This window comes from Streptomyces sp. NPDC059906 (genome assembly GCF_042730645.1).
GTDB classification, from domain to species: Bacteria; Actinomycetota; Actinomycetes; order Streptomycetales; family Streptomycetaceae; genus Streptomyces; species Streptomyces rubrogriseus.
Map to the genome: position 1 here is coordinate 356,117 of NZ_JBHWKU010000003.1, position 111,588 is coordinate 467,704.

100 protein-coding genes and 6 pseudogenes (2 of these 106 only partly in view) are annotated in these 111,588 nt (G+C 73.1%); 58 read left to right on the plus strand and 48 right to left on the minus strand.

Going from position 1 to position 111,588, the window contains the following annotated elements:
- A protein-coding gene (locus ACFV9J_RS07035) for a DEAD/DEAH box helicase (RefSeq protein ID WP_385350985.1) crosses the window boundary here: on the plus strand, nt 1–1,848 show its 3' portion. It extends 666 nt beyond the left edge of the window; only the last 1,848 of its 2,514 coding nucleotides appear in the window; its start codon lies beyond the left edge, outside the window; it ends in the stop codon at nt 1,846–1,848.
- Between the two features lie 19 nt (nt 1,849–1,867).
- A complete protein-coding gene (locus tag ACFV9J_RS07040) occupies nt 1,868–2,734 on the plus strand; it encodes an acyl-CoA thioesterase II (protein WP_003977678.1) in 867 nt (288 codons plus the stop codon).
- A gap of 1 nt (nt 2,735) precedes the next feature.
- Here ACFV9J_RS07040 and ACFV9J_RS07045 read toward each other — a convergent pair whose 3' ends face one another.
- Nucleotides 2,736–3,707: a DUF6397 family protein gene (locus ACFV9J_RS07045; RefSeq protein WP_385350989.1), complete on the minus strand. Its 972-nt coding sequence runs from the start codon at nt 3,705–3,707 to the stop codon at nt 2,736–2,738.
- Between the two features lie 138 nt (nt 3,708–3,845).
- Nucleotides 3,846–4,259, minus strand: a complete 414-nt coding sequence (locus ACFV9J_RS07050; RefSeq protein ID WP_385350992.1) for a roadblock/LC7 domain-containing protein — start codon at nt 4,257–4,259, stop codon at nt 3,846–3,848.
- 105 nt (nt 4,260–4,364) lie between these two features.
- On the opposite strand from ACFV9J_RS07050, the gene ACFV9J_RS07055 reads away from it, so the two are divergent.
- Nucleotides 4,365–4,793, plus strand: a complete 429-nt coding sequence (locus ACFV9J_RS07055) for a PPOX class F420-dependent oxidoreductase (protein WP_385350995.1) — start codon at nt 4,365–4,367, stop codon at nt 4,791–4,793.
- A 29-nt stretch (nt 4,794–4,822) separates the two neighbouring features.
- Here ACFV9J_RS07055 and ACFV9J_RS07060 read toward each other — a convergent pair whose 3' ends face one another.
- The 5 genes from ACFV9J_RS07060 to ACFV9J_RS07080 form a co-directional block, all read right to left on the minus strand.
- Entirely contained in the window at nt 4,823–5,428 is a 606-nt protein-coding gene (locus tag ACFV9J_RS07060) for an ATP/GTP-binding protein (protein ID WP_385350998.1), read from the minus strand.
- Between the two features lie 68 nt (nt 5,429–5,496).
- Nucleotides 5,497–5,910: a DUF742 domain-containing protein gene (locus ACFV9J_RS07065; RefSeq protein WP_109030345.1), complete on the minus strand. Its 414-nt coding sequence runs from the start codon at nt 5,908–5,910 to the stop codon at nt 5,497–5,499.
- 18 nt (nt 5,911–5,928) lie between these two features.
- Nucleotides 5,929–6,366 (minus strand): roadblock/LC7 domain-containing protein, encoded by a 438-nt coding sequence (locus ACFV9J_RS07070; RefSeq protein WP_109030344.1) that lies wholly within the window; start codon nt 6,364–6,366, stop codon nt 5,929–5,931.
- The gene (locus tag ACFV9J_RS07075) at nt 6,363–8,951 is read right to left on the minus strand and encodes a nitrate- and nitrite sensing domain-containing protein (RefSeq protein ID WP_385351002.1); all 2,589 of its coding nucleotides are present in this window, start codon (nt 8,949–8,951) and stop codon (nt 6,363–6,365) included. Before ACFV9J_RS07075 ends, ACFV9J_RS07070 begins: the two co-directional genes overlap by 4 nt.
- Nucleotides 8,952–9,012: 61 nt before the next feature.
- Complete coding sequence (locus ACFV9J_RS07080; protein ID WP_385351004.1) at nt 9,013–9,789, minus strand: MHYT domain-containing protein; 777 nt, start codon at nt 9,787–9,789, stop codon at nt 9,013–9,015.
- Between the two features lie 170 nt (nt 9,790–9,959).
- Here ACFV9J_RS07080 and ACFV9J_RS07085 point away from each other — a divergent pair, with 170 nt between their 5' ends.
- On the plus strand, nt 9,960–10,559 hold the full coding sequence (locus ACFV9J_RS07085; RefSeq protein WP_385351007.1) for a class I SAM-dependent methyltransferase: 600 nt from the start codon (nt 9,960–9,962) through the stop codon (nt 10,557–10,559).
- A 7-nt stretch (nt 10,560–10,566) separates the two neighbouring features.
- Here the strand turns inward: ACFV9J_RS07085 and ACFV9J_RS07090 are convergent.
- Nucleotides 10,567–10,731, minus strand: a pseudogene (locus ACFV9J_RS07090) (alpha/beta hydrolase); the annotation flags it as partial.
- 109 nt (nt 10,732–10,840) lie between these two features.
- Nucleotides 10,841–11,740, minus strand: a complete 900-nt coding sequence (locus ACFV9J_RS07095) for an oxygenase MpaB family protein (protein WP_385351009.1) — start codon at nt 11,738–11,740, stop codon at nt 10,841–10,843.
- Between the two features lie 76 nt (nt 11,741–11,816).
- Between ACFV9J_RS07095 and ACFV9J_RS07100 the strand changes: the two genes are divergently transcribed.
- Nucleotides 11,817–12,143, plus strand: coding sequence for a hypothetical protein (locus tag ACFV9J_RS07100; RefSeq protein WP_385351012.1), 327 nt, complete (start codon nt 11,817–11,819; stop codon nt 12,141–12,143).
- Nucleotides 12,144–12,282: 139 nt separating this feature from the next.
- Entirely contained in the window at nt 12,283–13,209 is a 927-nt protein-coding gene (locus ACFV9J_RS07105) for a hypothetical protein (RefSeq protein WP_385351015.1), read from the plus strand.
- Nucleotides 13,210–13,266: 57 nt separating this feature from the next.
- Here the strand turns inward: ACFV9J_RS07105 and ACFV9J_RS07110 are convergent, their stop codons facing one another.
- Nucleotides 13,267–13,449 (minus strand): hypothetical protein, encoded by a 183-nt coding sequence (locus tag ACFV9J_RS07110; protein WP_016325661.1) that lies wholly within the window; start codon nt 13,447–13,449, stop codon nt 13,267–13,269.
- Nucleotides 13,450–13,720: 271 nt separating this feature from the next.
- On the opposite strand from ACFV9J_RS07110, the gene ACFV9J_RS07115 reads away from it, so the two are divergent.
- Both ACFV9J_RS07115 and ACFV9J_RS07120 read left to right on the plus strand, forming a co-directional pair.
- Nucleotides 13,721–16,585, plus strand: a complete 2,865-nt coding sequence (locus ACFV9J_RS07115; protein WP_385351339.1) for a DEAD/DEAH box helicase — start codon at nt 13,721–13,723, stop codon at nt 16,583–16,585.
- A complete protein-coding gene (locus tag ACFV9J_RS07120; protein WP_385351018.1) occupies nt 16,582–17,850 on the plus strand; it encodes an SWF or SNF family helicase in 1,269 nt (422 codons plus the stop codon). The genes ACFV9J_RS07115 and ACFV9J_RS07120 overlap by 4 nt, the downstream gene beginning before the upstream one ends.
- 121 nt (nt 17,851–17,971) lie before the next feature.
- On the opposite strand, the gene xylA is transcribed toward ACFV9J_RS07120, so the two are convergent.
- A complete protein-coding gene (gene xylA / locus ACFV9J_RS07125; protein WP_385351021.1) occupies nt 17,972–19,135 on the minus strand; it encodes a xylose isomerase in 1,164 nt (387 codons plus the stop codon).
- Nucleotides 19,136–19,290: 155 nt separating this feature from the next.
- Between xylA and xylB the strand changes: the two genes are divergently transcribed.
- The 5 genes from xylB to ACFV9J_RS07150 all read left to right on the plus strand — a co-directional run bounded on the left by xylB (nt 19,291) and on the right by ACFV9J_RS07150 (nt 26,171).
- A complete protein-coding gene (gene xylB / locus ACFV9J_RS07130) occupies nt 19,291–20,736 on the plus strand; it encodes a xylulokinase (RefSeq protein WP_385351023.1) in 1,446 nt (481 codons plus the stop codon).
- Between the two features lie 222 nt (nt 20,737–20,958).
- The gene (locus ACFV9J_RS07135; protein ID WP_385351026.1) at nt 20,959–22,167 is read left to right on the plus strand and encodes an ROK family protein; all 1,209 of its coding nucleotides are present in this window, start codon (nt 20,959–20,961) and stop codon (nt 22,165–22,167) included.
- A gap of 321 nt (nt 22,168–22,488) precedes the next feature.
- Complete coding sequence (locus ACFV9J_RS07140) at nt 22,489–23,097, plus strand: N-acetylmuramoyl-L-alanine amidase (RefSeq protein WP_385351028.1); 609 nt, start codon at nt 22,489–22,491, stop codon at nt 23,095–23,097.
- A 152-nt stretch (nt 23,098–23,249) separates the two neighbouring features.
- Nucleotides 23,250–24,509 (plus strand): GAF domain-containing protein, encoded by a 1,260-nt coding sequence (locus tag ACFV9J_RS07145; RefSeq protein ID WP_385351031.1) that lies wholly within the window; start codon nt 23,250–23,252, stop codon nt 24,507–24,509.
- A 138-nt stretch (nt 24,510–24,647) separates the two neighbouring features.
- Nucleotides 24,648–26,171 carry an aldehyde dehydrogenase family protein gene (locus ACFV9J_RS07150; protein WP_385351033.1) on the plus strand — a complete coding sequence of 508 codons (1,524 nt, stop codon included), beginning with the start codon at nt 24,648–24,650 and terminating at the stop codon, nt 26,169–26,171.
- A gap of 60 nt (nt 26,172–26,231) precedes the next feature.
- Here ACFV9J_RS07150 and ACFV9J_RS07155 read toward each other — a convergent pair whose 3' ends face one another.
- Both ACFV9J_RS07155 and ACFV9J_RS07160 read right to left on the minus strand, forming a co-directional pair.
- Nucleotides 26,232–27,152, minus strand: a complete 921-nt coding sequence (locus ACFV9J_RS07155) for an alpha/beta hydrolase (RefSeq protein WP_385351036.1) — start codon at nt 27,150–27,152, stop codon at nt 26,232–26,234.
- A gap of 85 nt (nt 27,153–27,237) precedes the next feature.
- Nucleotides 27,238–27,765 (minus strand): hypothetical protein, encoded by a 528-nt coding sequence (locus tag ACFV9J_RS07160; protein ID WP_385351039.1) that lies wholly within the window; start codon nt 27,763–27,765, stop codon nt 27,238–27,240.
- 101 nt (nt 27,766–27,866) lie between these two features.
- Here ACFV9J_RS07160 and ACFV9J_RS07165 point away from each other — a divergent pair, with 101 nt between their 5' ends.
- Nucleotides 27,867–28,439 (plus strand): TetR-like C-terminal domain-containing protein, encoded by a 573-nt coding sequence (locus ACFV9J_RS07165; RefSeq protein ID WP_385351041.1) that lies wholly within the window; start codon nt 27,867–27,869, stop codon nt 28,437–28,439.
- 101 nt (nt 28,440–28,540) lie between these two features.
- On the opposite strand, the gene ACFV9J_RS07170 is transcribed toward ACFV9J_RS07165, so the two are convergent.
- The 3 genes and pseudogenes from ACFV9J_RS07170 to ACFV9J_RS07180 form a co-directional block, all read right to left on the minus strand.
- On the minus strand, nt 28,541–29,341 hold the full coding sequence (locus ACFV9J_RS07170) for an alpha/beta fold hydrolase (RefSeq protein ID WP_385351044.1): 801 nt from the start codon (nt 29,339–29,341) through the stop codon (nt 28,541–28,543).
- An 86-nt stretch (nt 29,342–29,427) separates the two neighbouring features.
- Nucleotides 29,428–30,738, minus strand: coding sequence for an MFS transporter (locus tag ACFV9J_RS07175; protein WP_385351047.1), 1,311 nt, complete (start codon nt 30,736–30,738; stop codon nt 29,428–29,430).
- A 174-nt stretch (nt 30,739–30,912) separates the two neighbouring features.
- Nucleotides 30,913–31,308 (minus strand): annotated as a pseudogene (locus tag ACFV9J_RS07180) (dihydroxy-acid dehydratase); the annotation flags it as partial.
- Here ACFV9J_RS07180 and ACFV9J_RS07185 point away from each other — a divergent pair.
- Nucleotides 31,307–31,624, plus strand: a pseudogene (locus ACFV9J_RS07185) (FadR/GntR family transcriptional regulator); the annotation flags it as partial. The pseudogenes ACFV9J_RS07180 and ACFV9J_RS07185 sit on opposite strands and share 2 nt — an antisense overlap.
- Nucleotides 31,625–31,684: 60 nt before the next feature.
- On the opposite strand, the pseudogene ACFV9J_RS07190 reads toward ACFV9J_RS07185, so the two are convergent.
- Together ACFV9J_RS07190 and ACFV9J_RS07195 are read right to left on the minus strand one after the other, a co-directional pair.
- Nucleotides 31,685–31,846: pseudogene (locus ACFV9J_RS07190) on the minus strand (SgcJ/EcaC family oxidoreductase); the annotation flags it as partial.
- A 3-nt stretch (nt 31,847–31,849) separates the two neighbouring features.
- Nucleotides 31,850–32,608, minus strand: a complete 759-nt coding sequence (locus ACFV9J_RS07195) for a YqjF family protein (RefSeq protein WP_385351050.1) — start codon at nt 32,606–32,608, stop codon at nt 31,850–31,852.
- A 62-nt stretch (nt 32,609–32,670) separates the two neighbouring features.
- On the opposite strand from ACFV9J_RS07195, the gene ACFV9J_RS07200 reads away from it, so the two are divergent.
- The 10 genes from ACFV9J_RS07200 (at nt 32,671) to ACFV9J_RS07245 (ending at nt 51,482) form a co-directional block, all read left to right on the plus strand.
- Nucleotides 32,671–33,831 (plus strand): MerR family transcriptional regulator, encoded by a 1,161-nt coding sequence (locus ACFV9J_RS07200; RefSeq protein WP_385351053.1) that lies wholly within the window; start codon nt 32,671–32,673, stop codon nt 33,829–33,831.
- A gap of 122 nt (nt 33,832–33,953) precedes the next feature.
- A complete protein-coding gene (locus ACFV9J_RS07205; RefSeq protein WP_385351055.1) occupies nt 33,954–34,808 on the plus strand; it encodes a DUF4132 domain-containing protein in 855 nt (284 codons plus the stop codon).
- Between the two features lie 5 nt (nt 34,809–34,813).
- Nucleotides 34,814–40,015 carry a hypothetical protein gene (locus ACFV9J_RS07210; protein ID WP_385351342.1) on the plus strand — a complete coding sequence of 1,734 codons (5,202 nt, stop codon included), beginning with the start codon at nt 34,814–34,816 and terminating at the stop codon, nt 40,013–40,015.
- A gap of 52 nt (nt 40,016–40,067) precedes the next feature.
- On the plus strand, nt 40,068–41,237 hold the full coding sequence (locus ACFV9J_RS07215) for an AAA family ATPase (RefSeq protein WP_385351058.1): 1,170 nt from the start codon (nt 40,068–40,070) through the stop codon (nt 41,235–41,237).
- 5 nt (nt 41,238–41,242) lie between these two features.
- The gene (locus tag ACFV9J_RS07220) at nt 41,243–45,124 is read left to right on the plus strand and encodes a DUF5682 family protein (RefSeq protein ID WP_385351060.1); all 3,882 of its coding nucleotides are present in this window, start codon (nt 41,243–41,245) and stop codon (nt 45,122–45,124) included.
- Nucleotides 45,121–47,151, plus strand: a complete 2,031-nt coding sequence (locus tag ACFV9J_RS07225; RefSeq protein WP_385351063.1) for a hypothetical protein — start codon at nt 45,121–45,123, stop codon at nt 47,149–47,151. Before ACFV9J_RS07220 ends, ACFV9J_RS07225 begins: the two co-directional genes overlap by 4 nt.
- 76 nt (nt 47,152–47,227) lie before the next feature.
- Nucleotides 47,228–48,253 (plus strand): LacI family DNA-binding transcriptional regulator, encoded by a 1,026-nt coding sequence (locus tag ACFV9J_RS07230; protein WP_385351066.1) that lies wholly within the window; start codon nt 47,228–47,230, stop codon nt 48,251–48,253.
- Between the two features lie 221 nt (nt 48,254–48,474).
- Entirely contained in the window at nt 48,475–49,632 is a 1,158-nt protein-coding gene (locus tag ACFV9J_RS07235; RefSeq protein WP_385351069.1) for a cellulose binding domain-containing protein, read from the plus strand.
- 176 nt (nt 49,633–49,808) lie between these two features.
- Nucleotides 49,809–50,915: a lytic polysaccharide monooxygenase gene (locus ACFV9J_RS07240; RefSeq protein WP_385351072.1), complete on the plus strand. Its 1,107-nt coding sequence runs from the start codon at nt 49,809–49,811 to the stop codon at nt 50,913–50,915.
- Nucleotides 50,916–51,038: 123 nt separating this feature from the next.
- Nucleotides 51,039–51,482, plus strand: coding sequence for a luciferase family protein (locus tag ACFV9J_RS07245; protein ID WP_385351075.1), 444 nt, complete (start codon nt 51,039–51,041; stop codon nt 51,480–51,482).
- On the opposite strand, the gene ACFV9J_RS07250 is transcribed toward ACFV9J_RS07245, so the two are convergent.
- Entirely contained in the window at nt 51,445–53,046 is a 1,602-nt protein-coding gene (locus tag ACFV9J_RS07250) for an MFS transporter (RefSeq protein ID WP_385351078.1), read from the minus strand. The two genes, ACFV9J_RS07245 and ACFV9J_RS07250, sit on opposite strands and share 38 nt — an antisense overlap.
- A gap of 72 nt (nt 53,047–53,118) precedes the next feature.
- On the minus strand, nt 53,119–53,592 hold the full coding sequence (locus ACFV9J_RS07255; protein WP_385351081.1) for a MarR family winged helix-turn-helix transcriptional regulator: 474 nt from the start codon (nt 53,590–53,592) through the stop codon (nt 53,119–53,121).
- A gap of 137 nt (nt 53,593–53,729) precedes the next feature.
- On the opposite strand from ACFV9J_RS07255, the gene ACFV9J_RS07260 reads away from it, so the two are divergent.
- Nucleotides 53,730–54,098 (plus strand): DUF779 domain-containing protein, encoded by a 369-nt coding sequence (locus ACFV9J_RS07260; protein WP_385351083.1) that lies wholly within the window; start codon nt 53,730–53,732, stop codon nt 54,096–54,098.
- A 28-nt stretch (nt 54,099–54,126) separates the two neighbouring features.
- On the opposite strand, the gene ACFV9J_RS07265 is transcribed toward ACFV9J_RS07260, so the two are convergent.
- Nucleotides 54,127–54,696: a TetR/AcrR family transcriptional regulator gene (locus ACFV9J_RS07265; protein WP_385351086.1), complete on the minus strand. Its 570-nt coding sequence runs from the start codon at nt 54,694–54,696 to the stop codon at nt 54,127–54,129.
- 100 nt (nt 54,697–54,796) lie between these two features.
- Here ACFV9J_RS07265 and ACFV9J_RS07270 point away from each other — a divergent pair, with 100 nt between their 5' ends.
- On the plus strand, nt 54,797–56,293 hold the full coding sequence (locus ACFV9J_RS07270; RefSeq protein WP_385351089.1) for an MDR family MFS transporter: 1,497 nt from the start codon (nt 54,797–54,799) through the stop codon (nt 56,291–56,293).
- Here ACFV9J_RS07270 and ACFV9J_RS07275 read toward each other — a convergent pair.
- The 6 genes and pseudogenes from ACFV9J_RS07275 to ACFV9J_RS07300 form a co-directional block, all read right to left on the minus strand.
- Complete coding sequence (locus ACFV9J_RS07275) at nt 56,283–56,477, minus strand: hypothetical protein (protein WP_003977636.1); 195 nt, start codon at nt 56,475–56,477, stop codon at nt 56,283–56,285. The genes ACFV9J_RS07270 and ACFV9J_RS07275 overlap by 11 nt on opposite strands.
- 115 nt (nt 56,478–56,592) lie before the next feature.
- Nucleotides 56,593–57,458, minus strand: a pseudogene (locus tag ACFV9J_RS07280) (phosphatidylinositol-specific phospholipase C/glycerophosphodiester phosphodiesterase family protein).
- Nucleotides 57,459–57,587: 129 nt separating this feature from the next.
- Complete coding sequence (locus ACFV9J_RS07285) at nt 57,588–58,676, minus strand: acyl-CoA dehydrogenase family protein (RefSeq protein ID WP_385351092.1); 1,089 nt, start codon at nt 58,674–58,676, stop codon at nt 57,588–57,590.
- Nucleotides 58,673–59,854, minus strand: a complete 1,182-nt coding sequence (locus ACFV9J_RS07290; RefSeq protein ID WP_385351095.1) for an acyl-CoA dehydrogenase family protein — start codon at nt 59,852–59,854, stop codon at nt 58,673–58,675. The genes ACFV9J_RS07285 and ACFV9J_RS07290 overlap by 4 nt, the downstream gene beginning before the upstream one ends.
- On the minus strand, nt 59,851–60,900 hold the full coding sequence (locus ACFV9J_RS07295; RefSeq protein WP_385351097.1) for an NADPH:quinone oxidoreductase family protein: 1,050 nt from the start codon (nt 60,898–60,900) through the stop codon (nt 59,851–59,853). Before ACFV9J_RS07295 ends, ACFV9J_RS07290 begins: the two co-directional genes overlap by 4 nt.
- A 119-nt stretch (nt 60,901–61,019) precedes the next feature.
- Nucleotides 61,020–61,595, minus strand: coding sequence for a helix-turn-helix domain-containing protein (locus ACFV9J_RS07300; protein WP_385351100.1), 576 nt, complete (start codon nt 61,593–61,595; stop codon nt 61,020–61,022).
- A gap of 77 nt (nt 61,596–61,672) precedes the next feature.
- On the opposite strand from ACFV9J_RS07300, the gene ACFV9J_RS07305 reads away from it, so the two are divergent.
- The 8 genes and pseudogenes from ACFV9J_RS07305 to ACFV9J_RS07340 all read left to right on the plus strand — a co-directional run bounded on the left by ACFV9J_RS07305 (nt 61,673) and on the right by ACFV9J_RS07340 (nt 69,532).
- Nucleotides 61,673–62,665 (plus strand): NAD(P)/FAD-dependent oxidoreductase, encoded by a 993-nt coding sequence (locus ACFV9J_RS07305; RefSeq protein ID WP_385351102.1) that lies wholly within the window; start codon nt 61,673–61,675, stop codon nt 62,663–62,665.
- Nucleotides 62,666–62,755: 90 nt separating this feature from the next.
- Nucleotides 62,756–64,294 (plus strand): ATP-dependent DNA ligase, encoded by a 1,539-nt coding sequence (locus ACFV9J_RS07310; RefSeq protein WP_385351105.1) that lies wholly within the window; start codon nt 62,756–62,758, stop codon nt 64,292–64,294.
- A complete protein-coding gene (locus ACFV9J_RS07315; RefSeq protein ID WP_385351107.1) occupies nt 64,291–64,752 on the plus strand; it encodes an NUDIX domain-containing protein in 462 nt (153 codons plus the stop codon). Before ACFV9J_RS07310 ends, ACFV9J_RS07315 begins: the two co-directional genes overlap by 4 nt.
- Before the next feature lie 105 nt (nt 64,753–64,857).
- Nucleotides 64,858–66,243: an NADP-dependent succinic semialdehyde dehydrogenase gene (locus tag ACFV9J_RS07320; RefSeq protein WP_385351109.1), complete on the plus strand. Its 1,386-nt coding sequence runs from the start codon at nt 64,858–64,860 to the stop codon at nt 66,241–66,243.
- A gap of 25 nt (nt 66,244–66,268) precedes the next feature.
- Nucleotides 66,269–66,505 (plus strand): DUF6213 family protein, encoded by a 237-nt coding sequence (locus tag ACFV9J_RS07325; protein ID WP_003977626.1) that lies wholly within the window; start codon nt 66,269–66,271, stop codon nt 66,503–66,505.
- A gap of 146 nt (nt 66,506–66,651) precedes the next feature.
- Nucleotides 66,652–67,791 (plus strand): annotated as a pseudogene (locus ACFV9J_RS07330) (type III polyketide synthase); the annotation flags it as partial.
- Nucleotides 67,788–69,002: a cytochrome P450 gene (locus ACFV9J_RS07335; RefSeq protein ID WP_385351113.1), complete on the plus strand. Its 1,215-nt coding sequence runs from the start codon at nt 67,788–67,790 to the stop codon at nt 69,000–69,002. The pseudogene ACFV9J_RS07330 and the gene ACFV9J_RS07335, both read left to right, overlap by 4 nt.
- Complete coding sequence (locus ACFV9J_RS07340) at nt 68,999–69,532, plus strand: cupin domain-containing protein (protein WP_385351116.1); 534 nt, start codon at nt 68,999–69,001, stop codon at nt 69,530–69,532. The genes ACFV9J_RS07335 and ACFV9J_RS07340 overlap by 4 nt, the downstream gene beginning before the upstream one ends.
- Here the strand turns inward: ACFV9J_RS07340 and ACFV9J_RS07345 are convergent.
- Nucleotides 69,529–70,758 carry an acyl-CoA dehydrogenase family protein gene (locus tag ACFV9J_RS07345; RefSeq protein WP_385351119.1) on the minus strand — a complete coding sequence of 410 codons (1,230 nt, stop codon included), beginning with the start codon at nt 70,756–70,758 and terminating at the stop codon, nt 69,529–69,531. The genes ACFV9J_RS07340 and ACFV9J_RS07345 overlap by 4 nt on opposite strands.
- A gap of 170 nt (nt 70,759–70,928) precedes the next feature.
- Between ACFV9J_RS07345 and ACFV9J_RS07350 the strand changes: the two genes are divergently transcribed.
- Entirely contained in the window at nt 70,929–71,585 is a 657-nt protein-coding gene (locus ACFV9J_RS07350; RefSeq protein WP_030866111.1) for a TetR family transcriptional regulator, read from the plus strand.
- 41 nt (nt 71,586–71,626) lie between these two features.
- Here the strand turns inward: ACFV9J_RS07350 and def are convergent, their stop codons facing one another.
- The gene (gene def / locus ACFV9J_RS07355) at nt 71,627–72,166 is read right to left on the minus strand and encodes a peptide deformylase (protein WP_385351122.1); all 540 of its coding nucleotides are present in this window, start codon (nt 72,164–72,166) and stop codon (nt 71,627–71,629) included.
- Nucleotides 72,167–72,344: 178 nt separating this feature from the next.
- Here def and ACFV9J_RS07360 point away from each other — a divergent pair, with 178 nt between their 5' ends.
- From ACFV9J_RS07360 to ACFV9J_RS07380, 5 genes are all read left to right on the plus strand, one after another.
- Nucleotides 72,345–73,583, plus strand: coding sequence for a MurT ligase domain-containing protein (locus ACFV9J_RS07360; protein ID WP_003977619.1), 1,239 nt, complete (start codon nt 72,345–72,347; stop codon nt 73,581–73,583).
- Between the two features lie 23 nt (nt 73,584–73,606).
- Nucleotides 73,607–74,335: a type 1 glutamine amidotransferase gene (locus ACFV9J_RS07365; RefSeq protein ID WP_385351125.1), complete on the plus strand. Its 729-nt coding sequence runs from the start codon at nt 73,607–73,609 to the stop codon at nt 74,333–74,335.
- 165 nt (nt 74,336–74,500) lie between these two features.
- Complete coding sequence (locus ACFV9J_RS07370) at nt 74,501–75,526, plus strand: 6-phosphofructokinase (RefSeq protein WP_159324688.1); 1,026 nt, start codon at nt 74,501–74,503, stop codon at nt 75,524–75,526.
- A 195-nt stretch (nt 75,527–75,721) separates the two neighbouring features.
- Nucleotides 75,722–76,672 (plus strand): cytochrome c oxidase assembly protein, encoded by a 951-nt coding sequence (locus ACFV9J_RS07375; RefSeq protein WP_385351128.1) that lies wholly within the window; start codon nt 75,722–75,724, stop codon nt 76,670–76,672.
- 43 nt (nt 76,673–76,715) lie between these two features.
- The gene (locus ACFV9J_RS07380) at nt 76,716–76,886 is read left to right on the plus strand and encodes a hypothetical protein (RefSeq protein WP_016325678.1); all 171 of its coding nucleotides are present in this window, start codon (nt 76,716–76,718) and stop codon (nt 76,884–76,886) included.
- 46 nt (nt 76,887–76,932) lie between these two features.
- Here the strand turns inward: ACFV9J_RS07380 and ACFV9J_RS07385 are convergent, their stop codons facing one another.
- Genes ACFV9J_RS07385 through ACFV9J_RS07400 form a run of 4 tightly spaced genes read right to left on the minus strand, consistent with a single transcriptional unit; the run spans nt 76,933 to nt 81,103 of the window.
- Complete coding sequence (locus tag ACFV9J_RS07385; RefSeq protein ID WP_385351345.1) at nt 76,933–78,138, minus strand: sensor histidine kinase; 1,206 nt, start codon at nt 78,136–78,138, stop codon at nt 76,933–76,935.
- Between the two features lie 8 nt (nt 78,139–78,146).
- The gene (locus ACFV9J_RS07390; protein WP_385351132.1) at nt 78,147–79,952 is read right to left on the minus strand and encodes a cation acetate symporter; all 1,806 of its coding nucleotides are present in this window, start codon (nt 79,950–79,952) and stop codon (nt 78,147–78,149) included.
- A 28-nt stretch (nt 79,953–79,980) separates the two neighbouring features.
- Nucleotides 79,981–80,340, minus strand: a complete 360-nt coding sequence (locus ACFV9J_RS07395) for a hypothetical protein (RefSeq protein ID WP_385351135.1) — start codon at nt 80,338–80,340, stop codon at nt 79,981–79,983.
- Nucleotides 80,341–80,344: 4 nt separating this feature from the next.
- The gene (locus ACFV9J_RS07400) at nt 80,345–81,103 is read right to left on the minus strand and encodes a LytR/AlgR family response regulator transcription factor (RefSeq protein ID WP_385351138.1); all 759 of its coding nucleotides are present in this window, start codon (nt 81,101–81,103) and stop codon (nt 80,345–80,347) included.
- 77 nt (nt 81,104–81,180) lie between these two features.
- On the opposite strand from ACFV9J_RS07400, the gene ACFV9J_RS07405 reads away from it, so the two are divergent.
- The 3 genes from ACFV9J_RS07405 to rocD all read left to right on the plus strand — a co-directional run bounded on the left by ACFV9J_RS07405 (nt 81,181) and on the right by rocD (nt 83,887).
- Nucleotides 81,181–81,684, plus strand: coding sequence for an Lrp/AsnC family transcriptional regulator (locus tag ACFV9J_RS07405; protein ID WP_385351141.1), 504 nt, complete (start codon nt 81,181–81,183; stop codon nt 81,682–81,684).
- A 125-nt stretch (nt 81,685–81,809) separates the two neighbouring features.
- Nucleotides 81,810–82,667: a dimethylargininase gene (ddaH, locus tag ACFV9J_RS07410; RefSeq protein ID WP_385351144.1), complete on the plus strand. Its 858-nt coding sequence runs from the start codon at nt 81,810–81,812 to the stop codon at nt 82,665–82,667.
- Nucleotides 82,664–83,887, plus strand: coding sequence for an ornithine--oxo-acid transaminase (gene rocD, locus ACFV9J_RS07415; protein ID WP_385351147.1), 1,224 nt, complete (start codon nt 82,664–82,666; stop codon nt 83,885–83,887). The genes ddaH and rocD overlap by 4 nt, the downstream gene beginning before the upstream one ends.
- A 17-nt stretch (nt 83,888–83,904) precedes the next feature.
- Here the strand turns inward: rocD and ACFV9J_RS07420 are convergent, their stop codons facing one another.
- A complete protein-coding gene (locus ACFV9J_RS07420) occupies nt 83,905–84,363 on the minus strand; it encodes an RpiB/LacA/LacB family sugar-phosphate isomerase (protein WP_385351150.1) in 459 nt (152 codons plus the stop codon).
- Between the two features lie 141 nt (nt 84,364–84,504).
- On the opposite strand from ACFV9J_RS07420, the gene proP reads away from it, so the two are divergent.
- Nucleotides 84,505–86,019 carry a glycine betaine/L-proline transporter ProP gene (gene proP / locus ACFV9J_RS07425; protein WP_385351153.1) on the plus strand — a complete coding sequence of 505 codons (1,515 nt, stop codon included), beginning with the start codon at nt 84,505–84,507 and terminating at the stop codon, nt 86,017–86,019.
- Nucleotides 86,020–86,108: 89 nt separating this feature from the next.
- Here the strand turns inward: proP and ACFV9J_RS07430 are convergent, their stop codons facing one another.
- Both ACFV9J_RS07430 and ACFV9J_RS07435 read right to left on the minus strand, forming a co-directional pair.
- Nucleotides 86,109–89,309 carry a M28 family peptidase gene (locus tag ACFV9J_RS07430; RefSeq protein ID WP_385351156.1) on the minus strand — a complete coding sequence of 1,067 codons (3,201 nt, stop codon included), beginning with the start codon at nt 89,307–89,309 and terminating at the stop codon, nt 86,109–86,111.
- 268 nt (nt 89,310–89,577) lie between these two features.
- On the minus strand, nt 89,578–91,074 hold the full coding sequence (locus tag ACFV9J_RS07435) for a helix-turn-helix domain-containing protein (RefSeq protein WP_385351159.1): 1,497 nt from the start codon (nt 91,072–91,074) through the stop codon (nt 89,578–89,580).
- A gap of 216 nt (nt 91,075–91,290) precedes the next feature.
- Here ACFV9J_RS07435 and ACFV9J_RS07440 point away from each other — a divergent pair, with 216 nt between their 5' ends.
- Together ACFV9J_RS07440 and ACFV9J_RS07445 are read left to right on the plus strand one after the other, a co-directional pair.
- Nucleotides 91,291–92,013, plus strand: coding sequence for a lysophospholipid acyltransferase family protein (locus ACFV9J_RS07440; RefSeq protein ID WP_385351162.1), 723 nt, complete (start codon nt 91,291–91,293; stop codon nt 92,011–92,013).
- Nucleotides 92,014–92,083: 70 nt separating this feature from the next.
- Nucleotides 92,084–93,109 (plus strand): NAD-dependent epimerase/dehydratase family protein, encoded by a 1,026-nt coding sequence (locus ACFV9J_RS07445; RefSeq protein WP_385351165.1) that lies wholly within the window; start codon nt 92,084–92,086, stop codon nt 93,107–93,109.
- Nucleotides 93,110–93,176: 67 nt separating this feature from the next.
- On the opposite strand, the gene ACFV9J_RS07450 is transcribed toward ACFV9J_RS07445, so the two are convergent.
- The 8 genes from ACFV9J_RS07450 to ACFV9J_RS07485 all read right to left on the minus strand — a co-directional run bounded on the left by ACFV9J_RS07450 (nt 93,177) and on the right by ACFV9J_RS07485 (nt 100,080).
- Entirely contained in the window at nt 93,177–94,790 is a 1,614-nt protein-coding gene (locus ACFV9J_RS07450) for an alpha/beta hydrolase (RefSeq protein ID WP_385351168.1), read from the minus strand.
- Between the two features lie 153 nt (nt 94,791–94,943).
- Nucleotides 94,944–95,708, minus strand: coding sequence for an urease accessory protein UreD (locus ACFV9J_RS07455; protein WP_385351347.1), 765 nt, complete (start codon nt 95,706–95,708; stop codon nt 94,944–94,946).
- On the minus strand, nt 95,705–96,382 hold the full coding sequence (ureG, locus tag ACFV9J_RS07460) for an urease accessory protein UreG (RefSeq protein ID WP_385351171.1): 678 nt from the start codon (nt 96,380–96,382) through the stop codon (nt 95,705–95,707). The genes ACFV9J_RS07455 and ureG overlap by 4 nt, the downstream gene beginning before the upstream one ends.
- A gap of 165 nt (nt 96,383–96,547) precedes the next feature.
- On the minus strand, nt 96,548–97,222 hold the full coding sequence (locus tag ACFV9J_RS07465) for an urease accessory protein UreF (protein ID WP_385351172.1): 675 nt from the start codon (nt 97,220–97,222) through the stop codon (nt 96,548–96,550).
- Nucleotides 97,223–97,230: 8 nt separating this feature from the next.
- Nucleotides 97,231–98,952, minus strand: a complete 1,722-nt coding sequence (locus tag ACFV9J_RS07470) for an urease subunit alpha (protein WP_385351175.1) — start codon at nt 98,950–98,952, stop codon at nt 97,231–97,233.
- Nucleotides 98,945–99,256 (minus strand): urease subunit beta, encoded by a 312-nt coding sequence (locus ACFV9J_RS07475; protein WP_385351178.1) that lies wholly within the window; start codon nt 99,254–99,256, stop codon nt 98,945–98,947. The genes ACFV9J_RS07470 and ACFV9J_RS07475 overlap by 8 nt, the downstream gene beginning before the upstream one ends.
- A 13-nt stretch (nt 99,257–99,269) precedes the next feature.
- Nucleotides 99,270–99,572 (minus strand): urease subunit gamma, encoded by a 303-nt coding sequence (locus tag ACFV9J_RS07480; protein ID WP_385351181.1) that lies wholly within the window; start codon nt 99,570–99,572, stop codon nt 99,270–99,272.
- Between the two features lie 223 nt (nt 99,573–99,795).
- Complete coding sequence (locus tag ACFV9J_RS07485; protein ID WP_385351183.1) at nt 99,796–100,080, minus strand: type II toxin-antitoxin system Phd/YefM family antitoxin; 285 nt, start codon at nt 100,078–100,080, stop codon at nt 99,796–99,798.
- Nucleotides 100,081–100,191: 111 nt separating this feature from the next.
- On the opposite strand from ACFV9J_RS07485, the gene ACFV9J_RS07490 reads away from it, so the two are divergent.
- The 3 genes from ACFV9J_RS07490 (at nt 100,192) to ACFV9J_RS07500 (ending at nt 102,134) form a co-directional block, all read left to right on the plus strand.
- Complete coding sequence (locus ACFV9J_RS07490) at nt 100,192–100,827, plus strand: ATP-dependent Clp protease proteolytic subunit (RefSeq protein ID WP_385351186.1); 636 nt, start codon at nt 100,192–100,194, stop codon at nt 100,825–100,827.
- A 7-nt stretch (nt 100,828–100,834) separates the two neighbouring features.
- On the plus strand, nt 100,835–101,143 hold the full coding sequence (locus ACFV9J_RS07495) for a hypothetical protein (protein WP_385351189.1): 309 nt from the start codon (nt 100,835–100,837) through the stop codon (nt 101,141–101,143).
- Nucleotides 101,144–101,660: 517 nt separating this feature from the next.
- Nucleotides 101,661–102,134, plus strand: a complete 474-nt coding sequence (locus ACFV9J_RS07500) for a C40 family peptidase (protein WP_385351192.1) — start codon at nt 101,661–101,663, stop codon at nt 102,132–102,134.
- On the opposite strand, the gene ACFV9J_RS07505 is transcribed toward ACFV9J_RS07500, so the two are convergent.
- Complete coding sequence (locus ACFV9J_RS07505) at nt 102,105–102,617, minus strand: ATP-binding protein (RefSeq protein ID WP_385351195.1); 513 nt, start codon at nt 102,615–102,617, stop codon at nt 102,105–102,107. The two genes, ACFV9J_RS07500 and ACFV9J_RS07505, sit on opposite strands and share 30 nt — an antisense overlap.
- 215 nt (nt 102,618–102,832) lie before the next feature.
- Between ACFV9J_RS07505 and ACFV9J_RS07510 the strand changes: the two genes are divergently transcribed.
- Nucleotides 102,833–103,693, plus strand: coding sequence for a helix-turn-helix domain-containing protein (locus ACFV9J_RS07510; protein ID WP_385351198.1), 861 nt, complete (start codon nt 102,833–102,835; stop codon nt 103,691–103,693).
- A 21-nt stretch (nt 103,694–103,714) separates the two neighbouring features.
- A complete protein-coding gene (locus ACFV9J_RS07515; RefSeq protein WP_385351350.1) occupies nt 103,715–103,945 on the plus strand; it encodes a DUF397 domain-containing protein in 231 nt (76 codons plus the stop codon).
- A 42-nt stretch (nt 103,946–103,987) separates the two neighbouring features.
- On the opposite strand, the gene ACFV9J_RS07520 is transcribed toward ACFV9J_RS07515, so the two are convergent.
- The gene (locus ACFV9J_RS07520; protein WP_385351201.1) at nt 103,988–105,115 is read right to left on the minus strand and encodes an 8-amino-7-oxononanoate synthase; all 1,128 of its coding nucleotides are present in this window, start codon (nt 105,113–105,115) and stop codon (nt 103,988–103,990) included.
- Nucleotides 105,116–105,265: 150 nt separating this feature from the next.
- Here ACFV9J_RS07520 and bioB point away from each other — a divergent pair, with 150 nt between their 5' ends.
- The 4 genes from bioB (at nt 105,266) to ACFV9J_RS07540 (ending at nt 109,841) form a co-directional block, all read left to right on the plus strand.
- Nucleotides 105,266–106,489: a biotin synthase BioB gene (gene bioB, locus ACFV9J_RS07525; RefSeq protein ID WP_385351203.1), complete on the plus strand. Its 1,224-nt coding sequence runs from the start codon at nt 105,266–105,268 to the stop codon at nt 106,487–106,489.
- The gene (locus tag ACFV9J_RS07530; RefSeq protein ID WP_385351205.1) at nt 106,482–107,768 is read left to right on the plus strand and encodes an adenosylmethionine--8-amino-7-oxononanoate transaminase; all 1,287 of its coding nucleotides are present in this window, start codon (nt 106,482–106,484) and stop codon (nt 107,766–107,768) included. Before bioB ends, ACFV9J_RS07530 begins: the two co-directional genes overlap by 8 nt.
- Before the next feature lies 1 nt (nt 107,769).
- Entirely contained in the window at nt 107,770–108,486 is a 717-nt protein-coding gene (gene bioD, locus ACFV9J_RS07535) for a dethiobiotin synthase (protein ID WP_385351208.1), read from the plus strand.
- 677 nt (nt 108,487–109,163) lie between these two features.
- Entirely contained in the window at nt 109,164–109,841 is a 678-nt protein-coding gene (locus ACFV9J_RS07540; RefSeq protein ID WP_385351211.1) for a class I SAM-dependent methyltransferase, read from the plus strand.
- A gap of 12 nt (nt 109,842–109,853) precedes the next feature.
- Here the strand turns inward: ACFV9J_RS07540 and ACFV9J_RS07545 are convergent, their stop codons facing one another.
- Together ACFV9J_RS07545 and ACFV9J_RS07550 are read right to left on the minus strand one after the other, a co-directional pair.
- Nucleotides 109,854–110,228, minus strand: a complete 375-nt coding sequence (locus ACFV9J_RS07545) for a fic family toxin-antitoxin system, toxin component (RefSeq protein ID WP_385351214.1) — start codon at nt 110,226–110,228, stop codon at nt 109,854–109,856.
- Nucleotides 110,229–110,247: 19 nt separating this feature from the next.
- Nucleotides 110,248–110,475 carry a toxin-antitoxin system HicB family antitoxin gene (locus ACFV9J_RS07550; RefSeq protein ID WP_385351216.1) on the minus strand — a complete coding sequence of 76 codons (228 nt, stop codon included), beginning with the start codon at nt 110,473–110,475 and terminating at the stop codon, nt 110,248–110,250.
- 139 nt (nt 110,476–110,614) lie between these two features.
- Here ACFV9J_RS07550 and ACFV9J_RS07555 point away from each other — a divergent pair, with 139 nt between their 5' ends.
- Both ACFV9J_RS07555 and ACFV9J_RS07560 read left to right on the plus strand, forming a co-directional pair.
- The gene (locus ACFV9J_RS07555) at nt 110,615–111,505 is read left to right on the plus strand and encodes an LLM class F420-dependent oxidoreductase (RefSeq protein ID WP_385351219.1); all 891 of its coding nucleotides are present in this window, start codon (nt 110,615–110,617) and stop codon (nt 111,503–111,505) included.
- Between the two features lie 54 nt (nt 111,506–111,559).
- Nucleotides 111,560–111,588, plus strand: partial view of a GNAT family N-acetyltransferase gene (locus tag ACFV9J_RS07560; protein ID WP_385351353.1) — the 5' portion only. The gene runs 424 nt beyond the window's last position; 29 of the gene's 453 nt are visible here — the first part of the coding sequence; its start codon is at nt 111,560–111,562; its stop codon lies off the right edge, out of view.

The window sequence follows — 111,588 nt, forward strand, 5'->3', positions numbered from 1 at the left end:
CTGCTGGCGGCCCGGCAGGCCCCCGTGTACATCGTGCATTTCACCCAGGCGCAGGCCGTGGAGCGGGCGCAGGCGCTGATGAGCATCAACATGTGCACCCGTGAGGAGAAGGAACGGATCGCCGAGCTGATCGGCAACTTCCGCTTCACCACCAAGTTCGGCCGCAATCTCTCCCGTTACGTGCGGCACGGCATCGGGGTCCATCACGCCGGCATGCTGCCCAAGTACCGGCGGCTGGTGGAGAAGCTCGCGCAGGCCGGCCTGCTGAAGGTGATCTGCGGCACGGACACGCTCGGCGTGGGCGTCAACGTGCCGATCCGGACCGTGCTGTTCACCGCGCTGAGCAAGTACGACGGTACCCGGGTCCGCACGCTGAGGGCCCGCGAGTTCCACCAGATCGCCGGGCGTGCCGGACGCGCCGGGTTCGACACGGAGGGCTTCGTGGTCGCCCAGGCGCCCGAGCACGTCGTCGAGAACGAGAAGGCGCTCGCCAAGGCCGGTGACGACCCGAAGAAGCGGCGGAAGGTCGTCCGGAAGAAGGCCCCCGAAGGGTTCGTGGCCTGGTCGGAGAGCACGTTCGAGAAGCTCATCGGCTCCGAGCCGGAGCCGCTGACGTCCCGCTTCCGGGTCACGCACACCATGCTGCTGTCGGTGATCGCCCGTCCCGGCGACGCCTTCTTGGCGATGCGGCACCTGCTGGAGGACAACCACGAGCCGCGCAGGCAGCAGCTCAGGCACATCCGGCGGGCGATCGCCATCTACCGGTCGCTGCTGGACGGCGGCATCGTGGAGAAGCTCGACCAGCCGGACGCGGAGGGGCGCATCGTGCGTCTCACGGTGGACCTGCAGCAGGACTTCGCGCTGAACCAGCCGCTGTCCACGTTCGCCCTGGCCGCCTTCGAACTGCTGGACCCCGAGTCGCCTTCGTACGCGCTGGACATGGTGTCGGTCGTGGAGTCCACGCTGGACGACCCGCGGCAGATCCTCGCCGCCCAGCAGAACAAGGCCCGCGGTGAGGCCGTGGCCGCGATGAAGGCGGACGGGGTCGAGTACGAGGAGCGCATGGAGCGCCTCCAGGACATCACCTACCCGAAGCCCCTGGAGGAGCTGCTCTTCCACGCCTACGACACGTACCGCAGGAGCCATCCCTGGGTCGGTGACCACCCGCTGTCCCCGAAGTCGGTCATCCGCGACATGTACGAACGGGCACTGACCTTCACGGAGCTGGTCTCCCACTACGAACTGGCCCGCACCGAGGGCATCGTGCTGCGCTACCTGGCGAGCGCCTACAAGGCCCTCGACCACACCGTGCCGGACGACCTCAAGTCCGAGGACCTGCAGGACCTGATCGAGTGGCTCGGCGAGATGGTGCGCCAGGTCGACTCCAGTCTCCTCGACGAGTGGGAGCAGCTCGCCAACCCGGAGGAGATGACCGCCGAGGAGGCTCAGGAGAAGGCCGATCAGGTACGGCCGGTCACGGCCAACGCGCGCGCCTTCCGTGTGCTGGTGCGCAACACCATGTTCCGCCGTGTCGAGCTTGCCGCCCTGGACCAGGTCGGTGAGCTGGGCGAGATGGATGCCGACGCCGGCTGGGACGCCGACGCGTGGGGCGAGGCCATGGACAAGTACTGGGACGAGTACGACGACCTGGGCACCGGCCCGGACGCCCGCGGTCCGAAGCTGCTCGTCATCGAGGAGGAGCCGCAGAACGGGCTGTGGCGCGTACGGCAGATCTTCGACGACCCGAACGACGACCACGACTGGGGCATCAGTGCCGAGGTCGACCTCACCGCCTCCGACGCGGAGGGCCGTGCGGTCGTCCGGGTCACCGATGTCGGCCAGCTGTGAGCACAGGAGAAACCCACTCATGACGAATCCGGCCGAGAGCCTCGTCGCCCTGCTCGACCTGGAGCAGATCGAGGTCAACATCTTCCGTGGCCGCAGCCCCGAGGAGTCGTTGCAGCGGGTCTTCGGGGGCCAGGTGGCCGGCCAGGCCCTGGTCGCCGCGGGCCGCACCACCGACGGTGACCGCCCGGTGCACTCGCTGCATGCGTACTTCCTGCGTCCGGGCCGCCCGGGAGTGCCCATCGTGTACCAGGTCGAACGGGACCGGGACGGACGGTCGTTCACCACCCGCAGGGTCACCGCCGTGCAGCAGGGCCGCACGATCTTCACGCTCACCGCCTCCTTTCACAAGCCTGAGCCGGGCAGTTTCGAACACCAGTTGCCGCCGGCCCGCAAGGTCCCCGATCCGGAGTCCCTGCCGACGGTCGCGGACGAGGTGCGGGAGCACCTCGGCGCACTGCCGGAGCAGCTGGAGCGGATGGCCCGCCGTCAGCCCTTCGACATCCGCTACGTCGACCGCCTTCGCTGGAGCGCCGAGGACGTCGAGGGAGCCGAGCCCCGCAGCGCCGTGTGGATGCGCGCCGTCGGGCCGCTGGGCGACGACCCGCTCGTGCACACCTGCGCCCTGACCTACGCCAGCGACATGACGCTCCTGGACGCCGTGCGCATCCCTGTGGAGCCGCTGTGGGGTCCCCGGGGGTTCGACATGGCGTCGCTGGACCACGCCATGTGGTTCCACCGGCCGTTCCGGGCCGACGAGTGGTTTCTGTACGACCAGGAGTCGCCGATCGCGACCGGCGGGCGTGGGCTGGCCCGCGGACGGATCTACGACAGGGAGGGACGGATGCTGGTCTCCGTCGTCCAGGAAGGGCTTTTCCGGGCCCTGTAGGTCAGGAGTCTCTGCGCCACAGCCGTCCGAACAGACCACTCAGCCGTCCGGGTCGCCGCACCGTGCGTGGTGCGGCGTTCTCCCCCTCGGGCCGCACCGGTTCCGCCGTCTCGCGCGGCAGGGATTCCGGACCTGTCGGGTGCGGCACACCATGTGTGGCCGGGCGGGGCGCCGGGCGATGGCGGCGGGCCGTGTCCACCGCGGCCGCCAGGTCCGAGCGGAGCCAGTCGACCTCGTCCGGGTCGCCGGCCGTGACGATCTCCTCGGCGAGCTGTGCGGCCGGGGAGCCCGGCGATCCGTGCATGGCGCGTGCGGGGCGGAACCGGCGCAGGTGGGAGCGCTCGTAGGGGTCCGTGATGACGTCCGAGATCTCGGCGGCGTCGAGCAGCGACGCCACCGCTGCGGCCCGGGCCCACGGGTCGTCCGCCTGCCGGAGCAGGAATCCCAGATGCCTTCCCCGCCAGTTGCGGGGACGCAGGTCCAGCCCCTCCTGGAGCTGATTCCGCAGGCCTTCGGGCGTGCGGCCCTTCAGCAGTGCGGTGTTGCGCTCGTCCGTCCTGAACTGCCGTAGCTCCTCCGCCAGATACAGCCAGACGACGGCGCGGTACCGGTTGACGTAGAACTTCACGGGCACCAGCAGTCCCAGCCGTGCGAGACGGGTGAATCGGGCCGTGGTCACGTCCATGAGGGCCGCGCCCTCCGTGGTCCCGACGGCCCGGACAGCGGCCCGAAGCACCTCGGGGAAACCGTCCGCCGCCCGGATCCGGTCGATCTCGTCGCGAGGGACGCGCCGCCCGCCTCCCGCGTCGTCGGGTACCGTGCGGACCCGGCCGAGGTGCACGGCGAGGTCGAAGTCGCTGCGCCTGAGGCCCAGCTCTCGCGCCGCGCGGTGGTGGGTGACCGAGGCGCCCCGGGTGGTCCCGGTCCGCTCGCCGACCGCTGCGACGTCGTGCGTGATGGTGTTGCCGGACATGGTTCGTCTCCCCCGTGGAGTGTGTGGCCGGCGCCGTCCGCGCCCGCCGACACAAAGAACCGTAGCCGCAACCGAGGCATCCGTGGCGAGCCTGTGGATAACTCTGCGACCGACCACCGGGGACACCGAAAGCGCAGGTCAGGGCTCGGTGGGTGATATTCGTCCCGGCTGCCGCGCGTCGACGTCGAGGTGCTCGCCCACCCGGTTCACGAGCAGCGTCATCTCGTAGGCGATCTGCCCGATGTCGGCCTCCGCCCCGCTGAGCACGCACAGGCAACTGCCCGAACCCGCCGCGGTGACGAACAGGACGGCGTCGTCGAACTCGACCATCGTCTGCCGTACCTGGCCGGCGCCGAAGTGGCGGCCCGAGCCCTTGGCCAGGCTGTGCAGTCCGGACGACACGGCGGCGAGGTGCTCGGCGTCCTCGCGTCGCAGGCCCGTACTCGCCCCGGTCACCAATCCGTCGTTGGACAGGACCAACGCGTGCCGCACATGTTCGACGCGTGCGGTCAGGTCGTCCAGCAGCCAGCCCAGTCCCTGGTTCTGCGCCATGATCCGATCTCCCCGTGTCTCCCCGTGTGCGTTGCCTCCCCCTGGCCGGGGGATCCGTCCGCCAGCCTTCACCACGCCCGTGCTCCGGGCAAGGAGGATGGGGGCATGGCACAGAAGATGACCGATGAGGAATGGCGGGCGTTCGTCTCGGACGGCACCCGCACCGGAAAACTCTCGACCGTCCGGGCCGACGGCAGCCCGCACATCGCGCCCATCTGGTTCCTGCTGGACGGGGACGATCTGGTGTTCAACACCGGCAAGGACACCGTGAAGGGGCGCAATCTGCTCCGTGACGGCCGTATCGCCCTGTGTGTGGACGACGACCGGCCGCCCTTCCACTTCGTGGTGCTGCAGGGGCGTGCGCGCATCTCGGAGGACCTCGGCGAACTGCGGCACTGGGCCGGGCGCATCGGCGCCCGGTACATGGGTGAGGAGCGCGCCGAGGAGTTCGGGGCACGCAACGGTGTCCCGGGTGAACTCCTCGTCCGGGTGCCCGTGGACAAGGTCCTGGCCCAGAAGTCGGTCGCCGACTGAGAGCCCCTTGCCCCGGGGGACCGGTCCGGTCAGCGGACGGAGTCGAGGAGCCGGGCGGTGTGCATCCGCCCGGCGTACTCGACGAGCCGGATCAGCACTTCCTTCCCCGAGTCGCGGTCCCGAGCGTCGCACAGCACCACCGGCGTTCCCGGATCGAGGTCGAGGGCGCGCAGGACGCTGTGCTCGTCGTGGCGGCGTGCTCCCGTGAAGCAGTTCACGGCCACCACGAACGGGATGCGCCGGTGTTCGAAGTAGTCCACCGCCGGAAAGCAGTCCGCCAGGCGCCGGGTGTCCGCGAGGACTACGGCGCCGAGCGCCCCCTGCGCCAGTTCGTCCCAGAGGAACCAGAACCGGTCCTGACCCGGTGTACCGAAGAGGTAGAGGGAGAGCCCGGACCGGATGGTGATGCGTCCGAAGTCCATGGCGACGGTCGTGGTGACCTTCCGGTCGATGCCGTCGGTGTCGTCCACCAACTGTCCGGCCTCGCTGAGCAGTTCCTCGGTGCGCAGCGGCCTGATCTCGCTGACCGCGCCCACCAGGGTGGTCTTGCCCACGCCGAAACCTCCGGCGACCAGGATCTTCAACGCCAGCGCGGTCGTGTCGCCGTCCGTGGCGTCGGAGCGTTCGGAGGCCATGGATCACTTCTCTCGGTGCGGGTGGTCGTGCACGTGCGTGCCGGTCACGGTCGTTCGTTCGGCCTTCTCTACAGAGCGCGCAGTCCGTCGATCACTTCGCGCAGAATCCGTTCGTCCGGCAACTGCGCCGGTGGCACCGGACGGCTGACGGTCACGCACCCCAGTTCCGCCAGGTCGCCGAGGAGCACTCTGACTACGCCCACGGGCAGGTCGGCGTCGGCGGCGAGTTCGGCCACCGACTGGGTCTCCGTGCGGCACAGGTCGATCAGGGTGCGGTGTTCCGGCCCGAGCACGGTGTCGTCGACGTCCGGTGCGCCGACTGCGCGCGTGACGAGGGCGATCAGGTCGAACCGCACTCCCGCCGGGCCCGGCCGGGTGCGGCCGCCGGTCATCGCGTAGGGGCGGACGAGGGGTCCGGCCTCGTTGTCGTACCACTGGCTGCCCGGTCCTTCCCGGCCGCCGCCCGTGATGTCGTCGGTCATCCTTGGGGCCCTTCCGGGTCATGCGCCGAAGGGTGGTCGTGCCGCGGCACGTGGCGCGGTGCGGAGGTGCTCGCCGACGCGTCGCACCAGCCGGGCCATCTCATAGGCCACGAGACCGATGTCCGCGGTCACGGCGGTGAGGACGGCGAGGCAGGAACCGTCTCCGGCCGCGGCCACGAACAGGTAGCCGTCGTCCATTTCGACCATCGTCCGGTGCACTCCCCCGGCGCCGAAGTGCCGGCCCGCCCCCTTGGCCAGGCTGTGGAAGCCGGAGGCGACGGCGGCGAGGTGTTCGCCGTCCTCGCGGGCGAGTCCGTGCGAGGCGCCCACGGCGAGTCCGTCGTTCGACAGCACCACGGCGTGCCGCACTTCGTGTACGCGTCCGACAAGGTCGTCCAGGAGCCAGTCGAGTTCGCGGGCCCGCCGGGCGGTCCCGGTGCCGGGATTCTGGATCATGCGGGGTCTCCTTCGGTGCTGTCGCCGGTCGACGGTTTTGGCGGTGTCGGGTGGCCGGGGCGACGGCCCCCGCCGCGCGACCAGCCGTCGCGGTAGGCGGTCATGCGGTCCCGTACGGCCTCGGGGGTACGCTGCTCGTCGTCGTGTGCCGGGCCGGGCCGGGTCGAACCGAGGGGGCTGCCGTCGCGCAGTTGGGGGGCGAGGTTCGCCTGCCGTACCCGGCGGGGCAGGTCGTCGGGCTCCCCCGCCGGCTGCTGCGGGCGGGGGACGTCGCTCTTCGCGGGGGCTTCGGCCAGATCGGGCAGGTCGGAGGACCGGTGCAGTCGCAGCGCGGGCGCTCCGGGGGGCCGCCCCGGTGCGGTGGTACGCGTCGGTGCCGGTACGGCGGATGTCAGCGCCGGCCGGTCGACCGGTGCGGACACGGTTTCCTGCTGCCCGGCGCCAGGCACGCGCGCGTGCAGGTGCTCCTCGGCCCGGGCCTCCTCGTGGGCCGCCCGGGGAGGAGATGGGGCCGTTTCACTGTGCAGAAGTGCCGTGGGCAGGAGGACGACCGCGGTGGTGCCGCCGTAGGGGGAGGTCTGGAGATGCACCTTGATGTCCTGCCGGGCGGCGAGCCGGCTGACGACGAACAGACCAAGCCGGTCGCTGTCGAACAGGTCGAGCGTCTCCGACCGCGCGATGCGGTGGTTGGCCTCGGCGAGCGCGTCCCTGCCCATGCCGAGGCCGCGGTCCTCGACCTCGATCGCGTAGCCGTTGCCGACCGGTTCACCGGAGACCCGTACGCGTGTGTGGGGCGGGGAGAACTGGGCCGCGTTCTCGATGATCTCGGCCAGGAGGTGGGTGACGTCGGCGACGGCCGCGCCCTGGACGGACGCTTCGGGGAGCTGCCGTACCTCCACGCGCGCGTAGTCCTCGACTTCGGAGACGGCGGCACGGACCACGTCGGTCAGGGAGACCGGCATGCGCCAGGCCCGTCCGGGTGCCGCACCGGAGAGGATGATCAGGCTTTCGGCATGGCGTCGCATGCGGGTGGTGAGGTGGTCCAGCCGGAAGAGGTCGCTGAGTTCGTTCGGGTCGTCGGAGCGGCGTTCCATGCTGTCCAGGAGGCTCAGCTGGCGGTGGACGAGGATCTGGCTGCGGCGGGCGAGGTTGACGAAGACCCCGGCGATTCCGCCGGCGAGTTCGGCACGTTCCACCGCGGCGCGCAGGGCGGCCCGGTGCACGGTGCCCAGGGCCTCGGCGACCTGACCGGCCTCGTCCTCGGCGGGAGGCCGCGGCGGTGCCTCGGTCCGGATGTCGATCTCGTCGCCCGCGCGCAGCCTGCGCATCGCCTCGGGGAGCTTGTGCCGGGCGATCTCCAGGGCGCTGTTGCGCAGGCTCACCAACTCGACCACCAGACCGCGGCCGATGCGGACGGAGATGACGAGCGACGCGGCTACAGCGAGGAGTCCGAACAGGACCGCGGCCCCGGCCGGAGTGAGCACCCCGCGGGTGAACGGGTCGGCCCGGTCGGCGGCCGAACGTCCGGCGTCCCGCTCGATGGCCCGCATGCCGTCACGCACGCGCGCGTGCGCCCCGTCCCAGGCGGTCCGGGACGTCGTGGCCTCGGCCGGCCGTTCCGGCGATCCGCTGTCGAGCAGCCGGTCCTCCGTCGCGCCCACGGTCAGATAGGAACCGGTGCCGGCCAGATCCCGCCAGGACGCGCGCTCGGAGCCGCCCAGACCGGCGACGGCGGACTCGGTCAGCGTCCGGCGGGTGGCAACGGCGCCGGTGAACAGGCGCAGCCGCTCACCGGCGAGTCCGTCGGCCGGGCGGACACCTCCCAGCAGGGCGTCCTCCTGGGCCAGTGCCTCGCCCGCGCGGGCGAACTCGACCAGCACGCGCGCGTCCGATCCCGGATCGGCGTCCTGGACCCCGCTCAGCGCGCCACCCACGTGAAAGGCGGCCGAGACGGCCGCCGTGTAGCGGCGGTAGGTCTCCTCCCAGTCCGCCCGGTGGTCGAGGACGGCGGTACGCAGCGGCGCCAGCCCTTCGGCGCCGGTGACGAACGCCTCGAGCCGCCGGGCCACCCCGGAGGACAGTTCCTCGCTGTCGGCCACGGTATGGCGGTCGCCGAGGCGCAGCTGTCCCACCGCGCGGTCGGTGCGCGCGATCAGTTCCCGGAAGTCGGCACCCGGCACCGACGACGGGTCGGTGGCGTGGCGCACGGCCGCGAGCCGCTCGGCCTGCAGGGCGGCGACGGCGGTAGCGACGGGGGCCCGGACACGGGCGTCCACACGCTGGACCTGCCGCAGCCGGGAGATGTCCTGGGCGGTGGTGACCGTCGCGTACGCCCACAGGGCCAGCAGGGATACGACGGGCACCATCAGGAGGCAGATGATCCGGGCGCGCACGGTGCGGGGCTGCAGGCGCCCGCGCCACGCGCGCGTGGCGGGTGGGTCGGCTGCCTCGACCGCGGGCTCCGCCGGGCCCTCGTCGGCGGGTGGCCCGGCGTGCGCCCGACGGCCGCGCACGGACGGCTGGGCCGAGGTCTCGGCGCCGGCTTCGGGGGTGGGGCGGGCGGGGGTGGTACGGGGTGGACTCATGGCCTCCTCACTCGGGGCGGTGTGCGGTGCGTTGCCGCCGGGCCCTGACGCCCGGTCGCCGTTACGGGGCGGTGCTCCCGGCGGGTTGCTGCCGGGCCGAGGCGGACGCCTCGCGCTCGCGGGCCGTCGGCGACAGCGCGACGAAGGCGGACGTCAAGAAGAGGTAGGACCCGAGGCCGACGGCGAGGGGGAAGATGAACTGCATCGCCGTGGCCCCGGGCAGCGCCTCGCCGGAGGGCGTGACGCGCACGCTCACGGCGAACATGCCGGTGTAGTGCATGCTGCTCACCGCCGCCCCCATGATCAACGAGGCGGAGGCGGCGGCGAGGGGCGACCGGGTGTTGAGCGCCGCCCACAGGGCGGCTGTGGCGGCAGCGACGGCGATGAGCACCGAGAGTCCGACGCGTGGCGGGTCGTAGCTCACCTCGCCGTGCAGGCGCATGGCCGCCATGCCGAGATAGTGCATGCTCGCGACGCCGATTCCGGTGGTGAGGCCGCCGAGCAGGAGCGCCGGCGCCCGGTTGCGGCCGTAGCCGACGGCGAAGACGCCGGCGCAGACGACGAGCACCGCGACGAGCAGACTCACGAGGGTGAGCGGTACGTCGTACCGGATGTCCGTGCCGCTGACCCGGAAGCCGAGCATGGCGACGAAGTGCATCGTCCAGATGCCCGTGCCGATCGCCGAGGCCGCGGTCAGGAGCCAGTTGCGGCGCGTGCGCCCGGTGGCGGCCAGGGCGCGCACGGTGCAGCGCAGCCCGAGGGCCGCGCCGGTACAGGCCATCGCGTACGACAGTGCGGGGGTCAGCCAGCCGAGAGCGGCGTGGTCCAGGTGTCCCATGGCCCCGGGACGCTAGTCCCGATCGGGGCGCACAACGGGGGCGCATTTCGAAAGGTGTTGCTATCTGACACAGAGAGGAGAGGGAACGATCGCGTCACGCTCGAACATGTGCGCTGCGGCTCTCTCTGTGCTCCGCGTGCTGCGCGGGCTCTTGGGGGATCATGCGAAGCATGAGCGACGACCACACGCACGTCCAGGAATTCTTCGGCTCCCGCGCCGCCGACTGGGACCGCCGGTTCCCGGACGACGGCCCGGCCTACACCGCCGCGGTCGCCGGGCTGGGGCTGCGCGAGGGCGATCGGGTGCTCGATGCCGGATGCGGCACCGGTCGCGCCCTGCCCCCGTTGCGTGCGGCCGTGGGGCCGTCGGGGCTGGTTGTCGGGGCCGATCTGACGCCTGCCATGCTCGAGGCCGCCGTACGGGCCGGGAGGGACCGTGACGGACGTCTGCTGCTGACCGACGTGGCCGCGTTGCCCCTGCGTTCCCGGACGCTCGACGCGGTCTTCGCGGCGGGTCTCGTCGCGCACCTTCCGGATCCGGCCGGAAACCTGCGGGAACTGGCCCGCGTAGTGCGCCCCGGTGGTGTGCTGGCGCTGTTCCACCCGATCGGCCGGGCGGCGCTCGCGGCACGGCAGGGGCGACGGCTCACGCCGGGCCATCTTCGTGCTGAGGCCAACCTACGGCCGCTGCTGGCCGGTTCCGGGTGGGCGATGACGGAGTACGTCGACGAGGACGATCGGTTCCTGGCCCTGGCGACCCGCACGGGCTGAGTCGGCCCCGCCGGGCGGCCGCCGCCGCGAACGCGTCGGGGCGGTCGAGCATGACGTTGTGCCCGGCACCCGGCACGGTCGTCCCGCGCACGACCGGGTCCGATCCGCGGCAGAGCCCTGCGGTGGAACGGTGCAGGGCGTGCGGATCCGCCAGCCGCATCGTCGCCGCCCATGGGAGCCGACGTCCGCCGGCACGCGCGCGCATGGGCGCCGGTGGGCGGGGACGAGCTTCTTCTACGACGGTGACCGGCCTTGGGCGCCGACTGTGGGAGACGATCGCTTCACTCGGCGGCCGACGTGTCGATGTGTCGGACCGGGCAGCCCCGGAGGCCGGGGGCCGGGCGGGTGCCCAGATCGGCCAGCCGATAGCCGTTCGGATAGCCCTTGATCTCCCGGTTCTGACGGGCATGGTGCGGGGCGCTCCTCGGCGGCAGCAGGCGGACCGCGCGCCCGCGCAGCCTGACGGCGCGACGCACGACCGCGCGGGTGACGGGGCTCGGCGGGGCGTAGCCGAAGGCCCGCAGCAGGGGTTCGTCGAGCAGGGCGAGGGTCCCGGCGCGCAGGAGCGGTGCGAGAGGGCGCGGATACCAGGAGGCCATGAGGTCGAGCGTGGCGTCGGAGACACGGCGCGCGCCCTCGTCCCAGGCGAAGTGGGCCTGTTCGTAGGCGTCGAGGCAGGTCTCGAATTCCTCGTAGGACCCGGGAACGTCCTTGATGCCCATGTGCCGCCCCAGCGTGCGGTAGTGCACGGCGGAGGCGACGGTCTCGTGGCGCGACATCCTGCGCCATCCGTAGGCGTCGATCCAGCGTTTGGGGATCACCACGAACGTGCACAGGACGTACCGCATGTCGTCGTTGGTGATGTCGTAGCTGCGGTGCATCTGGTTGATGCGCCGGATGGCCGTGCGGCCCTGCCGGCTGTCGAAGCCGTGCTCGACCACGGCGTCGAGCAGCAGTGCCGTGTCGTCGTAGCGCTTCTGGGGCCGGTCGGTGAACTCCGCGGTCTCGGCGAGCAGCCGGCCGATGCTCGGCACGGCGTAGGTGCGGTAGAGCGCCAACTCCAGGGCGCGGGCGAAGTCCCAGGGGAACTCGTAGGCCGAGCACAGCCGATAGATCTCCGAGGCGTCCTCGTGGGGATCCAAGCGCCGGATCCGTGCCAATCGCTCGAAGCGCCCTGCCATGGCCGCCCCCTTCTGCCGTCGGGACTTCAACTCTACGTTGAGTAGCAGGAGATGTACGGTCAGCCAGGATGATCGAATGAGGAGGGTGGTCCGCTTGTTCGGCAGGATCCGCGAGGCTTGGGACAGATCCCGCACCGCTCGGCGCACGGAGCGGAGCAAGCAGGGGACCGCGGGCGGCGGGCCCCGCTCGCACAACCTGTTCGAGGCCGCGGCCGCGTACGTCTCGGCGTGTGTGGACGACGACCAGGACCGGATCGAAGAGGCGGCGGGCCGCGTGTCGCCGGAGGCCCTGTCGTTCGGGGTCAACGAACTGGCGTGCCGGGCCGTGATCGCCCTCGCGCGGGAACGGGACGAGCCCCCGGGGGACGTGGCCCGTGCGCTCCTGGGGCTGCCCGCGACCTGATCCCGCCCCCGGCGCCGGGTGGTCGTTTCGCCCCCGTCCAACCGGAAAGCTGCAGCTCGGGTGCGTCTGAGAGTCGTGACAAGGGCTTCCCGGGCGCACTAGGGTGCCCGCCATTGGACGAACCGATGGGGAGGCTGGGATGGCCGGGACGGACGAGGACGCCGTCGCCGCCGCGGACGATGCGCTCTATGTGCTCACGGCGGTACTGCTGACGCCGGCGAAGTTTCCGAGTGTGCTGGGCGACGACTATCCGGAGGCGTGCGCCGCGCTCGGTCTCCCACCGCTGGCCGACGGCTACGGCCTGGTGCTGGGCCAGGACGGTGACGGCGCCCGGTGGACGGTCGTCGTCGATGACGTCTCGCTGGTGGCCGTCGCCGTGGCGTCCTGGGACTGCGGCATGGAGTACGACCTGTCGCCGGACGAGCGGACGGTCGTCACGGCACTGCCCGGCTGGCCCCTCGCGGTCGCCGTGGCGGCACCCGGGGTGCCCGTGCCGCACGACCCGGGGCCCGAGGCCACCGACCAGCCCGCGCTGTGCCCGCCGGACACCACCGTCTGGGGACCGCCGCAGCGCCGCCTGGGGGCCGACGAGATCGCCCTCCAGTGGGCACAGTGGCGGGAGCAGATCGACGACGCGGAGTTCTCGACGCCGGGCGGCGACGCCGGTTCGGTGGAGGGTGCCCCCGGGGACGGAGAGGGCGGCGCGGGCCGCGACGCAGGCACCGGTGCGGGAGCACCGGCCGACGCCGCGGACCGGATCGTGGCCACGGACGGACGGCCCGGCGCGGAGGTCTCCGGACACGGCGGTGTCCGGCGGGTCCTGGCGGAGGCCCGCGCCTATGTCGACACGCCACCGCCGCTCGGCCGGGTCCGGTCGTCGTTCGCACCGGGGGACGCGCGGACGCTGCGTGCGGACGGCCCCGGCTGGTCGCTCGTCGCCAGGACCGACGACATCGCGTTCATCCTGCTCGACGACGAGCCCGGTGAGGTCCTGCCGGTGGGGCGGGGGCCGTCGCTGCCCGGACTCCTGGAGGCGCTCGACAAGATGGCCGTACGGCCCAGCTGAGCAGGGACGCGGAAGGCGTCCCACCGCCGGGAGCCGTTCGTCGGGGACGTCAGCGCCTCAACGGCCGATCTCCTTGCGTGAGACACGGCGCAGCCTGCGCCGCTGTGAGGGGTCGAGCGTGAGGTAGGCGGCGGCCGGGACTCCCAGAACTATCAGCAGGGCCGCCCACCAGGGCAGCCAGATCAGCAGGATGAGCCCGGCCGCCACGCCACCTGCTGCGACCTTGGCGTTCTTCGACATGATGTCGCCTCCTTCGCGGCCACTGCCGCTCTCTGTCCTGAAAACGGACCCGCGCTCGCGGCGGTTCCGCAGCGCGACCCTGAGAACTCCCTGAGGACCGACCCCTACGCGCCCCTGAGAGCTCGTCGGCGACTGAGTCCGGGAAGGCGTCGGCAGAACACCTCCCCCACTGAATAGTGACCCATGCCACGCCCAAGCCGCAGCCCACGGCCTCTACCTCCGTGTACACTCGGCCGCCGCGCCCTGGCTAGTCAAATTTGAGGAATACGTCATCGCTGCGCAGAACACTGCTCCCGCCCCCTCCGAGATCTCCGCACTCGCCGACTGCTGCGCCGTCTTCCTGCCCGGCGACCCGGCACGCACCGGCGCGGTCGCGTTCTGGCGCCCCGACGGCGAAGCGCCCGGCACCGTACCGACGGGGGCCCCGGGAAGCCTGACGGTCGCACTGCCCGACGGCAACGGTGTGGAGGCGGTGAGCGTGCCGGCCGTGCTGCTCCCGGTACGGGCCGCCCTGCCCGTGCTCACACGCGCGCGTGCCCGCGCGGACGGCCACCGGGCGTCGGTGTTCTGGGGAGCGGTCGCCGTCGAGGCCCTGCACCTCGTGGCGCGCGGGCTGTTGCTGCCCGGCCTGTCCGCGGCCGAACACGACGCCTGGCGCGCGGGTCCACTGGACGCCGAGGGGACCGAGCGGGTCCGCCATCTCGCGGCCGCCATGCCGCCCGAGGCGCACGCGGTCCCGCTGGACGGCGCCGGTCCCCTGCGGCTGCCCGACCCGGAACCGCTGGTGCGGTCCTTCCTGGACGCCGTCGCGGACACGCTGCCCCGCTCCCCCGCCGCCGAACTCCTGACGCCCGGGCCCGCCTACGCCTCGCGGGCCCCCCGGCCTTCGCCCGAGCTGCGCGAATGGACCCTGGACGTCGCCGCGGGACACGACACGGGCGTACGGCTGTCGCTGCGTATCGAGGTGCGGGGACTGTCGGACGCGGCTCCCGAGGACGCCCGGCCGACGTTCCGGGCGGTGCCACAGGTGCACAGCGTCAGCGAGCCCGGGCTCGTCGCCGACACCGCTCAGGTGTGGGGCGGCACCGTGGGAGAGGCGTTCGGCACGCGCGCGCGGATGGACGCCCTGCTCGCCCTGCGCCGGGCGGCACGGGCCTGGCCCTCGCTCACGCCCCTGCTGTCGGCGACCGTACCGGACGCCGTCGAGCTCACCGACGAAGAGATCACCGAGCTGCTCGGAACCGGCTCCCGGGCGCTTGCGGCCGCCGGAGTCGACGTGCACTGGCCCAGGGAGCCGGCCCGCGACCTGACCGAGCGCGCCGAAGTAGGACCGCCCGACGGCGGCCCGGCATCGCGTGCGGCCGGGCCCGAGGCCGGCCCGTCGTTCCTGTCCGCGGACGCGCTGCTCTCCTTCAACTGGACGTTCGCCCTGGGCGGCAAGGCCCTCACGCGCGAGGAGCTGGACCTGCTCGCCGAGGCGAATCGCCCCCTCGTGCGCCTGCGCGACCAGTGGGTGCTCGTCGATCCGGAGGAGGCCCACCGCGCCCGCGCCCGCCAGGACCACAAGGTCACGCCGGTCGACGCCCTGGCCGCGGCCCTGACCGGCTCGGCGGAGGTCGACGGACACCGCGTGGAGGTGCGGCCCACGGGATGGCTGGCGTCCCTGCGGGAGCGCCTCGCCGACCCCGAGGCGCAGGAGCCCGTGGCGCAGCCCGCCGCCCTCGACGCCACGCTGCGCGACTACCAGCGACGTGGCCTCAGCTGGCTGGTCCGCATGACGTCGTTGGGCCTCGGCTGCTGCCTCGCCGACGACATGGGGCTCGGGAAGACCATCACACTGATCGCCCTGCATCTGCACCGGCAGTCGGACGCGGAGGCCGCCGGTCCCACGCTGGTGGTCTGCCCGACCTCCCTGATGGGCAACTGGCAGCGGGAGATCGAACGGTTCGCGCCCGGCACACCCGTACGCCGCTTCCACGGGCCTCGCCGCGACCTCGACGGCCTCGCGGACGGCGAGTTCGTGCTGACCACCTACGGCACCATGCGCCTGGACACCGAACGGCTCTCCACCGTGTCGTGGGGCATGGTCGTGGCGGACGAGGCGCAGCACGTGAAGAACCCGTACTCCGAGACCGCGCGACAACTGCGCACCATCGGCGCACGCGCGCGCGTGGCGCTCACCGGCACCCCGGTGGAGAACAACCTCTCGGAGCTGTGGGCCGTTCTCGACTGGACCACCCCCGGGCTGCTGGGCCGGCTCGGCAGCTTCCGGCGGCACTACGCCCAGGCCGTCGAGGGCGGACAGGACCCGGCGGCGGCGGAGCGACTCGCCCGGCTCGTACGGCCCTTCCTGCTGCGACGCCGCAAATCGGATCCCGGCATCGCACCGGAACTGCCGCCGAAGACCGAGACGGACCATCCCGTGTCGCTGACCACGGAGCAGACGGGCCTGTACGAGGCGGTGGTGCGCGAGGCGCTCGCGGAAATCGCCGGGGCCGACCACATGGCGCGGCGCGGCATGATCGTGAAGCTGCTGACGAGCCTCAAGCAGATCTGCAACCACCCGGCGCAGTTCCTCAAAGAGGACCGGCCGAGGATCACCGGCCGCTCGGGCAAGCTGGAACTGCTGGACGAGTTGCTCGACACGATCCTCAGCGAGCAGGCGAGCGTGCTGGTCTTCACGCAGTACGTGCAGATGGCGCGGCTCCTGGAGCAGCACCTGACCGCGCGCGGCGTGTCGTCGCTGTTCCTGCACGGCGGCACGTCCGTCACCGCACGGGAGTCGCTGGTGCGACGCTTCCAGGACGGCGATGCCCCGGTCTTCCTGCTGTCCCTCAAGGCCGCCGGCACCGGACTCAACCTCACGCGCGCGGAGCACGTCGTTCACTACGACCGCTGGTGGAACCCGGCCGTCGAGGCACAGGCCACCGACCGTGCCTACCGGATCGGCCAGACCCGTCCCGTGCAGGTGCACCGGCTGATCGCCGAGGGGACCATCGAAGACCGCATCGCCGCCCTCCTGAACCGCAAGAGGGAACTCGCCGACGCCGTTCTGGGCTCGGGCGAGGCGGCACTCACGGAACTGACGGACGCGGAACTGGCCGACCTGGTCGAGCTGCGAGGGGGTACGCGATGACCCGGTACGACGACCAGGCGGAGCGGACCTTCGTCGCGCTGCCGCCCGCACAGGGACGGGGCTTCGCGCACACCTGGTGGGGCCGCGCCTGGCTGAAGGCGCTTGAGGACGCGGCGATGGACGCGGCGCAGGTGAAGACGGGGCGCCGGCTGGCGCGCGCGGGAGCGGTCGGGGCGGTGTCGGTGCGGCCGGGGCGCATCACCGCGGTCGTCCAGGACCGGGACCGTACGGCGCACCGGGCCGACGTCCTGCTGGAGCAGCTCTCCGACGCACAGTGGGACCGCTTTGTCGACATGGCGATCGAGCGGTCGGGGCATGTCGCAGCACTGCTGGACCGCGACATGCCACCGCACCTCGTGGAGGACGCGGCGGCCGCCGGCATCGACCTGCTGCCGGGCATGGGCGACTTGGAACCGGAGTGCGACTGCGGCGCCTGGGACCACTGCGGGCACACCGCCGCGCTCTGCTACCAGGTCGCGAGGCTGCTGGACCAGGACCCCTTCGTCCTGCTGTTGATGCGGGGACGCGCTGAGGGTGCCGTACTCGACGCCCTCCAGGCCCACGGCTCCGCGCCCGCCGAGGACGTCACGTCCCGGCCGGAGGGTGTGGACGCCGCGGAGGCGTACGCGGCGGGCCAGGTGCTGCCCCCGTTGCCCGCGCCGCCCGGCCCCGGGGAGGGCCCGGGCGTGCCGCCGTCCCTGGACACCGAGGCGGCACCGCCGCCGGGCGTCGACCCTTCCGGCCTGTCCTTTCTGGCCTCGCGGACGGCGGCGGAGGCCCACCGCCTGCTTGCCGAGGCCCTGGGCGACGGGCACGGCGGGCACGCAGTGGCCCCGGAGCCGACCCCGGCACAGGATGCGGTGCGCTTGGCCGCGGGGGATCCGGGACCGGACGTACTGGACCGCCTCGGTGACGGTTCGGGGCGCACGCGGGAGGCACTGGCCGCGGCCGTACGCGCATGGCGGCTCGGAGGCGGAGCCGCCCTGTCCGTGCTCGAGGAGGAATGGGCGGTGGCGGGCGACACGCTGGCACGCGCGCGTGTCGCCCTGGAGTCGGCCTGGGAGGAGGACGAACGGCCCTCGCTGCTGGCGCGGGCCAACCGGTGGACCGTCGTCGGCGCGCCTCACCAGCTCCGCCTGGACCGCCAGGGGCGTTGGTGGCCGTACCGCAGGGAGCACGGCCGATGGGTCCCCGTGGGCGGACCGAGCCGGGACCCGGCGACGGCGCTGGCCTCAGCGGCCCTCGCGACGGACTGCGAGCCCTGACGTCCTCGACGGACTGCGAGCCCCGACGGCCCCGTCCCGCCCTGCCGGGTGACACCCCGCACGAGCTCCGGCCCCGTCCGCGAAGGACGGGGCCGGAGCATTCTCACGGGTGCCGGACCGGTCAGCGTGCGCCGAGGAGGTGGTCCATGGCGAGCTGGTCGAGGTGCTCGAAGGCCATGCCTCGCGCGGCGGCCGCGTCCACGTCGAAGGTGTCGTAGGCGCTCCGGTCGGCCAGCAGGGCGGCGAGGCCGTCCTCGGCGGTCGGGCGGGCCAGCTCGTCCAGCCGGGCCGCGGCCAGCGCCTCCTGCACCTGCGGGTCGGCGCGGAATGCCGCCGCCCGGTCCTTGAGGATCAGGTAGTTGCGCATGCAGCCGGCCGCCGACGCCCACACGCCGTCGAAGTCCTCGGTCCGCGGCGGCTTGAAGTCGAAGTGCCGCGGACCCGCGTACCCGGCCCGCTCCAGCAGGTCGACGAGCCAGAACGCGGCCCGCAGGTCGCCCGCACCGAACCGCAGGTCCTGGTCGTACTTGATGCCCGACTGGCCGTTGAGGTCGATGTGGAAGAGCTTGCCCGCCCACAGCGCCTGGGCGATGCCGTGGGGGAAGTTCAGGCCGGCCATCTGCTCGTGGCCGACCTCCGGGTTCACGCCGTACAGCTCCGGCCGCTCGAGGCGCTCGATGAAGGCGAGGGCGTGGCCGACCGTCGGGAGCAGGATGTCACCGCGCGGCTCGTTCGGCTTCGGCTCGATCGCGAACTTCAGGTCGTAACCCTGCTCGGTGACGTACTCGCCCAGCAGGTCGAAGGCCTCCTTCATCCGGTCGAGCGCGTCCCGCACGTCCTTGGCCGCGCCGGACTCCGCGCCCTCCCGGCCGCCCCAGGCCACGTAGACGCTCGCGCCCAGCTCGACCGCGAGGTCGATGTTGCGGATCGTCTTGCGCAGCGCGTACCGCCGCACGTCCCGGTCGTTCGCCGTGAAGGCGCCGTCCTTGAACACCGGGTGCGTGAACAGGTTCGTCGTCGCCATCGGCACCTTCATGCCGGTCGCGTCCAGCGCCTGCCGGAACCGCTTGATGTGCGACTCCCGCTCCGTGTCGTTCGACCCGAAGGGGATCAGGTCGTCGTCGTGGAACGTGACGCCGTACGCACCCAGCTCGGACAGACGCCTTACCGACTCTGCGGGGTCCAGGGCCTGCCTGGTGGCGTCACCGAACGGGTCACGGCCCTGCCAGCCGACCGTCCACAAACCGAACGTGAACCTGTCCTCGGGAGTGGGCTGGTAGTTCATTCCGCGGCTCCTCACTCGCTGCCGATCAATCGCTGCCGACTATTTCGTCATGGCGCTTTACAAATTAGTATGCACACACGGTCCTGGGAAGGGACAAGGTGTCCCCGAAGGAGTGAAGGCCGGGTCGCGGGACCCGCGGAAGAGGGAGAAGCCCGATGTCAGCAGCCGAGGGTCCGCTCGTCGTCGGCGTGGACACGTCCACCCAGTCCACCAAGGCGCTGGTCGTCGACGCGGCCACCGGCCGGGTCGTCGCGAGCGGCCAGGCACCCCACACCGTGTCCTCCGGGACCGGCCGCGAGAGCGATCCCCGCCAGTGGTGGGACGCGCTGGGCGAGGCCCTGAGCCAGTGCGGCGAGGCCGCCCGCGAGGCCGCCGCGGTGTCCATCGGCGGGCAGCAGCACGGTCTGGTCACCCTGGACGCCCGGGACGAGCCGGTGCGCCCCGCCCTGCTCTGGAACGACGTGCGCTCAGCTCCGCAGGCCCGCCGGCTGATCGACGAACTGGGCGGTGCCAAGGCCTGGGCGGAGCGCACCGGGAGCGTGCCCAGCGCCTCCTTCACGGTCACCAAGTGGGCCTGGCTGGCCGAGCACGAGCCGGAGGCGGCCCGCGCGGTGAAGGCCGTTCGGCTCCCCCACGACTACCTCACCGAGCGCCTCACCGGCGAGGGGACCACCGACCGCGGCGACGTGTCCGGCACCGGCTGGTGGGCGTCGGGCACGGAGGCCTACGACGAGGAGATCCTCGCGCGCGTGGGGCTCGATCCGGCGTTGCTGCCCCGGGTGGTCCGGCCCGGCGAGGTGGCCGGCACCGTACGCGCCGACCACGGCCTGCCGTTCTCCAAGGGCACCCTGGTCGCCGCCGGCACCGGCGACAACGCGGCCGCAGCGCTGGGTCTCGGACTGCGCCCCGGCGTCCCGGTGATGAGCCTCGGCACCTCGGGCACGGCGTACGCCGTGTCGCGGCGCCGGCCCGCCGACCCGACCGGCACCGTGGCGGGCTTCGCCGACGCGCGCGGCGACTGGCTGCCGCTGGCCTGCACCCTCAACTGCACGCTCGCCGTGGACCGCGTCGCGTCCCTGCTGGGCCTGGACCGGGAAGCCGTCGAGCCGGGCACCGACGTCACCCTGCTGCCCTTCCTCGACGGCGAGCGCACACCGAACCTCCCGCACTCCTCCGGCCTCCTGCACGGGCTGCGCCATGACACGACCGCCGGACAGCTGCTCCAGGCCGCGTACGACGGCGCCGTCCACTCGCTGCTCGGCGCGCTCGACCTCGTCCTCGACGCCGACGCGGACCCGTCCGCGCCCCTGCTGCTGATCGGCGGCGGCGCCCGGGGGACGGCCTGGCAGCAGACGGTACGGCGGCTGTCCGGGCGTCCGGTCCAGATCCCGGACGCCCGGGAGCTGGTCGCGCTCGGTGCCGCGGCGCAGGCGGCCGGTCTGCTGACCGGCGAGGACGCGGCAGCGGTCGCCCGACGCTGGAACACGGCCGCCGGGCCGGTGCTCGACGCCGTGGAACGGGACGAGGCGACGCTGAACCGGATCACCGGGGTACTCTCCGACGCGGCACCGCTGCTGGAACGGGACGCGGCCTCCCGCTGAGGGCGCGCCCCGCACGGGCGGGCCACCGGCGGACAGTCCGCCCTCCGCTCCCTGCGGAGCCGCCGCGGACGGGTCGCCCGGCCGACCGGGACGTGACGAGGGGCATCTCAGGCACCCCCCGGTCGCCCCCGGCGTCGGACGCCCCGCACGTGTCCCGACCGCGCCCCGTGGTGCCCGGCCGGGACCGGACCGAGCGACGACAGACCAAGGACTGACGGAGGCATGACCGCACCGCCGCACGAAGCCCAGCCGGCCCGCCCCGGGCGCGCGCTGCCGGACACCCAGCAGGGGATGCGCCGCCGCAACCTGGCGCGGGTGATGCACACCGTCAGCGCCGAGGGCCCGCTGTCCCGGGCCGCCGTGGCCTCGCGGATCGGGCTGACGCGGGCCGCGGTGTCGACCCTCGTGGACGAACTCATCCGCTCGGGCCTGCTGGAGGAACTGGGTCCCGAACGCGCCGGCCGCGTGGGCCGTCCCGGCTCCGCACTCGCCGTCAGCGGGCAGGGCCCGGCCGGCATCGGCGCCGAGGTCGGCGTCGACCATCTGGCGGTCTGTGCCGTGGACCTCCGCGGCCGCGTACGCGCGCGTGCGGTGCGGTACGGCAGCAACCGGGGCCGTTCGCCGGAGCCGGTACTGGAGCAGCTCACCGGCCTGGTGCGGCAGGTGGTCTCTCAGGCGGAGACCGAGGGACTGTGGCCGGCCGGCCTCGCGGTGGCCGTGCCCGGCCTGGTGGCACGGGACGGCCGGACCGTCGTCCGCGCACCGAACCTGGACTGGCACGACGCGGACCTCGGCGCCCTGCTGCCGGCGGATCTGCCGCCGACCGTGGACAACGAGGCCAATTTCGGCGCGCTCGCCGAACTCTGGCTCGGCGACGGCACTCCCCGGGACTTCCTGCACGTCTCGGCCGAGATCGGCATCGGCGCGGCCGTGGTGTTCGACGGTCGGCTGCTGCGCGGTACCCGCGGGTTCGCCGGTGAACTGGGGCATGTGCCGGTCCATCCCGACGGGCCCGGGTGCGCCTGCGGTGGGCGCGGGTGCCTGGAACAGTACGCCGGCGAGAAGGCGGTCCTGCGCGCGGCGGGCGTGGAGCCGGGGGAAGACCGTGTCGGCCTGCTCGCCGGCCGGGCCGCGGAGGGTGACGAGGACGTACGGCGTGCCCTGCGCGAGGCGGGCACGGCGCTCGGCATCGCCCTGACCGGTGCGGTGAACCTGCTGGACCCCGAGAGCGTGGTGCTGGGCGGCGCCCTCGCCGGCCTCGCGCCCTGGCTGCTGCCGTCGCTGCGGGACGAACTGGCCCGGCGCACGGCGGGCCCCGCCTGCCCGGTCGCGGTGTCCGAGCTGGGTCCGCAGGGGCCGCTGCTGGGCGCCGCGCACTCCGTGGTCCGGGCGGTCCTGGACGACCCGGGCGCGGTGGCGGAGCGGGCCTGACCCTCGCCCGTCGGGGGTCGCCGACAATCCGAACCATCGCTTGCGTTCACTCGATCGAGTGAGCACGGTGTCCACAAGGCGGTGGCTGTCCACGGAACGGCGCGGCGCTCTACTGCGCAACCCCCGCTCCCCGTACGGTGATTCACGCGGACGCACCTCGCCCATGGGGCGGTCGGACGTCCGCGTCGGCATTCCGCTCCGCAGTCGTTTTCGCTCTGTCGTGCGCTCTGACATGTCGCTACGTCATGTCGCTCCGTCATTCCGAACGGCTGAGCACTCACCCCCACCGGGCCCAGGGCCCACCGACGAAAGGGCAATCCCATGGAAAGGGAGAGGACAGCACCCGCTCCGACCAGGCGGCGGCTCCTGAAGGGCGCCGCGCTGGCCACCGTCCCCTACACCCTGCTCTCCGGTACTCGGGCCGCCGCGCAGGTCCGCGCCGTCGACGACTACCCCTCCGCCGAGTGGCTGCCGGCGAGCTCGTCGAACTACAGCCGGTCGAGCCGACCCACGGCCTACCCCGTCGACTTCGTGGTCGTCCATGTCACGCAGGAGACGTACGCGGACACGCTGTCCATCTTCCGCGATCCCGAGAAGCAGGTGTCCGCACACTACGTCGTCCGGTCCTCCGACGGGCACGTGGCGCAGTGTGTCCGCGAGACGGACATCGCATGGCACGCGGGCAACTGGGACTACAACACCCGCAGCATCGGGATCGAACACGAGGGATGGGTCGACCGGCCCGAGTACTTCACCAACGCCATGTACGAGCAGTCGGCCCGGCTCACCGCGGCGATCTGCACCGCCTACGGCATCCCCAAGGACCGCACGCACATCATCGCGCACCACGAGGTTCCAGGCAGCGACCACACGGACCCGGGGCCGTTCTGGGACTGGACCCGCTACATCAGACTGGTCAACTTCGCCTGACCCCTCGTCCGGCCCTCGTCCGGCGTCGCCCGGCCTCCTCGCCGGTCCACTCGGAACGCCACATTCGGGTGTCCGGCTGGTCGAAGTGGTTGTCCGCGCGTATCCGCGGAGTCACGATGTCCCACACCGCAACACCGTCCGGGGAGGCCGAGTTGACTGACGCATGGCTGGCTCTGGAACCGGGGGCCGACCCCGTCGAGCGCGCGCGGGCACTGCGCCGGGCCCACGAGACCTTCACCGAAGCGGGAACGGTGCCGCGGCCCGTGCGGGCCGTGGTCGCGGATTCGTGGCGGCGGTCGGTCCGGGCGGGGATCGGCCCGGACGGTACGGCAAGCGTGGAGCTGATGGACGGCGACCTCGGCGCCTACCGGGCCGAACACCCGCTGTCGCGGGTGATGCCGCTGGTCCGGGAGTTGCTGGGCACGTTCGCCGCCGACGGCGAGCACCTGCTCGCGGTGTGCGACGCGCACGGCAGACTGCTGTGGGTCGAGGGGCATCCTGCCACCCGGCGCCGGGCGGGACGGATGAACTTCGTGCCGGGGGCCCGCTGGTCGGAGTCGGCCGTCGGGACGAACGCGCCGGGGACGGCGGTGGCCGTCGGCCGTCCGGTGCAGGTGTTCGCGGCCGAGCACTTCATACGCCGGGTACAGCCCTGGACCTGCGCAGCCGCTCCGGTGCACGATCCCCGCACCGGTCGGGTGCTCGGCGCCGTGGACATCACCGGCGGGGACGGTCTGGCGCATCCGCACAGTCTGGGTTTCGTACAGGCGGTGGCGCGTGCCGCGGAGTCCCAGCTGGCGCTGCTCGCTCCGGAGCGGTCCGCGCCGGAGGCGGCCGAGCTGACCGCGCTGGGCCGCGACGAGGCCCTGCTGAGCGCGGACGGTCGCAGGATCCGGCTGAGCCGGCGGCACAGCGAGATCGTCGTGCTGCTGGCCCACCATCCGGAGGGTCTGACGGGCGACGAGTTGCTGTGCGCTCTGTACGAGGACGAGACGGTACCGCCGGTGACGCTGAGGGCCGAGCTGGCCCGGCTGCGCGGCATCCTGGGACCCGGCCGACTGGCTTCCCGGCCGTACCGGCTCACGATGCCCGTCGAGTCCGACGCCTCCGTCGTCGAACGCCGGCTGCGGGCCGGTGCGATCACGGCGGCCGCGTCGGCGTACGCGGGTCCGCTGCTGCCCGGTTCCCAGGCTCCGGCGGTCGGACGGCTCAGGCGCCGGCTCGCCGACGGTCTGCGCGCGGCGCTGATCGCCTGCGGTGACCCCGACCTGCTGGCCGACTGGGCTCACGCACCCTGGGGGGAGGACGATCTCGACGTGTGGCGTGCGCTGGCGGCGGTGCGGCCCACGGCGGCGACGTGCTCCCGGCTCGCGGCGCTGGAGTCCGAGCTGGCCGCGCCCGACGCGTGGTGAGCACCCTCCGCCGAGCGGCGAGCCGGGAGACCGGGCGCCGCCCGCGACGCGCGCAACGTGTCTGCAACGTCCCGCCTCCTAGCCTCGCGCGCAGAGCTGTCCAACGGCGGACAGCGCTCGATGAGGGAGGCAGACAGGATGACCCGTTACGCGGCGCCCGGCACCGAGGGCGCGATCGTCTCCTATCAGTCGCGCTACGACCACTTCATCGGCGGCGAGTACGTGCCACCGGCGCGCGGGCAGTACTTCGAGAACCCGTCCCCGGTGAACGGCCTGCCGTTCACCGAGATCGCGCGCGGCACGGCGGACGACGTGGAGCGGGCGCTCGACGCCGCGCACGAGGCCGCTCCGGGCTGGGGCCGTACCTCGGTGACCGAGCGTTCCGACATCCTGCTGAGGATCGCCGACCGCATGGAGGCGAACCTGGAGCGCCTGGCCGTCGCGGAGAGCTGGGAGAACGGCAAGCCGGTGCGCGAGACTCTGGCGGCCGACATCCCCCTCGCCATCGACCACTTCCGCTACTTCGCGGGCGCGGTGCGCGCCCAGGAGGGCTCACTCGGCGAGATCGACGACGACACCGTGGCATACCACTTCCACGAGCCGCTGGGGGTCGTCGCGCAGATCATCCCGTGGAACTTCCCGATCCTGATGGCGACCTGGAAGCTCGCACCCGCCCTCGCCGCCGGCAACGCCGTGGTCCTGAAGCCCGCGGAGCAGACCCCGGCCTCGATTCACTACTGGCTGAGCCTGGTGGCGGACCTGCTGCCGCCCGGGGTCCTGAACGTCGTCAACGGCTTCGGTGTGGAGGCGGGCAAACCGCTCGCGTCGAGCCCCCGGGTGGCGAAGGTGGCGTTCACCGGCGAGACCACCACCGGGCGGCTGATCATGCAGTACGCCTCGGAGAACATCAAACCGGTCACGCTGGAGCTGGGCGGCAAGTCGCCGAACATCTTCTTCGAGGACGTCTGGGCGCACGACGACGACTTCCGCGACAAGGCGCTCGAGGGCTTCACCATGTTCGCGCTCAATCAGGGGGAGGTCTGCACCTGCCCGTCCCGGGCGCTGGTCCAGCGGGGCGCCTACGCCGAGTTCATGGAGGCGGCCGTCGCCCGCACCGAGTTGATCAAGCCCGGCCACCCCCTGGACACCGACACGATGATCGGCGCCCAGGCCTCCAACGACCAACTGGAGAAGATCCTCTCCTACCTGGACATCGGCCGCCAGGAGGGTGCGAAGGTACTCACCGGTGGTGAGCGGATCGAGCACGACGGCGAGTTGAAGGGCGGGTACTACGTCCAGCCGACGATCTTCGAGGGCCACAACCGCATGCGGATCTTCCAGGAGGAGATCTTCGGCCCGGTGGTGTCGGTGACGTCCTTCGACGACTTCGACGACGCCGTCAAGACCGCCAACGACACCCTGTACGGCCTCGGCGCCGGCGTGTGGACCCGCGACATGAACACCGCCTACCGCGCGGGCCGCGCGATCCAGGCGGGACGCGTGTGGACGAACTGCTACCACGCATACCCGGCGCACGCCGCCTTCGGCGGTTACAAGCAGTCGGGCATCGGCCGGGAGAACCACAAGATGATGCTGGAGCACTACCAGCAGACCAAGAACATTCTTTGTTCTTACAGCCCCAAGAAACTGGGGTTCTTCTAGAGCTTCGAGTCGGGCGCCTGGCGGGAGCGTTACTCCTCGCTCCTCCAGGCCCCACAGGGCTCAGCCACTGCGTCGGTCCGCCGCCAGCACTCGCTCCAGCCAGGAACGACGGGCCTGCCACGCCGCCCGGCTGATCACCGCGTCCGGCACCACCAGGTCGAACGTGTGATAGCCGCCGGACCACACGTGCAACTCGGCGGAGCCGCCGGCCCGCCAGATCCGGTCGGCGTAGGCGACGGCCTCGTCGCGCAGCGTCTCCGCGGAGCCGACGTCGATGAAGGCGGGCGGCAGTCCGGACAGATCCGTGGCGCGGGCCGGCGCGGCGTAGGGCGACACGTCCGGGCCCCCACACTCGGAACCGAGCAGGGCCTGCCACCCGAAGCCGTTCCAGCCGCGGTCCCAGACATCGACACCGTCCATCTGATGGGCCGACGCACTGTCGTTGCGGTCGTCGAGCATCGGGCACATCAGCAACTGCCCGGCCAGCCGCGGACCGCCCTTGTCGCGCACCGACAGGCTCAGCGCCGCAGCCAGGCCACCGCCGGCGCTCGTCCCCGCGACAATGATCCGGTCCGCGTCCAAGCCGAGTTCGGCCGCGTGCTCAGCGGTCCACAGCAGCCCGGCGTAGACATCGTCGAGCGGCGCGGGGTACGGATGCTCCGGCGCGAGCCGGTACCCTGCCGAGATCAGCGACGCCCCGACCCGTTCGGCCTCCTCCAGCAGCGGTTCGAGGAAGAACAGGTGGCGCGGATCGCCGCTGAAGTAGCCGCCGCCGTGCACGAAGTAGATGGCCGGGCGCGACGCGGCCGGGCCCGCAACGGCGGCAGGCGTGCAGATCAGCAGCTCGGCCTCTGAACTACCGGACGGCCCCGGAACCGAGCGCGAAGTCACCTCGAACCGCCCGCCCCGCCGCAGCTCGTCGAGCGTCGGCACCTCCGCGGCGTCTTCGGCCCGGGCCTTTGGCAGCCGCTCCAGGCTCATCGGGTCCGAACCGGCCTCCCGCACGGCACGGTATCCGGCCAGCAGGGCCGCATCGAAAGGTATCGCCGCCATCAGTCCACCCTCGTCAGAATATGCGCGCCGTCCCCGGGGATGGCGATCGTGTGCTCCGCATGCGAGCCCCGCAACCCATCGCTGGAAGCGAGCGTCCGGCTGCCGGGGGCAGTGTAGATCTTGCTCGACGTGGCCAACCCGGCCGCGGCACGGGGATCACAGCGCGCGGTGGTACTGGACAGGCCAGGCGGCCTGGTCCGATGCGCGCCGGCGCACGCCGAGGTAGGGGTCGCGCAGCAGCGCGCGGCCCAGCATCACCGCATCCGCCCGCCCGTCCGCCCGTCCGCCCGTCCGCCCGTCCGCCACTCGTGCGTAGGCCGAGGACCGATCGCCGATCTGACCGACCGGGGCGATCGGCAGTCCCGAGGCCCGCCGCAGCGTGTTTCCGGTTCTCCAGGCTGCCGCCGTACTCGTCCGCGCGATGGTTGGTCAGTGGGGAGAGGAACTCGTGCAGGAGGTAACCGTGCGCTCTCGCCGTCGTCCCGATCGTCTCCCAGCCGCCGTCGGACGGGTCCACCGAGCCGTTCTGGCCCTCCCCCACCCACGGAGGCTGGTGCGATCCCTTGCGCCCCGCGGCCTGGACTTCGACAAATGCAGTGATCGATGCGCTTAAAAAGCAAAGATCAGTGCGACAATGGCGTCATGACGTCGTCGACCCCGCCCTCGCCCAAGGCCGGCACCCGTCCCGGCGGCCGTTCCGCCAAAGTCCGCGCGGCCGTCCACCGGGCTGTCCAGGAACTCGTGAGGGAGGACAACGTCGATGTGCTGACGATCCCAGTGGTGGCCGCCCGGGCCGGGGTGCACGCCACCACGGTGTACCGCCGGTGGGGCTCCATGGGCGATCTGCTGGCGGACGTCGCCACCAGTCGCTTCAGCGGCGACATCGTCGTACCGGACACCAAAAGCCTGCGCGAGGACCTGGAGCGCTACGCCTACGACCTGGCCCGGGACCTCTGCGACCCGGACACCCTCGCGCTGGTCCGCGCCACCATCGGCACGGGCGGCGAACAGGGGGCGGCGGCCTGCCGCGGCGAGCGTCAGGCGGGACTCGAAGCCATACTCGACCGCGAGAAGGCCCGCGGCGGACAGCCGCCGACGCTGGAACGCACCACGGACGCCGTGCTCGCCCCCCTCTACTACCGGGCCGTCTTCACCAACGAGCCCCTCACCCCCCGATGGGCACGCGACCTCGTCTCCCACCTGCTGCCGGAGTGACGACCTGCCCCGCGCGGCCCCGGCGGCGGCCTCCGGGCCCGGAGCGAGCCGGGCACCGGAAAAGGCCGCGCCGAGTGCTCAGGGCGGGGCGTACGTGACCCTTACCGGGCCATCACGTCGGCGAGGAGCTCGGCGGTTGCTTCGGGGGCCTCGACGGGGAAGTGGTGAGTGCCGAGGTCCGTCAGGACGATGTCGAAGCGGTCCCGGTAGCGCTCGATCGCGTCCTGGCCGGTGAGCGCGCGGATCGCGAAGACGGTGATGGGCTGCCTGGTCTCGCGCAGGACGGCGTCCATGTCCCAGTCGATCAGACCCTCGATCGCCAGCCGTCCGGCGGGCTGTCGCACGGCTGACATCTTGCCGAAGTACACCTCACCGAGGGCGGGATCGGTGCCGGCCGGCGTGCCGCCCTCAACCAGACCCCGTACCGCACCGTTGAAGTCCTCCCGGAAGGCACGTCGTGCCGCCTCCGCCTCCTCGTCCCTCTGTACGGGGAACAGGCCCAGGTAGTGCAGGGCGTCCAGGGCGACGATGTGCGAGACGGTGTCGGGCAGCAGTCGGCCGAGCTCGACGGCGACGGCGCCGCCCATGGAGTGCCCGGCGACCACGGCCGAGCCGATCGACTCGGCCTCCAGCACGGCCGCCACGTCATGGGCGAATTCCTCGATCGTCCAGGTGTCCCGCGTGGAGCGGGACTCACCGTGCTCGGCCAGGTCGATCGCGAGCACCCGGTAGTCCTGCGGCAGACGGCGCACCGTCTCGTCGTAGTCGCCGCGGCCGAGGGCCCAGCCGTGGATCAGGACCAGCGTGGGGCCGTCGGCCGGGCCGCTCGCCGTGTACCGGATCGTCGTGTGGCCGCCGCGCTGGACCTGGCGGTGCTGCCCTGCGGTGGTTTCCGTCGTCATTTTGTGCGTGTCTCCTTGGTGATGGGCGACGTGTGCCGCCCCGGTCGCGGAACGGTTCGTGGTGCGCGGCGGGGTGGGACGGGGGTTCACTCGACCGGTGCCCCGGTGGTGCGGCGCCGGGTGCGCAGCTGATTGAGGCGCAGGGCGAGGGCGGCGAAGGTGAGGACCGCGATGGCGGTCGCGTAGAACTCGGCGGCGGTCCGCAGGCCGAGGAGAGTGACCGCGATGCCACCGAGGACGGCGGGCACGCTGTTGCCCAGGTAGTTGATGATGTTGGCCAGCGTGAAGACCGCGCTGCGCTCGTGCGGGCGGGCGATGCGGGTGACGGTGCCGAAGGCGGCCAGCACCGAGGCGCCGAAGCCGAAGCCGGCGACGACGGTTCCGGCGGCCGAGAGCAGGGCCTGGTTCTGGGTCACGCCGGCCAGCGAGACCAGGGTGCCGAGGCCGAGCAGGGCGGACCCGGGGGCGAGCAGCCCGGACGCGGGGCGGGAGCGGAGCAGGGAGATCGCGAGCGCACCGGTGCCGGCCAGCAGTGTGACGACGACGCCGCCGATCAGGTGGCTGTGCAGACCGAAGAGCTGGGCCGCGACGGACGGGCCGAGCGAGAGGTACATCCCGGCCAGGGCCCAGCTGGCGATCATGGCCGGGATCACCGGGACGATGTCCGCGCGCAGATAGGAGGGCATGGCGACCTTCGGACGCAGCGAGGCCAGGGCGCCGGGCCGGCGCTCGGAGGTCTCCGGCATCCGGGTCACGAACAGCGCGGCGAGACCCATGCCGGCGAGGAGCATCCCGTAGACGAGGCGGGTCGGGGCGGGGCCGTACTCCACCAGGAGGCCGGAGCCGAGCGCTCCGAAGGCGAGGCCGGTCAACGGGGTCACCGAGTTGACGACGCCGGCCCGGCCAGGGGCACGGGCCGGTTCCAGGTCGACGAGGGTGGCGCTCAGGGTCGTGGTCGCGGCGCCGGTCGCGATGCCCTGCAGCACCCGGGCGACGGACAGTACGACCACGTTCCCGGCGGTGAGGAACAGGACGAGCGCGATCGTCTCCAGGGCGATCGCCCCGGCCAGGACCGGCCGTCGGCCGAGGTGGTCGGAGAGCCCGCCGACGGTGAGCAGCGCGCCGAGCAGGCCGACCACGTAGAGGGCGAAGACGACGGTCAGTACCCAGGCGGAGAAGCCCCATTGCCGCTGGTAGATCACGTACAGCGGAGACGGTGCGCTGGAGGCGGCCAGGAAGAGGACGAGTACGGCGGCGACCGCGGTGAAGGCACCACCCGTACCGCCGCGGCGGGGCTTGTGCTCCGGCGGCGGCCGGTACGAGCCGTTCCCCGGCTCACTGCCGGGGCGGTCGACCACGGCGCGGGTGAAGGGGGTGCGGAGGGCGGACGAAGACATAAGGACCTCGCAGTGATCGTTGCCTTTAGGGGAGGAGGATAGCCCAAAAGGCAGCGACAACTGCACTATAAACGCAATGTTCGCTGCGTCACATGGCCGGTGCGGGGCCCCTCCGAGTGGGCGGCTCGTGCCTCACAAGGCCTCGTCACACCGCCGACCGCGCGCTCGTCGCCCTCAGTGGGAGTCGCGGGGGACCTCGTGTCCGCGGTTTCCGCGCAGGAACCCGAAGTCGGCGCCCCGGTCGGCCTGTTCGACGTTCTGGGTGTAGAGCCAGGCGTAACCGCCGGCGTGCCGTTCGGCGGGCGCCCGCCACGCCTGCCTGCGTCGCGTGAGCTCGGCGTCGTCGACGCCCAGGCGCAGCGTGCGGTTGGGGACGTCGAGGACGACCGGGTCCCCGTCGTGGACCAGGGCGAGGGGTCCGCCGACGGCGGCCTCGGGCGCCACGTGCAGGACCACCGTCCCGTAGCCGGTGCCGCTCATCCGGCCGTCGCAGACGCGCACCATGTCCTTGACGCCGGCCTTCAGCAGCTTGGCGGGCAGGGGGACGTTGGAGACCTCGGGCATGCCGGAGGCCGCGGTGGCCGGGCCCGGCCGCCGCGGATACGTCGAGGCCGACATCGCCTTCCACCGGGCCCTGCTCGACGCCGGCGGCAACCGTCTCCTCGGCTCGCTGGGCCGTGCTGTCGCGATCGCGCTGGAGCACAGCTTCCTCGTCAGCACCCGGACCTCCGGCGCGGTGGAGGCCTCGCTGCCGGCTCACCGCGCCGTCGTGCAAGCCGTCGAGGCCCGCGACCCCGCGGCCGCGGCCACCGCCGTACTGGCCATCGTCGAAGCCGCCGAGGACGAGATCGCCCGGTCTCCCGGAATGCCGGACGGTGCCGCATGACCTCGCGGACCGTGACCCCGCGCCATCTGCCTCATCCGCTCCGGACTTCGGGGTTCTGGCGTAGGTGACGTCGCCGTCCCATACGGCCTGGGGCAGCACCGCGCGGGTGAACTCGGCGATCGCGTCGAGGCCCAGGAGCACCTTGTCGTGTCCGGTCGTCCGGAGCGCGTCGGGTCGGAAGAGGGTGAGGAACCCTTCGGCGTCCTTGTCCCGCTGCGCCCGAGGTCAAGGGGCGGCAGGGACGGCGGAGACCGGCAGGGCGGGACGACCGAGGCGGACCGGGACCCCGGGCGAGTAGAGGACGCTGACCGGGCCCTCTCCCGTCGCCGGTATCCCGGCACTCGCGACCAGGTCCTCGTCGCAGGAGAGGAGTCGGGCCCGGTGCAGGGGCCAGCGGGGGTGGTGGTTGGGCAGGTACGCCGCTCCGCCGAAGAACATGTTGTGCATGCCCCAGCGGGCGGTGAGGAAGTGCTCCAGGGCCGTGGGCTCGTGGATGCGTTCGCCGGTCCGCAGGGTGATGCGGCTGTGGGCGCCGCGCGGTCCCGGCCAGCGGCGGGAGCTGGTGTAGGTCACGGTGTCGCCCACGGAGCGGACGGTCATGCGGGACCACAGGTAGGGCAGCCGGAAGCCGACTCGCCCCATCACCACCGGGATCAGCCGCGAGGCGTCCATCGACCGGAAGACCACGCCGCGCCGCCCGTGCGCGTCCACGCTGTACAGACGCACGTTCGTCTCGGGGAACGAGCCCAGGTACGGGACCCCGGGCAGCCGGAACCATCCGACCCGGTGCATGCGGAACGCGACGAGCCCGACGTAGGTGAGTCCGTCGTGCGTGTCGGGGACGGTGCCGCGCGGCATGAGGCCCGCCACGGCGGCGGGCTCGACGGCCCAGTGGATGAAGGCGAGGTCGAGCCACTCCTGGGTGAGGAGCGGCGACCGTATCGCCGCGGGGGCGTCCGGGGTGACGGCACTGGGCTTCTGCACGGCGCAAGGATGGCAGACGGACGGCCGTACGGGCCCACCGGCCGCTCCTGCGGGAATCCCTCATGATTGACCCTCGACCTGGTTCAGGGCGCAGAGTCCCCGACGTGGAGAACGAGATGCGCAGCATTGGGGAGATGGCCCGCGACAGCGGACTGGGCGTGAGCGCCCTGCGGTTCTACGACCGTGCCGGTGTACTGGTCCCCGCCCGGGTCGATCCGGCGAGTGGCTACCGCTGGTACGCCCCCGGCCAGCTCGACGAGGCCAGGGTGCTGGCCCGGCTGCGGCGGACCGGGCTGCCGCTGGCCGACATCCGGCTGGTACTGGCCGGCTGGTCCGGGGCGGACGCCGGCCTGGTGCGAGGGCTGCTCCAGGCGCACCTGCGCCGTCTGGAGCGGGGGCTGGCCGAGGCCCGCAGCGAGTTCTCCACGCTCGAAGCGCTACTCGACCACAGGGAGAATCCCATGACCGCCTCGCCGCGTACCGGCACCGTCCGACTGTCCCTTCCCGCGCCCGCGCTGGCGGACGCGCTCGACGCGGTCCGCTTCGCCGCGGGCGGGGACCCCGAGCTGCCGGTGCTCGGCGGCGTCCTGTTCGACGTCGAGGGCGACGCGCTCCACGTCGTGGCCACCGACCGCTACCGGATGGCCGTCGCGCGTCTGGCCGTCGTCGGGCACGGGGGAGCGCGCGAGCAGGTCGTCGTGCCCGCGCCGCTCGTCGACGCGATGCGCGCGCTGCTGGGCGACGACGGGCCCGCCCGTTTCGCCGTGGAGGGTGACCGCGTGACGCTGGAGGCAGGGGAGCGCCAGGCGTCGGGGCGGCGCCTGGCCCACGACTTCCCCGACTACCGCCGTCTCGTCCAGTTGCCGCCCGGGCGGCGCGTCGTCGTCGATGTGCCCGAGTTCCGGGAGGCGTTGGAGTCCGGCCCCGTCCGCGTGGCCGAGGACCGCGAGCCGGGTCGGCGGGCCCGCGACGTCAGCGTGCTCTCGACGGTGGACGACGGCACGGTGATCGTCTGCGGCGACGGCGCCCCGGACAAGGAGGCGGACGGCGCCGCGCACCACGTCGGCGTCGACCGCGGATACCTGCTGGACGCGCTCGCCGCCGCGGACCGGGACCGGCTCGTCCTGGAGTTCGGGCCCGCCCCCACCGCGCCGCTGGCGATCCGCCGGGCGGACGACGAGGGGGCGTTCTCGGTGCTGATGCCGGTCCGCCTGGACGACTGACGGCTCTCCACTCGCCCGCCCCGTGACCCCTCCCACGACCGGCGTCCCCCGCGCCGACGGCGTTGTCAGTGGGCTCGCCTACAGTCGTCAGCACTTGATCACTGCGGTGCGGGGAGGCACTCATGGGGTGGGTGACGGCCGGGGACTACGAGGTCGCCCTGGACGAGGGGAAGGTGGTGTGCCGCAACGCCACCGGACGGCGGCTGAAGTCGGTGCCGGCCAAGCTCGCGGACGATCCCGCGGTGGTCGGACTGCGCCAGCTCGTCGAGTGGCTGGAGCGGCACGAACGCCAGTGCCTGAGCGACGTGGAGCGGTGGATGGTGCGGTCGCTGCCCGTGCCCCTCGCCGTGCTCACCCGGGTGTGGCCCGACCCCGCCTGGCGGTCCGCCCTGCGCGACCTCGTGGTCACCGGTGCCGACGGCGAGGTCGCGGGATTCCTGCGCGACGCCGACCCCGAGCGCGGCCTCGGCCTCGTCGACCTCGACGGTGACACGGTCCGTGTCTCCCCCGACCTCGTCCGTCTCCCGCATCCGGTGCTCCTGGAGGACCTGGAGGAGCTGCGGGAGTTCGCCGTCGAGCTCGGCGTCGAACAGCGCGCTCAGCAGCTCTTCCGCGAGGTGTGGCACCGCCCCGTAGGACTCGACGCCGAGGCCGCCTCGGTCGAGGAGTACGCGGGCGGCGCCTTCAAGGAGCTGCGCTTCCTGCACGGCCGGGTCACCCAGCTCGGCCACCGTGTACGGGGCGGATACGCGGTCTGCTCCGCCTGGGAGGACGGCCGGGCCGTGGAGGCCCGCGTCTGGGTCGGCGACTACGACGGCTACGAGGAGACGGAGACCGGCCCCCTCATGTGGACGGACGCCGCCGGGCGGGTGCTCAAGCTGGGCCGGGTCGGTCCGGTCGCCTGGTCGGAAGGGATGCGCATGGCGGCCGCGCTGTACGCCGGTCGCGACATCGAGGACGAGGAGCGGGCCGCGTGAACGCCATGGAGACCACCACCGCGCCCCAGGAAGCCACCGGCGCGCGACAGGTCACCGGCCCCGACGACGCCACCGCCTCGGCACTGCTCGAGGCCGGCGCGCTCCTGCCGCCCGGCAGCAGCGGCCGGGAGGACGCCGACACCCTCACGGTCCGTACGTACACGCATGCCGCGCTCGGCGAGCGCAGCGTCGTCCGGCTGGTGCCGGGCACCCTCGGGGAGGCCGAGGACCTTGCTCTGGACTTCCTCGGCCTCGTGCGGGACGCGGAGACTCCCGAGGTCGGGCAGGTCAGGCGGGAGACCCTCGGATTCCCCGCCTGGGCCCTGGTCAACGACCCGGCCAACGGGCACCACGCGCTGGCCCTGGTCAAGGACGTCGAGCGGCTCGTCCGTCAGGCCAAGTCCCGCCCGGGGACCGCCAAGGAGGGCTTCGAGAAGCTCGGCGACCGGCTCGGCCGGGCCGTGCCGCACTTCCTGCCGACCTTCTTCGAGCAGGCCGCGCGGATCTTCCTCCAGTTCGACAACACCACCTACGCCGCCGCCTTCTTCGGCAAGGCGCGGGAGGCGGAGCGGGTGCACGCGCTCGCCGTCGACGAGCAGCGGCAGCGCGCCGTGTTCCTGGAGTTCGCCTTCGCCGGGGCGCTGACGGTCAAGGCGCTGAAGCAGCATGTGGGGGACCTGGCCGCCCGACTGGACGCCGCCGAGGCCTGGGCCCAGTTCCGTCAGCTGGCCGTGGAACGCTGTGCGGCCGGTATGCCGCCGTACGCGTCGCTGCCGCAGGACGCGCGCGTGCTGATCAAGGCGGCCGGGCTGCCCCGGGTGCAGGCGGAGTGCGACCTCGTCGCCGACCTGGTCGCCTCGCCCGCCGCCGTCCGGGCGCCCGCCTCCTTCTGGACCGCCTACCGGGCGACGCTCGCCGTCCTCGCCGAGCGGCGGCCCGCGGTCCGGGAACGGATGCTGGAGATCATGCCGGCCGGCCTGGACCACGGCACCAAGAGTGACGAGTTCTGGCTGGAGTTGCTGGCCGAGTGCGGTGCCGACCGGCTGCTGACCGGCGAGGACGGCGGGACGGCGGCCGGAAGCGGCGCGGTGGCCGAGGCCGCGGGCGGTGTCGACGCGGCGGACTGGCTGAGCCGTTGGGCCGCCCATCGCAAGCGCGGCGCCACGGTGTGCGACAGCTCCCCGGCCACGCTCGGCCTCGTCGTACGGATGGCGCCCCGGTTGCGGGCCGACGGACGCGCCGTCGACCTGTTCACCGGCCGTCGGCACGTGGGCGTCGACATCGCCCTGCTCGACCTGTGCGCCGCGGAGGACATCCCCCTCGCCCTGCCCGGCCCCGACACCGAGGTCCACCTCGGGCTGGACCGCTGGGTACGGGACACCCGGCCGGAGCGGCGTGATCTGGCAGCCGTCGCCGCGGACCCGCGGCTGCGCCCCCTGCTGCTGCGGGCGATCGGTGCCGCGGGGCACGAGCGGCAGTCGAGCCGGGTACTGGACCATCTCGCCGACCACCGCGTGCTGAGCGGGGTGCTGAGCGAGTGGCTGGACGGCGCCGTCGGTGAACTCGCCGGCGCGAGGGGCCTGCCCGGAGCCCGCGAGGCGCTGAACCGGCTGAGCCCCTATCGGTCGGTGGCCCCCCGGGTCAATCCCGAGGCCGTCGCCCGTGCCGCCGGGTACGAGGCGGCTCCACTGCTCGGGCGCACCCTGCGGACCGGCCTCCTGGACGAACTGGGCTGGCCCGCCCTGGACGAAGCCCTGCGGCTGCTCGACGCCGAGACCCGGGCCCGCAACGGCAACGGCAACGGCACCCGGACCGGGACCGGGACCCGCTCGGACCGCGACACCGCGCTGATCGTGAACGAGGCCTGGCCCTGCCTGATCCTCAGCCGCGGGCACAAGGCGGTCGTCGTCGGCCCGGACGGGATTCTGCTCGACCACGACCTGCGGCTCCCGGCCGACCTGGACCGCTGGCAGCGCCCGCAGTTCCGCTACGCCGACGGGGAACTGCTCGTGGTGTGGTGGCAGGACGGCAAGCAGCGCGGCTACTGGTCCACCCGGCCGTCCGAGATCCTCACGCTCACGGGCGAGCAGATCTCCCACTGGTGGCGCAACGACGAGGTCGCCCCGTCCGTCCCGCTGCCCGACGGCGGCCGGGCCACCGGAGCACGCACCCTGCACGCCGGCGACACCGTACTGCCCGCGAGCAGGCCCGTCATCGGCGACGGCACGTCGTACTGGCGGCAGGGCAGGCAGGGCCGGCAGCACGTGTGGCTGGAGTACGACCCGGCGACGGGCACGCACAGTCGCGCGTCGCTGCCCGCCTTCCTCCGCTCCGGCATCAGGGACGACGCGACGCTGCTGCAGGACCAGTGCGAGGTGCTGCCGCTGCAACCCGGTCTCGAGCTGAGCCCGTTCGGCACCGACGGCACCGTGCTGGGGCGTTGGGTGCGCGCCGAGGAGGCGGCGGGCGAGGCGCTGACCACGGCGGGGACGCCCGACGGCCGGACCGTCACGCTGCGCGCCTTGGGGCGCGGCGAACGCGTCACCCCGCTCGGAGCGCTGCGCCTGCCCGGAGGCGCAGCGCCCGTCGTGGCGCGCACGCGACGCCAGGTCGCCCTGTACGCGCCGGACGACGGCAGCGACGCGGGCGTGCTCGGCCGGGTGACGCCGAACGAGCGGGGCGGGGAGTTCGCCGCCGGCACCCCGTTCGTCCCGCCGGTCTCCTTCTGGCACGCACTGCGCCCCCGCGACGAGCGGTCGTCGGCCGTCCTGCGCGCTTTCACCGACGAGCAGGCGGCCGACCTGCTGCGCACGGCGGTGCGGGCGCTGGCGGAGCGCCAGGCGCAGGTGAGCGCGGCGAAGGCCGCGGACGAGGCGGCCGGCAGGCACGACTCGGACTCCGGAACGGCCACCGGGTCGACCGGCGCGTCGACCGGCGGGTCGACCGCCGCGAACAGGCCCGTGGTGCCGACCGCCGACGAGGTGGTACTGCGGATCGTGGCCCGTGCGCTGCCCGGGCTCACTGACAAGCGGCTCCTCGTCGGTGTGACGGCTCTGGTCCGCACCACGGTCCAGATCGCTGACGCGGTCGCCCGCTTCGTCGCCCCGCCCGTGGAGCAGCCCAAGCCGCAACGGAAGCGGACCGAGGGGATGTTCGCGGACTACCGGCCCGAGCACGGCGACGACCGCACCCTGCGCGCGGCCGCCGACGGCCTGGCCCGCATGTGGGGGTCGTGGGGCGGCGAGAGCCAGTGGACCGCGCTCCGGCAGATCCGTGCCGTGAACCACGTGCTCTCGGGCAAGCCCGCCGACGGCATGCACCTGCCCGAGCGCACCCGTAGGTCCGCGCTCGGCGAGGGGTGGCACAGCGACGAGCACACCGTCCCCCGCATGGGCATGACCTGGCCGGAGCTGCTGGGCGTGCTGCGGCCGCTGGCCTACCGCGCCACCGTACCGACCCTGCCTGCGGCGGAACGGGAGGCGCTGCTCCTCCTGTTCGAGGCGCTCGCCGAAGGACCGCTCGCCGCACCCGGGGACGGCATCCGGGAGATCGTCCTGGGCGAGCCGTACGACAAGCACCGGCAGCGGGAGCGTGCGGGGCAGGTACTGCGACGCGAGGGCCGCACCGTGGTCGTCCTCGGCTGCCAGAACGTCGACACCGCCCGGGACCGCGTCAACTGGCTGGCGCTCGAACACGATCCGGCGGGCGTCTTCGGCGCCGTCGCCCACTTCACGCTGGAGAAGGAGACCCGGCACGCCCCGGCGCTCCCCGCCGGCGCGCTCCCCGCGGTCGCCCGGCTGACCCGCGACAAGGGAGCCCCGCCCTGGCGGCCCGGGGCTCCGGCCGATCTCGCCGCGGCCACCGGCCACGGCCTGGGACCGCTGCAGGCCACCGTGCTCCTCGCCGCGCAACCGGAGCGCCTCGACGCCGGCGCACTCGCCACGACCGGACTCAAGCCGCGTCAACTGGACGCGGGCAACCGCATGCTGAACTCCCTCCTCGCCACCGACCGGGCGGCGCTCATCGGCGCGCTGCTGCCCGACGATCCGGCCGGGTTGTGGACGGCGGGACCTGACACGGGCGCCGTGGGCCGGGTCTGGTCCGAACGCCTGGGTTCCCTCGTCCGCCTGCCCGAGGACCTGGCCGGCACGCTCGACGGCCTGCCGGTCGGTTCCGCCGAGGCCGTGCTCAATCCCGAGCGCACCCCTTGGCTCAGCCGCACCACGGTCCAACGACCGGACAACAACGGCCGGCTGGTCGCGGAGGACCCCGCCGCCGTGCCGCACCGCTACACCCTGACCGGCGCCGTCGACGCCCTCGCCTCGCTCGCCTACGCCCTCCCCCACGGCCACCCGTTGCGCGCGGCCCTGCCCGAGGGGCTGGCCGCCGTGCGCCGCCGTCTCACCGACCCGGGACTGCTGCTCGACCTGGACGTGGAGTGGACGGAGAAGGGCGGCACCACCGCCGCCGAACTCCGCAAGGCGTACGGGCTGCCCGCCACCGGCGGCGCCGACGCGGAGGGCACGACGCGGATCGGGGAGGCCCTGGCCCTGCGGCCCTGGCACGGCGACCGGGAGACCGTCCTGGTGCGACCGGCCGGTCTCACCGGCCCGGACGACGCCGTGTTCGGACTGCTCGAAGGGCTCGTGGGCGCCGCGCGCGGCACCGGGGTGCGGGCCCTGCGCACGATTGTGGGCGACGAACTGGCACGCAGCCTCGACGCCGGGCTGGATCCCGCGGGGGCCGAGGGAGCGGCCCAGGACCCCACGGTCAGTGTTCCCGCGCTCGTCATCGAGGTGGCCCGGACCCACGGCCTGAGCGAGGACGCGGCGGCGCTCTACCTGCAGTTGCTCGCCCTGCCCGATCCGACCGACCGCAACTGCGCCCGCTGGACCGGCTGGCGGCCCGCGCGGTCGAAGAAGGCGCGGGCCGAGCTGGCCGCCACGGACCTGGTCGTCGAGGCCAAGCGGCCGCGGGCCGGCCGTTCCCTCTTCCTGCCCTGCGGCTGGCGCGATCTCAAGTCGCCCGCCCTGCCGGTGGAGACGTGGAAGGAGGGGCTGTACCCGGTCGGCGAGGGATTCCGTTCCGTTCCGCTGCTCCCGGTGCCCGAGCTGTTCACCCGCGCCTGGGCCCGGGTGCGCGACCGGGACGCGCCCGCCTACGAGCAGCTCACCACCCGTGCCACGCGCGGCGGCCGCCGCCGATGACCCCGCTCGACGCCCCAGCGACCACCGCCCGACCCGACCGGAAGATCCGTCGATGACCACCAGCCTCTCCCCCGACACCGCCCGCCAGATCGTGCCGCCCGAGGAGCGCTACGCCGCCGAACTGGCCTTCCTCGCCGCCTACGACGACGGTCCGCGCCCGCCCGCCTGGCGACTCACCCCCCGCGCCGTGGTCACCTTCGTCATGGGCAGCGACGGCCGTGCGCTGCGGCTGCCCGAGGGCGCCGAGACGCCCGAGGGCGTGCCCCGCCGACTGACGGTGGAGGGCAAGTTCGTGGGCGACCGGTCGCTGGTCGAGCGGTGCGTCGTCACCCTCGCCGGGGAGCGCGGACTGCTGCTCGTCGGAGAGCCCGGCACCGCCAAGTCCATGCTGTCCGAACTGCTGTCGGCGGCCGTGTGCGGCACCAGTGGCCTGGTGGTGCAGGGCACGGCTGGCACGACCGAGGACCAGCTGAAGTACGGCTGGAACTACGCCCTGCTGCTCGCCCAGGGCCCCAGCCGGACGGCTCTCGTGCCCTCCCCCGTCCTGACCGCGATGGCCCGCGGCGGCATCGCCCGCGTCGAGGAGGTGACGCGCTGTCTGCCGGAGGTGCAGGACGCCCTGGTCTCCCTGCTCTCCGAGCGGCGCATCGCCGTTCCCGAACTCTCGGGCACCGACGACGCCCTGGCGCACGCCGCCCCCGGCTTCAACCTCATCGCCACCGCGAACCTCCGCGACAAGGGCGTCTCCGAGATGTCCGCCGCGCTGAAGCGGCGCTTCAACTTCGAGACGGTCGGCCCCATTCCGGACCTCGACGCCGAGACGGCCCTGGTCCGCAGCCAGGCCCGGGCCTCGGTGGAACGGGCCGGCGCGCCCTTCAAGGTCGACGAGGCGGTCCTGGAGGCCCTGGTCGTCGCCTTCCGCGACCTGCGCGAGGGCCGGTCGGCGGAGGGCTGGGAGGTCGAGCGCCCCTCCACGGTCATGAGCACCGCGGAGGCCGTTTCGGTCGCCGGCGCGCTGGGTCTGGCCTCGGCGTACTTCCCCGGGGACCGCGACGTGCTGGGCCTGCTGCCGGGTCATCTCCTCGGTGTGGTCCGCAAGGACGATCCCGCGGACGCGGCGCGGCTGCGCGGGTACTGGGACGGTCCGGTCAGGCGCCGCGCCGAGCAGGGTTCCGCCACCTGGCGCACCCTGTGGGACCTGCGCACGGTCCTGGAGGGCTGACCGCCGTGTCCCCCTCCCCGTCCTCCCCCGGCTGCCACTCCCCCTCTTCGTCGCTGTCCGCGGACGAGGCGGTCGCGGCGCTGACCGGTCCCGGGGTGCCGTTCCTCGTCGGCGTACGGCATCACGCGCCGTCCCTGGCCGCGGCCGTGCCGGCGCTGCTCGACCGGGCCGCCCCGGACGTCCTGCTGGTCGAGCTGCCGGCCGAGATGCAGGAGTGGCTCCCCTGGCTGGGCCACGAGGAGACGCGGGCGCCGGTCGCGCTGGCCGCGGCCGGCGGTGGGGAGGAGGGGTCGGGACCGGCCTTCTATCCGTTCGCCGACTTCTCCCCCGAGCTGGCCGCCGTGCGCTGGGCCGCCCGGCGGGGCGTTCCGGTCGTCGCCTGTGACCTGCCGCTGGCCGCCCGGGCGTGGCGTGAGGGGAGCCGCTCGGGAGCCCCCGCCGCGCCCACGGTGCCCACCACCACGCGCACGGCACCCGTGGCGCCGAAATCGCAGCCGGACCTCTCGGACCGTTCCGGGCTCAGCAAGGCGCTGCGGGCGAGGCTCACCGGTCGTCCCGGTGAGGATCTGTGGGACCGCCTCGTCGAGGCCGCGGCTCCGGGATCCGGGCCGGAGGCGTTGCGCCGCGCCGCGCTCCTGACCGGCTGGGCCCTGCGCGAGGAGGCCGTGGCGTCCGGCGGCGTACCCGAGCTGGATCTGCGGCGCGAGGCGTGGATGCGCTCCCGGCTGGCCGCCGCCACCGCCGACGGTGCGCGGGCCGCCCTGGTCGTGGGCGCCTTCCACGCGCCGGCACTCGTCTCCCCGGCCGACGCGGCCGAACCCGGGCAGGGCGGGGGCTCCGCAGTCCCCGCCGGGCCGGCCGGCGGGGGCTCCGGGTGGATCACGTCCCTCATTCCGTACACGTACGCCCTGCTGGACGAGCGGTCCGGTTACCCCGCCGGCATCCGGGACCCCGAGTGGCAGCATCTGGTGCTGCGGGCGGCCGGTGATCCGGGGGCGCTGGAGGAGGCACTGACGCACGCGGCCGTACGCGTGTGTGCGGCGCTGCGCGGCCTCGGGCATCCGTCGGGTCCGGCCGACGCACGCGAGATCGTGCGGTTGGCCTCGGACCTGGCACGGCTGCGCGGGCTGCCGGCGGCCGGCCGGGGAGAGCTGGTCGAGGCGGTCCAGACCGTACTCGCGCAGGGCGAGCCGTACGGCAGGGGGCGGGCCGTCGCCAGGGCGATGGAACAGGTGCTCGTCGGCACCCGCGGCGGCCGCCCCGCCCCGGACGCACCGCGCAGCGGCCTCGTTCCGGCGGTCGAGGCCGAGCTGACGGCCCTGGGGCTGCCGGGCCCAGGGCCGGACGGCGGCGGGCCGGCGGGGACGGGTGGCACCGCACGGGGCGGCGGCGCCCCGGGGGGCACCGCGTCGACGACCGCCCGCGATCTGCGGCTGGCCCCCCTGCGGTCCGAGCTGGACCGCGCGCGCGACCTGTTGCTGCGCCGCCTGACGGTGTGCGGCGTGCCCTACGCCGAGGCGCGGAGCACCGTCGGTGCGGGCGGCGCCGAGGCGTTGACGACACGGTGGGAGGTGCGCTGGACGCCGGCCACCGCGGCGATGCTGTCCGCGGTCGGCGTGCACGGTGTCACGCCCGTGCAGGCCGCCGAGGGGGTGCTGCGCGAGCGGTGGCGGACGGAGCGGGACGAGGGCGGTCCCACCGCCGCGCAGACCCTGGACGGACTCCGGCAGGCGGCCGAGTGCGGTCTGCCGGACCTGGCGGACGCACGGCTCACGGAGACCGCCGACGTGCTGCCCGGTGCCGCCACCCTGCCTGAACTCCTCGCCGGACTCGGCCTGTTGGACCGGTTGCGGGCGGGGCACTTCCCGGGGCTCGGTGCCGACGAGGACCGTGCGCTGCGGGCCACCGCCGTGGCCGAGCTGCTCACCGCCGCGGCGGTGCGTCAGGTGGACGGGCTGAGCGGTGCCGAGGACCCGTCGGACGCGCACGCCCTGCTGGAACTGGCCCACCGCGCGGACATGCTCGGCGGCGTCCGGCTGGCCGATGCGCTGACCCGGTTGGCCCGCGAGGGTTCGCCCCTGATGCGCGGCGCCGCCGGAGCCGTCCGGGTGCTCCTCGGGCACGAGGATCCCGACGTACTGGGCGAACGTGCCGCGTCCTGGGTCGACGGGGCCCGCGACCGCGCGTCCCGCTCCACGCTCACCGCCCGGCTCACCGGGCTGCTGACGGCCGCGGGTCCGCTGCTGGAGTCGGCGGCCCCGGCGCTCGAGCCGCTTCTCGACCGGGTGTCGGAGCTGGCCGACCGGGAGTTCCTGAACCGGCTGCCGGCCTTGCGCGGCGGCTTCGACACCCTGAGCCCGGCCGCCCGCGACCGTCTGCTGTCCGTCGTCGAGGAGCGCGTCGGCGTGGACCGGCCGGCCGACACGGGCGGGGTGGATCCCACGGCCCTCGCCCTGTGGACCCGCGCCGACCTCATGGCGCGGGCCGCCCTCGACGGGTTGAGGCTGCTGCCCCCGGCCCCGGGATCGATCCCAGGTCCGGGTAACCCTGGCGCTGGGCCTGGTCCTGGTCCTGGTTCTGCCCCTGGCCCTGGTCCTGGTCCTGGTCCGGGATCGGAAGCGGGGTCGGCCTCAGATCCGGACCGGCTCCAGCCCCCGGCCGACGACGCCGACCGGCCCCACGGCACCGCCACGGCTGCCGTCGGCGCCCCGCCACCCGCCCCGTCCGGCGGCGCCGTGCCCCTCGCCGCGTCCGTCGGCGCCGCGGATCACCGGCTCCCGCCCGCCGACCGCTGGCGGCTCGTGCTCGGTCGCCGTACCGACTGGCTGTCCCCGGCGGCGATCGCCCCGGCCACCGCGTTGGACGAGCTGTACGGCAGCGGACGCGGCGAGGGCAGCCGGGGTGACCTGACCGGTCCGGGCCGGGGCGGCTCGGGCGGCGGCCGGGAGCCTTCGTACCCGAGTGTGCGTGAGTGGTCGGAGGAACTCACGGCGCTGTTCGGGCCGGGCATCCGTGAGGAGGTCCTGGCGGCCGCGGCCTCCTCGGGCCGGCCGGACGTCCTGGCCGAACTCGACCCGGACAGCGTGCGGCCCTCCGTCGATCTGCTGCGCACCGTGCTGCGGCATGCGGGAGGCCTGCCCGAGGCACGGCTGGCCGCGCTCCGGCCGCTCGTGCGGCGCCTGGTCGAGGCGCTGACCCGGGAGTTGGCCACCCGGTTGCGCCCCGCGCTGCACGGCACCGTGGTGCCGCGCCCCAGCCGCCGGCCGGGCGGCGGCCTCGACCTCCCCCGCACCCTGCGGGCCAACCTGGCCTCGGCACACCGAGGTCCGGACGGCACGGTCCGGGTCCTTCCGGAGCACCCCGTCTTCCGCACCCGGGCCAGGAGATCGGCCGACTGGCGGCTGGTCCTGGTGACGGACGTGTCGGGGTCCATGGAGGCGTCCACGGTCTGGGCCGCCCTCACCGCGTCGGTGCTGGCGGGCGTGCCCACCCTGTCCACGCACTTCCTGGCCTTCTCCACGGAGGTCATGGACCTCACCGGCCACGTCGACGATCCGCTGTCCCTGCTGCTCGAGGTCAGCGTGGGCGGGGGCACGCACATCGCCGCGGGGCTGCGGCACGCCCGTGAGCTCGTCACCGTGCCGTCCCGCACCCTCGTGGTCGTCATCAGCGACTTCGAGGAGGGCTATCCGCTGGGCGGGCTGCTCGCCGAGGTCCGTGCCCTGGTCGGCGCCGGCTGCCATGTGCTGGGCTGCGCCGGCCTCGACGACGCGGGCCGCCCGCGCTACTCCACCGGAGTGGCCGGGCAGCTCGTCGCCGCGGGCATGCCGGTCGCCGCGCTCAGTCCGCTCGAACTCGCCCGCTGGGTAGGGGAGAAGATCGCATGAGCCCGCTCCTTCCGCCGGTCAGCCCCTCGGTGACCGCCGAGCTGGTCGCCGCGCTCACACCACGGCTGCGCAAGCGGCTGGACGCGGGGGTCGCCAAGGTCTCGGGGCGGCCGGTGGTCCGGGACGGCGACATCGTGCGCATCGCGGTCGACGACGAAACCGACCTCGAACTGCATGCCCCCGACGGGGTCGTGTCCAGTGCCGGGGCGATCCGCTGCGGGTGCCTGCTCGCGCCCGACTGCCTTCACCGGGCCGCCGCGGCATCGGCGGCCCCGGTCGCCGAGCCCACGGAACCGGCGGTCGGCGCGCCGTCGCCCGCGGAACCGGCGGTCGGGGCGCCGTCGCCCACGGAGCCACCGCAGGAAACGCCTCCGGCACCGGCCGGGACCTCAACACCGGCCTCAACACCGGCCTCAAGACCGGCCCCAAGACCGGCCTCAGCCCCCGCCCCGGACCCCGCCCCGACCCTTGCCCCACCCGCCGCCGCCCAGGCCCCCGGCGCCGTTCCCGGCGACGTCCCGGCCCCGGAATCGGCCACCCCCGCCCAGTGCGCCGCCTCGGCGGCGCTGCACGCCGCGGCGGCCGCCGTGCTGGAGGCAGGCGTCGAAGGCGCCGGGGCCGTGCTCCAGGCGGAGCTGCTGCGGGCCGCGCACACCGCGCGGCTCGCCGGCCTCCCACGTGCCTCCGGCCGCGCCGTCGCCGTGGTCACGGCGCTGCGCGCGGCCCGTGCCGCCGACCCGGCACACCGCCTGAGCGATCTCGGCGCCGCACTGCGCGACGTCCTCCTCCTCGCGCACCGCATCCCGGACGCCACGGGGCCCGAGCTCGCCGGGCTGCGCGGCAGAGTACGCCAGCCGTACGCACCGGACGGGTCACTGCGCCTGTACGGGCTCTTCGCCGAGCCGGTCCTCACGACGACCGGCTACGCGGGCACCGTCACCTGGACCGCCGATGCCGCGGGGCGGCTCTACACGGTCCCGGACGTGGCCCCGGGCGGCGCCGAACGGGCCACGGGATCGGCGGACCGTGCCGTGCGCATCGGCGACACCTCCCTGACGCCCCGTGAACTCTCGCGCGCGGGACTCGCCGTGTCCGGGGCGACGGTCTCCCCGACGGGCCGTCTGGGGGCGGGGACGGGCGTGCGGGCCGTCCGCGCGCCCGGCGTCTCGTGGTACGCCGAGCCGCTCGACCGGCTGTGGGCGGTACCGGTGGCCGAGCAGGTGGCCCGGGCGCTGGCGGGCGACCTGGACGTACCGAGGGCGCACCACACTCCCCACGCCGCCGAACGGACCGTCCGGGACAGCGAGAACGGCCGAGACGGCCAGGACCTGCTGTTTCTCGACATCACGCTCGTCGGCACGGTCCGCGAGGCCGCGGGCGAGTGTCTGCTCGCCGACTGCGACGGGCTGACGGTCCGACTGGCCGCCGCCCACGACGACCCCGCGCTGCCCCACCGTGAGAACCTGCGCCTCCTCGCCCAGCTCGCGTCCGCGCGCAGCGCCCGGCTCCGCGTGGTCGCCCGGCTCACGCCGGCCCCGCAGCCCCGCGCGTCGCTGCTGGCGGCGAGCCGTCCCACCGATCCGGACAGCCGGACCGACCTCGGTCTCGACCGGCTCCGCCGCGCGGACCTGCCCGCGGAGGCGTCGTCGGGCCCCGCGGGCGACGCGCGGACCACACCGTCCGTACAGGCGGCGACCGCCGCGGACGAGGCTCCCGTGCATCTGCTGCGGCGCCGGGTCCACCAGGCCGCGTCCGGTGGCCGCCGCGTGCTGGCCTTCCCCGGGAACCGGGAGTCCGAGGCCGCGCGCCTGCGCCGGTACGGCCTCGGCACCGCCGGTGAGCTGCTCGCCGAGTTGCACGCCACCGCCGCGCAACGGGCGCGCGATCCCTTCGGCCGGCTGCTCCCGGCCGACACCGGGCGCTTCGCCCGCGCGTGGCTGGGCGCGGCCGTCTACGCGGAGGAGGTGGACCGTGCCCTGTGCGCCGCCGCGTGGGGCGCGAGGCTCCCCGGCCTCGCCGCTCCGTGATCCGCCGTCCCGGCAGGCAGGCGACCCGCCCGGTCACCGTAGTATCGGACGATCTCGTGGGGGAAGGCGGGCGGACATGGGCAGGCAGCGTCCGGGTACGCCGACGCTGGAGGAGGTGGCCGCCCGCGCAGGCGTGGGGCGGGGCACCGTCTCAAGGGTCGTCAACAACGCGGCCGGCGTGCGCGACTCGACGCGCCGCGCCGTGCAGCGGGCCATCGCCGAGCTGGGGTACGTGCCGAATCTCGCGGCCCGTTCCCTGGCCGGCCACCGTGCGGACGCCGTCGCGCTGGTGATGACGGAGCCGGACTGGCGGCTGTTCGGGGAGCCGTTCTTCACGGAGATCGTCCACGCCGTCGGCGACGCCCTCACCGACACCCCGTTGCAGCTGCTGCTCACCCTGGTCCGCACGGACACCGAGCGGCGGCGCTTCGTGGAGTACGCGCGCGGCGGCCGGGTCGACGGGGTGCTGCTCATGTCCGTGCACGCCGAGGATCCGCTGCCCGACATGCTCGCCGACGCGGGACTGCCCACCGTCATGCTGGGCCGGCGTTCCGGCGAGGAGTGCGTCACGTACGTCGACGCGGACAACGCGGGCGGTGCGCGCGGCGCGGTGAGGTATCTGCTGGACGCCGGCCGGCGCACGATCGGGGCCATCAGCGGACCGCTCGACATGTACGTCGCCCAGTGCCGACTGCGCGGTTACCGGGAGGCGCTGGAGCCGGCGGGCGGGCCGGCGGGGGCGTCGCTGGTCGTCGAGGGGAGCGACTTCACGGAGGAGAGCGGGCACCGGGCGATGACCGACCTGCTGGCCCGGCACCCGGACCTGGACGCGGTCTTCGCCGCCTCGGACACGCTGGCCGCCGGGGCGCTCAACGCGCTGCGCGCCGCGGGCCGACGGGTGCCGCAGGACGTCGCCGTGATCGGCTTCGACGACTTCCACCCGGCCCGGCCCACGGACCCGCCGCTGACGACGGTCCGGCAGCCGCTGGAGGAGATCGGCCGCACGATGGTGCGGCTGCTGCTGGAGGAGATGGAGGACGCCCCGGTCGCCTGGCGGCACGTCATCCTCCGTACGGAGCTGGTGCTCCGGGACTCCGCCTGAGCGACCTGGCCGCCGGGAGCGCGCCCGGCGGGACTCCTCTCACCTGGGACTTCGAGATTCGTTCGACAACTCTGGCGCGCACAGTCTTGTCAGGAACATGAACCGCTTCTACAGTCCCATCAACCGGTAAGTGGGAGCGCTCCCATCAGTGGGGAGTTGGGAGCGCTCCCGCACCGGCCCCTCCTTCCCCCCTCCCCCCACACCCTTCCGGAGAGGCCCCCATGCGAACGTTACGGCCCCAGGCCCGCGCCCCGCGCGGCCTCTTGGCAGCTCTGGGCGCGGCCTTCGCGGCCTTCGCCCTCGTGTCGTCCCTGGTGACCGCCGCCGCGCCCGCCCAGGCGGACACCACGATCTGCGAACCCTTCGGGACGACGACGATCCAGGGCAGGTACGTCGTCCAGAACAACCGCTGGGGCTCCTCCGCCACCCAGTGCGTCACCGCCACCGACACCGGCTTCCGGGTCACGCAGGCCGACGGCTCGGCACCGACCAACGGGGCGCCGAAGTCGTACCCGTCGGTCTTCAACGGCTGCCACTACACGACCTGTTCACCGGGCACCGACCTCCCCGCCCGGCTCGACACCGTCTCCGCGGCGCCGTCCAGCATCTCGTACGGTTTCGTCGACGACGCCGTCTACAACGCCTCGTACGACATATGGTTGGACCCGACGGCCCGCACCGACGGGGTCAACCGGACCGAGATCATGATCTGGTTCAACAGGGTGGGTCCGATCCAGCCCATCGGCTCACCGGTGGGCACGGCCTCCGTCGGCGGCCGGACCTGGGAGGTGTGGAGCGGCGGCAACGGCTCGAACGACGTGCTGTCGTTCGTGGCACCGTCGGCGATCACCGGCTGGAGCTTCGACGTCATGGACTTCGTCCGGGCGACCGTCGCGCGCGGACTCGCCGAGGACGACTGGTACCTGACGAGCGTTCAGGCCGGGTTCGAGCCCTGGCAGAACGGCGCCGGACTGGCCGTGAACTCCTTCTCCTCCACCATCGAGACCGGCACCCCCGGCGGCACCGACCCCGATCCCGACCCCGGCGACCCGGGCGGCCCGTCGGCGTGCGCGGTGTCGTACGGCACGAACGTCTGGCAGGACGGCTTCACGGCGGACGTCACCGTCACCAACACCGGCACGGCTCCCGTGGACGGCTGGCGGCTGGGCTTCACCCTGCCCTCGGGCCAGCGGATCACCAACGCCTGGAACGCGTCCGTGGCACCGCCCTCGGGCGCCGTCACGGTTACCGGCGCGAGCCACAACGCCCGGATCGCACCGGGCGGCAGCCTGTCGTTCGGCTTCCAGGGCACCTACGGCGGCGCGTTCGCCGAGCCGACCGGCTTCCGCCTGAACGACACCGCCTGCACCACGGTGTAACGGCCCCGCCTCCCCGCCCGTCCGGTCGAAGCGACCGCCCCGGACGGGCGGGGGTTCCACGGGACATCGTCCCGATCTTGTCATGAACCGATCATTTAGTCATGAACCGATCATCCAGACATCCGCTCAGGCACTCACTCCTCAGCCCACTCACGGACCGGAACCAGGAGACCCCTATGGTTCGACGCACCAGACTCCTCACCCTCGCGGCGGTACTGGCCACCCTGCTCGGCTCGCTCGGCGTGACCCTTCTGCTCGGGCAGGGGCGGGCCGAGGCGCACGGCGTGGCGATGATGCCCGGCTCCCGCACCTACCTGTGCCAGCTGGACGCCAAGACCGGCACCGGCGCCCTCGACCCGACGAACCCCGCCTGTCAGGCCGCCCTCGACCAGAGCGGGGCGACGGCCCTGTACAACTGGTTCGCCGTGCTCGACTCCAACGCGGGCGGCCGCGGCGCCGGTTACGTGCCGGACGGCACCCTGTGCAGTGCCGGCGACCGTTCCCCGTACGACTTCTCCGCCTACAACGCCGCCCGCTCGGACTGGCCGCGCACGCACCTGACGTCGGGTGCGACGATCCCGGTGCAGTACAGCAACTGGGCAGCCCACCCGGGTGACTTCCGGGTGTACCTGACCAAGCCGGGCTGGTCGCCCACATCCGAGCTGGGCTGGGACGACCTGGAACTGATCCAGACGGTGACCGACCCGCCCCAGCAGGGCTCGCCGGGCACCGACGGGGGCCACTACTACTGGGACCTCGCGCTGCCCTCGGGCCGCTCGGGCAACGCGCTGATCTTCATGCAGTGGGTGCGTTCGGACAGCCAGGAGAACTTCTTCTCCTGCTCGGACGTCGTCTTCGACGGCGGCAACGGAGAGGTCACCGGCATCCGCGGTTCCGGCAGCACCCCGGACCCGGATCCGACCCCGACCCCGACCCCGACCCCGACGGACCCGACCACCCCGCCCACGCACACCGGCTCCTGCATGGCGGTGTACTCGGTGGAGAACTCCTGGAGCGGCGGCTTCCAGGGCTCGGTCGAGGTGATGAACCACGGCACCGAGCCGCTGAACGGCTGGGCCGTGCAGTGGCAGCCGGGCGGCGGGACCACGCTCGGCGGGGTGTGGAACGGTTCGCTGACCAGCGGCACCGACGGTACGGTCACGGTCCGGAACGTGGACCACAACCGCGTCGTACCACCGGACGGGAGCGTGACCTTCGGCTTCACCGCCACGTCGACGGGCAATGACTTCCCGGTCGACTCGATCGGCTGCGTGGCACCCTGACGCAGGCCCGGCACACGTCGGACACGGTCGGCGGGGCCCCGGCAGGCTCCCGCCGACCTCACGTGCCGGTTACAAATCGCTCAACCTCTGGTTGCGAAGCGGTGAGCGGGCGACGATAGGGCCATGACTCCGGCCCAGCGCGCCTTCGAGCGGCTGCAAGCCTGGCCCGACCTCTCGCCGGGCCCGGCCAGTTGCGGAACCGGACGGGCACTGTGCTCCGTCCGCGACGAGATCGTCCACTTCCACTCGGACCGGGACGTGGACCTCCACCTCACCCACCGGGCCATCCAGCGCTTCCAGTACGACCTGGGCGCCTCCACCGCCATCCGTCTGGTGCCCGGCTCCCGTTGGGTGACCGTGCACCTGGACTGCGACGCGGACGTGGATCTGCTGTTGAGCCTGGTGAGCATCGCCCTGAAGGCCCATCAGTCCCGGCCCCCGGCCGACCTCGCCCCGGGTCCACCGGGGCCGACGGCGCTGTCGGCGCTGTCGGCGCTGTCGGCGCCGCCGGGGTGCAACTTCCACCGGGTCACGGTGCTTCCGCGTGCCGCGGCCGGGGAGGCCTGAGTCCGGCCGCCGCCAGGGCGGCACCGAGCACGCAGAGGACGCCGGTGACGACCACGGCCACGTGCACGCCGTTCATGAACGCCTGCCCGCTGCCCTCCACCACGGCGGCCCGCAGCCCGGCCGGCATCTCGCCGGAGACGGGCGCCACGCCCATGGCCACGGCGTCCCGGGCCTCCTGGAGACCGTGGGCCACGGCCGGGGGCACGCCCGCGCCGGTCAGCTCACCGGTGAGGGTGGCGCCCACCTTGGCGCTGATCAGGGAGACCAGCACGGACGTGCCGAGCGCGCCGCCGATCTGCAGGGTCGTCGCCTGGAGACCGCCCGCCACCCCGCCGTCCCGGACGGGGGCGTTGCCCACGATGGCGTCGGAGGAGGCGGCCATCACCATGCCGACGCCGAGGCCCAGCGCGATGAACGGCGGCCACATCGTCGCGTAGGCGGAGTCGGTCTGCCAGGTGAGCATGCCGAAGCAGGAGGCGGCCTGCAGCAGCATGCCCAGCGGCATGGTCAGCCGGGGCCCGAAGCGCTGGGTCAGGGCCGCGCCCAGCGGCGAGGCGACCAGCGAGGCGAGGCTGAGCGGGAGCGTGCGCACGCCCGCCTCGACCGGCGTAAAGCCGCGCACGTTCTGCAGGTAGAGCATGACGAAGAAGATCACGCCGAGCATCACGAAGAAGTTCAGCGCGGTGACGATCGCGCCGATGGTCAGCGCGCGGCTGCGGAACAGGCGCATCGGCAGCAGCGGGTGCTCCACCCGGGTCTCGTACCGGCCGAACACGAGCAGGAGCAGAAGACCGGCGGCTACCGCGCCGAGGGTGCCGGCGGAGGTCCAGCCCCAGGTCTCGCCCTTGACGACGCCGAAGACGACGGCCAGGAGGCCGAGGGCGAGCAGGACGAGCCCGGGTATGTCGAAGCGCTCGCGGCCCGCGGCGTTGCGGCTCTCCGGGAGGACGAGGGCGCCGAAGGCGATGGCGGCGACGCCGATGGGGGCGTTGACGTAGAAGACGGACTCCCAGTCGACGTGCTCCACGAGGAGGCCGCCGACGATGGGCCCGAGGGCCGTGGCGACGGCGGAGACCATGGCCCAGATACCGACGGCCATGCCGAACTTCTTGGGCGGGAACACGGAGCGGAGCAGTCCGAGGGTGTTGGGCATCAGCAGTCCGCCGAAGGCGCCTTGGAGGGCGCGGAAGGCGACGACGCCCTCGATCGAACCGGCCAGGCCGATGGCGACCGAGGCGAGGGTGAAGCCGGCGACGCCCACCAGGTAGTAGGTGCGGCGGCCGAAGCGGTCACCGAGCTTGCCGCCCAGGATGAGGGTGGCGGCGAGGGCCAGCAGGTAGGCGTTGGTCACCCACTGGAGCTGGGCGGTGGACGCGTGCAGGTCGCTGCCGATCTCGGGGTTGGCGATGGCGACGACGGAACCGTCGAGCTGGACCATGAACAGGCCGAACGCGACGGCGAGGAGGGTCAGCCACGGGTTGGACCGCAGGCGGCCGGCGGCCCCCGGCGCGGGGGCGGGCTCGGCCGCGGGCATGGCGGGGTGATCCACGGACGTGGAGGGCATGGAGGAGCTTCGCTTCCGGATTCAGGGGTGGTGCGGGAAGGGAACGACGCGCCGCGAGGGCGGGCACACGGCTCAGCGGACGCCGGGGTGGAGGTGCCGCGTCAACGCGTCGAGGGCGTCCAGGGCGGAGCCGAGCGCGCCCTGCTGGCCCTCGGTGAGGGAGGTCAGGGCGTGGCGGATGAACTCGGTCTCCAGTTCCCGCACCTCGGACACTCGCTCACGGGCCGTGGCCGTGAGGTGGAGGTGGGCGACCCGCTTGTCGGCGCTGTCCCGCCGGCGCTCCAGGTCACCCTGCTCGACGAGCTGGGAGACCAGGGCGCTGACGTTGTTCGGCTTCATCAGCAGGGCCTCGGCGGCCTCGCGCACCGTGACGCCCTCGTGCTGCGCGACGTACCGCAGCAGGGCGAGCTGTCCCTCGGGGGGCTTGGGGTGCGGGTACCGGGCGGTGACCTGTCGGTCCAGCGCCCGGTGCAGGCCGGGAAGGCACGCCGCGAGCCCGGAGGCCATGCGGTCGAGGTCCCGGCGAGGGGTGCTGGAGGCGGTCACCCCGAGACAATAGATATGTTCAGATAGGTATGTCAAAAGAGGTTTCTCACCGAGGACGAGGAGGAGGAGGAGGCGAACGGGCCGCCACGGGTGCCGCGCAACGCGCTCGCAACGTTCCCCGTGCTGGCATGTGCGGTATGGGCGACACATACGAGGAGACCCCGCGCGTCGAGCTGACCCCCGAGGCGTCCGCACTGCTGCGGCGGCTCCGCGAGGCGCACGGCCCGCTGATGTTCCACCAGTCCGGCGGCTGCTGCGACGGCAGCGCACCCATGTGCTATCCGGCGGGCGAGTTCCGCACCGGCGCCTCGGACATCCTGCTCGGCGAACTGGCCGTCGACGGCGTCGAGGAGCCGGTGGAGTTCTGGATGTCGCGCAGCCAGTACGAGGCGTGGCGCCACACCCGGCTGATCGTCGACGTGGTCCCGGGCCGGGGCAGCGGCTTCTCGCTGGAGGCGCCGGAGGGGGTGCGCTTCCTCATCCGCTCCCGGGTCGTGGACGCCTAGTTCCTGTCCGACGCCTCCCGTTCGGCCGTCAGCGCACCAGGGGCAGGAAGATCGTGTCGACGATCTCCTCGACGACGTCCTCGGGGACCGGCGCGAGGGTCGCGAGGATCTCCTGGCGCAACAGGTCGAAGGGGAGGGACCTGACGCGCCCGGTGAGCCGTTCCGGCCTGGCCTCGCCGCGGGCGACGGCCCGGTCGTAGACCTCGGCGAGCGCGTCAGCGGACTTCCCGCGCGCCGCGTCGAGCAGCTCGCCGGGGTTGGTGCCGGTCTCCTGGCAGTAGCCGGCCAGGTGCGCGTACATGAGGATGACGAGCTGGGCGTTGGCGGTGCCGATCTCCCGCATGAGGGCGAGCACGTCCCCCCGCAGGCTCCCCGTGTCGGGGGTGTCGACGCGGGCTTCCTCCAGGACATGGGCGACGGCTGCCCGGGCCAGCTCGTCGCGGCCCGCCCAGCGCCGGTACAGCACCGGCGGGCTGGTGCCGGCGCGCCTGACGACGCCGTCCATGGTGAACCTGGCGTAGCCGCGCTCGGCGAGTTCGTCCCAGGCCGCGTCCAGGAGTGCCTTCTCCAGTGCCGCTCCGCGGCGCCGCTGCGCCATCCACGCCTCCTCCCAGCGAGAAAGAATTGCCTTTCTTATCCTATCGCCCTACTCTGGCGACCGTAAGAAAGGACGCTCTATCTTAAGGAGGTGGGGGTTCGTGAGCACCCCCCATGGGGCCGCGTCCGCGGCAGCACGTCCCGATCGCGTCGACCCCGCCGTCTGGCGCACCGGGGCCACCCTCGTCGTGGGCGCGCTCGCCGTCGTCTTCGACACCACCGTCGTCAGCGTCGCGCTGGACGACCTGGCGATGGCGTTCGACGCCCCGCTGGCCACGGTCCAGTGGGTGAGCACCGGCTACCTGCTGGCGGTGTTCGTCACCATCCCGCTCGCCGTGTGGGCCCAGGCGCGCTTCGGCGGCCGACGGCTGTGGATCGCGGCGCTGGGCGGTTTCCTGCTCGGCTCGGTGCTGAGCGCGCTGGCGTGGAACGCCACGAGTCTGATCGTCTTCCGTGTCGTCCAGGGCCTCGCGGGCGGCATCATGATGCCGCTCATGGCCACGCTGCTCATGCAGGCGGCCAGGGGCAGCCACCCGGGCAAGGTCATGGCGATCATCACGGTGCCCACCGCGCTGGGCCCGATCCTCGGCCCGGTCCTGGGCGGCCTCATCCTGCATCTGGCCGACTGGCGCTGGATGTTCTTCGTCAACATCCCGTTCTGCGTCGTCGGCGGGTGGCTGGCCCTGCGGAACCTCCCCGACGACCGGCCGGAGCCCGGCGGCCCCCGCGTCCGCCTGGACGTCGTCGGCCTGATCCTGCTCTGCCCGGGCGTCGCCGCCCTGGTCTACGGCCTGTCCCGGGTCGAGGGCGGCGCCGGATCCACCGGCGCCGCGGTCCTCGTGCCGCTGCTCGGCGGACTCGCCCTCGTCGGCGGCTTCACGGCCCGGTCCCTGACCCGCCCCGGCGGCGCCCTGGTCGATCTGCGGCTGTTGCGCCACCGCGCGGTGGCCTCCTCCGCCACCCTGCTCTTCCTGGGCGGCATCGCCCTGTACGGGCCGATGATGCTGCTGCCCCTGTACTTCCAGCAGGTCCGCGGCGAGGACGCCCTCGGCGCCGGGCTCGCGCTCGTGCCGCAGGGTGTGGGGGCACTGCTCGCGCGCGGCCTGGCGGGCAGGTACATGGACCGCGTCGGCCCCCGCCGGGTCGCCGTCGCCGCCTTCGCCCTCGTCGCCGCGGCCACGGTGCCGTTCGCCTTCGTCACCGCCGGCACCGGCGGGACCGTGCTCATGGCCGCGCTGTTCGTCCGCGGCATCGCGCTCGGCGCCGCGATGATCGCGCCGATGGGCGCCGCCTACGTCGGGCTGCGGCACCAGGAGATCCCGGACGCGGGTGTCATCACCCGTGTCGCCCAGCAGATCGGCGGCTCCGTGGGCATCGCCGTGCTCGCCGTCGTCCTGCAGCACACCGCCCTCGGCGCCCACGGCCCGAGCGCCCTGGCCGGCGCCTTCGACCGGGCCTTCTGGTGGTCGGTGGCCCTCACCGCTCTCGCCGTCCCGCTGTGCCTGCTGCTGCCCGGCCGGCCGGAGCCCCCGCCTCCCGCCGGGACGGCGCGGGACGACGCGGCGGCCCCCGCCACCGCCCGCCGCCCTACGGTCTGAGGCTGCCCACGATGTCCGCCGTGGCGGTCAGTCCGCTGTTGATGGTCGGGGCGATGCTCGTGCTCGCCAGGTAGAAGCCGAGCAGCAGACACACCAGGGCGTGCGAGACCTTCAGCCCGCCGTTGCGCAGGAAGAGCACCGCCAGGATGGACAGCAAGAGCACCACAGAGATGGAAACGGCCATCGTCAACCTCCTCCGCCACGTCCACTTCGCGGCGTTCGGCCGTAAGTGTGGCGTAGCGGAGGGTTCGTCCGGGCGGCTGACCTGTCCTCCGAACGAGTGGTGTTGAGACGCTGCCCTACGCGTCCCGGTGCGCGTCGAGGAACGCTTCGAGGCCCCCGAGATCGTCGGTGTTGAGGTGGTCGACACCGGCGGCGAGCAGTTCGGCCCACACGGCGTCCCGCGCCGGCCCCGCCACATCGGGCGTGGCCCAGAAGCGCACCCGCTGCCCGCGCGTGTGTGCCGCGCCCACGATGTCCCGCAGTCTGCGCCGCTCGGCCGCCGGGAAGGTGCCGACGCCCTGCCAGGTGAAGTTGAGCGTCCAGTTGTCGCTGATCAGCGGGACGAACGAGGCCGGTGCCGAGGTGCCGAGGTCGGTGAGGCGGCCGTCGTAGAAGGCGCGGCGGCTGCGCTGGGCCTCCATGGGCGCACGGGCCGCCCGGTCGCCGGAGACGACCGCGGTGACCGCGCCCGGGAAGACCCGCCCGTGGGCATAGGAGGTGAACAGGTGCTTGTAGCGGCGCGCAGTCGGCGGTCGAGTTCGAGGTAGGTCGCCTCACCCTCGGTCTTGATGTCGATCAGGAGTTGCAGGGAGCCGCGGTCCCGTCGGTAGACCCGGCCGTGCTGCGCGCGGACGCGGGCGGCGAGCGGGTCGAGGTAGAGCGACTCCAGGGTGCGGGTCGGGTCGAGGTCCTCGGGGTCGTGGGCGACCAGGAGTTGGCCGCCGACCAGGTAGACGTCGGCCTCGACGCTGCCGAAGCGGTGGTCGAGGGCGTCGAGGAGGGGCCGGGGGTGCTCGTAGTCGTTGTGGGCGTGCGCACGCCACAGCGGGCGCGGACCGTGCCCGCCCTGTGACGCCAGCGCGGGGCCGGCGGGCAGGGCGACCGCGCCCGCGAGGGCGGCGCCGAGGGTGGTGAGGGCTCTGCGTCGGGTGGTGAGGGCCATGCTCTGCCTCCCTGGAAGTGCCGTACGGGACGCCTGTGAGTATGGGGTCCCGACGGCCCCAGGGAGCAGAGCCGTGCGGTGAGTTGGCCGGACCGCCGCCGGTCGTTCACCTCACCGCGGCCAGGTGCGTCAGGGAGCCCGCAGGTCGACCAGTTCGGCCAGCGCCGCGCGGTGGGTGCCCGCCGCTCCGTAGGCGATCGAGTCGGCCTTGGCCCGCTTGAGGTACAGGTGGACCGGGTGTTCCCACGTCATGCCGATACCGCCGTGCAGTTGCAGCGCCTCCTCGGCGGCGTGCACGGCGACCTGGGCCGCGTACGCCTGGGCCACGGCAACGGCCACGTCGGTGTCCGCGCCGGCCGCCAGGGCGTCGGCCGCGTTCCGGGCCGCGGCTCGCAGGCCCGCCACCTCCAGCCACAGCCGGGCCAGCCGGTGCTTGAGCGCCTGGAAGCCGCCGACCTGGCGGTTGAACTGCTTGCGTTCCTTGAGGTAGCGGACCGTCTCGGTCAGCAACCACTCGGCGAGGCCCAGCTGTTCGGCGGCGAGCAGCCCGGCACCGGTCCGCAGGGCACGGCGTACGGCCGGTTCCGCGTCGCCGAGACGACGCCCCGGGGCACCGTCCAGGGTCACGCGCGCCAGCGGCCGGGTGGAGTCGAGCGACACCTGCCCGGTGACCGCGGCGTCGGCGGCGCCGACCGCGTACAGGCCCCCGTCGTCCGCGGGCACGAGCAGCACGTCGGCGACGGACGCGTCGGCGATGCCGGTCAACTCCCCGTGCAGCGCGCCCGCTTCGAGGCGCGCCCGCGGGACGGCGCCGCCCGGTGCGACGTGCAGCCCGACGGCGAGCACGGCGACGGTGGTGGCGGACGCCAGCTCGCCGAGCAGGTCGTCGGCCCCGCAGGCCAGCAGCGCCTCGGTGGCGACGACGGCGCTCGTCAGGTACGGCACCGGTGCGACCGCGCGGCCCAGTTCCTCCAGGACCACGGCGGCTTCGCGGTGGGTGGCGCCCTGCCCGCCCAGTTCCTCCGGGATCAGCAGGCCCGCGAGGCCCATCGAGTCGGCGAGGGCCTTCCACAGCGGCACGTCGTGGCGGGCGGCCGACTCGGTGCGGGTGATGACGCCCGCCGGGTCGCAGTGGTCGGTGAGCAGGTCCCGGACGGCGGCGCGCAGCGCCTCTTCCTCCTCCGAGAGGAGCAGGGCGGGTTCCGGCTGTGCGCTCATCGGGCGAGGTCCTTCCATGCGACGTCCTTGTCGGTGCGCGGCTCGGCGGGCAGGCCGAGGACGCGCTCGGCGACGATGTTCAGCAGGACCTCGCTGGTCCCGCCCTCGATGCTGTTGCCCTTGGAGCGCAGGTAGCGGTATCCGGCGTCGCGGCCGGTGAAGTCGACCAGTTCGGGGCGGCGCATGGTCCAGTCGTCGTAGAGCAGGCCGTCCGCGCCGAGGAGTTCCACCTCCAGGCCGCTGATCTCCTGGTTGAGCCGGGCGAAGTTCAGCTTCATGCCGGCGCCCTCGGGTCCGGGCTGACCGGCCGCCAGTTGCTGGCGCAGGCGTACGCCGGTGAGGCGGGCGACCTCGGCCTCGACCCACAGGCCGAGCAGCCGCTGGTGCAGGTCGTGGGTGCGCAGTTCGGGGCGTTCCCGCCAGGTCTCGGCGATCTTGCCGATCATGCCGCCCTCGCGGGGGATCGGCGTGCCGCCGATGGCGACGCGTTCGTTGTTCAGCGTGGTCTGCGCGACCCGCCAGCCGTCGCCGACCTCGCCGAGGCGGCGGGAGTCGGGGATGCGGACGTCGGTGAGGAACACCTCGTTGAACTCGGCCTCGCCGGTGATCTGGCGCAGCGGCCGCACCTCGACCCCGGGGTCGGTCATGTCGCACACGAAGTACGTGATGCCCCGGTGTTTGGGCACGTCCGGGTCGGTACGGGCGATGAGGATGGCCCAGCGGGCGAGGTGCGCGCTGGACGTCCACACCTTCTGCCCGCTCACCGCCCAGTCCTCGCCGTCCCGTACCGCGCGCGTGCCGAGGGCGGCCAGGTCGGATCCGGCGCCCGGCTCGCTGAAGAGCTGGCACCAGACCTCCTCGCCGGTCCACAGCGGGCGCAGCAGCCGGCGCTTCTGCTCCTCGGTGCCGTACTGGAGGATGGTCGGGGCGGCCATGCCGAGGCCGATGCCGATGCGCCGCGGGTCGTTGTCGGGGGCCCCTTCCGCCGCCAACTCCGCGTCCACGACGGCCTGGAGGGCACGCGGGGCGCCGAGGCCGCCGAGGCCCTTCGGGTAGTGCACCCAGGCGAGTCCCGCGTCGAAGCGGGCGCGCAGGAAGTCCAGGCGTCCGGTGGTCGCCGGCGGGTGGGCGGCCAGCAACTCCTGGGTACGGCGGCGCAGTTCCGCTGCGTCGGTCATGCGGCGGCTCCCTTCTCCGTGGCCTGCGTGTGCGTGGTCTGCGTGTTCGTGGTCTGCGTGTTCGTGGTCTGCGGTGTCTGCGGTACTGCCTTCTCGGGTACGACGGCCACCCGGCCGGTCGTCCTGCCGTCGGCGACGCGCTGCACGGCGTCCGCCGCCCCGTCGAGCGGGACGCGCTCGCTCACCAGCGGCTTGACGGCGCCCTGTGCGGCCAGTTCGGTGAGCCGCTCGTGGCAGTGCCGGACCAGCTTCGGGTTCTTGGTGTTGTACAGGCCCCAGTGCAGGCCGAGGATCGTGTAGTTCTTCACCAGCGCGTGGTTCAGCGCCGGGCTGGGGATCGTGCCGCTCGCGAAGCCGACGACGACGATCCGGCCCTCGAAGGCGACGGCCTTGGCGGACTGGGCGTAGGCCTGGCCGCCCACCGGGTCGTAGATCACGTCGGCGCCCCGGCCGCCGGTGGCCTCCTTCACGGCCGCGACGACGTCCTCGGCATGCCGGTCGACGACCGCGTCGCAGCCCAGTTCGCGGGCGACGGCCGCCTTCTGAGGACCGCCGACGACGCCGACGACGGTGGCGCCGGCCGCCTTGCCAAGCTGCACGGCGGCGCTGCCGACGCCGCCCGCGGCGGCGTGGACGAGCAGGGTCTCGCCGGCTTCCAGCCGGGCCCGGCGGTGCAGGCCGAACCAGCCGGTCTGGTAGCCGATGTGCAGGGCGGCCGCCTCGGCGTCGTCAAGGGAGTCCGGTGCGGGCAGCAGGGCGCGGGCGTCGGCGAGGGCGTACTCGGCGAAGCCGCCGTGCGGCAGCGCGGGGTTGGCGATGACGCGGCGCCCGTCCTCGGTCTCGCCGCAGATCTCCACGCCCGGCGTGAACGGCAGCGGCGGCCGGATCTGGTACTGCCCGCGGCACAGCAGGGCGTCCGGGAAGTTGATGTTCGCGGCGCGGACCCTCAGCAGGACCTGACCCTCGCCGGGCGTCGGCGGCGCCACGTCCGCGAGGCGCATCACCTCGCCCGGTTCGCCGTTCTCGTGCACCTGCCATGCCTGCATGCGGGGCCTCCACCGACTGCGTCGTCCGACCGGGTCAACCGCATACTAAGCGGTCGCTTGCCGATCGGGGAACAGGGTGCGGAGTGCGGGGTACAGGGTGCGGGGTGCGGGGTGCGGGGTCATGCCTGCGCGGGCCGCGCCCGTACATGCATCCGCTCCCCCTGCGGGCCGAAGAGGCTGAGGAACTCGGCCGGCCCCTCCCCCGTCGACCCGAACCAGTGCGGCACCCGAGTGTCGAACTCCGCGGCCTCCCCCGCCGACAGCACCACGTCGTGCTCGCCCAGCACGAGCCGCAGCCGTCCCGAGAGGACGTACAGCCACTCGTACCCCTCGTGGGTGCGCGGGTCCGGCTCCTCCCTGCGCTCGGGCTCCAGCACCTTGAACGCCTGGAGCCCGCCCGCCTGGCGGGTGAGCGGCCAGTGGGTACGGCCGTGGCGCACGATGGGCCTGGCGCGCACCCGGGGGTCGCCGACCGGCGGCGCGCCGACCAGTTCGTCCAGCGGCACCTGGTGGGCCTGGGCGATCGGCAGCAGCAGTTCGAGGCTCGGTCTGCGCAGGCCCGACTCCAGCCGCGACAGGGTGCTGACCGAGATGCCGGTCGCCTCGGACAGCGCGGCCAGGGTCACCTCCCGCTCCTTGCGCACCTGGCGGAGCCTCGGCCCGACACCGGCGAGGACATCGTCTGCGGTCGTCATGCTTTTATTGCAGTTCCGGCAAACCTATTTGTCAATCCTGTCGAATCCGAGCGACCTTCTGGGTGGAGGTGGTCACCATGACCCAGAACACGAACCTCAACGATCTGAAGGACCCGAAGGACCCGAAGGACCTGAAGGCACCGTCCGGGACGTACGACGTGGTGGTCGTCGGCGGCGGCGCGGCCGGGCTCTCCGCCGCGCTCGTCCTGGGCCGCTCCCGCCTGCGCACCCTGGTGGTCGACGCCGGTGAGCCGCGCAACGCGCCCTCGGACCACATGCAGGGCTACCTGACCCGGGACGGCATGTCCCCCGCCGAGTTCCTGGCCCTCGGCCGGGAGGAGATCGCCCGCTACGGGGTGGAACTGGTCCGCGACCGCGCGGTGGACGTGTCCAGGGACGGGGACTTCGCGGTGGAGCTGGCCGGCGGGGACACCGTGCACGCCCGCCGGCTGATCGTCACCACCGGTCTCAGGGACGAGCTGCCGGCCGTGCCCGGGGTCGCCGAGCGGTACGGCCGGGACGTGCTGCACTGCCCGTTCTGCCACGGCTGGGAGGTGCGGGACGAACGCTTCGGCGTCCTCGCCACCAGCCCGCTCAGCGTGCACCAGGCCCTCATGGTGTCCGGCTGGTCGGACGACGTGACGCTCTTCCTGCACACGGTCGCCGAGCGGGAGCTGTCCGACGACGACCTGCGGCGGCTCGCCGCGGCCGGGGTCAAGGTGGTGCCCGGCGAGGTGGCCGCCCTGCGGGTCGAGGACGACCGGCTGACCGGGGTGCGGCTGGCGGACGGCACGGCGCACGAGCGCACGGTGGTGTTCGTCGCCCCGAAGGCGGTCCCGCAGACCGGCCTGATGGAACGGCTGGGGGCCCAGCTGCGGGAGACCCCGTTCGGCGCCTACCCCGTGGTGGACCCGACGGGCCGGACCAGCGTGCCGGGCGTGTGGACCGCGGGCAACGCCATGGGCTTCGCCGAGCAGGTCGTCCACGCGGCGAGCGGCGGGTACCGCGCGGCGTCGGCGGTCGTCGGCGACCTGATCATGTCGGACCTGGACGCCGCCATCGCGGAGTGAGGGCACTCCGGAGCACCCGGGAAGGGCGTACCCGGACCCGCGCGGCAGCCGCGGGGTGTACGCCCGCCCGCTGCGGTGCACCATGACTGCATGCTGCTTGCCCGGTTGGCCCAGGTGTCCCGGGAGGTCGCGGCCACGTCGGCGCGGTCCCGGAAGACCGTCCTGCTCGCGGAGCTGTTCCGGGAGGCGGAGGCGGCGGACGTGCCGGTCGTCATCCCGTACCTGGCGGGACGGCTCCCGCAGGGCCGGATCGGCGTCGGTTGGAAGGTGCTGAGCCGCCGCGTCCCGCCCGCGGACGCGCCGACCCTGACCGTACGTGACGTGGACGCGCGTCTCACCCGGCTCGGCGCGGTCTCCGGCGCCGGTTCGCAGGCCGAGCGGGCCCGGCTGGTCGGCGAGCTGATGGGCGCCGCCACGGCGGACGAGCAGCGCTTCCTGACCGGCCTGCTCACCGGGGAGGTCCGCCAGGGCGCCCTGGACGCGGCCGCCGTCGAGGGCCTGGCCGCGGCGACGGACGCTCCCCCGGCGGACGTACGGCGTGCGGTGATGCTCGCGGGGTCGCTCCAGACGGTGGCCGAAGCCCTGCTGGCCGACGGACCCGGCGCCCTCGACCGGTTCCGGCTCACCGTCGGACGGCCCGTGCTGCCGATGCTGGCACACAGCGCGTCCTCGGTCGCCGAGGCGGTCGGCAAGCTGGGCGCCGCCGCGGTGGAGGAGAAGCTGGACGGCATCCGCGTCCAGGTGCACCGGGACGGCGGCACCGTGCGGATCCACACCCGCACCCTGGACGACATCACCGACCGGCTCCCCGAGGTCACCGAGGCGGCTCTGGCACTGCCCGGCGAGCGGTTCATCCTGGACGGCGAGGCGATCTCCCTCGACGCGGACGGCCGCCCCCGCTCCTTCCAGGAGACCGCCGGCCGGGTCGGCTCCCGCACCGACGTGGCCACGGCGGCGCGGGCGGTCCCCGTCTCCGCGGTCTTCTTCGACGCGCTCTCCGTCGACGGCCGCGACCTGCTCGACCTGCCGCTGGCCGAGAGGCACGCGGAGCTGACCCGGCTGGTCCCCGAGCCCCTGCGGGTACGGCGCACCCTGGTGCACGGCCCCGAGGACACCGGGGCGGCGGAGGAGTTCCTCGCCCGGACGCTGGCGCGCGGGCACGAGGGCGTCGTCGTCAAGGGGCTCAACGCCCCCTACAGCGCGGGACGGCGCGGCGCGTCCTGGCTGAAGGTCAAGCCGGTCCACACCCTCGACCTCGTGGTGCTGGCCGCCGAGTGGGGCCACGGCCGCCGCACCGGCAAGCTCTCCAACCTCCACCTGGGCGCCCGCACCGCCGACGGCTCCTTCGCGATGCTCGGCAAGACCTTCAAGGGCATGACCGACGCGCTGCTGACCTGGCAGACCGGGCGCCTGAAGGAGCTGGCCGTCGAGGAGCACGGCTGGGGCGTGACCGTACGCCCCGAGCTCGTCGTCGAGATCGCCTACGACGGCCTGCAGCGGTCCACCCGCTACCCGGCCGGCGTCACCCTCCGCTTCGCACGCGTGGTCCGCTACCGCGAGGACAAGCGCCCCGGGGACGCGGACACCGTGGACACCCTGCTCGCCGCCCACCCCGGGGTGGCCCCGTGAGGCGCAGTGCGGGTCTGCTGCTGCACCGGCGCGCTCCCGGCGGGGAGCTGCAGGTGCTCCTCGGTCACATGGGCGGCCCGTTCTACACCCGCCGGGACGCCGGGGCGTGGACCGTGCCCAAGGGCGAGTACGACTCCGGGGAACCGGCGTGGGAGGCGGCCCGGCGGGAGTTCGAGGAGGAGCTGGGGCTGCCGCCGCCCGAGGGCGGGGCCGTTCCGCTCGGGGAGGTGCGGCAGGCGGGCGGGAAGCTCGTCACGGTCTGGGCGGTCGAGGCCGACCTCGATCCGGCGACCGTGGTCCCCGGCACCTTCACGATGGAGTGGCCGCCGAAGTCGGGACGGACCGAGGAGTTCCCCGAACTGGATCGGGTGGCGTGGTTCGCGCTGGACCGGGCCCGCGAAGTGATCGTGAAGGCGCAGGCCGCGTTTCTCGACCGCCTGGCGGAGCACTCGCACTGACGAGACACCACGAGGAACCACGAGGAACGACACGACCCGTCCGCGTTGCGGCACCTCACGCCGCGCGCCAAGGTCGAAGCACGAATGCACCCAGGGAGGTCGGCCATGCCCATCGCGACGGTGAACCCGGCGACCGGCGAGACGCTCAGGACGTACGAGGCCATGGGCGAGGAGGAGATCGAGCGCCGGATCGAGCTCGCGGAGGCCACCTTCCGCACCTACCGGACCACGGGGTTCTACGAGCGGGCCGGGCTGATGCGCCGCGCCGCCGATCTCCTCGAGGCCGATCAGAAGGAGATCGGGAAGGTCATCACCACGGAGATGGGCAAGCCGGTGAAGCAGGCCCGCGCCGAGGCGGCCAAGTGCGCCAAGGCGATGCGCTGGTACGCCGACCACGCGGCGGAGCTGCTGGCCGACGAGGAGCCCGCCGAGGCCGACGTGAAGGACTCCGGCGCCTCCCGTGCCCTGGTCCGCTACCGGCCGCTCGGCCCGGTGCTCGCGGTGATGCCGTGGAACTTCCCGCTCTGGCAGGTGATCAGGTTCGCGGCGCCCGCGCTGATGTCCGGCAACGTCGGGCTGCTCAAGCACGCCTCGAACGTGCCGCAGACGGCCCTGTACCTGGAGGACCTGTTCCACCGGGCGGGCTTCCCCGAGGGCTGCTTCCAGACCCTCCTCATCGGTTCCGCCCAGGTCGACGACATCCTGCGCGACGAACGGGTGCGGGCCGCCACCCTCACCGGCAGCGAGCCCGCGGGCCGCGCGGTGGCCTCCACCGCCGGGGAGATGATCAAGAAGACGGTGCTGGAGCTGGGCGGCAGCGACCCGTTCGTCGTCATGCCGTCCGCCGACGTCGAGCGGGCCGCCGCGGTGGCGGTGACCGCGCGCACCCAGAACGCCGGGCAGTCGTGCATCGCCGCCAAGCGGTTCATCGTGCACACGGACGTGTACGACGCCTTCGCCGAGCGCTTCACCGAGGGCATGCGGGCCCTGAAGGTCGGCGACCCGATGGACGAGGAGACCGAGGTCGGCCCGCTCTCCAGCGAGCAGGGCCGCAGCGACCTGGTGGAGCTGGTCGACGACGCGGTGCGCGGCGGCGCGAGCGTGCTGTGCGGCGGCGAACGCCCGGACGGGCCGGGCTGGTACTACCCGCCGACCGTCCTGGCGGACGTCACCCGCGAGCTGCGCATCCACCGCGAGGAGGCCTTCGGACCGGTCGCCACGCTCTACCGGGCGGCCGACCTGGACGAGGCGGTGCTGATCGCCAACGACACCGACTTCGGGCTCAGTTCGAACGTGTGGACGCGCGACGACGCGGACGTGGACCGTTTCGTCCGGGACCTGGAGGCGGGCGGCGTGTACGTGAACGGGATGACGGCGTCCCACCCGGCGTTCCCGTTCGGCGGGGTCAAGCGGTCGGGCTACGGGCGTGAGCTGTCCGGGCACGGAATCCGCGAGTTCTGCAACATCACCACCGTATGGCACGGAGCGTGAGCCTTCCGCGACTACGATCCCCTTTGTGAACCGCGAAGTGACCCTGCCTCTGATCGTCGACGACCGCGGCACGCTCCAGGTCGCCGCGTCCGACGTGAGCAAGCTGCTGCGCACGGTCGGCGGACGGTGGCTGCGGCTGGTGGAGACCGGCGAGGAGAGCCTGGACGAGGACACCGTCGCGGCCCTCACCATCGAGCTGGCCAAGCTGGCCGACCGGATCGACGTGGCGTGCATCGCCCACAGCAGCGGCCCCTCCTCCTGACGCCCGCCCCCGAGTCCCGAGCCGACGCCTTCCCCGAGACGGAGTAACCCGGCGAGAGATCACCGCCCCCGTGGGTGATCGTGGATGGGCACCCCTGAAAAGGTGCACCACTTCCGGCCGGGGGGCGCAAGCCTTCCACGAGGCGAAAGCAGGCACGGTTCATGGCGACTTTGTGCAGACCCTCGGTGTCCGTCCCGGAGCACGTGATCACGATGGAGGAGACGCTGGAGCTGGCGCGTCGGCGTCACACCGACCATCCTCAACTGCCGCTCGCGCTCCGGCTGATAGAGAACACCGGGGTCCGCACCCGGCACATCGTGCAGCCCATCGAGGACACGCTGGAACACCCCGGCTTCGAGGACCGCAACAAGGTCTACGAACGGGAGGCGAAGTCCCGTGTCCCGGCCGTGATCCAGCGTGCTCTGGACGACGCGGAGCTGCTCACCACCGACATCGACGTGATCATCTACGTCTCCTGCACGGGCTTCATGATGCCGTCGCTCACGGCGTGGCTGATCAACGAGATGGGTTTCGACAGCACCACGCGCCAGATACCCATCGCCCAGCTGGGCTGTGCGGCCGGCGGTGCCGCGATCAACCGCGCCCATGACTTCTGCACCGCCTACCCCGAGGCCAACGCGCTCATCGTGGCCTGCGAGTTCTGCTCGCTGTGCTACCAGCCGACCGACCTCGGCGTGGGCTCCCTGCTCTGCAACGGCCTCTTCGGCGACGGCATCGCCGCCGCGGTGGTCCGCGGCCGGGGCGGCACCGGAGTACGGCTGGAACGCAACGGCTCGTACCTGATCCCCAAGACCGAGGACTGGATCATGTACGACGTGAAGGCGACCGGTTTCCACTTCCTGCTGGACAAGCGGGTGCCGGCCACCATGGAGCCGCTCGCGCCGGCGCTCAAGGAGCTGGCGGGAGAGCACGGTTGGGACGCCGCCGACCTGGACTTCTACATCGTGCACGCGGGCGGCCCCCGGATCCTCGACGATCTCAGCAAGTACCTCCAGGTGGACCCGCACGCCTTCCGGTTCAGCCGGTCGACGCTCACCGAGTACGGCAACATCGCCAGCGCCGTCGTCCTGGACGCGCTGCGCCGGCTGTTCGACGAAGGGGGCGTCGCCGACGGGGCGCGCGGGCTGCTGGCCGGTTTCGGTCCGGGCATCACCGCCGAGATGTCCCTGGGCTGCTGGCAGACCGCGGACGTGCGGCGGGGCGTGCGACAGGACGTGACGCGGACCGCGGCACGGGGTGTGACGCGAAGTGTGAGGCAGCCATGAGCGACGAGACGATCTCCCCGGCCGTGCCTCCCGTCCGGGACTGGCCGGCCGTCGATCTGCCCGGCAGCCACTTCGACCCGGTGCTGACCGAGCTGATGCGCGAGGGACCCCTCACCCGGATCTCGCTGCCCAACGGCGAGGGCTGGGCCTGGCTCGTGACCCGCCACGACGACGTCCGCCTGGTCACCAACGACCCCCGGTTCGGGCGCGAGGCCGTCATGGACCGCCAGGTCACCCGGCTGGCCCCGCACTTCATCCCGGCGCGCGGCGCGGTCGGCTTCCTGGACCCCCCCGACCACACCCGGCTGCGCCGCTCGGTGGCCGCCGCCTTCACCGCGCGGGGCGTGGAGCGCGTACGCGAGCGGTCCCGGGGCATGCTCGACGAGCTGGTCGACGCCATGCTGCGGGCCGGTCCGCCCGCCGACCTCACCGAGGCGGTGCTGAGCCCGTTCCCCATCGCGGTGATCTGCGAGCTGATGGGTGTGCCGGCCACCGACCGGCACGCCATGCACACCTGGACCCAGCTGATCCTGTCCTCCTCGCACGGCGCCGAGGTCAGCGAGCGGGCCAAGAACGAGATGAACGCCTACTTCTCGGATCTCATCGGGCTCCGGTCCGACAGCGCGGGCGAGGACGTCACCTCGCTGCTGGGTGCCGCCGTGGGGCGGGACGAGATCACGCTGTCGGAGGCCGTCGGGCTCGCGGTGCTGCTCCAGATCGGCGGCGAGGCGGTCACCAACAACAGCGGGCAGCTGTTCCACCTGCTGCTGACCCGCCCGGAGCTGGCCGAGCGCCTGCGCTCCGAGCCGGAGATCCGCCCCCGGGCCATCGACGAGCTGCTGCGCTGGATCCCGCACCGCAACGCCGTGGGGCTGTCCCGGATCGCCCTGGAGGACGTGGAGATCAAGGGGGTGCGGATCCGCGCGGGCGACGCCGTCTACGTCTCGTACCTGGCGGCCAACCGCGACCCGGAGGTGTTCCCCGACCCGGACACCATCGACTTCGAGCGCTCCCCCAACCCGCACGTCTCCTTCGGCTTCGGCCCGCACTACTGCCCCGGCGGCATGCTGGCGCGGCTGGAGTCGGAGCTGCTCCTCGACGCGGTCCTGGACCGGGTGCCGGGAATGAAGCTCGCGGTGGCGCCCGAGGACGTGCCCTTCAAGAAGGGTGCGCTGATCCGCGGGCCCGAGGCCCTGCCGGTGACGTGGTGAGCGGCCTGGCCGCGGCGGCCGAGGGGCTGCTGGTGCCGCCCGGTCAGGGCAGGGTGGTGCAGGCGCCGGCCCAGCACGTGACCTTCAAGGTGACCGGTTCGCACTCGCGCATGGCGTCCACCTTCGAGGTGATCGTGCCGCCGGGGTTCGACGTCGGCGCCCATGTGCACACCCGCAGCGAGGAGCTGTTCTACGTGCTGGAGGGCGAGCTGGACGTGCTCGCCTTCGAGCCGCGGATCCGTACGCCGGACAGCTGGCGGAAGTGGGAGTCGGGTTCGGGCAACCGGGTGGTGCGCGCCACCCCGGGCACGGTCATCGTCGTACCCCCCGGCTGTCCGCACGCCTTCGCGAACCCGACGGGCGAGCCGGCCAAGATGTTCTTCCAGGCCAGCCCGCCCCCGGACCACGAGCGCTACTTCGAGGAACTGCTGGAGATCCTCGGAAACGGCGGCCCGCCGGACCACGAGGCGATCGAGGCGCTGCGGGCGAAGTACGACATCGAGCAGCTCACGCCGCTGCGACACGGCTAGCGGATCGGCATGCCGGCCAGCGTCCGCGCGATGACCAGCCGCTGGATCTCACTCGTGCCCTCGAAGATCGTGTAGATCGCCGAGTCCCGGTGCATGCGCTCCACCGGGTATTCCCGCGTGTAGCCGTTGCCGCCCAGGATCTGGACCGCCTGGGCGGTCACCTTCTTCGCGGTCTCGCTCGCGAAGAGCTTGGACATCGAGCCCTCGGCCGCCGTGAACGGCTTGCCGTTGATCGCCATCCAGGACGCCCGCCACACCAGCAGCCGGGCCGCGTCGATGGACGTGCGCATGTCGGCGAGCTGGAAGGCGACGCCCTGGTTGTCGATGATCGGGCGTCCGAACTGCTCCCGGGTCTGCGCGTACTCCAGCGCCACCTCGTACGCGGCCCGGGCCGTGCCCACCGCCATCGCGCCGACCGCCGGGCGGGACGCCTCGAAGGTGGCCATCGCCGCGTTCTTGACGCGCTCGCCGCCGCCCTTCTTGGCCTTCTCCCGGGCGCGGGCCAGGCGGGCGTCCAGCTTCTCCTTGCCGCCGAGCAGGCAGGAGCCGGGCACCCGCACGTTGTCGAGGACGACCTCGGCGGTGTGCGAGGCGCGGATGCCGTGCTTCTTGAACTTCTGGCCCTGGGACAGCCCCGGGGTGCCCGGCGGCACGATGAAGGAGGCGTGGCCCTTGGAGCCCAGCTCCGCGTCGACGACCGCGACGACGACGTGGACGTTGGCGATGCCGCCGTTGGTCGCCCAGGTCTTGGTGCCGTTGAGCACCCACTCGTCCTTCGCCTCGTCGTACACGGCACGCGTGCGCATGGAGGCGACGTCGGAGCCGGCGTCGGGCTCGGAGGAGCAGAAGGCGGCGACCTTGACGTCGTTGGCGTCGCCGTACATCTGCGGGATCCAGGTGCCGATCTGCTCCTCGGTGCCGTTGGCGAGGACGCCGACGGCGGCCAGACCGGTGCCGACGATCGACAGGGCGATGCCCGCGTCGCCCCAGAACAGCTCCTCCATCGCCATCGGGATGCCGAGGCCGGTGGAGTCGAAGTACTGCTGGGCGTAGAAGTCCAGGGAGTAGATGCCGACCTTGGCGGCCTCCTGGATGACCGGCCAGGGAGTCTCCTCGCGCTCGTCCCATTCGGCGGCCGCGGGGCGGATGACGTCGGCCGCGAAGCCGTGCAGCCAGTCCCGGACCTCCTTCTGTTCGTCGCTCAGCTCCATGGTGAACTCGGCCATGTCCCCTCCAGTGACGCCCGTGCATGTTACTTGCGGTAACACCGAGTGTGTTACCCACGGGTAAGAAAAGTCAACTCCCGGGACCCCCTCGCCCTCCCGTTCGAGGGCCCTCGTCCCGTGAGTGTTAGTTTGCGCAGGCGTCACCGAAACAGCACGGGTGGGGAGAGCACATGAACACCACGCAGCGGGCCGATCAGCAGACGTCCGCCGACCGCAGACGGCGCGAGCTGCTCGAGGCCGCCGACCGGGTGGTGCTGCGCGACGGTCCACACGCCTCGATGAACGCCATCGCCGCCGAGGCGGGCATCACCAAGCCGATCCTGTACCGCCACTTCGGCGACAAGGGCGGACTCTACGCCGCCCTCGCCGTCCGCCACACGGACGCCCTGCTCGCCTCGCTGCGGGCCGCCCTGGACGCCCCGGCCCAGCGTCGGCAGCGCGTCGAGGCCACCCTGGACACCTATCTGGCGGCCATCGAGGCCCGCCCGCAGGTGTACCGGTTCCTGATGCATCCGGCGGAGAGCGCCGGCACCCCGGGCGACCAGTCCGAGCAGGGCTTCGACGTCGGCAAGCACTCGGCGCCGCTGCTGCGCCGGATGGGCGAGGAGCTGGCCCAGGTCATCGAGGAGCGCCTAGACGTCGGGCCGGGCACCCAGCAGCTGGCCCGGGTCTGGGGGCACGGGATCGTCGGCATGATGCACGCCGCCGGGGACTGGTGGCTGGGTGAACGCCCCTGCCCCCGGGAGGAGTTGGTGCGCACCCTGGCCGACCTGCTGTGGGGCCGCCTCGCCGAGGCCGGCGACAAGGCGGGCGGTCCCGGGTTCTGAGCCCCGGCCCTGCGCGCCCCGGTCGGCGTCGGTGAGGGCACTCAGCGGTGCCAGGACGCCCGCGCCACCTGGCGCATCAGCTTCCGGTGCCGCCGGCCGGTCAGGCGATCGGCGTAGACCCGCCCCTCCAGGTGGTCGCACTCGTGCTGGAGGCACCGGGCGAAGAACCCCGTCCCCCGTACGGTGACCGGCTCACCGGCCACCGTGAATCCCGTCACCACCGCCTCGTCGTACCGCTCGGTCCCCGCCTCCAGGCCCGGCAGCGACAAGCAGCCCTCGGGACCGCGCAGCACCACCCCGCCGGTCTCCACCAGCCGGGGGTTCACCACGTGCCCGAGGTGCCGCTCGTCCTCGTCGTCCGGGCAGTCGTACACGAAGACGCGCAGCGCCTCGCCGATCTGGTTCGCGGCCAGGCCCACGCCGTGGGCGGCGTACATGGTCGCGAACAAGTCCTCCACGAGCGCCGCGAGTTGCGGACCGAAGTCCGTCACCTCCGCGCAGGGGGCGTGCAGGACGGGGTCGCCGAGGAGGCCGAGGGGACGGACGCGCCCGTGGGCGCCCGGGATGGAGCCTTGTCGCATGGCGGTCAGAGTAAGGTCCCTGTGTCCCCCGGCGGCACGCGCCCACCGCCGGAACCGGTGGCCGGTGCCGCGATTCGGGAGTGCGAATGGATCTCGATAGGCTGAGGTCCACACCACGTGGCCGTCAGGCTTCACAGGCTTCAGGCGCGGCGCGTACGGCAAGGAGGATCGAGAACTGATGGCAGGCAACTCGGACCCGCTCACGCCGCGGGCCAAGATCGCCGTGACCGCGGGCAAGGCGGTCGCGGCGGCATCGCGCGCCGCGGGGCGCGGCAGCGGTTCGGTGATCGGCGGCCGGGTCGCGCTGAAACTCGACCCCGACCTCCTCGGCCGGCTCGCCGGGCACCTGGACGTGACCCTGGTCTCGGCGACCAACGGCAAGACCACCACCACCCGGCTCATCGCCGAGGCGCTCAAGGCGGCCGGACCGGTCGTCTCCAACGCGCTCGGCGCCAACATGCCGGCCGGCATCACCTCGGCTCTCGCGGGCGGCGCGGACGCCCGCTACGGGGTCATCGAGGTCGACGAGAAGTACCTCGTCGGCGTCGCCCAGGCCACCGACCCGAAGTGCATCGCGCTGCTCAACCTCTCCCGCGACCAGCTGGACCGCGCCGCCGAGACCCGCATGCTCGCCGAGAACTGGCGCGAGGGCCTGGCCGGCTCGAAGGCCGTGGTCGTCGCCAACGCCGACGACCCGCTGGTGGTGTGGGCCGCGTCCTCCTCCCCGAACGTGATCTGGGTCGCCGCCGGGCAGATGTGGAAGGACGACGCCTGGTCCTGCCCGTCCTGCGGCGGTGTGATGCAGCGCCCCGGCGACGACTGGTTCTGCGGCGAGTGCGGCTTCCGCCGTCCCACACCGAGCTGGGCCCTGTCCGGCGACCACGTGCTCGACCCGCACGGCTCCGCCTGGCCCATCCACCTCCAGCTGCCGGGCCGCGCCAACAAGGCCAACGCCGCCTCCTCGGCCGCCGTCGCCGCCGTCTTCGGGGTGCCGCCCCAGGTCGCCCTGGAGCGCATGTACCAGGTGCAGGCGGTCGCCGGACGCTACGACGTCGTCCAGTTCCAGGGCCGCGACCTGCGCCTGCTGCTCGCCAAGAACCCGGCGGGCTGGCTGGAGACCTTCTCCCTGATCGACCCGCCGCCGGCCCCGGTGATCCTCTCGGTGAACGCGCGCGGCGCCGACGGCACCGACACCTCCTGGCTGTGGGACGTGGACTACACCCGGCTGTCCGGACACCCGATCTGCGTGGTCGGCGACCGGAAGCTGGACCTCGCGGTGCGCCTGGAGGTAGCGAACCAGCAGTTCCAGGTGTGCGAGGACCTCGACCAGGCGGTGCAGCTGTGCCCGCCGGGACGCATCGAGGTCATCGCGAACTACACCGCCTTCCAGGACCTGCGCCGCCGCGTCGGCAACTGACCGCGAGACTTCAGGGGATTTTCGTGAGCGACAACCAACTGCGGATCGTCTGGATCTACCCGGACCTGCTCAGCACCTACGGCGACCAGGGCAACGCCCTCGTCGTGGAGCGCCGGGCCCGCCAGCGCGGCCTCGACGTGGCCCGGCTCGACGTACGCAGCGACCAGCCGATCCCGACCTCCGGCGACATCTACCTGGTCGGCGGCGGCGAGGACCGGCCGCAGCGGCTCGCGGCCGAGCGGCTGCGCCGCGACGGCGGCCTGTACCGGGCGGTGGAGAACGGCGCGATCGTCTTCTCGGTCTGCGCCGGCTACCAGATCCTGGGCCACGAGTTCATCAACGACCTCGGCCAGCGCGAGCCGGGCCTCGGCCTGCTCGACGTGGTCTCCACCCGCGGCGACGGCGCGCGGTGCGTCGGCGACGTCCTCGGCGACATCGACCCGCGCCTCGGCCTGCCCCCGCTGACCGGCTTCGAGAACCACCAGGGCGTCACCCACGTCGGACCCAACGCCCGCCCGCTCGCCCAGGTCCGCTTCGGCAACGGCAACGGCACGGGGGACGGCACGGAGGGCGCGTACAACGACACGGTCTTCGGCACCTACATGCACGGCCCCGTGCTGGCCCGCAACCCGCAGATCGCGGACCTGCTGCTCAAGCTGGCCCTCGACGTGAACGCACTGCCGCCGACCGACGACCGCTGGTACGAGGCGCTCCGCAACGAGCGCATCGCGGCGGCGCAGCAGCCTGCCTGACCTTCTGGGGCGGGCCCGTCTGATGACTCGTCCGCACAGGTGAGCGGGCACGTCCAGTAGGCGGACGCACGGTTCGGTCCCGCCCCCCGATGCCGCTAGGGTGGCGGGGATCGAGCCGGACAGCGCGGTCCGGACCCGTGCCACGTTGAGAAGGTATTTCGGGCTATGCGCATTGGTGTCCTCACGTCCGGCGGCGACTGCCCCGGCCTGAACGCCGTCATCCGGTCCGTCGTGCACCGCGCCGTCGTCGACCACGGCGACGAGGTCATCGGTTTCCGGGACGGCTGGAAGGGCCTCCTGGAGTGCGACTACCTCAAGCTCGACCTCGACGCGGTCAGCGGCATCCTGGCGCGCGGCGGCACCATCCTCGGCTCCTCCCGGGTCCGTCCCGAGCACCTGCGGGACGGCGTGGAGCGGGCCCGGGGACACGTCGAGGAACTCGGCCTCGACGCGATCATCCCGATCGGCGGCGAGGGCACCCTGAAGGCGGCCCGGCTGCTGTCCGACAACGGCCTGCCGATCGTGGGCGTGCCGAAGACCATCGACAACGACATAGCGGTCACCGACGTCACGTTCGGCTTCGACACGGCGGTCACCGTCGCCACCGAGGCCCTGGACCGGCTGAAGACCACCGCCGAGTCGCACCAGCGGGTGCTGATCGTCGAGGTCATGGGCCGGCACACCGGCTGGATCGCCCTGCACTCGGGCATGGCCGCGGGTGCGCACGCCGTCGTCGTCCCGGAGCGGCCCTTCGACATCGACGAGCTGACCGCGAAGGTCGGGGAGCGTTTCTCCGCGGGCAAGCGGTTCGCGATCGTGGTGGCGGCGGAGGGCGCCAAGCCGAAGGCCGGGACCATGGACTTCGACGAGGGCGGCAAGGACGTCTACGGCCACGAGCGCTTCGCCGGGATCGCCCGCCAGCTCTCCATCGAGCTGGAGGAGCGGCTCGGCAAGGAGGCCCGGCCGGTGATACTCGGGCACGTCCAGCGCGGCGGCACGCCGACGGCGTACGACCGGGTGCTGGCGACGCGGTTCGGGTGGCACGCGGTGGAGGCGGTGCACCGTGGGGAGTTCGGGAAGATGACGGCCCTGCGCGGGACGGACATCGAGATGGTGTCGCTGGCCGACGCGGTGGAGTCTTTGAAGACGGTGCCGGATGCGCGGTACGCGGAGGCGGAGTGTGTTCTTTGACCGCTCGGTCAGAACTCGGCCCTTGAGCTGATTCGCGGTCTGCGGGCCGCTTGTGGCTTGTCGCGCAGTTCCCCGCGCCCCTGACGGGCGCGTTTCACCGCCCCCGGTCGAAGATGTCGCCGGGGGCGGTTCTACGCTTGCTTCGGACAAGCGGCGTGCAAACGCGCTCAACCCCCATGAAACAGGAGCGGGCGGATGGATCACAGCGGGCACGGCATGACGATGGATCTGCCGCCGTTCACGCTGGGGCGGGGGCTCGCCTGGTCGGCGGATCCCTTCTTCCTGATCGCCTGCCTCCTGGGACTGGCGCTGTACGGGTGGGGCGTCGTGCGTCTGGTGCGGCGCGGTGACAAGTGGCCGGTCGGCCGCACCGTGGCGTTCGTGGCCGGTGTACTGAGCATCGCGCTGATGATGTGCACCAAGCTGAACGACTACGGCATGGTCATGTTCAGCGTGCACATGGTGCAGCACATGGTGATCAGCATGGTGTCGCCGATCCTGCTGCTGCTCGGCGCCCCGATCACGCTGGCCCTGCGCGCACTGCCCCCGGCGGGCCGTGGCCGCAAGGGTCCCCGTGAGCTGCTGCTGATGCTCCTGCACAGCCGCTACATGCGGATCATCACGCACCCGGCGTTCACCATTCCGCTGTTCATCGCCAGCCTGTACGCGCTGTACTTCACGCCGCTCTTCGACACCCTGATGGGCTCGCAGGCCGGGCACATCGGGATGATGGTGCACTTCCTCGCCGTGGGTGTGGTGTTCTTCTGGCCGATCATGGGCGTGGACCCCGGCCCGCACCGGCCGGGCTATCTGATGCGGATGCTGGAGCTGTTCGCGGGCATGCCGTTCCACGCGTTCTTCGGCATCGCGCTGATGATGGCCTCCTCCCCGATGGTCGAGACGTTCAAGAACCCGCCCGCCTCGCTCGGCATCGACGCCCTCTCCGACCAGAACGCGGCCGGGGGCATCGCCTGGGCCTTCAGCGAGGTCCCGTCCGTGCTGGTGCTGCTCGCGCTGCTCTTCCAGTGGTACGCCTCCGAGGAGCGCCAGGCCCGGCGCAGCGACCGGGCCGCCGACCGCGACGGCGACAAGGAGCTGGCGGCGTACAACGCCTACCTGGCCTCACTGAACACACGCGGCGGCTGAACGGGGCACCATGGAGGGCAACGGACACGAGGAGGGTGTTGCGATGCCCGGTTCCACGGACAGTTCGACGAAGACGATGGGGGCGCTCACCATCGGCGGCCTCGTCGCGGTGACGGCGTACACGGTGGCGCTCGGGAGCAACGGCTGGCTGTGGTTCGGCTGGGTCGTGCTCGGTCTGATCACCCTGGGGCTGGTGGCCACGCGCAGCGCCTGAGCCCCGCGCGGGGCGCCCCCGTCACTCGGCGGGCCGGCTCGGTCACTCAGTCGCGACCGAGCCGGCCCGCCGAGTGCACGCCCGGCTGGTACTTCGGCAGCCGGACCGTGATCTTCATGCCCGCGCCGACGGCCGTCTCGATGACGAGGCCGTGGTCGTCTCCGTAGACCTGGCGGAGGCGGTCGTCGACGTTGGACAGCCCGATGCCGCCCGACGGGCTGACCTCGCGCGCGAGGATGCGGCGCAGCAGGCCGGGGTCCATGCCGGCGCCGTCGTCCTCGATGACGACCAGGGCCTCGGCGCCCGCGTCCTGGGCGGTGATCTGGATGCGGCACCGGTCCGCCTTGCCCTCCAGGCCGTGCTTGACGGCGTTCTCCACCAGTGGCTGGAGGCAGAGGAAGGGCAGCGCGACCGGCAGCACCTCGGGGGCGACCTGGAGGGTGACGGCGAGCCGGTCGCCGAAGCGGGCCCGCACGAGCGCCAGGTAGTGGTCGATGGCGTGCAGCTCGTCGGCGAGGGTGGTGAAGTCGCCGTGCCTGCGGAACGAGTAGCGGGTGAAGTCGGCGAACTCCAGGAGCAGCTCGCGGGCGCGCTCGGGGTCGGTGCGCACGAAGGACGCGATGACCGCGAGCGAGTTGAAGATGAAGTGCGGGGAGATCTGGGCGCGCAGTGCCTTGATCTCGGCCTCGATGAGCCGGGTGCGGGACTGGTCGAGGTCGGCCAGCTCCAGCTGGACGGAGACCCAGCGGGCCACCTCCCCGGCGGCGCGGACCAGGACGGCCGACTCGCGGGGCGCGCAGGCGACGAGGGCGCCGTGCACCCGGTCGTCGACGGTGAGCGGGGCGACGACGGCCCAGCGCACCGTGCAGTCCGGGGTGTCGCAGGAGAGCCGGAAGGCCTCGCCGCGGCCGGTGCTCAGGGGTCCCGCGAGGCGTTCCATGATCTCGGTGCGGTGGTGGTTGCCCACGCCGTCCCAGACCAAGACCTTTTCGAGGTCCGTCAGACACAGCGCGTCCGTGCCCAGCAGGGAGCGCAGCTTGCGGGCCGACTTCCCGGCGGTCTCCTCGGTCAGGCCCGCCCGCAGCGGGGGCGTGGCCAGGGACGCGGTGTGCAGGGTCTGGAAGGTGGCGTGCTCGACCGGGGTGCCCAGGCCGCCGAGGTTCTGCGGGCGGGCCGTGCGCCGCCCCAGCCAGAATCCGGCGGCCAGCAGCGGGAGCAGGGCCACGGCGAGACCCGCCAGGAAGCCGCCCACGGAGCCGCTCACCGCGTCGGCTCCTCACGCACATCGCGCACCTCGCGCACCTCGCGCAGGTCGGCCGCCGCCTCCAGACCGTCCGTACGCAGGTCGTCCGTGCGCAGTTCCTCCGTGTGCAGCTCCTCCGGCAGGTGGAAGCGGGCCAGGATCGCCGCCGTCCCGGCCGGTACCCGGCCCGGGGTGGCGAGGGACACCAGCACCATGGTGAGGAAGCCCAGCGGCACCGACCACAGGGCGGGCCAGGCCAGCAGCGCGTGCAGGGACCCCCCGCCGCCCGGGAAGCCGCCCATCGTGGCGGCCACGGCGAGCAGTGCGGAACCGCCGCCCACCAGCATCCCGGCGGCCGCGCCCGGCGGTGTCAGCCGCCGCCACCAGATGCCGAGGACGAGGAGCGGGCAGAAGGAGGAGGCGGACACCGCGAAGGCGAGGCCCACGGCGTCGGCGACCGGCAGCCCGCCGACCAGCGCGCTCGCCGCCAGCGGCACGGCCATGGCGAGCAGGGTGCCGAGCCGGAAGTGCGGCACCGCGCGGGACGGCAGCACGTCCTGGGTGAGGACGCCCGCGACGGCCATGGTGAGCCCCGACGCGGTGGACAGGAACGCGGCGAAGGCGCCGCCCGCCACCAGCGCGCCGAGCAGGTCGCCGCCCACTCCCCCGATCACCCGGTCGGGCAGCAGCAGGACCGCGGCGTCGGCGTCCCCGGTGAGGGTCAGCTCGGGGGCGTAGAGGCGGCCGAGGGCGCCGTAGAGGGGCGGCAGCAGGTAGAAGGCGCCGATGAGGCCGAGCACGGCGACGGTGGTGCGGCGGGCGGCGACGCCGGTCGGGCTGGTGTAGAAGCGCACCACGACGTGCGGCAGGCCCATGGTGCCCAGGAAGGTGGCGAGGATCAGGCCGTACGTGGCGTACAGCGGGCGTTCCGTGCGGCTCTCGGCCCGGGAGGGGGACAGGGCGTCGTCGGCGCCGCGTCCGGCGGCCGGGACGGGGGTGTGCGCGGCGAAGGTGAGGCGGGCGCCGGCCTCGATGCGGTGGGTGCCCGCGGGCAGCGCGACGCGGTCGCCGTCGTGGGCGCGGCCGTCCACGGTGCCGTCGACGGTGACGGTCAGCGGCTCCTCCAGCTTGAGGGTGAGACTGTCGTCGACCCGCACGGAACGCTGCTCCCGGAAGGTGGCGGGTTCGTCGAAGGGGCGGCCGGGGGCGCCGTCGCCCTGCCAGGCCAGCACCAGGAAGAGGGCGGGGACGAGCAGGGCGGTGAGTTTGAGCCAGAACTGGAAGGCCTGGACGAAGGTGATGCTGCGCATGCCGCCGGCGGCCACGATCGCGGTGACGACGACGGCGACGATCACCCCGCCCAGCCAGTCGGGCGCCCCGCTGAGCACCGTCAGCGTCAGCCCGGCGCCCTGGAGCTGGGGCAGCAGGTACAGCCAGCCGACCCCGACGACGAAGGCCCCGGCGAGCCGCCGCACCCCCTGGGAGGCGAGCCGGGCCTCGGCGAAGTCGGGCAGCGTGTAGGCGCCCGAGCGGCGCAGCGGGGCCGCGACGAACAGGAGCAGGACGAGGTAGCCGGCGGTGTAGCCGACCGGGTACCAGAGCATGTCGGGCCCCTGGACGAGGACCAGTCCCGCGATGCCGAGGAAGGACGCGGCGGAGAGGTACTCGCCGCTGATGGCGGCGGCGTTGAGGCGGGGGCCGACGGTGCGGGAGGCGACGTAGAAGTCGGAGGTGGTGCGGGAGATGCGCAGCCCGAAGGCGCCGACGAGGACGGTGGCCACGACGACGAGGGCGACGGCGGGTATGGCGTAGCTGGAGTTCATGGTGCCTGCACGGCCTCGTCCGGCATGGTCACCGGTCCTCGACGAGCCGCACGAAGTCGCGTTCGTTGCGCTCGGCGCGGCGCACGTACCAGCGGGCGAGGAGGACCAGGGGGGCGTACAGGCCGAAGCCGAGGACGGCCCACTCCAGGCCGCGGGCGTCGGGCAGCGCCGCGAAGAGCAGGGGCAGCGGTCCGATGAGGAGGCCGAGGACCGCGAGGGCGGTGAGCCCGGCGCGCAGCTGGCTGCGCATGAGGGAGCGGACGTAGGTGTGACCGAGGGTGGTCTGCTCGTCGATCTCGGTGCGCGGGCGGTAGTAGCCGGAGGCCCGGCGTGCGCGCCTGGGCGGGCCGGTGACGGTGACGCGCCGTTCGGCGGGGTCCTGGGGCATGCGGTCACGGCCTCCGCATGAGCAGGTCCCGCAGCTCCCGGGCGTGGCGACGGCTGACCTGGAGTTCCTCGGTGCCGACCAGGACGCTGACGGTGCCGGCGTCCAGGCGGAGTTCGCCGATGTGGCGCAGCGCGACGAGGTGGCGGCGGTGGATGCGGACGAAGCCGCGCGCCCGCCAGCGTTCCTCCAGGGTGGCCAGGGGGATGCGGACCAGGTGGCTGCCCTTGTCGGTGTGCAGGCGGGCGTAGTCGCCCTGGGCCTCGACGTGGGTGATGTCGTCCACGGGGACGAAGCGGGCGACGCCGCCGAGTTCCACGGTGATGTGGTCGGGGTCGGGTCCGTGCACGGGTATCCGCGGCGAGGGCAGTGCCGCGCCACGTTGCTCGGCGGCGCGGCGCACCGCCTCGGCCAGCCGCTCCCGGCGCACGGGTTTGAGGACGTAGTCGACGGCGTCCAGGTCGAAGGCCTGGACGGCGAAGTCCTCGTGCGCGGTGACGAACACGACCAGCGGCGGCCGGGCGAACCCGGTGAGCAGCCGGGCGAGGTCCAGTCCGTCGAGACCGGGCATCTGGATGTCGAGGAAGACGACGTCGATGGCGTCGGGACCGCCGGGGCCCGACTCCAGGGCCCGGTTGATGCGGCGCAGCGCCTCGGTCGCGTCGCTCGCGCCCTCGGCGGTGCCGATGCGGGGGTCGGCGTTCAGCAGGTACACGAGTTCCTCGAGCGTGGGGCGTTCGTCGTCGACAGCCAGGGCGCGCAGCATGAAGGTGGAGTGTAGGGGCGATCCGGGCGCCTGCACACGCCTGCGACGTGCCGGTATCCCCTGGATACAGTGCCCGCATGAACAGCAGGCCCGCTTCGTTCGACGAACTCGACCGGAAGATCGTCACCGCCCTGATGGAAAACGCCAGGACGTCCTTCGCCGAGATCGGCGCGGAGATCGGACTGTCCTCGACGGCGGTCAAGCGCCGGGTGGACCGGCTCCGCGAGACCGATGTGATCACCGGGTTCACGGCGACGGTGCGGCCCTCCGCGCTCGGGTGGCGTACGGAGGCGTACGTGGAGGTGTACTGCGAGGGGGCGGCGCCGCCGCGGCGGCTCGCGGAGGTCGTGCGAGGCTACCCGGAGATCACCGCGGCGATGACGGTGACCGGCGGCGCGGACGCGCTGCTGCACGTGCGGGCGCGCGACGTGGAGCACTTCGAGGAGGTGCTGGAGCGGATTCGTGCGGAGCCGTTCATCCGGAAGACGATCAGCGTGATGGTGCTGTCCCACCTGATCCCGGACAGTCCCGAGGCAGGGGCGGCCCTGCTCGCCCCCAAGGACGCAGCGGACGTGCGCTGACCACGGGAACAACGCAGCGATCCTGCGGGGACACGCAGCTTTCGTCGCTTGTCGGGCGTGGTCGGCACTTCTTACCGTGGTGTCAACACCCCGTCACACACCGTGAAAAGCGGAGGTACCCCTCTGTGACCGAGCCCCGTGTGCCGCGCCGGCGGCGCTTCGTGGTCTGCGAACCCAGACACTTCGCCGTGCAGTACGCGATCAACCCGTGGATGAGCACCGGCCGGCCCGTCGACGTCATCCGCGCCCTCGACCAGTGGCAGGCGCTGGTCGGCACCTACCGTGCCCACGGCCACACCGTGGACACCGTCGAGCCGGTCCCCGGACTGCCCGACATGGTCTTCGCCGCGAACTGCGCGGTCGTGGTCGAGGGCCGGGTCTTCGGCTCCCGCTTCCACGCGCCCGAGCGGCGTCCGGAGTCCGTGCCCTTCGAGGCGTGGTTCAAGACGGAGGGCTTCGAGGTCCACCACCCCGAGTCGGTCTGCGAGGGCGAGGGCGACCTGGTCCCGGCCGGCCGCTGGATCCTGGCCGGCACGGGATTCCGCACCACCCGTGCGGCCCACCGCGAGGTGCAGGAGTTCTTCGGCGTGCCGGTGATCTCGCTGACCCTGGTGGACCCGTACTTCTACCACCTGGACACGGCCCTGTTCGTGCTCGACGACGGGAGCGGCGGGGAGGGCCGAAGCGGGGGGAGCGGCGGGAACATCGCCTACTACCCGGGCGCCTTCTCGCCCGGCAGCCGCGAGGTGCTGGAGCGGCTCTACCCGGACGCGGTGCTCGCCACCCGCGAGGACGCGATGGCGTTCGGGCTCAACTCCGTGTCCGACGGACGGCACGTGTTCATCGCGCCCGGGGCCCGGGGGCTGGCCGACCGGCTCGCCGGTCGCGGCTACGTGCCGGTCCCCGTCGACCTGTCCGAGTTCCACAAGGCCGGTGGCGGCATCAAGTGCTGCACCCAGGAGATCCGGGAGACCCGCTCATGACCGCACCCGCCCGCACCGCCCGCGGCTCCGAGGAACTGATCCGCGCGGAGGAGCCCGTCCTCGCGCACAACTACCACCCGCTGCCCGTCGTGGTGGCCCGCGCCGAGGGCGCCTGGGTCGAGGACGTCGAGGGCCGTCGCTACCTGGACATGCTGGCCGGCTACTCGGCGCTCAACTTCGGCCACCGCCACCCGGCGCTGATCGAGGCCGCCCACCGGCAGCTGGACCGGCTCACGCTCACCTCGCGCGCCTTCCACAACGACCGGCTCGCGGGCTTCGCCGAGCGGCTGGCCGCACTGACCGGCACGGACATGGTGCTGCCCATGAACACCGGCGCGGAGGCGGTGGAGAGCGGCATCAAGGTGGCCCGCAAGTGGGCCTACGACGTCAAGGGCGTCCCGGCCGACCGGGCGACGATCGTGGTCGCGGCGGACAACTTCCACGGCCGTACGACGACGATCGTGAGCTTCTCCACCGACGAGAGTGCCCGCTCCGGCTTCGGCCCCTTCACGCCCGGCTTCCGGATCGTGCCGTACAACGACCTCGCGGCGCTGGAGGCGGCGGTCGACGAGACGACGGCGGCCGTGCTGATCGAGCCGATCCAGGGCGAGGCGGGCGTGCTGATCCCCGACGACGGCTACCTGGCCGGGGTGCGGGAGCTGACCCGGCGCAAGGGCTGTCTGTTCGTCGCGGACGAGATCCAGTCCGGTCTGGGCCGCACCGGGCACACCCTGGCCGTCGAGCACGAGTCGGTCGTGCCGGACGTGGTGCTGCTCGGCAAGGCGCTGGGCGGCGGCATCGTCCCGGTGTCGGCGGTGGTCGGCCGGCGTGACGTGCTGGGTGTGCTGCACCCGGGCGAGCACGGTTCGACGTTCGGCGGCAATCCGCTGGCCGCCGCGGTGGGCACGGCGGTGGTGGAGCTGCTGGAGACCGGCGAGTTCCAGCGCCGGGCGGCCGAGCTGGGCACGGTGCTGCGCGAGGGGCTCGCCGCCCTGGTCGGCGGCGGTGTCGTCGGCTTCCGGGCGCGGGGGCTGTGGGCGGGCGTCGACGTGGACCCGGCGCTGGGCACCGGACGCGAGATCAGTGAGCGGCTGATGCGCGAGGGCGTCCTGGTCAAGGACACCCACGGCTCCACGATCCGCCTGGCCCCGCCGCTGACCGTCACGGCCGAGGAGCTGACCGGCGCCCTGGGGACGCTGGAGAAGGTCCTGACCTCCTGACCCGCCCCCCCAGGGGTTCACCGAGCGGCTCGGCGGTCCTCGTCGAGCCGCTCCACGTGGGCGACGTTGTCCCGGTCCTCGGCGTCCTCGCTCGGGCCGCCCGCGAACCAGGCGTCGAGGATCTCGCGCAGCACCGGCGCGGACGTCAGCCGCAGGCCGATGGCGAGCACGTTGGCGTCGTTCCAGCGGCGGGCCCCGTCGGCGGTGTACGCGTCGGCGCACAGGGCCGCGCGGACGCCCGGCACCTTGTTGGCGGCGATGGACGCGCCGGTGCCGGTCCAGCAGCACACCACGGCCTGGTCGGCCCGTCCCTCGGCGACCTCGTGCGCCGCCTGCTCGGAGCAGACGGCCCACTGCGCGTCCGCCCCGGGGTCCAGCGCGCCGTACGCGCGGACCTCGTGGCCGCGTGCGCGCAGTTCCTCGACGAGGAGCCGGGCCACGGGTTCGTCCATGTCGGAGGAGACGGTGATACGCATGGGCGAAGCGTACTCACCGGCCGCTCACCTCATCGGCCCAGCCACATGACCGAAGTCACGACCATACCCAGCATGATCGGGGGAACGGGTACGACCTGAGAGACGTACGACCGAGCAGCGCTCCGTCAGGAGTGTCTGCGCGTGGAAAGGGAGGCCGCCACGTCCCCCACCGAGAACGGACCGGAGACCGACGCCGCGGCGGTGCGCCGCCACCCCGCCCTCTTCCGGGCGGTCAAGCGCCGGCAGAACCCCCGGCTGCGCAGGTCGGACATCACCGTCACGGACGAGGCCGCGGTCAAGCGTGCCGTCAAGGCGGCCTCTCTCGGCAATGCCATGGAGTGGTTCGACTTCGGCATCTACGCCTATCTGGCGGGCACGATCGGCCGGGTGTTCTTCCCGTCCGGGAGCGACACCGCACAGTTGCTCTCCTCGTTCGCCACGTTCGCCGTGGCTTTCCTGGTGCGGCCGATCGGCGGCATGGTCTTCGGCCCGATGGGCGACAAGATCGGCCGCAAGAAGGTGCTGGCGCTGACGATGATCCTCATGGCGATCGGCACGGGCGCCATCGGGTTCATCCCCAGCTACGACTCCATCGGCTTCTGGTCGCCGGTGCTGCTGATCCTTTTCCGCCTGCTCCAGGGCTTCTCCACCGGCGGCGAGTACGGCGGTGCGTCCACCTTCATCGCCGAGTACGCGCCGGACAAGCGGCGTGGGTTCTTCGGCAGCTTCCTGGAGCTGGGGACGCTGGCCGGGTACACCGCCGCCGCCAGCCTGGTCACCGCCCTGACCGCGATTCTGGGCAGCGACGGCATGGACTCCTGGGGCTGGCGCGTCCCGTTCCTCGCCGCGCTTCCGCTCGGCATGATCGGTATCTACCTGCGGCTGCGGCTCGACGACACACCCGCGTACCTGAAGCTGGAGGACTCCAACGTCCACATCTCCGAGGCGGCGACCGCGGTGGAGACCACCGCGCGGGGCGACCTCGCCAAGATCTTCCGCACCCACTGGCGGTCGCTGGTGCTGTGCATCGCGCTGGTGGGCGCGTACAACGTCACCGACTACATGCTGTTGTCGTACATGCCGACGTATCTGTCGGACGAGCTGGACTACAGCGAGAGCCACGGCCTGATGATCCTGGTGGCGACGATGGTGCTGCTGATGCTGATCATCAACCAGGTCGGCCGGCTGTCCGACCACTTCGGGCGCAAGCCCGTCCTGATGACCGGCATGATCGGGTTCTTCGTACTGTCCGCACCGGCCTTCGTGCTGGTGCAGGAGGGCAGTCTGCTCGCGGTCTCGGGCGGCATGCTGATGCTCGGCCTGTCGCTGGTCTGTCTGCTGGGCACGATGTCGGCGGCGCTCCCGGCGATGTTCCCGACCAACGTGCGGTACGGGTCCCTGTCGGTCGGCTACAACCTGTCGGCGTCGCTGTTCGGCGGGACCACGCCGCTGGTGATCACCGCGCTGATCAGTGTGACCGGCTCCGACATGATGCCCGCCTACTACTCGATGGCGGCGGCCCTGATCGGTGTGGTGGCCGTGGCCTGCATGAAGGAGACGGCCCAGAAGCCGCTGGCGGGCTCCCCTCCGTCGGTGCAGACCGAGCAGGAGGCGGCGGAGATGGTGGAGGCGCAGGCCCCGACGCCGAAGTTCTGACGCCGCGGTCGCGGGCACACGCCGGGGGCGGTGGGGTTCGGTGCGAACCCCACCGCCCGTCGGCGTGTCAGGCGTTTCTCAGCGGCGTGTCACAGGCGCCCCCACAGGGCGGGGACGTTCGGCGGCTCCCAGCCGGGGTAGGCGGTGTGGCCCTGGATGCACCGGTAGCTGACGCCGTTGTAGCTCACCACGTCGCCGGCCGCGTAGGTGGCTCCCAGCTGCCAGGTGGTCTCACCGCCGTCGTCGCCGGACACGGTGAGGGTGTACGTGGTGGTGTGGGTGACGGTGCCCGCACCCGTGAGGGTCAGGGTGTAGGTGCCGCCGACCGTGCCCGCGGCGACCTGGACCGTGGCGGTCGAGGACTGTCCGGAGGTGACCGAGTCCGGGCTGAAGCCGACGCTCACACCGGTCGGCGCGCCGGACGCCGACAGCCGCACGTTCTGCGCGTCGCCGCTGGTCGTGGCGGTGTTCACGGTGAAGGACGCGGAGCTGCCCGGGTCGACGGTGCCCGAGGACGGGTTCGCGGAGATCGAGAAGTCGTCCTGCGGGTTCGGTGCGTCTCCGACTGCGGTCTTCCAGATCGTGTACGCGATGCCGTCGGCGCTGCGGTTCAGCGCGGTGGCGTTGATGTTGGAGGTGGTGTCGCAGGCGGAGTGGTAGCACGGGTCGTAGGACCGGCCCGCGGTGCCGCCCCACTTGGCGGCCTCCGAGGACGACTTGATCGCGGAGGCGCCGGTGGCGTAGCCCGAGGTGGGGATGCCGACCTGCTGGAAGGAGTAGTCGTCGGAGCGGCCCTGGCCCTCCACGTTCTCCTGCGGGGCGAGGCCGAGGGAGGTCCAGTACTCCCGCATCGGGGCGGAGGCCGAGGAGGACAGGTTGTTGATGAAGTAGCCGCCGTTGACGGAGGCGACCATGTCGAAGTTGTAGTACGCCTTGATCCGGGAGCGGTCGGTCGTGGAGAGGTTCCGGGCGTAGAAGTCGGAGCCGTTCAGGCCCTGCTCCTCGTCGGTCCACCAGGCGAAGCGGACGCGGTTCTCCATGGTCGGGTTCTGCTCGGCCAGGGTCAGCGCCGTCTCCAGGAGCGCGGCGGAACCGGAACCGTTGTCGTTGATGCCGGGGCCGGCCGAGACGCCGTCGAGGTGGGCGCCGAACATGTAGACGCTGTTCGCGTCACCCTTCGGCCACTCGGCGATCAGGTTGTTGCCCGCGCCGGCGGAGCAGCCGGAGGTGCAGGTCTGCTCGGTGACGGTGTAGCCGGCCGCCTGGAGCTTGCCCTTCACGTACGCGAGTGAGGCGTCGTACCCGGAGCCGGTGGAGCGGCGGTTGCCGCCGTTCTGCGCGGCGATCGAGCCGAACTGCGCCAGGTGGGCCTGGACCTGGGCGACGTCGACGTCGGGCGGCGTGCCGGGGTTGTTGCCGCCGCCGACGGTGAGGGTGTACTGGGCGGTGTGGCTCTTGCTGCCCGCCGTGCCCTTGACCGTGAGCGAGTACGTCCCGGCGGCGGTGCCGGACGTGGTGGAGACCCGCATGGTCGAGCTGTTGCCGGAGGTGACCGTCGACGGGCTGAAGGAGACGCTGACGCCGGGCGGGGTGCCGGTGGCGGTCAGCGACACCTGCTGGGCGCTGCCGGTGACGGTGGTGGTGTTGACCGTGGCGTTGACCGCGGAACCGGCCTCGACGTTGCCGCTCGCCGGGCTGAGGGCCAGCGAGAAGTCGGTCTGCTGCCCGGTGCAGGTCGGGTCGCCGGGCTGGGCCGGGATGTCGATCGCGTTCCAGGCCGCCTTGGTGGCGTCGAACAGGTCGCAGGAGGCGTCCAGTTCCTTCGCCGCGGTGAGGGTGGCGGAGCGGTACCGCTTGTAGGTCATGCCGCTGGTCTTGAGCAGCATGCCGCCGTAGAAGATCTTGCCGGCGTTCTGGATGCCGATGCCGGTCACCTGGCTGCCGTCGCAGGTGGGGCTGGAGGGCTTGCCGCCACCGGGGTTGGAGCCCTCGGCGAGGAGGTAGAACCAGTGGTTCATCGGTCCGGCCGCCGCGTGCTCCTCGGTGCGCGGGATGGCGGAGGAGTAGCAGTTGGGGTCGTTGTTGACCAGCTGCGGGTTGTACATGTTGCGGATCGGGCCGCGGCCCTGGAGGTTGATCTCCTCGCCGACGGTGTAGTCGGGGGTGTCGTACCCGGAGGGCTGGTTGGCGTAGGCCTCGGTGAGGGCGCCCATGATGTCGCCGGTGGCCTCGCCCAGGCCGCTCTCGTGGTTGGCGCCGCCGGGGGTGAAGCTGTCCAGGCCGTGGCCGTACTCGTGGCCCACCACGTCCATGCCGGCGATCCACTTGCCGGCGCTGTTGTGGCCGATGGTGACCCGGGAGCCGTCCCAGTAGGCGTTGAGCTGGTTGAGCCCGACGGAGGTGGGCCAGCTGCCGCCGTTGCCGTTGTGGCCGTTGCGGCCGAGCCAGTCGCGGAGCATGTCCGACTCTTTCTGCGCCGCGTACATGACGTCGACGCAGCCGGTCTCACGGCTGGAGGCGTTGCCGGTGCCCCAGTCGTCGTCCGGTCCGGTGAACAGGCCGCCGTTGTAGTTCGAGCACTGCAGGCCGGGGCGGGTGGTGTCGCGCAGGGCGTACTGGCTGCCGGAGCGGGAGGTGTCGATGGTCAGCGGGTCGGGGCCGTTCCACTCGCTGTGGCCGGTGCCGGCCTTCACGTCGTCGTAGCTGTCGACGACCTTGCCGGTGCGGGCGTCCACGAACACGTGCAGCTTGCTGGGCACGTGGTCCTTGGTGGTGCCGACGAGCACGGTCTCCCAGGCGAGGGTCTGGACGTCGTCCTTGACGCGGACCACCAGGCGCTTGGAGTCGACCTTGTCGACGTTCGCGAGCCGCTTGCGGCTGGTCTTCACCGCCTGCTCGGCCTTGATCCCGGCCTCGGTGGGCACGGCTATCGCGCCCTCGGCGGCGGACTGGACAGCGCGCACCCTGCCCTTGCCGTCGGCGAGGACGACGGCGTCGCCGCCGACCACCGGCAGACCATTGTAGGTGCGCTCGTAGGCGACGGAGAACAGGTTCTTGTCCCAGGGGGTGACCTGGTGGCGGTCGTACTGCTCGTCGGGGCCGCCGGCGACGAGGGCGTCCAGGCCGCTGCGTACGGCCTGGTCGGCGGCGGCTACGGCCCTCTCGACGGGACTGGGTTCCGCCGCGGAGGGCGCGGACCGCTCCGAGGCCGAGGCGAGGGAGGTCGGTACCACCACCCCTGCGAGTGTCATGGCCAGGACTGTCCCGGCCACCGCGGTCTGTCTGAGCATCGTGGCTCCTTGTGAGAGTGGGGGCTCCTTGCGGGCCGGCCCGGGACGTGACATGCCGAACGCGCACCCTGGGGTGCGGGGACGCGTCCATCGGGTGTCATTTGCATGTCATGTCGCGGGCTGGGCGGAACCCTCACACCCCGCCGCACCGGAATCAACGACTCCGCGAGCTTGGTCCAGACCTGTCAAAATCCGGCAAGTACGCGTGCGCGTCGCGGAGGTGCCGCGCGCCGCGCTGCCCCGTGCGCAACCGGAGCCCTCCGCCGCCTCACTCCCCCGCGTCCAGCAGCCGCTCCCGGTAGGCCCTGACCTCGGGCAGGTCGGCCCACTGCCCGGTGAGCCGGCTGTGCAGGCCGCGCAGTTCGGCGGTGACCATCGACTCGCGCGAGCGCACCGCCTCCGGCAGGACCTCCGAGGCGAGGGCGACGGCGGCTCCGGGATCGCCCGCACACGCCCAGCTGTCCGCCAGCCGCAGGGTGAGCAGCAGCCGGGCACCGCGCATCTGGGGCGGCACCTGCGCGCGCGAGCGTGCGGTGGCGTCGACCGCGCGTCGGGCCGCCGCCCGGTCCCCGGTCGCGACGGCCAGGTCGCGCAGGGCGCCGCCGATCGCCGAGTCCACCCGCATCGCGCCCTCGGCCCCGGCCATCCAGGGTGCTTCCAGGTGGTCCTGCGGACCGAGGCGGGCGAAGCCCCGCCGGGCCAGCAGGATGTGCCGACGGCACGCCGCCGGGTCGCCCGCCAGGGCGTGGCCGCGCGCCTGGTAGAGGTCCGAGAGGGTGGCCATCCACCGGCGCCGCGCGTCCACCGCGCCGATGCCCTGCGCGTACCCGAGCATCAGGGACGGGTCCCCGTCGAGCCGGACCAGGGTGCACATGTCGCTGAGCAGGGTCGCGCGGGCCGAGGCGTCCTGGACGGCGTCCGCCCAACGCAGTCCGTGGCCGAACCAGGCCATGGCCACGCCGATCTGCCCGCGCTCCATCCGCAGCCGGCCGGCCACCTGGGCGTACTGCGCGCCGAGCCGCAACTGCCCGTACGGCAGCCGCCCGGCGGAGTTGACCTCGTCCGCCCAGCGGGCCAGGGCCCGCAGCAGCCCCTCGACGGCCGTCACGCGGCCCTCGTGCCGGAACGCCTCCCGGATCAGGCAGGCCAGCACCGCGGTGAGGCCGTGCAGCAACTCCGCCTCGGCGACCGCCGCTCCGGTGCCGGTGCCCCAGGACGGGGCCGGGCCGCCCGCCGGACCCGGCCCGTCGAGCAGCGCAGGTAACTCACCCGGATCGGGCACCGCGCACCCCGCGGTGCCGTGCAGCGGGCAGGCCAGCCCCTCGGCGGGCAGCCGCTCGGGCCACATCCGGGGGTCCGGCGCGCCCTGCCCCGCGGGGGCGTCCGCGCCGGGCAGCGGCGTGAACAGCGCCGGGTCGGCCGGAAGGCGGCCCGGTCCGGGCGGCACCTCGCGCGGCGCGGCGACGGTCGCGGCCAGCTCGCCGCCCGTCTCCAGCACCGCGTCGAGTCTTCGCACCAGCCCCACGGGCGGTTCGCGCAGACCCGCCTCGAGTCTGCTCACGACGGAGTGGTGATAGCCCACGCGCAGGCCGAGTTGCAGCTGGGTGAGTCCGGCCGCCCTGCGCAGGGAGCGCAACTGCCGCCCGAACTCGGCCCACGGGGCCCCGCCCGCCTCCGCCGGTCCGGCCGCTCCTGCCGCCTCCGCCGGTCCGGCCGCTCCTGCCGTCCGCGCAGGTCCGGCCGCCCGCGCCGATCCACCGGTCATCCGCCCTCCCCCCGGTCGCGCCCCCGCCGCGGGCCGTGCGCCGCCCGGGCTTCGCGCCTCCACTACCGGACAGCACAGAGGAGGGGCGGTGCCGCGTCAATCGAGTTGACCGAAGAGCGGCCGAACCGGTCCCGGCCGGTTTCGGCGAGGTCGGGCTACGATCGATCAACGGCCGCGGACGACCGGCCGGGAGCCCGGAGAACTGGGAGACACACCGTGTTCTACTACGTGCTCAAGTACGTACTGCTGGGCCCGCTGCTGAGGGTCGTCTTCCGCCCACGGATCGAGGGGCTCGACCAGGTGCCGGGGTCGGGGGCGGCCATCGTCGCGGGCAACCACCTCTCCTTCTCGGACCACTTCCTCATGCCCGCGGTGCTCAAGCGCCGCATCACCTTCCTGGCCAAGGCGGAGTACTTCACCGGCCCGGGCCTCAAGGGCAGGCTGACCGCGTTCTTCTTCCGCAGCGCGGGTCAGATCCCGGTGGACCGCTCGGGCAAGGAGGCGGGGCAGGCCGCGATCCGCGAGGGGCTCGGCGTGCTGGGCCGGGGCGAGTTGCTCGGCATCTATCCGGAGGGCACCCGCTCGCACGACGGCCGGCTGTACAAGGGCAAGGTCGGCGTGGCGGTGATGGCGCTCAGGGCCGGGGTGCCGGTCGTGCCCTGCGCGATGATCGGCACCTTCGAGGCGCAGCCGCCGGGCCGGAAGATCCCGAAGGTGCACCCGGTGGTCATCCGGTTCGGCGAGCCCCTCGACTTCTCCCGCTACGCGGGCATGGAGGGCGAGAAGGCCGTACTGCGCGCCGTCACCGACGAGATCGTCTACGCCATCCTCTCCCTCTCCGGCCAGGAGTACGTCGACCGGTACGCGGCGGACGTGAAGGCCGAGGAGGCCGAGCGGGCGGCACAGGGCCGCAGGTTCCCCCGGCTGCCGCACCGCTAGCCGGGACGGCCCCGTCTGCCGTCGGCAGAAGGGCGTGCCCGAGGGGCGGCCTGGCGCCTACCGTCGCCGTATGACACGTGCGGTGGTACTCGGGGCGACGGGACAGATCGGGCGGGCGGCGGTCGACGCGCTGGCGCGGGACGGCTGGGAGGTGACGGCCGTCTCGCGGGGCGGCGACCGGGACCCGCGGTGGCCGAAGGAGGTACGGACGGTCCGGGCCGACCGCGGGGACGACGCGGCGCTGTCGGCGGCGGTGGGCGAGGGCTGCGACGTCCTGGTGGACATGGTGGCCTACGGGGAGCGGGAGGCACGGCAGTTGGTCTCGCTGGCCGGGCGGGTCGGCTCGGCGGTGGTGATCTCCAGCGTCTCGGTCTACGAGGACGACAGCGGCCGCGGCTTCGACACACAGGCCGAGCCCGACGGCTTCCCCGCCTACCCGGTGCCGATCACCGAGGCGCAGCGCACCGTCTCCCCGGGGGACGGCTCGTACAGCACGGGCAAGGCGGCGCTGGAGCGGGAACTCCTCGCGGCGGGCGACCGGTTGCCGGTGACACTGCTGCGGGCGGGCGCGATCCACGGCCCGTACTGCCGGACTCCGCGCGAGCTGTACTTCGTCAAGCGCAACCTCGACGGCAGGCGCCGGCGCGTGCTCGCGTACGGCGGTGCGAGCCGCTTCCACCCGGCGAGCGTGCGCAACATCGCCGAGCTGATCCGGCTGGCCGCGCCGCGACCGGGCACGCGCGTCCTGAACGCGGTGGATCCGGACGCCCCGACGGTGGCGGAGATCGCGGCGGCGATCGACGCGGTGATGGGCGTCCGGACGCGGGACGTGCTGTTGGACGGCCCGCCGGTGGACGGCGTCGGGGACACCCCGTGGACCGTGCCCGCGCCGGTGGTGTGCGACATGAGCGCGGCCCGGGAGCAACTGGGCTATCGCCCGGTGGTGCGGTACGCCGACGCCCTGCCGGAGACGGTGGCCTTCATCGAGGAGCGGCTGGCCGGCCGGGACTGGCGAGAGGCGTACCCGAAGATGTTCGAGGCCTACGGCGACCTCTTCGACTACACGGCGGAGGACGCCTGGGCAAAGGGGCGGTAGCAATAGGAGGAGGGAGGGGCGACCGGTCGGACCGGTCGCCCCCCTCCCCGCTCGCCCCGGGCCCGGGTTACGGCTTGGGCGTGGCGTGCGGTGCGCAGGTCACGTCGCGGGCGCCCGTCCTGCCGGTGAGCAGGTAGGTGTCGACCCGGTCGTTGACGCACGGGTTGACCAGGCCGGTGACGCCGTGGGAGCCGGCGTCCCGCTCGGTGATCAGGCGGGAGCCCCTGAACCGCTGGTGCAGTTCGACGGCGCCCTCGTACGGGGTGGCGGCGTCACGCTCGGACTGGACGATCAGCACCGGCGGAAGTCCCCGGCCGGTCTTGACGTTCACCGGCGTGTGCTGCTTGACCGGCCAGGTGGCGCAGGGCAGGTTCATCCAGGCGTTGGCCCAGGTCATGAACGGGTGGTCGCGGTGGAGCCGGATGTTGTCCCGGTCCCACTTGCGCCAGTTCGCGGGCCACTTGGCGTCGGCGCACTCGACGGCCGTGTAGACGGCGTTGCCGTTCTCCGCGGAGGCGTTGCCCGCGGTGTCGGACAGGTCGGGTGCGGCGGCGTCGACGAGCGCCTGGGTGTCGCCGGCGACGTACTTGCTGAAGATCTCCGCGATCGGCGCCCAGGCGGAGTCGTAGTACGGGGCGCTCTGGAAGAAGGAGATCAGCTCGGCCGGTCCGACGACGCCGCCCAGCGGCTCCTTCGCGGCCCTGGCGCGCAGCTTCAGCCACTGCTCCTGGACCTCGGCGCGGGTGTCGCCCAGGTGGTAGGCGTCGTCGTTCGCGGCGACCCAGTCCTGCCAGTCCTTCCAGCGGCCCTCGAAGGCGACGTCCTGGTCCAGGTTGGCCTGGTACCAGATCTTGTCGCGGGACGGGTTGACGACGCTGTCGACGACCATGCGGCGGACGTGGTCCGGGAAGAGGGTGCCGTAGACGGCGCCCAGGTAGGTGCCGTAGGAGACGCCGAGGTAGTTGAGCTTCCGCTCGCCGAGGGCGGCGCGGATGACGTCGAGGTCGCGCGCGGTGTTCGGCGTGGTCATGTGCGGGAGCATCTCGCCGCTGCGCTCGAAGCAGCCCTCGGCGTACTCGCGGGCGAGCCCCCGTTGAGCGCGCTTGTCGGCCTCGGAGCCGGGCACGGGATCGGCCTTGGGCGCCTTGACGAACTCCTGCGGGTCGACGCAGGAGATGGGCGCGGAGTGGCCGACACCGCGCGGGTCGAAGCCGACGAAGTCGTAGGCCTTGGCCGTGTTGGCCCAGACCGCGCTCTTGCTCGTGACGCGGGCCGGGAACCGCAGGCCGGAGCCGCCGGGGCCGCCGGGGTTGTAGATGAGCGCGCCCTGGCGCTCGCTCCTGGTGCCGGTGTTGCCGATGCGGTCGACGGCGAGCTTGATCTGCTTGCCGTACGGCTTGGCGTAGTCCATCGGCACCGTGACGTAGCCGCACTGGATGGGCTTGGGCAGGTTCCAGTCGGCGGCGCAGTCCTCCCAGTCGATGCCCGCCCGGGCGGCGCGGGCGGCGGCGATGGCGGCACCGCGCGCCTCCCGGTCCCAGCCCCGTCCGTGCCCGTGGCCGTCGGCCGGGGTGGCGCTCGCGGCGGGTGCCGTGACGGCGCCGGCGATCAGCGTGGCGGTGACCAGCGCTCCGGCCGTGCCGAAGGCGGTCGCCCTCCGCCGTATGCTGCTCTTCCTCAAGTGGCCCTCCCCGTACGTGTTCGCGACAAGTACGGGGATCCTCGCCGCTGTGGGTTTCCTGAGAACAGGGCCAGTACTACTTCTTTGCCAATCCGATAAACGGAGAAGGGCGTTCGTTCGGCGGGGCCCGTCGGCCGGCCCGTCGACGGGGACTCAGTCCAGCGAGGCCAGCGCCCCGTCCAGCAGCCGTCGCAGCCGGAGCGCGTCCGGCGCCACTGCGGTCACCAGCGCTGCGGGCCCCGCGAGCGGCATGACGGCCGCGCCCTCCTCGAACACGCGCGCCGCCGGCGGCTCGGTGGCGAAGCCGGGCCGGACGACGACCAGCTGGCCGACCGCACGGTGTCCCGCCAGTCCGGCCGGTCCGTCCCAGCCGCCCGGCGCACCGGGCCCGCACAGCACCTCCTGGTCGAGGACGCACCGCCCGTCGATCCGCAGGGTGAGACGGCTGGTCAGGCGCCCCGGCTCCTCCCCGGCCCGCCCGAGCACCTGCTCCTCGCGCAGCAGCAGCCGCGCCCGGGCGGCGAGGTCGACGGACGTGGTGACGGTGAGATCGCTGCCGCCCGCGGAGATCAACTGCTCCGGAAGCCAGCACAGTTCCGCGTCGTCGTCGACGGTGAGCCGGACGTCGTAGCGGGCCCCGGTCTTGTCCTGCCCCGGCAGGGCGAGGGTGGCGGCGGCCGAGCCGACCCGCAGCCGGGCACCGTTCGCGGCGTGGACCCCGACCTCGAAGTGGTCACCGCCGAGCGGCCCGCTCATCGCGCCGACCAGCATCACCCGGGCCTCGGCCCCGCTCCCCCGGGTCCGCCGCACGGCGAGGGGCCCCTCGCCCTCCAGGACGGGCAGCACCGTGCCCCCGCGCCCGTCACCGCGGGCGAGGACGCGGGCGCTCGCCCGGACACCGCCGGCGACGGTGGTCACGCGGTCCACGCGGCGATCCGCTCCCGCACCCAGTCGGCGACCTCCCGCACCCCGTCCTCGCCGCGCAGCGACTGCAGGACGACGGGCAGTTCACCGCGCACCGCCTTGGCGTCGGCGGCCATGCGCGCGAGGTCGGAGCCCACGTACGGCGCGAGGTCGGTCTTGTTGACGATGAGCAGGTCGGCGGTGGCGACTCCGGGGCCGCCCTTGCGCGGGATGTCGTCGCCGCCCGCCACGTCGATCACGAAGACCTGCGCGTCGACGAGTCCCCTGGAGAAGGTGGCGGTGAGATTGTCCCCACCGGACTCCACCAGGACCAGATCGAGCGGACCGACCTCGTCCTCCAGGTCCTCGACGGCCTCCAGGTTGGCGGAGATGTCGTCCCGGATCGCGGTGTGCGGGCAGGCGCCGGTCTCCACGGCGGTGATCCGCTCGGGCGGCAGCACCGCCTCGCGGAGCAGGAACTCGGCGTCCTCCCGGGTGTAGATGTCGTTGGTCACCACGGCGAGGGACAACTCCGCCCGCAGCGCCCGGCACAACGCGGCGACGGTGGCGGTCTTCCCGGACCCGACGGGCCCGCCGAGCCCGATCCGCAGCGCCCGCCGCGTCCCGTCGGGCCGCCGCGCGTCGGCGGAGACGGCGGCGGCGGATTCGTGGTGATGGTCGAGATGCATGAACGGCTCCTGTCAAAGTTGGGATCGGCCATCTCGGCCCGTCCGGCGTTTGAGGACGAGGCCGTTCAGGCCGAAAGAGGGTCCAGGGGGCACAGCCCCCTGGCGGGGTCGAAGGGGCGGAGCCCCTGGGTTCGGGACGGGAAGGGGCGGCGGGGGCGAACCCGCCTACGAGGCGAACAACCGCACCGGCCAGGCGGCATGCGCCTCGGCCCCGATCTCCAGCAGCGGCGCGGACCGCGCGGGCAGCACACCGACCCCGTCGGTCACGACGCGCTCCGCCACCTCCACGGCGTCCACGGCGACCCGGTCGAGCTCACCCGCGAGCCGCGCCAGCACCCCCGTCGCGTCGAACGGATCGAGACCGAGCAGCCGCACGACGGCCGTCGCGGGTCCGCTCACCCCCTCGTAGAGGGAGCAGTACGCCGCGTCGAGCGCCCCGAGCCCGGCCGCACGCGCGGCGAGCCCCAGCACGACGGGCTGATGCGCTCCCTTGGGGACCAGCGAGGCCAGGGCATCGAGTTCAGGACTCGGCCAGGTCGCGCGGGCGGCCCGCATCAGCTGCCGCCCCAGTCGGCGCGCCGCCACCCGCAGGGCGGGCGACGGGGTGCGGGCGTCCGCGGCCCGGTCGAGTTCCCCGGGGTCGGCCCCGAGCGCGGCGGCCGCCGCGACGCACGCCGCGACGACCCCGCTCGTGTGCAGGCGCCCCCGGCAGAACGCCTCCAGGCTCGCGGCGTCCGTGATACGTCCCGCCCGGACGGCGGCCTCCGCCCCGCCGGAGTGGGCGTGCCCCCCGGCGGGGAAGCGGCCGTCCGCGAGGACGAGCAGTGCTGCGCGGCTCATCTGCGCGCTCAGAAGAGGAAGTACCGCTGGGTCAGCGGCAGTTCGGCGACGGGAGCGGGTTCGACGAGTTCGCCGTCGATGGTCACCGCGAAGGAGTCCGCGGCGACCTCCACGCGGGGCAGCGCGTCGTTCTGCCGCATGTCGGCCTTGGTCCGGCCGCGGGTGGACCGGATGGGCACGAACGCCCGCCCGAGCCCGAGCCGTTGCGCCAGACCGTCCTCGACGGCCTGCTCGGAGACGAAGTTGACCGAGTTGGTGGCGGGAGCGGTTCCCAGCGCCCCGTACATCGGGCGCGGCAGCACCGGCTGCGGCGTGGGAATGGAGGCGTTGGCGTCACCCACCTGCGCGTACGCGATCTGGCCGCCCTTGATGACGAGCTGCGGCCTCACCCCGAAGAAGCGGGGGTCCCAGAGCACCAGGTCGGCGAGCTTGCCGGTCTCGACGGAGCCGACCTCGTGCTCGATGCCCTGGGCGACGGCGGGGTTGATGGTGTATTTGGCGACATAGCGACGGGCCCGCAGGTTGTCCGCGCGGGTGTCGCCGGGCAGGAGGCCGCGTCTGCGCTTCATCACGTGCGCGGTCTGCCAGGTCCGCAGGATCACCTCGCCGATGCGGCCCATGGCCTGGGCGTCCGACGACATGATGGAGATCGCGCCCATGTCGTGCAGGATGTCCTCGGCCGCGATGGTGCTGGGCCGGATCCGGGACTCGGCGAAGGCGAGGTCCTCGGGGACGGCCGGGTTGAGGTGGTGGCAGACCATCAGCATGTCGAGGTGTTCCTCGACGGTGTTGACAGTGTGCGGCCGGGTCGGGTTGGTGGACGCCGGCAGCATGTTGGGCAGCGATACCGCCGTGATCATGTCAGGTGCGTGGCCGCCGCCGGCGCCCTCGACGTGGAAGGCGTGCAGGGTGCGGCCCGCGACCGCGTCGAAGGTGTCGCCGACGAAACCGGCCTCGTTCAGGGTGTCGGAGTGCACGGCGAGCTGGACGCCCGACTCCTCGCACACGTCCAGGCACGCGGAGATGACGGCGGGGGTCGCGCCCCAGTCCTCGTGGATCTTGAAGCCGAGGACGCCGGCCCGCAGTTGGTCGCGCATGGACTCCTTCGACATGGTGCTGCCCTTGCCGAGGAAGCCGATGTTGACGGGGCTCGACTCCAGGGCGGCGAACATCCACGCGAGGTGCCAGGCGCCGGGGGTGACGGTGGTCGCCTTGCTGCCCTCGGCCGGGCCGGTGCCGCCGCCGATGAGGGTGGTGACGCCGGACGCCAGGGCCTCGTCGACGGCGCCCGGCGCGATGAAGTGGACGTGGGTGTCGATGCCGCCGGCGGTGACGATCTTGCCGTTGCCCGCGACGATCTCCGTCTCGGGGCCGATGACGAGGTCGGGGTGGACGCCGTCCATGGTGTCCGGGTTCCCGGCCTTGCCGATGCCGGTGATCCGTCCGTCGCGGATGCCGATGTCGGCCTTGACGATCCCCCAGTGATCGATGATCAGGGCTCCGGTGATCACGGTGTCGGGAGCGCCCTGGGCGCGGGTGGTGCGCGCCTGCCCCATGGACTCGCGCAGCACCTTGCCGCCGCCGAAGACGGCTTCGTCGCCGGAGCGGCCGGGACCGCCGGACCGGTCCTCCTCGATCTCGACGAAGAGGTCGGTGTCGGCGAGGCGGACGCGGTCGCCGGTGGTCGGGCCGAACAGGTCGGCGTAGGCGGTGCGGGACAGTTCAGGCATCGAGGGCACCTCCGGTCGCGCCGCGCAGTCCGACGACGACACGGGCGCCCGCGAGGGGGATCAGCCGCACGTCGACGGGGATGCCGGGCTCGAACCGGACGGCGGTGCCGGCGGCGATGTCCAGCCGCCTGCCGTGCGCCGCGGCGCGGTCGAACTCGAGACCGGGGTTGGCCTCGGCGAAGTGGTAGTGGGAGCCGACCTGGACGGGCCGGTCGGCGGTGTTGAGCACGGTCAGGCGGACGACTTCGCGGCCTTCGTTGAAGGCGACCGGCTCGTCGGCGAAGAGGATCTCTCCGGGGATCACGACTGGCTCCCCGTCAGATGATCGGTTCGTGGACGGTGACCAGCTTGGTGCCGTCCGGGAAGGTGGCTTCGACCTGCACGTCGTGGACCATCTCGGGGATGCCCTCCATGACCTCGTCGCGCTGGATCAGCTTGCGTCCGGAGGCCATGAGTTCGCCGACGCCGCGCCCGTCCCGGGCGCCTTCGAGGATGTGCGCGGTGATCAGCGCGACGACCTCGGGATGATTGAGCTTGACACCTCGTGCGCGGCGCTTCTCCGCCACGTCCGCGGCCACATGGATGAGCAGTCTCTCCTGCTCGTGCGGGGTCAGTTGCATTTACCACCTCACAGGACATCACGCCAGGACCGGCCGGTCCGGCTGCCGCGGCCACCGCGACGGCTCTAGATGTAACACACATGAACCGGCCGGAAATCACCTACCGGTCCGTGAAAACCGCAGGTGGATCGGGGTGCAGACTAGGGCTACAGTGTTACGGCCACGTCACCCGGTTTTGACCGATTGATTACCGATGCAGTCGGCGGCTTCCGGCATGCCCGCGCTAGGACGGGTTCGGCCCCCGGTGTTCCGCGGCGATGCCGAAGCGGTGATGCTCGCGGGGTGCCGAGGCGGCGGGCGCGTCGTGGACCCCGGCGACCGAGGTGATCACCTGGGGGTCCGGGGATTCACGGACCTCCTCCAGGCGCTGGAGGTCGGCGGCGGAGACGAGGGCGACGAGAGGCTTGCCGTGCCGCGTCACGACGACGCGCTCGCCGCCGTACACCACCCGGTTGATCAGGTCGGCCAGCTCGGCCCTGGCTTGCGTCACCGGAATCTCGTAGGCCATGACCCCAGCTTACGGTTCCGTCCGAATCCACTCCCGGCAAGCGTACGTCCTGTACATTTTTTACGGAGACAGCGCAGCCGAAGTCGGTTCTGCCACGAGGAGGGGTTCGTCATGACCCGGCCGTCCGCCCGCCATGTCCTGCCGGAGTTCACCGAGCGCACGAGTGCGGGGACCCGGACCTCGGACCCGTACTCCAAGCTGCTCCAGGAGCGGATCGTCCTCCTCGGGACGGCGGTCGACGAGACCTCCGCGAACGACGTGGCGGCCCAGCTCATGTACCTGGAGCACCAGGCACCGGACCGGGACATCGAGCTCTGCGTCAACTCGCCCGGCGGCTCCTTCACCGCCATGACCGCGATCCACGACACGATGCGCTACGTCGCCTGCGACGTGGCCACCACCTGCCTCGGGCAGGCCGGTTCGTCCGCCGCCGTGCTGCTGGCGGCGGGCACCCCCGGCAAGCGCGCCGCCCTGCCGGGCGCCCGGGTGGTGCTCCACCAGCCGGCGCTCACCGAACCGGTGCGGGGGCAGGCGAGCGACCTGGCCGTCCACGCGGCGGAACTGGTCCGTATCCGCGCCCGCCTGGAGGAGATCCTCGTACGGCACACCGGCCGCACTTCCGGGCAGGTGGCCGAGGACATCGAGCGGGAGACGGTCCTGGACGCCCGGCAGGCACTGGAGTACGGGCTGGTGGACCGGATCGTGCCGGGCCGCAGGACCCCGCCAGCCTCGTCCGGCGCGAGGTGATCCGCCCGTGCTGCCACCCGAGTTGCCCCCGCTGCCCGCGCTGACCCGCGCCGAGGCCGAGGTCGTCGACCGCTATCTGGACGTCGTCGACCTGCTCGGACGCATCAACCCCGGGCGGGACGGCGACACCTACCGCGGGCTGCGGGCCGCCCAGGCACTGGTCGGCAAGGCGGCGGCCCTGCGTGACGCGCTGACGCTGATGCACCACCGGGGCGAGACGGAGGTGCACGCCGCCACCCTGGCCCGGGCGCTGCGCGTGCTCGACGGTGAGCGGCGGACGGCGCGGGTCGGACTCCCGCCCACTGCCGGGAGTTGAGAAACCTCGCGCCGAAACGGACCAAACGGCGTACCCCCTTTCGGCGTAGGAACACCCCCGATTCGCGACCGGTCGAAGTTGCGGCAGCCGTCCGCTCCGCCGGCGCGAGACGCCACTGCGCCGCTGGTCCCGGGGTCGTCGCCGCCTGCGACGGCGCTTCGAACAGGAGGGCGTCGACCCGAACGGCTGAGTGGCACGTAACAACACAAAGGGCACGTTCCGTTGGGAATTCCCCTCGGGGCGGGACAAGATCCGTGACTGACGACAAGCCCCCGCCGCAGCGGCGGGGCGGTCCGGGCGGACGCCGAGTCCTGCCGCCGTCCGGACGACCGGTCGCAAGGGAAGTGGATCGGCAGGAGTGGAGGACCCGAGCACGACGGGTCGCCGGCACGGCCGCCTCCGCGAGAGGCACCGGGACCGGCGGTCCTTGGGGTGAAGCCGCACACCGCGGCCGGGCAACTTCGCCAGCCCGAATCCGACAGGTCATCCTTCACAGGCGGCTGACGAAGGGTTGCGCATGTCCGCGCTCAATCGTGTCCCGTCGCTGATGGCCCGTGCCGGTACGGCCTCGGCTCTCACCCTCGCCGCCGTGGGCGGCTCCGTCGTGGTCCCCGGTGTCGCCGCCGAGGCGGCCGCGGCGAGTCATGCGACGAAAGCCCTCAAGGTCGCGGCCTCCAAGAAGGGCGCCCCGTACCGCTGGGGTGCCGCCGGCCCGCACCGGTTCGACTGTTCCGGCCTGACGCTGTACTCGTTCAAGAAGGCCGGCAAGAAGCTGCCCCGCACCGCGGCCCAGCAGTACAACAAGACCAGGCGTGTCTCCGTGAGGCACCGCAAGGCCGGTGACCTGGTGTTCTTCCACTCCGGCAGCAGCGTCTACCACGTCGGCATCTACGCCGGGAAGGGCCGGATCTGGCACGCGCCGAAGACCGGGGCCGTGGTGCGCCTGGAGAAGATCTGGACCTCAAGCGTCTGGTACGGCCGGGTCAAGTAGCCCGCCCGCGGGGGTGACGGCGTTCTGTTCCGCCGTCACCCCCGCGGGCGCGGCCGGTGCGCGCGGCGGCGTCCAGGGCAGTTCGATGGAGACGGTCTTGCCGCCCTCGCGGGTGGGCCTGACCCTCAGCTTGCCGCCGCACTCGGCGGTCAGCCAGCGAATGATCACCATCCCCCGGCCGTTGTCCTGCTGGACGGCGGCGGGCAGGCGCTTGGGGAAGCGCGGGTGGCTGTCGGTGACGCCGAGGCGCAGCCGCTCGTCGCGGTCGAGGACGAGGTCCACCGTGAAGGTGGGCGACTGCCCGAAGGTGTGCTGGACCGCGTTGGTCGCCAGTTCGGAGACGATGAGCCGCACCGTGTCCGCCAGGTCGGCGTCGCCCGGCAGGCCCCATTCCGCCAGGGTGCCGACCACGTAGGTCCGCGCGGCGGCCACCGAGGCGGGATCGCTCGGCAGAGTGACGGATGCTTCCAGATGGTCTGCCATGGCGACGTCGTCCCTTTCTCACGGGACCGCGGCCCGACACGGAGCGGACGGTTCGAGTACGGTCCCGGACTGGTGCTTCGCCGCCAGACTGCCATCACCGGACCTGTGAAGGGCGGCGATCCACCAAGATATGCATATATCTGTCGCTCGAAGCGGTGAACTCTGCGACGGCAGAGCGTATTTGGGCGACTCATAAGGAGTAAGGGAGTTGTCCCATGCAGCACGGTCCCGTGGTGCGCCGCCGGAAGCTGGGCGCGGAACTGCGCGCCCTGCGCACGTCGGCGGGCATCACCAGCGGGGAGGCGGCCCGGCTGGTGGGCTGGCACCAGTCGAAGGTCAGCCGGATCGAGACCGGGACGAGCGGGGCGAAACCGGCCGACGTGCGGTTACTGCTGGACGCCTACGGCGTGGCCGACGAGCAGCTGCGGGGGCTGCTGGTGATGCTGGCGCGCTCCGAGGACGCGGGGGGACGCAACCACTGGTGGCACGCGTACCGCGGGGTGCTGCCCCCGACCTACCGCGACTTCATCAGCCTGGAGTCGCAGGCCGCCGCGATGCGCACGCTGGAGACCACGGTGGTGCCCGGCCTGCTCCAGACGCCCGAGTACGCCCGCGCGGTGACGCGCGCCGCCGTGGACGGGATGCCGGCGGAACGGCTGGACACGCTGGTGGAGGTCCGGCTGGCCCGGCAGGACGTGCTGCGGGGCGAGCCGCCGCTGGAGCTGAGCGCGGTCCTGGACGAGGCGGTGCTGCGCCGGGTGGTGGGCGGCCCCGGGGTGATGTCCCGTCAGCTGGCCAGGCTGGTCGAGGCGGCGCAGCTCCCCCATGTCCGGCTCCAGGTCCTGCCGTTTGCCGCCGGGGCGCACATCGGTGTCACCGGCCCTTTCGTAATCTTCTCATTTTCGAGCACTTCTGATCTGGACGTGGTTGTTCTCGACCACTTGACGAGTAGCCTGCACCTCGAACGGAAAGAAGACCTAGAGGCCTATACCGAGGCCTTCAACGCCCTTCTGATCCATGCCCTTTCGCCCGAGGACTCGTTGGACTTCATCGCCGCGACCGCGGCAGGCGCGTAAGGAGGCACCATGTCAGGCTCCATGTCCGAACTTCCCCGGAACATCCCTGTCAGCACGGATATGACCGGCACCCGGTGGCTGCGCAGCAGCTACAGCACCGGAGCGAACAACTGTGTGGAGACGGCCCGTCCGTCGGCCGGCCCCGGCGCCGGACTGCTCGCCGTGCGCGACTCCAAGGACCCGGCCGGACCCGCCCTGCTCTTCTCCCCCGGGAGCTGGACGGCGTTCACCGCCGGCGTCGGCCGCGGCTGACCGCGCCGGACACCGGACGACGCACGGCCGTGTCCCGCCGACTCATGGCCGCGTTTCGCCGATCACCCGTACAGCGCGTTCGATCTGATCCCCGGAGAGGTCCCCGCGAGCGGTCAGCCTGAGCCGTGAGATGCCGTCGGGCACGGAGGGAGGGCGGAAGCAGCCCACGGACAGGCCGGCCGCTCGGCAGTCGGCCGCCCATCGCACGGCCTCCTCCGGGGAGGGTGCGCGCACCGAGACGACCGCGGCGTCCGGACGTACCGCGTCCAGACCCGCGGCGGTCAGGCGTTCGTGCAGTTCGGCGGCGACGGCACGGGCCCGCGCCGCACGCTCCGGCTCGCGGACGAGCAGCCTGAGCGCGGCGAGGGCCGCCCCGGCGGCGGCGGGGGCGAGTCCCGTGTCGAAGATGAATGTGCGGGCCGCGTTGACCAGGTGGTCGACGACCCGGGCGGGGCCCAGCACGGCGCCGCCCTGGGCGCCGAGCGACTTGGACAGCGTGACGGTCACGACGACGTCGTCGCGGCCCGCGAGGCCCGCGCCCTGCGGGGCGCCCCGGCCGCCGTCACCGAGGACGCCGAGACCGTGGGCGTCGTCGACGATCAGCCCGGCCCCGTACGCCCGGCACGCGTCGGCCAGTGCGGCCAGGGGCGCGGCGTCGCCGTCGACCGAGAAGACCGTGTCGGAGACGGCCACGGCGGGTCCGTCGTGCGTCGCCAGTGCCTTGCGCACGGCGTCCGGATCGGCGTGCTCCACGACCTGGGTGGTGCCGCGGGCGAGCCGGCAACCGTCGATCAGTGAGGCGTGGTTGCCCGCGTCGGAGACGACGTGGCTGCCGTGCGGTGCCAGCGCGGTGACCGCGGCGAGGTTGGCCGCGTAGCCGGAGGAGAAGACGAGCGCGGCCTCGAACCCGCAGAAGTCGGCCAGTTCGCGCTCGAGTTCGGCGTGCAGCGCGGTCGTGCCGGTCACCAGCCGCGAGCCGGTGGCGCCGCCGCCCCAGGTCCGCGCGGCCGCGGCCGCACCCTCGACGACCTCCGGGTGCCGGGCCAGTCCCAGGTAGTCGTTGCTCGCCAGGTCCAGCAGCGGCGACGCCGCCGGGCGGGGGCGCAGCACCCGTACGAGTCCGGCCTCGCGGCGCGCCCGGTCCTGCTCCTCGATCCAGCCGAACGCCATGGGACGGTCCTCCGGGGTTTTGTAGGCAGTGAACAGACATTAGCGGTCCGGCCACCCCCGCGAGGTGTGGCAATACCCACACGTCGATCTGTCAGTGTTGTGCAAAGTCTCCTTGGCCGCGGACGGCCCCTTAGGACAGGATCGGCTCTCATGGACCTGCTGAACACGCTGGTGGACAAGGGGCTTCGGCGCGAGTCGCCGACCCGCGAGGAGGCGCTCGCCGTCCTCGCCACTTCCGACGACGACCTGCTCGACGTGGTGACCGCGGCCGGAAAGGTGCGCCGTCACTGGTTCGGCCGACGGGTGAAACTCAACTATCTCGTCAACCTCAAGTCGGGCCTGTGCCCCGAGGACTGCTCCTACTGCTCGCAGCGGCTGGGCTCCAAGGCGGAGATTCTCAAGTACACCTGGCTCAAGCCCGACCAGGCCTCGGCGGCCGCCGCGGCCGGAGTGTCCGGGGGCGCCAAGCGCGTGTGCCTGGTGGCCAGCGGACGCGGTCCGACCGACCGGGACGTGGACCGCGTCTCGGACACCATCAAGGCCATCAAGGAGCAGAACGAGTCCGTGGAGGTCTGCGCCTGTCTCGGGCTGCTCTCCGACGGCCAGGCGGAGCGGCTGCGGGAGGCCGGGGCGGACGCCTACAACCACAACCTCAACACCTCCGAGTCGACGTACGGCGACATCACCACCACGCACACGTACGCCGACCGGGTGGACACCGTGAACAAGGCGCACGCGGCCGGGCTGTCCGCCTGCTCGGGGCTCATCGCGGGCATGGGCGAGAGCGACGAGGACCTGGTCGACGTGGTCTTCTCGCTGCGCGAGCTGGACCCGGACTCGGTGCCGGTCAACTTCCTGATCCCGATGGAGGGCACGCCGCTGGCCAAGGAGTGGCACCTCACCCCGCAGCGGTGCCTGCGCATCCTGGCGATGACGCGGTTCGTCTGCCCGGACGTCGAGGTGCGCATCGCCGGCGGGCGCGAGGTCCATCTGCGCACGATGCAGCCGCTCGCGCTGCACCTGGCCAACTCGATCTTCCTCGGCGACTACCTCACCAGCGAGGGCCAGGCGGGCCACACCGACCTGGAGATGATCGCGGACGCCGGCTTCGAGGTGGAGGGCGCCGGCGAGGTCACGCTGCCGGAGCACCGCGCCTCGGTGCGGGGCGGGGGCTGCGGCTCGCACGAGGGTGGCGGCGGCTGCGGCTCGCACGCGGGCGCCGATGGCGACGCGGGGTGCGGTTCGCACGCCGGTGGTGGAGTGTGCGCCCCCGCGCCCGCGTCCACGACGCCGCGCCCCGCCGAGGAGCCCCGCACGGACCTGGTGGCGGTACGCCGCCGCGGCGCCGGGACGGACCTCGCGCCCAATGCCTGAGCCCGCGCTGAACGTCGCAGAGCTGCTGGACCTGGACCGGCGGCACGTCTGGCACCCCTACGGGCCCATGCCCGGCCGGCAGGACCCGCTGGTCGTGGAGTCGGCGAGCGGGGTCCGGCTGCGGCCGGCCGACGGCTCCGGGGAACTCGTCGACGGGATGTCCTCCTGGTGGTCGGCGATCCACGGCTACAACCACCCGGTGCTGAACGCGGCCGCCCGCGAGCAACTGGAGCGGATGAGCCACGTGATGTTCGGCGGGCTCACCCACGAGCCCGCCGTACGGCTGGCGAAGCTCCTTGTCGACATGTCCCCCGAGGGCCTGGAGCACGTGTTCCTCGCCGACTCCGGCTCGGTGTCGGTCGAGGTCGCCGTGAAGATGTGCCTGCAGTACTGGCGCTCGCTCGGCCGCCCAGGCAAGCAACGCCTGCTCACCTGGCGCGGCGGCTACCACGGCGACACCTGGCAGCCCATGTCGGTGTGCGACCCCGAGGGCGGCATGCACGAGCTGTGGTCCGGTGTCCTGCCGCGCCAGGTCTTCGCGGACGCGCCGCCGGCGGAGTACGAGGAGACGTACGCCGACCACCTGCGGTCGCTGATCGAGCGGCACGCCGGCGAACTGGCCGCGGTGATCGTGGAGCCGGTGGTGCAGGGCGCGGGCGGGATGCGGTTCCACTCCCCCGCGTACCTGCGGGTGCTGCGCGAGGCGTGCGACGCGCACGACGTCCTGCTGGTCTTCGACGAGATCGCGACCGGCTTCGGCCGCACGGGCGCCCTGTTCGCGGCGGAGCACGCGGCGGTGACGCCGGACGTGATGTGCGTGGGCAAGGCGCTGACCGGCGGATACCTCACGATGGCGGCCACGCTGTGCACCTCGCGAGTGGCCGAGGGCATCTCGCGGGGCGAGGTACCGGTGCTGGCCCACGGGCCGACGTTCATGGGCAATCCGCTGGCCGCGGCCGTGGCGTGCGCGTCGATCGGGCTGCTGCTCGGCCAGGACTGGCTCGCCGAGGTCAAGCGGATCGAGACGGGCCTCGGCGAGGGACTCGCGCCCGCCGCCGAGCTGCCGGGCGTGCGCGATGTGCGGGTGCTCGGCGCGATCGGGGTGGTGCAGCTCGACCACGCCGTCGACATGCGGGCGGCGACGAGGGCGGCCGTGCGCGAGGGCGTGTGGCTGCGCCCGTTCCGCGACCTGATCTACACCATGCCGCCGTACGTCACGGGCGACGCGGACGTGGCACGCATCGCCCGCGCGGTCTGCGCGGCGGCACGGGAGGGATGACATGCCGGTACTGGTGATCACGGGCACGGGCACGGAGGTCGGCAAGACGGTCGTGACCGCCGCGGTGGCCGCGGCGGCCCTGGCGGGCGGCCGGACGGTGGCCGTGCTCAAGGCGGCGCAGACCGGCGTCGGGCCGGACGAGGCCGGGGACGCCCAGGAAGTGGCCCGCCTGGCCGGGAACGCGACGGTGGCCGAAGTGGCCCGGTTCCCGGAGCCGTTGGCGCCGGGCACGGCCGCACGCCGGGCCGGACGGGCACCGGTGCGCCCGGGGGAGGTGGCTGAGGCCGCGGCCAAACTCGCCACGGAGCACGATCTGGTGCTGGTCGAGGGCGCGGGCGGACTGCTCGTACGCTTCGACGCGGAGGGCGGGACGCTGGCGGACGTCGCCGGTCTGCTGGGCGCACCGGTGCTGCTGGTGACGTCGGCGGGCCTTGGCACGCTGAACACCACGGAGCTGACGGCGCGCGAGCTGCGTACCCGGGGGCTGGAGCTGCCCGGGCTGCTGATCGGCAGCTGGCCCGGAGCCCCGGACCTCGCCGCCCGCTGCAACCTCGCGGACCTCCCGGACGTGTCCGGCGCCCCCCTCCTGGGCGCGGTCCCGGCCGGGGCGGGATCCCTCACCCCGGCCGGCTTCCGGTCGGCGGCACCCGACTGGCTGGCGCCCTCGCTGGACGGCACCTGGGACGCGGACACCTTCGCGACCGCACACGGCCGGTGACCGACGGCACGACAACGCGCGGGTCCGGACCCCACCCGCCGACACGGGGCGCACGCCGCAGGATCCCGTGCGGCGCTTGGGTGCGGGGCTCGGACGCGTTCCACGCCCGGCACCGCGTCCTGCCGGCGCCGTGGCAGCATTCGGGCCCGAGCCACCCGCCGACACGTCACCGGCGGCCGGCGGCCCGGGACGGGGACGGGTCTCGCTCGGGGCAGTCCCCCGACCGGGACAGTCCCGGATCCCGCCGCAAGGACCACGCCGCAGGGCCCGTGCGGCGGCGCTCGGGTACGGGGGCTCGGACGCGTTCCGCGCCCGGCACCGCGTCCTGCCGGCACCGTGGCAGCGTTCAGGCCCGAGCCACTCGCCGACACGTCACCGGCGGCCGGCGGCCCGGGGCGGGGACGGGTCTCGCTCGGGGCAGTCCCCCGACCGGGACAGTCCCGGATCCCGCCGCGAGCGGCACGCCGCAGGGCCCGTGCGGCGGCGCTCGGGTAAGGGGGCTCGGAGGTGTTCCATGCCGGGCACCGCCTCCGACCGGCGGTCCGGGGCGGGCGGCCCGGGCGGGGAGGCGTCTCGCTCTCGGTGGGCGTGCTGACAGAGAGTCGCTCGCGCGGTGGGTGCGCGGGGGCCGGGCGGGGGACAATCGCGGTAAGGCGCCGCCTCGTGAGGGAGGTCCCATGCCGCTGCGATCCGTTCGGGCCCGCGGGGTGCCGCGGGACGCCGTGCACCATCCGTTGTTCGCCCGCTACTACGCCCGGATCAGTGTGGGCGCCGAGACCCGGATGGGCATGGCGCACGTGCGCGAACGGCTGCTCACCGGGCTGTCGGGCCGGGTGATCGAGGTCGGCGCGGGCAACGGGCTGAACTTCTCGCACTACCCGGGCACCGTCTCCGAGGTCGTCGCCATCGAACCGGAGCGCGTGCTGCGGCAGTTGGCGGTGGAGGCGGCGCTCCGCGCCCAGGTGCCGGTCGACGTGGCGCCGGGCGCGGCGGAGGCCCTGCCGGTCAAGAGCGAGGCCTTCGACGCGGCCGTGGTCTCGCTGGTGCTGTGCAGCGTCCGGGACGTGCCGCGGGCCCTCGCGGAACTGCGGCGGGTGCTGCGCCCCGGCGGACAGGTGCGGTTCTTCGAGCACGGCCGGGGCGGCGGGCGGGTGATGACCTTCACCCAGCGCGCGCTGGACCGGACGCTGTGGCCTCCCCTGTCCGGCGGCTGCCACCTGTCCCGCGAGCCGGTGGCCGCACTGCGGGACGCGGGGTTCGCGCTCGGACCGTACCGGCGGGTGATGATGCCGGAGAACGGGCCGGCCCTGCCGAGTTCCTACTGCGTCCTGGGCACCGCCTGGCGGCCGTCCTGAACCGCGGCGCCGTCACGAGCTCCAGCGGCGCAGCTCCTGCGCGATTTCCTCGACCGACGCCCCGCCCTTCTTCACGAGCAGCGCGAGATCCCGCACCCGCTCCGGCGTGGTGGCGATCCCGACCCCGCTCGCGACCAGGTAGGCGTAGGCGACCGCGGAGGCGAACAGGGCGTTGGAGCGCTCCAGCGCCGGGACGTGGATCAGCAGCTGGAGCAGCGCGGCGGCACGGGCGTGCGGGGTGTCGTAGACGGGCGTGTCGAATATCTCGGCGCGGTGCCGGGCGACGGCCGCGACGAGCGCTCCCCAGTCGGTGACCCGGGGGTCACCGGGAGTGCGCTGTTCGGCGAGCATCAGCAGCCAGGCGAGATCGATGGTGAGGTCGTTCATCCGGGACGCGTGCGAGGGCTCAGTGACGGCCCTCGCCGGCCTCCTCGGCGAACACCTTCTCGTACTGCCGCATGAAGTCGGCGGCGGCCTCCACGAAGGTGTGGCCGGCCTCGCCGGTGTCCTGCCGGACCAGTTCCTCGATGTAGCGGTTGACGCTCATCCCCCGGGCCACGGCCTTCTCGCGGGCCGCCCGGGCGGTGCCCTCGTCCACCCGCACGTTCAGCTGGGCCTTCTGGGTCTTCGCCATACCTCGAAGCTAGCGCCGAAGCGCTAGCAGCTGCAAGGCCGGGAGGTCGTCTTCCCGCCCGGGGTGCGGGAGTGATTGACTCCCTGTGATCGCAGGTCCCCCGTGGGTACCGCAAGTCCCCCGTGTGTGAGGAGAGTTCATGCCGCGTCCGTTCCGCTTCGGCGTCAACCTGATGAACGCCGCCCCGGCAGCCGAGTGGGACGCCAAGTGCCGGCGGGCCGAGGAACTCGGGTACGACGTGATCCTGGTGCCGGACCACCTCGGCATGCCGGCGCCGTTCCCGGCCCTGGTCGCCGCGGCCCGGGCCACCGAGCGGCCCCGGCTGGGCACGTTCGTGCTCAACGCGGGCTTCTGGAACCCGGCGCTGCTGGCCCGGGAGGTGGCGACGACGGACGCCCTGACGGGCGGGCGCCTGGAGCTGGGGCTCGGCACCGGCTACGTACGCGCGGAGCACGACACCGCGGGCCTGGCCTTCGGCTCCCCGGGCGAGCGGGTGGACCACCTGCGGCGCACCGTCGAGGAGCTGGAGCGGCTGCTGAGCGACGACGCGTACCTGCCCCGGCCAGTGCAGCGGCCCGGGGTGCCGCTACTGATCGGCGCGAACGGCGACCGGATGCTGGAGCTGACCGCCCGGCACGGCGACATCGCCGCGTTCACCGGCGGACAGACCGCGCGGGGCAGTGCGACGGGACGGCTGGCGCCCATCACGGCCGAGCAGCTCGACGAGCGCGTCGCCCGCTACCGGGAGCTGGCGGCCGGCCGCGAGGAACCCGCGGAGCTGAACCTGCTCATCCAGATGGTCGTCGTCACCGAGGACCGTGCGGCCGCCGTCCGCCCCTACCTGGAGCACATGCCCCACCTCACCCCCGGCCAGGCGCTGGAGCTGCCCATCTTCCTGGCCGGGACCATGGAGCAGATCACCGCACAGGTACGAGCACAGCGCGAACGGTACGGCTTCACCTACCTGACCGTGCTGGAGCCGTACATGGAGGCTTTCGCCCCGGTGCTGCGGGCACTGCGCGAGGACTGAACCCGCCACGCCCGCCACGCCGGTCCGTCCGCATGCCGGAATCGCCGCACGGTGATCCGGGGCGCGTGCTGGGATCGCGGCAT

Bases quoted from the DNA above. Each gene is read 5' to 3' on its own strand.
- ACFV9J_RS07040 (WP_003977678.1), top strand. From the start codon at position 1,868: ATGACGAATCCGGCCGAGAGCCTCGTCGCCCTGCTCGACCTGGAGCAG.
- ACFV9J_RS07045 (WP_385350989.1), bottom strand. From the start codon at position 3,707: ATGTCCGGCAACACCATCACGCACGACGTCGCAGCGGTCGGCGAGCGG.
- ACFV9J_RS07050 (WP_385350992.1), bottom strand. From the start codon at position 4,259: ATGGCGCAGAACCAGGGACTGGGCTGGCTGCTGGACGACCTGACCGCA.
- ACFV9J_RS07055 (WP_385350995.1), top strand. From the start codon at position 4,365: ATGGCACAGAAGATGACCGATGAGGAATGGCGGGCGTTCGTCTCGGAC.
- ACFV9J_RS07060 (WP_385350998.1), bottom strand. From the start codon at position 5,428: ATGGCCTCCGAACGCTCCGACGCCACGGACGGCGACACGACCGCGCTG.
- ACFV9J_RS07065 (WP_109030345.1), bottom strand. From the start codon at position 5,910: ATGACCGACGACATCACGGGCGGCGGCCGGGAAGGACCGGGCAGCCAG.
- ACFV9J_RS07070 (WP_109030344.1), bottom strand. From the start codon at position 6,366: ATGATCCAGAATCCCGGCACCGGGACCGCCCGGCGGGCCCGCGAACTC.
- ACFV9J_RS07075 (WP_385351002.1), bottom strand. From the start codon at position 8,951: ATGAGTCCACCCCGTACCACCCCCGCCCGCCCCACCCCCGAAGCCGGC.
- ACFV9J_RS07080 (WP_385351004.1), bottom strand. From the start codon at position 9,789: ATGGGACACCTGGACCACGCCGCTCTCGGCTGGCTGACCCCCGCACTG.
- ACFV9J_RS07085 (WP_385351007.1), top strand. From the start codon at position 9,960: ATGAGCGACGACCACACGCACGTCCAGGAATTCTTCGGCTCCCGCGCC.
- ACFV9J_RS07095 (WP_385351009.1), bottom strand. From the start codon at position 11,740: ATGGCAGGGCGCTTCGAGCGATTGGCACGGATCCGGCGCTTGGATCCC.
- ACFV9J_RS07100 (WP_385351012.1), top strand. From the start codon at position 11,817: ATGAGGAGGGTGGTCCGCTTGTTCGGCAGGATCCGCGAGGCTTGGGAC.
- ACFV9J_RS07105 (WP_385351015.1), top strand. From the start codon at position 12,283: ATGGCCGGGACGGACGAGGACGCCGTCGCCGCCGCGGACGATGCGCTC.
- ACFV9J_RS07110 (WP_016325661.1), bottom strand. From the start codon at position 13,449: ATGTCGAAGAACGCCAAGGTCGCAGCAGGTGGCGTGGCGGCCGGGCTC.
- ACFV9J_RS07120 (WP_385351018.1), top strand. From the start codon at position 16,582: ATGACCCGGTACGACGACCAGGCGGAGCGGACCTTCGTCGCGCTGCCG.
- xylA (WP_385351021.1), bottom strand. From the start codon at position 19,135: ATGAACTACCAGCCCACTCCCGAGGACAGGTTCACGTTCGGTTTGTGG.
- xylB (WP_385351023.1), top strand. From the start codon at position 19,291: ATGTCAGCAGCCGAGGGTCCGCTCGTCGTCGGCGTGGACACGTCCACC.
- ACFV9J_RS07135 (WP_385351026.1), top strand. From the start codon at position 20,959: ATGACCGCACCGCCGCACGAAGCCCAGCCGGCCCGCCCCGGGCGCGCG.
- ACFV9J_RS07140 (WP_385351028.1), top strand. From the start codon at position 22,489: ATGGAAAGGGAGAGGACAGCACCCGCTCCGACCAGGCGGCGGCTCCTG.
- ACFV9J_RS07150 (WP_385351033.1), top strand. From the start codon at position 24,648: ATGACCCGTTACGCGGCGCCCGGCACCGAGGGCGCGATCGTCTCCTAT.
- ACFV9J_RS07155 (WP_385351036.1), bottom strand. From the start codon at position 27,152: ATGAGCCTGGAGCGGCTGCCAAAGGCCCGGGCCGAAGACGCCGCGGAG.
- ACFV9J_RS07165 (WP_385351041.1), top strand. From the start codon at position 27,867: ATGACGTCGTCGACCCCGCCCTCGCCCAAGGCCGGCACCCGTCCCGGC.
- ACFV9J_RS07170 (WP_385351044.1), bottom strand. From the start codon at position 29,341: ATGACGACGGAAACCACCGCAGGGCAGCACCGCCAGGTCCAGCGCGGC.
- ACFV9J_RS07175 (WP_385351047.1), bottom strand. From the start codon at position 30,738: ATGTCTTCGTCCGCCCTCCGCACCCCCTTCACCCGCGCCGTGGTCGAC.
- ACFV9J_RS07200 (WP_385351053.1), top strand. From the start codon at position 32,671: ATGATTGACCCTCGACCTGGTTCAGGGCGCAGAGTCCCCGACGTGGAG.
- ACFV9J_RS07205 (WP_385351055.1), top strand. From the start codon at position 33,954: ATGGGGTGGGTGACGGCCGGGGACTACGAGGTCGCCCTGGACGAGGGG.
- ACFV9J_RS07210 (WP_385351342.1), top strand. From the start codon at position 34,814: ATGGAGACCACCACCGCGCCCCAGGAAGCCACCGGCGCGCGACAGGTC.
- ACFV9J_RS07215 (WP_385351058.1), top strand. From the start codon at position 40,068: ATGACCACCAGCCTCTCCCCCGACACCGCCCGCCAGATCGTGCCGCCC.
- ACFV9J_RS07225 (WP_385351063.1), top strand. From the start codon at position 45,121: ATGAGCCCGCTCCTTCCGCCGGTCAGCCCCTCGGTGACCGCCGAGCTG.
- ACFV9J_RS07230 (WP_385351066.1), top strand. From the start codon at position 47,228: ATGGGCAGGCAGCGTCCGGGTACGCCGACGCTGGAGGAGGTGGCCGCC.
- ACFV9J_RS07235 (WP_385351069.1), top strand. From the start codon at position 48,475: ATGCGAACGTTACGGCCCCAGGCCCGCGCCCCGCGCGGCCTCTTGGCA.
- ACFV9J_RS07240 (WP_385351072.1), top strand. From the start codon at position 49,809: ATGGTTCGACGCACCAGACTCCTCACCCTCGCGGCGGTACTGGCCACC.
- ACFV9J_RS07245 (WP_385351075.1), top strand. From the start codon at position 51,039: ATGACTCCGGCCCAGCGCGCCTTCGAGCGGCTGCAAGCCTGGCCCGAC.
- ACFV9J_RS07250 (WP_385351078.1), bottom strand. From the start codon at position 53,046: ATGCCCTCCACGTCCGTGGATCACCCCGCCATGCCCGCGGCCGAGCCC.
- ACFV9J_RS07260 (WP_385351083.1), top strand. From the start codon at position 53,730: ATGGGCGACACATACGAGGAGACCCCGCGCGTCGAGCTGACCCCCGAG.
- ACFV9J_RS07265 (WP_385351086.1), bottom strand. From the start codon at position 54,696: ATGGCGCAGCGGCGCCGCGGAGCGGCACTGGAGAAGGCACTCCTGGAC.
- ACFV9J_RS07275 (WP_003977636.1), bottom strand. From the start codon at position 56,477: ATGGCCGTTTCCATCTCTGTGGTGCTCTTGCTGTCCATCCTGGCGGTG.
- ACFV9J_RS07285 (WP_385351092.1), bottom strand. From the start codon at position 58,676: ATGAGCGCACAGCCGGAACCCGCCCTGCTCCTCTCGGAGGAGGAAGAG.
- ACFV9J_RS07290 (WP_385351095.1), bottom strand. From the start codon at position 59,854: ATGACCGACGCAGCGGAACTGCGCCGCCGTACCCAGGAGTTGCTGGCC.
- ACFV9J_RS07295 (WP_385351097.1), bottom strand. From the start codon at position 60,900: ATGCAGGCATGGCAGGTGCACGAGAACGGCGAACCGGGCGAGGTGATG.
- ACFV9J_RS07300 (WP_385351100.1), bottom strand. From the start codon at position 61,595: ATGACGACCGCAGACGATGTCCTCGCCGGTGTCGGGCCGAGGCTCCGC.
- ACFV9J_RS07305 (WP_385351102.1), top strand. From the start codon at position 61,673: ATGACCCAGAACACGAACCTCAACGATCTGAAGGACCCGAAGGACCCG.
- ACFV9J_RS07310 (WP_385351105.1), top strand. From the start codon at position 62,756: ATGCTGCTTGCCCGGTTGGCCCAGGTGTCCCGGGAGGTCGCGGCCACG.
- ACFV9J_RS07320 (WP_385351109.1), top strand. From the start codon at position 64,858: ATGCCCATCGCGACGGTGAACCCGGCGACCGGCGAGACGCTCAGGACG.
- ACFV9J_RS07335 (WP_385351113.1), top strand. From the start codon at position 67,788: ATGAGCGACGAGACGATCTCCCCGGCCGTGCCTCCCGTCCGGGACTGG.
- ACFV9J_RS07345 (WP_385351119.1), bottom strand. From the start codon at position 70,758: ATGGCCGAGTTCACCATGGAGCTGAGCGACGAACAGAAGGAGGTCCGG.
- ACFV9J_RS07350 (WP_030866111.1), top strand. From the start codon at position 70,929: ATGAACACCACGCAGCGGGCCGATCAGCAGACGTCCGCCGACCGCAGA.
- def (WP_385351122.1), bottom strand. From the start codon at position 72,166: ATGCGACAAGGCTCCATCCCGGGCGCCCACGGGCGCGTCCGTCCCCTC.
- ACFV9J_RS07360 (WP_003977619.1), top strand. From the start codon at position 72,345: ATGGCAGGCAACTCGGACCCGCTCACGCCGCGGGCCAAGATCGCCGTG.
- ACFV9J_RS07370 (WP_159324688.1), top strand. From the start codon at position 74,501: ATGCGCATTGGTGTCCTCACGTCCGGCGGCGACTGCCCCGGCCTGAAC.
- ACFV9J_RS07375 (WP_385351128.1), top strand. From the start codon at position 75,722: ATGGATCACAGCGGGCACGGCATGACGATGGATCTGCCGCCGTTCACG.
- ACFV9J_RS07380 (WP_016325678.1), top strand. From the start codon at position 76,716: ATGCCCGGTTCCACGGACAGTTCGACGAAGACGATGGGGGCGCTCACC.
- ACFV9J_RS07390 (WP_385351132.1), bottom strand. From the start codon at position 79,952: ATGAACTCCAGCTACGCCATACCCGCCGTCGCCCTCGTCGTCGTGGCC.
- ACFV9J_RS07395 (WP_385351135.1), bottom strand. From the start codon at position 80,340: ATGCCCCAGGACCCCGCCGAACGGCGCGTCACCGTCACCGGCCCGCCC.
- ACFV9J_RS07400 (WP_385351138.1), bottom strand. From the start codon at position 81,103: ATGCTGCGCGCCCTGGCTGTCGACGACGAACGCCCCACGCTCGAGGAA.
- ACFV9J_RS07405 (WP_385351141.1), top strand. From the start codon at position 81,181: ATGAACAGCAGGCCCGCTTCGTTCGACGAACTCGACCGGAAGATCGTC.
- rocD (WP_385351147.1), top strand. From the start codon at position 82,664: ATGACCGCACCCGCCCGCACCGCCCGCGGCTCCGAGGAACTGATCCGC.
- ACFV9J_RS07420 (WP_385351150.1), bottom strand. From the start codon at position 84,363: ATGCGTATCACCGTCTCCTCCGACATGGACGAACCCGTGGCCCGGCTC.
- ACFV9J_RS07430 (WP_385351156.1), bottom strand. From the start codon at position 89,309: ATGCTCAGACAGACCGCGGTGGCCGGGACAGTCCTGGCCATGACACTC.
- ACFV9J_RS07435 (WP_385351159.1), bottom strand. From the start codon at position 91,074: ATGACCGGTGGATCGGCGCGGGCGGCCGGACCTGCGCGGACGGCAGGA.
- ACFV9J_RS07445 (WP_385351165.1), top strand. From the start codon at position 92,084: ATGACACGTGCGGTGGTACTCGGGGCGACGGGACAGATCGGGCGGGCG.
- ureG (WP_385351171.1), bottom strand. From the start codon at position 96,382: ATGCATCTCGACCATCACCACGAATCCGCCGCCGCCGTCTCCGCCGAC.
- ACFV9J_RS07465 (WP_385351172.1), bottom strand. From the start codon at position 97,222: ATGAGCCGCGCAGCACTGCTCGTCCTCGCGGACGGCCGCTTCCCCGCC.
- ACFV9J_RS07470 (WP_385351175.1), bottom strand. From the start codon at position 98,952: ATGCCTGAACTGTCCCGCACCGCCTACGCCGACCTGTTCGGCCCGACC.
- ACFV9J_RS07480 (WP_385351181.1), bottom strand. From the start codon at position 99,572: ATGCAACTGACCCCGCACGAGCAGGAGAGACTGCTCATCCATGTGGCC.
- ACFV9J_RS07485 (WP_385351183.1), bottom strand. From the start codon at position 100,080: ATGGCCTACGAGATTCCGGTGACGCAAGCCAGGGCCGAGCTGGCCGAC.
- ACFV9J_RS07490 (WP_385351186.1), top strand. From the start codon at position 100,192: ATGACCCGGCCGTCCGCCCGCCATGTCCTGCCGGAGTTCACCGAGCGC.
- ACFV9J_RS07500 (WP_385351192.1), top strand. From the start codon at position 101,661: ATGTCCGCGCTCAATCGTGTCCCGTCGCTGATGGCCCGTGCCGGTACG.
- ACFV9J_RS07505 (WP_385351195.1), bottom strand. From the start codon at position 102,617: ATGGCAGACCATCTGGAAGCATCCGTCACTCTGCCGAGCGATCCCGCC.
- ACFV9J_RS07510 (WP_385351198.1), top strand. From the start codon at position 102,833: ATGCAGCACGGTCCCGTGGTGCGCCGCCGGAAGCTGGGCGCGGAACTG.
- ACFV9J_RS07515 (WP_385351350.1), top strand. From the start codon at position 103,715: ATGTCCGAACTTCCCCGGAACATCCCTGTCAGCACGGATATGACCGGC.
- ACFV9J_RS07520 (WP_385351201.1), bottom strand. From the start codon at position 105,115: ATGGCGTTCGGCTGGATCGAGGAGCAGGACCGGGCGCGCCGCGAGGCC.
- bioB (WP_385351203.1), top strand. From the start codon at position 105,266: ATGGACCTGCTGAACACGCTGGTGGACAAGGGGCTTCGGCGCGAGTCG.
- ACFV9J_RS07530 (WP_385351205.1), top strand. From the start codon at position 106,482: ATGCCTGAGCCCGCGCTGAACGTCGCAGAGCTGCTGGACCTGGACCGG.
- bioD (WP_385351208.1), top strand. From the start codon at position 107,770: ATGCCGGTACTGGTGATCACGGGCACGGGCACGGAGGTCGGCAAGACG.
- ACFV9J_RS07540 (WP_385351211.1), top strand. From the start codon at position 109,164: ATGCCGCTGCGATCCGTTCGGGCCCGCGGGGTGCCGCGGGACGCCGTG.
- ACFV9J_RS07545 (WP_385351214.1), bottom strand. From the start codon at position 110,228: ATGAACGACCTCACCATCGATCTCGCCTGGCTGCTGATGCTCGCCGAA.
- ACFV9J_RS07550 (WP_385351216.1), bottom strand. From the start codon at position 110,475: ATGGCGAAGACCCAGAAGGCCCAGCTGAACGTGCGGGTGGACGAGGGC.
- ACFV9J_RS07555 (WP_385351219.1), top strand. From the start codon at position 110,615: ATGCCGCGTCCGTTCCGCTTCGGCGTCAACCTGATGAACGCCGCCCCG.